The following is a 115,343-nucleotide window of genomic DNA, read 5'->3' on the forward strand; positions in this document are numbered from 1 at the left end:
CGGTGGACGAGCGCGCACAAGCCCCTGCGGATTTTCAGTCCGTCATGAAGAGTTTGCTTAAGCGTTCCGGGAGAACCTGATGCGCCGTTTGTTATCCCTGACGCTTGCGGGCGTTGGCCTGTTTGCTCCTGCAGTTTATGCGCAGCTGCCCGGTCTGGTTTCCACGCCGATTGCGGGTGGCGGCCAGAGCTGGTCGCTCCCGGTTCAGACGCTGGTCTTCATCACCTCGCTGACCTTTATTCCGGCCATTCTGCTGATGATGACCAGCTTTACCCGCATCATCATCGTTTTTGGTCTGCTGCGAAACGCGCTGGGCACCCCTTCGGCGCCGCCAAACCAGGTGCTTCTGGGGCTGGCGCTGTTTTTGACCTTTTTCATCATGTCGCCGGTGATCGATAAGATTTATACCGACGCCTACCAGCCGTTCAGCGAAGACAAAATTTCGATGCAGGAGGCGCTGGAAAAAGGCGCGCAGCCGCTGCGGGAATTTATGCTGCGCCAGACGCGCGAGGCGGACCTGGCCCTCTTCGCCCGTCTGTCCAACACCGGCGAGCTGCAGGGCCCGGAAGCGGTACCGATGCGCATTCTGCTGCCGGCCTATGTCACCAGCGAGCTGAAAACCGCGTTCCAGATTGGCTTTACCATCTTTATTCCGTTCCTGATTATCGACCTGGTGATCGCCAGCGTCCTGATGGCGCTCGGGATGATGATGGTGCCGCCCGCCACCATTGCCCTGCCCTTTAAGATCATGCTTTTTGTGCTGGTCGACGGCTGGCAGCTGCTGGTCAGCTCGCTGGCGCAAAGTTTTTACAGTTAAGGAACGGCAATGACACCCGAATCGGTCATGATGATGGGCACGGAAGCGATGAAAATCGCCATTGCCGTTGCCGCGCCGCTGCTGCTTGTCGCGCTGGTTACCGGTCTGATCATCAGTATTCTCCAGGCCGCCACGCAGATTAACGAAATGACGCTGTCGTTCATCCCGAAAATCATCGCCGTGTTCGTGGCGATTATCGTGGCCGGGCCGTGGATGCTGAACCTGCTGCTGGACTATATGCGCAACCTGTTTACCAATCTGCCGTACATCATCGGCTGACCTGACGATGCTGCACTTCACCAGCGACCAGTGGGTTCAGTGGCTCGGCGTCTATTTCTGGCCGATGCTGCGCATTCTGGCGCTGATCTCCACCGCCCCCATTCTCAGCGAGAAATCGATCCCCAAGCGCGTTAAGGTGGGGCTGGGCATTATCATCACCATTATCGTCGCCCCTTCCCTGCCACCCGTGGATATTCCCATCTTCTCGGCTAACGCGGTATGGGTCGCTTTACAGCAGGTGATGATTGGCGTCGCCGTGGGCTTTACCATGCAGCTCGCCTTCGCCGCCGTGCGCACGGCCGGCGAGTTGATTGGCCTGCAGATGGGGCTATCGTTCGCCACGTTTGTCGATCCCGGCAGCCATCTCAACATGCCGGTGCTGGCGCGCATCATCGATCTGCTCGCCATGCTGCTGTTTCTGTCGCTCAACGGTCATCTGTGGCTCATCTCCATGCTGGTGGATACTTTCCATACGCTGCCGATCGGTGATAACCCGGTCAACAGCAATGCCTTCCTCGCGCTGACCCGCGCGGCGGGGCTGATCTTCCTCAACGGTCTGATGCTGGCTCTGCCGATCATCACCCTGCTGCTCACCGTCAACCTGGCATTAGGCTTGCTGAACAGAATGGCACCGCAGCTCTCGGTGTTTGTGATTGGTTTTCCGCTAACGTTGACGGTCGGAATTTTATTAATGTCATTACTGATGCCCCTTATCGCCCCCTTCTGTGAACATTTATTCGGCGAGATATTCAATCTGTTAGCGGATATTGTCAGCGAATTGCCACGTAAATAATAGTCCTCACGGTTGCTATTGTCTTTCTGAGGATATTCCTAAAATAAAACGCGAAAAACATCTTCCAGGATATATCTGACGCGGTTTAAATGTTTCTAACCACCTCACAATACTTAATATTTACTTTACTTTAAGAAGATTCCTGGCAAATTATACGTAACTTTACGGGATAGTGAGTCCGCCTGAAAGTCTTTGTCATGCTCACAGGTTTATTATTTTTTTCCATCCCGTATGGCTGTTTTGAGCTCTCAGGCAGATGGTGAATTATCGTTACGCATTGAGTGAGGGTATGCCATGTCAACGATCATTATGGATTTATGCAGCTACACCCGGCTAGGGTTAACCGGGTACCTGGCAAGCAGAGGGGTAAGAAAGAGAGACATCAACGATGCACACACCGTTGAAGAACTCGCAGCCGCTTGTGACGAACTCAAACCAGGCGTGGTGTTTATTAATGAGGACTGTTTCATTCACGATCCAGCCAACAGTCAGCACATTAAGCAAATCATTAATCAGCATCCAAAAACCCTGTTTATTGTTTTTATGGCGATCGCGAATATCCATTTCGATGAGTATTTGTTGGTCCGTAAAAATTTATTGATCAGTTCTAAGTCGATTAAACCCGAGTCGCTGGATGACATTCTGGGTGATTATTTGAATAAAGAAGTTAAAAATGTAGGAGCGGTTAACTTACCCACCCTTTCATTAAGCAGGACTGAATCAAGTATGCTGCGAATGTGGATGGCTGGACAAGGGACTATTCAGATCTCTGACCAGATGAATATTAAAGCGAAAACCGTTTCGTCACACAAAGGAAATATTAAAAGGAAAATTAAAACGCATAATAAGCAAGTGATCTATCACGTGGTACGTCTGACCGATAATGTGACGAACGGGATTTTCGTCAACATGCGTTAGTGGCTTAAACCCCTTTGCACCCTACCTTTGATCTCTGGCCTGGCCAGAGATTTTTGCTTTTGCAGACGTGGTCGGGCACGCGCAATGCCACCCGACGCTGTACTACTCCGCTTTCTCAACAAAAATGCCGTCCGGATGCCCCAGTTCGTTAAAAAACCAGATGCCGAGCGGGTAGTCTTCCAGTGAGACCAGGTACATTGTGCCTTCACTAAACTCTTCAATTGCCAGCACCACCCCCGGGCGGCGCGGCCCACCGTCCGTTTTAACGGTTACCCGATCGTTGACCTTCATACATTCCTCCTCTGGTTTTGAGCCAGTGTAGAACAAAACGCAAAAACACACATCGCCGCACGGCGTGAATGGCGTTTTTATACACAGTCTATACTTACCGTGGACACGGTTTAATGAGGAGCCCCGTAATGAAGACCGATAAAGAGTACAGCGACACCATCAAACGCGAGGTCGAGGTGGATGTCGATGCCCTGCTGGCCGCCATCAATGAGATCAGTGAGTCAGAAGTCCGCCGCACGAACGATGGTTCGGACCACGTCATTGTTAACGGGAGGGATTATCACACCTACCGCGAGCTGGCGGAGGCCTTCGAGCTGGATATTCATGACTTTAGCGTGTCTGAAGCAAATCGTTAGCACGAAAAAAATCCCGGTCATGGGGATGGCCGGGATCAAAACTTGCTTATGCAAGAAGCACTTGAAAATTCGTTACACCAGGAAATCTGATGTACAAATAACACTATCCCCAACGATTTTGCATGACAAGCATATATTCTTACGATGAATATAATATTTTTAACATAATCGTTTTGGTTATGAGCAACAACATGCGCCGAATGCGGGTTTGGCTGGATCGGTTCTCCTCAATCCGGTTTAAGTCCAGATATTTTTTAGGAATATTCTTAGATTAAGGCTCATTCGTTTTCGGGAGTTACTATGCTTTCACTCCGGGGTCCCCTGCTGATTTTTTCCGATCTGAATGGGTCGCTGCTGGATATTCATACCTATGAGTGGCAGCCCGCAATGCCGTGGCTGGATAAACTGCAGGACAACCAGGTGCCGGTGATTCTTTGCAGCAGCAAGAGCGCAGCAGAAATGCTGGATATTCAGCAGGATCTGGGTCTGGAAGGGTTACCGTTTATCGCTGAGAACGGCGCGGTGATTCAGCCTGACGTGCGCTGGGAAATGGGTCAGCGCCACATCAACGGCATGACGCACCGGGAGATTCGTCCGCTTATTGAGCAAATCCGCCAGCAGGCGGGCTTCAAATTCACCACCTTTGACGACGTGGACGAACGCGTCATTAGCGAATGGACGGGGGTGACCCGCTACCGGGCGGCGCTTGCCCGCAAGCATGACGCCTCCGTCACGCTCATCTGGCGTGATTCCGACGAAGCCATGGCCCGGTTTGAAGCGGCGCTGACGCAACGCGGGCTGAAATGCCTGCAGGGTGCCCGTTTCTGGCATATTCTCGATGCCGGCTGCGGTAAGGACGTTGCGGCTAACTGGCTAATCGCGCAGTACCGTGAACGAGAAAATATTGAACCCACGACCCTGGGGCTCGGCGATGGGCCGAACGACGCGCCGCTGCTGGACAGCGTGGACTTCGCGGTGGTGATTAAAGGGATAAACCGGCAGGGTATTACGTTACGGGACGATAACCCCCGCCGGGTTTATCACACCCGGCAGGCGGGACCGCTCGGCTGGCAGGAGGGGCTGGATCACTTTTTGTCATGATCGTGCCAGACAACCCGGTTACGTCCGTCCTGTTTAGCTTTATATAACCGGGCATCCGCCACGGACTGCAGCTGTTCAAAATCGTAGTTACCCGTTTCATCCGCGCTGCTGACGCCCAGTGACGCGCTGATGCGCAGGGTGGTGCTTTTCTTCACCAGGATCTCCTTACTGTTGATCCGGCAGCGTATACGGTCGGCGACGCCTTTCGCCTCCTCCAGACCGATCCCCGGCAGGACGACACAGAACTCTTCTCCACCGACGCGCCCGGCCACATCATTCTTGCGTAACGCGCTGGCAATCACGCCTGCCGTATGGGAAAGCACCTTATCACCGGCCTGATGGCCGAAACGGTCGTTGATGTTTTTAAAATGGTCGAGATCGATCTGAATCACCGAGAACGGCAGCGACTGCTGACGACAGGTTTCCGCCAGCAGTTTTGCGCGGTCGAACAGCGCGCCGCGGTTATTGAGCCGGGTCAGCGGATCGTGCCAGGCCTGCCACTGGAGCGAGTGCTGAAGCGTATACATGTTACTCACCATCCGACGGATCACCAGCCACGAGATCAACAGCATGGCGGTAAAGAGCGCCCACAGCAGCGCCAGCACGATGCTGATACTGCCGAAATCGTCCTGTACCCCTTCATGCAGCGTGTGGATCCGCAAGACGACGCCATCGAAGTGATCGAGCCGCTCCCAGGTAATAAACCGGCTCCCGAGGCGGATACCGCCGCCGGTATCGTGCTCAATCGCGTGGGCAATCTGCGCCGTTTCGCGTTCGTCAAACTGGTTAACCGGGCTTCCCGCATGGGCTGAGGTGGCAATCATATTGAGCCGGGTATCGTACAGCTGATACTCCCCCTCCGTCCGCTCTTCCGTCGCGTCGGTCAGCAGACGCTGCATCGTGTCTAAGGTAAAATCCATCGCCACGACGCCATACCAGTAATGATCGAAGTAGATGGGGACGCTGGCGGTGATCGTTCGTTTATCCCCGGTCCAGAATGAGGCTGTGGAGATAAACCAGCGCACGGCGCGCGCGCGATTGTTACGCTCTGACTGCTGGGTAAACCAGGACTGCGTGACCAGATGATAATAGCGGGCGGTAATATCATCCTCCCGATCCGGCGTATCCGTGGAAAGGTAAAACCCGGCGCGAGAGACGTAGAGCACCCGCGTTTCCGTTTGCGCTCTCGATGACGCCAGCCTGAGCAGATACCCCACTTCAAGCGCGGCAGAAATTTCATGACTGATGCGATCGGCGTCCCGATTCAGAAGCGTGGTTTTATCCACGAACGCGTCCGAGACCCCGTTAATGGGAAGCGTGCGCTTTTTATCAACGGCAAGCTGCCAGGTGGGAAGCATGCGGACGGCATTAAAGCGTGACACCGCGTCCTGTAAGACATCAAAGGCCAGCGGCGTCTCGATCGCATCACGCATGCCCTGGCGAAATAACAGCATCCTGTCGACGCTGTTCTGTAACTGCCTGTCCAGCGAGCTGGCCACGGTTTCCAGGTGGTTGCGCTGGCTGGAGATATACGCCTCTTCGAGGACCACCACTTCACGCCAGGTCAGGAGGGTTGAAAACACCAGGACAGTGATAAAACAGAGGTTAACAATCAAACCCGGATTGCTACGCTTATGCAGCCATTGCAGAAAAGTTCGTCTTACAACAAAGGTATCGCGCTGCACACACACTCCCTGATTACTGCCTTACACCCGGTACTTCAGGTAAAAACGCCCGGCAAAGCCGGGCGTTATGTGATTAAGCCTGATCGTGCTTGCGCTGGCCGTCACCCGGCTGAAGCTCATCTTCACGAAAGGCTTCCTGTTTAATGCTGTAGCCATCATGCCACCGACATTCCACCATTCCGCTGGAATACCCGGTGACAATCATGCGCGGGCCGCCCTTCTTAGGCTTAACTTCATCACTGACCAAAAAGACCATACCTGCCTCCTGTATCAGGGTGAAACTGTTTCAATTTAGACGAGGAATGGTCTTTTTGCACCCTGCGACGGGTAACAATTAGTGCGCCGTACCGCGCATTTTTTCGATCAGTTTCACCGCCGCCACCACGATAGCGCCAACGATAAAGCCCAGCACCAGATTAAGCAGCGTGGGCAGAATCGCTGCCACCACGCTCCCCTGCGCCGAGGCGAAATGTTCGATGGCATGGTGCAGCGGCGCAATGCCGTGGACCACAATGCCGCCACCCACGAGGAACATCGCCAGGGTCCCCACCACGGACAAGCTCTTCATCAGCCACGGCGCCAGCGTCAGTAAGCCTTTGCCGATGCCTTTAGCCACCGCGCTGGATTTCTCCTCCAGCCAGTAGCCGATATCATCCAGCTTCACGATCAGCCCGACCAGGCCGTAAACGCCCACCGTGACCAGAATGGCGATCCCGGAGAGGATCAACACCTGATTCAGCAGCGGCGCATCGGAGACGATGCCCAGCGTAATGGCGACAATTTCAGCCGACAGAATGAAGTCGGTGCGAATGGCGCCTTTGATTTTATCGCGCTCGAAAACTTTCGGATCCTGCGCGGCAAGCGCTTCAAGGCGCTGCTGGCGCGCCTCCGGGGTATCCTTCTGCTTGCGAGAGCTCAAAGAGTGCAGGACCTTCTCCACGCCTTCGAAGCACAAGAATGCCCCGCCAATCATCAGCAGCGGCGTGATGGCCCAGGGGATGAATGCGCTGATCAGCAGCGCCAGCGGCACCAGGATCACTTTGTTCAGAAACGAGCCTTTTGCCACACCCCACACTACAGGCAGCTCACGGTTAGCCCGTACCCCGCTCACCTGTTGGGCGTTAAGCGAGAGATCGTCCCCCAGCACCCCTGCGGTTTTCTTCGCCGCCAGTTTCCCCATCACGGAAATATCATCCAGTAAGGTGGCAATATCATCCAGCAATGTTAATAAGCTACTTCCTGCCAAAATGGTGGTCCTTCTTTTTTTGGTAATTAAGTGAATAGTATGGAGCAAAAGCGCAATCGCGGAAACAGGCAGCTTTCGTCAACAAAAAATTCACATCAACTACACAATTAAAGGGCTCGCCAGCGCGATAGTTTTCGCGTTTACTATCAGCGACCTTTTTATTTCGTCGTGAGGGATTATGCGTTTCCGGCAACTGCTTCCGCTTATCGGAGCACTTTTTTCGCTGTATATCATCTGGGGTTCAACCTATTTTGTCATTCGCATCGGCGTGGAAAGCTGGCCGCCGCTGATGATGGCGGGCATTCGCTTCCTCTCGGCGGGTGTGCTGCTGCTGGCCTTCCTGCTGCTGCGCGGGCATAAGCTTCCACCGCTCCGCCCAATGCTGAACGCCGCCCTGATAGGCCTGCTGCTGCTGGCGGTCGGTAATGGCTTTGTGACCATTGCCGAGCACCAGAACGTACCGTCTGGGATCGCCGCCGTGGTCGTTGCCACCGTACCGCTGTTTACCCTCTGCTTCAGCCGCCTTTTCGGCATCCGCACCCGCAAGCTGGAGTGGCTGGGGATTGGCATCGGCCTTGCCGGCATCATTCTGCTTAACAGCGGCGGTAACCTGAGCGGGAATCCGTGGGGCGCCGTGATTATCCTTATCGGCTCGATGAGCTGGGCGTTTGGTTCCGTATACGGTTCGCGTATCGAACTGCCGACCGGCATGATGGCGGGGGCAATAGAGATGCTTGCGGCTGGGATTGTGCTGCTGCTGGCCTCAGCCCTGACAGGAGAGGAGCTGACGACCCTGCCGCCGTTGTCGGGCTTCCTGGCGGTAGGCTATCTGGCGCTGTTCGGCTCCATCATCGCCATCAACGCCTATATGTTCCTGATCCGTAACGTCTCACCGGCGGTTGCCACCAGCTATGCCTACGTCAACCCGGTCGTGGCCGTGCTGCTCGGCACCGGGCTTGGCGGTGAAACGCTCTCTCCGGTTGAGTGGTTAGCTTTAGGGGTGATTGTTTTTGCCGTCGTGCTGGTGACCTTAGGCAAATATTTGCTGCCGGCAAAGCCCGTGGTTACGCCTTGCGAGGTGGAGAAACCGTAAGCGCGTGGATCCCCTGGGTGTCGATCTGCGCGGCCTGGCCGCCGCCGCAGATCCACTCTTCCAGCCGTTCGCTCAGATCGGCATCGTTCAGCTTTAACCGTCCTCTCAGTGCACACTCCCAGACGATCAGCACTCTCCAGCCCTGCGCGACAAGCGTGGCGAGATCCCGCGCATCTCTCTCAACGTTCTTGCCAATCTTCTCCAGCCAGAAATCGGTGCGCGTCGCCGGGACTTTAAACAGGTAGCAGTCGTGATGATGCCAGAAACAGCCGTGGGTGAAGATAATGCACCGATACGCGTCAATGACGAAATCCGGGCGACCCGCAAGTGCGGGATCCTGCACGCGAAAGTCGAAGCCCGCCTGCGTCAGCAGCCCGGCCAGACGCTTTTCAATCGCGGTGTCACGCGTGCCGATGGCACGCATGTTTTTGCTACGCGTGGCCTTATCGTGAACGTCCGTCATTGACGGCCTCACCCTGGCGGAGCGCCACCGCCTGTCTGATGCGCGGGGCCAGCAGTTTTGCCACCGCCGCGAACGCGGGCACCACCACCGAGTTACCAAACTGACGGTAAGCCTGAGTGTCCGAAACCGGAATGCGGAAACGGTAGCCCTGTGGCGTTTCAAAGCCCATCAGCCGGGCGCACTCCCGCGGCGTGAGGCGCCGCGGACGGTGACGCTGGTTTTGCGGATCGTCGAAATCTTTCTCGCCCAGCGCTTTATCCCAGCCTCTGTCGATCAGGATTTCCGCGCCGTCTTTATAGTAGCGAGCGGACAGCGTGCGGGTCACGCTGTGCGGATCGTTTGGGTTCACCATGCCAAACCCAAATCCGTTGCCTTTGGCCTGATGCTTTTTGGCATAGCGGTAGAGGTATTTCCACAGGATCGGGGTAAGGATAAATTTCGCGTCGACCACCGGCTCCAGCAGGTCGGCAATCGTTGGACGACGCTCGGGGTATAAGGAGGGAATATCCCGCAGGGTGAAATCCCCCTTCAGATTGAGATCGCGGCGGAAACCGACGAGCACAATGCGTTCGCGATGCTGGGGCAGGAAATGTTTCCCGTCGATAATTTTCGGGTCATCCGCGCCCATGTCCCCGGAATCAGCCACGTCATAGCCCAGCTCGTCCAGCGTCTGCATGATAATGCGGAAGGTCTTTCCACCGTCATGGCTCTTTAAGTTCTTGACGTTTTCCAGCACGAATATGGCCGGGCGACGGGCGTCAATGATTCGGGCCACATCGAAAAACAGCGTTCCCTGCGTATCGCAGGCAAAACCGTGGGCACGCCCGAGGGCATTCTTTTTGGAGACGCCGGCCAGCGAGAAAGGCTGACACGGGAAGCCCGCCAGCAGCACGTCATGCGCCGGAATCGTCTGGCGAATGTGCTCGGCGGCTTGTTCATCCGTGACGCCGCTTTTATGGCTCAGGGTAACGTCGCGGATATCGGCGTTGAAATGATGTTCATGCGGATCGCAGTACCAGTTCGCTTTATAGGTGCGTACCGCATGTTTGTTCCACTCGCTGGTAAACACGCACTGACCGCCGATAGCTTCAAAGCCGTGCCGGATGCCACCGATGCCGGCAAACAGATCGATAAAGCGGAAGGCATAGTTCGGGTGCGCGGCAGACGGACGCGGAAGCAGGTCTTGCAGATAACGAAACTCGCTTTCGCTCAGGCGGCGCCCTGCCCGATCGCTGGTCAGCAGTCGCTTAAGGATGGCCGGGCTCCAGTGGCTTTCGCCGTGCGCCACCAGCTGGTTTGCCAGCGTTTTCGCGTCATAAATATCCAGCAGCTGGCGCAGTAATGCCTGCACCGTTGCCGTTGACTTCTCAGCCTGCTCTGGCGCGGGCTCTGTCACTGATCGATTTTCCTGCATTCTTTTAACCGGGCAATAAAGACTGGAAACAGATTACCACAGTTCACTTTCGCAAACTGCGACGGAAGCGGTGTTGAATCTGGCTATCCAGCCCGATGCAGTCGCCCTGTAATTCGGCACTGAGTTTCGCCATAAACTGAATCAGAAAATCGGCGTTGTGCTGCGCGAGCTCGCGCCCGACGTCGGTTTGCATTGTATCAGGCAAGCGCAGCAGCTTAGTCTGAAAATGATCGAGCGCAAACGCCCGGTCATCAAGCGGGCGCGCGTCGGCAAACGGATCGTCCGCGTCAAAAAGCGGTACGCCCAGCGCGCCTGACACGGCAAACACGCGCGCCAGGCCAATCGCCCCCAGCGCCTCCAGACGATCTGCATCCTGGACAATTTTGGCCTCAATCGTATACGGCGTCAGGCCGGCGCTGAAACTGTGCGCCTCGATGGCGTGCTCCACGGCGGCATAGCGATCGGACGGGAAGTCAGGGAAATCGCGGTGCAGAATGTCCCGCGTTCTGCGCGCAGCCAGACGCGACGACTGGCTGCGTTCAGGATGATTTTTCGGCAGGCTAACGATGTCGTGAAAATAGCAGGCGGTCAGGATCGTCAGCGGGTCGACGTGGTGATGAACCATGATTTTCTGCGCCGTCAGCCAGACGCGACGGAAGTGTGAAATATCGTGCGCGGTGTCGTCGGTCGCGTGATGTTCATCAAGCCAGGATTCAAAGCGCTGCTGCCACTGTATGAGTTCCATCATCCTTTCCTGTTACGAAAATGGGCACTGAATTATAACATAGCTAAATAAAATAAATTAAAAAATAGAACCCCGAAATACTTAATAATAATTACCCGCAATACTTTCAAGCGATTAATTCATTTGAAAAATAAAGAGATTTTTGGAAATATTTTGTAATATTTTCACTGGTTTAATTACATTTATTTTTGAACCAAATTCACGAGCCATAGAATAGTATCAAACACGTAATTACGGAGGGTGATTACATATATTCATATAAATTATCTTTAAAGGGAATATATAATGAAAAGAAAAGTTCTGGCAATTCTTGTACCCGCTTTATTAATGGCTGGCGCGGCAAACGCGGCTGAAATGTATAACAAAGACGGCAATAAAGTTGACCTGTACGGCAAGGTTGACGCGCGTCATACCTTCTCCGACAACGCGGGAGACGACGGCGACGAAACCTACGTGCAGATTGGTTTCAAAGGCGAAACACAGATTACCCGCGATCTGGTCGGTTACGGTCAGTGGGAATATAAAACCTACGCAAATGATACCGAAGACGCCGGGGATACCTCTTTCAACCGTCTGGCCTATGCGGGCCTGAAATATGGCGAATACGGTTCATTTGATTATGGCCGTAATTACGGCGTCGTGTATGACGTTGAAGCCTGGACCGATATGCTGCCGGTATTTGGTGGCGATTCCTACACCTGGACTGACAACTATATGGTTGGCCGTACCAACGGTGTTGCGACCTACCGTAATAATGATTTCTTCGGTCTGGTTGATGGCCTGAACTTCGCGCTGCAGTATCAGGGGGCTAACGAAGGCGCAAACGCTAACGAAGATCAGGAAGGCACCAAAAACGGTCACGACGACGTACGCTTCCAGAACGGCGACGGCTTCGGTATGTCTACCACCTATGACTTCGACTTCGGTCTGACGCTGGGTGCGGCGTATTCTTCCTCTGACCGTACCAACGATCAGGTTGCTTATGGTGCGGGCAACTATAACCGCTTCAGCAAATACGCAGGCGGTGACCGTGCAGACGCATGGACCGTTGGCGCAAAATATGATGCTCAAGGCGTCTACCTGGCGATGATGTACGCGGAAACCCGCAACATGACGCCGTACGGCAGCGACGGTATCGCCAACAAAACGCAGAACTTTGAAGCCGTAGCGCAATACCAGTTTGACTTCGGTCTGCGTCCATCCCTGGCGTGGGTCTATTCCAAAGGCATCGATCTGGGCGGTAACGATTATCATCCACGCAATGGCTATGACTATGTAGACCAGGATCTGGTTAACTACATCGACCTGGGCATGACCTACAACTTCAACAAGAACTTCTCCACCTACGTTGATTATAAAATCAACCTGCTGGACGAAGATGACGCCTTCTACAATGACAACGGTATTGCAACCGATGACATTGTTGGCATCGGCATGATCTACCAGTTCTGATCCCTGAAAATACTAAAGCCCGCATTTGCGGGCTTTTTTGTTTCAAGGGACACTATTTTACGGCGCTTCCTGCAGCGCCACGCGGATAAACCCGTTATTCTGCGCCAGCAGCTCATGGGCTTTCCACGCATCAAGGCCTGTCAGCACCATCAACACCGCCGTTTTACAGTGATGGTTACAGCTCTCCAGCGCGGCTTTTGCCTGCGCCCGGGTGCATCCCCCCGCTTCCATCACAATGGCGATTTGCCGTTCAGCCCATTTGGTATTGCTTGCCTCAAGATCCACGCGCAGGTTGCTGTAAACGCGCCCGGTGCGAACGGCCAGCGCGGTGGTAATCATTGAGAGGATCATTTTTTGCGCGATCCCCGCCCTGGTATTGCGATACCCGGCAACCACATCAGCCCCAAGCTCTGGGGCAATTACCATGCTTGCCAGCTGTGCTGCTTCGCTTTGTGCATCACCGGTGATGACCGCAACCGGCGCTCCCAACGACCACGCATGCCGCATTGCCCCCCAGACCCACGGCGTTTTTCCGCTGACGGTCACGGCAAGCATCATATCGTGCTCATCAAATTTAATGGCCTGCAGGTCAGCCACCCCGCGCTCGTAGCTCCCATCCCCCTCTTCTGCCGTCACGGCAAATACCGGCGTTTTACCCGGCGCATACTCATCTGCAGCCTGTTGTGCGGCGCAGCCCGACGGTCCTGCCCCGACAATGACCAGACGGCCGCCGTGGTTGAGCGCCGAGGCGGCGTTATCCACCGCGCGGGCGATTGTCGTTAAGCAGGGGGTTATAGCAGCAGAAATGCGTGCATCTTCCTCATGGATAACCTTCAGCATGTCCAGCGTGGACAATCTATCTATATTCATCGTGCTGGCGTGCCGTCTTTCCTTGACTGAACCGGTAAGCGTAATGCTCATAAACAGCCTCCTTATTATGAGTACCCACACACTATAAAGTGTTTTATATAGATGACCTGCGAGTGGGGTCACGAAAAGAAGAGTAAATCGACGCTTTTACATGGCTTTAAGAAAAGCCCATCATCAGCGATAATCACTCCCTTTCTTAATCATCGCGGAGTGTTGATGAGCGATCTGCAGCCTTTCCCTCTGACGCGCAAGCGCCCCATGAAACTGTACACGCTGGTCACGTTGATGGTGTCCGCGATTATCGCCTCGGTGTTGCTGGTAGTTTTTGCGCTCTATTCCGTGCAGATCACCCGGGCGACCCGCGATGATGTAAAAGATACCGCTCTGGGTATCGCCCGCACGCTGGCCGACAGTCCGGAGATCCAGCGCGGCCTGATGCAGTCGCCGCAGGCCGACATCATTCAGCCCATCGCCAAAGCCGTCACCCAACGCAACGATCTGCTACTTACCGTGGTGACCGACATGCGGGGGATTCGCTACTCGCACCCGAACGAGGCGCTCATCGGCCTGCATTTTATCGGCAACGATCTGGAACCCGCGCTGGAAGGCAAAGAGAATGTCTCGGTTAACCGCGGCGCCCTCGCCGAGGCGCTTCGCGTTTTCACGCCGGTCTATGACAGCCAGCACGATCAGATCGGGGTCGTCGTGGTCGGGATCTCCCTCAAAAAGGTGGAAGACCAGATAGCCCGCGGGCGGCTCAACGCGCTCTGGACAATTCTGTTCAGCATCTTTATGAGTTCGATGGCGATATGGGGTCTGGTACGGGTCCTGAAACGCATCCTGTTCGGGCTTGAACCTTACGAAATTTCCGCCCTGTTCGAACAGCGCCAGGCGATGCTGCAGTCGCTTCGCGAAGGGGTGCTGGCCGTCGACATTCACGGCCGCGTGACAATGATTAACCACGCTGCCAGAGAGATATTACTTCTTCCCTCCGGCAAGCAGACCGAAAACACCAGCGAGCCGCTGCTGGCAAGCCTGCGTGAGGTATCGAAAACCGGGATTGCGCGTCAGGATCAGGAGATCAGCTGCAACGGACGACTGCTGCTCTGCAACATGGTGCCGGTCAAAAGCCAGAATCGGGTGATCGGGGCTATCAGCACCTTCCGCGATAAAACGGAAATCAGCCAGCTGATGCAGCGTATTGATGGCATGGTCAACTACGTCGACGCCCTGCGCAGCCACACGCACGAGTTTATGAATAAACTGCATGTGATCCTCGGCCTGCTGCACATGAAGCGTTACGACAAGCTGGAGGAGTACATCATCCAGACGGCGCATAATTACCAGACGGACATTGGCACGATCCAGAGCAAGGTAAAGTCCCCGGTCGTTGCCGGGTTCCTGCTGGGTAAAATCAACCGAGCGAAAGAGGCCGGCGTCACCCTGACGCTGGCGGATGAAAGCCTGATACCGGATACCGCCAGTGAAGAGCAAGTTGCGGTGCTGATCACCGCGCTGGGTAACTTAATCGAAAACGCGCTCGACGCGATGGCAGGACAGCAGGAAGGCGAGATTGGCCTGCTGCTGCATTATCAGAATGGCTGGCTCAGCTGCGAAGTCAGCGACGACGGCCCCGGCATTGATCCCGCTCAGCTGGAGGCTATTTTTACTAAGGGGTTCTCAACAAAAGGTGAAAACCGCGGCGTTGGGCTGTTCCTTGCTCGCCAGCAGATCCAGAACCTGGGCGGCGATATTACCGTCGAGTCTGAGCCTGGCGTATTTACCCAATTTTTTGTTCACATCCCCTGGGATAGCGAGAGGAATATCGCGTGATAAATGTATTAATTGTCGATGATGACGCCATGGTAGCCGATCTCAACCGTCTGTACGTCAACCGTGTTGAAGGCTTCAGCTGCTGCGGCGTCGCCTCCACGCTCAATCAGGCCAGGGCCTTTATCAATAACCCCAGCCAGCCTGTCGATCTGGTGCTGCTGGACGTCTACATGCAGCAGGATAACGGGCTGGATCTGCTGCCCGATATTCGCGCGTCAGGCCGCCCGATTGATGTGATAATGATCTCCTCGGCCGCCGATGCCGCCACGATCCAGACCTCCATCCACTACGGCGTGGTGGATTATCTGATAAAGCCGTTCCAGTTCCCGCGCTTTGAAGAGGCGCTGAACGGCTGGAAGGCAAAGCACAGCCTGATGGGCTCGCACCAGTATTACGAGCAGGCGGACGTCGACAGGCTGATCCACGGCGGCGCGCCGGAGCTGGCGGACACTAAAAAATTGCCGAAGGGGTTAACGCCGCAAACGCTGCGCACGATTTGCCAGTGGATTGATGGCCACCCGGAGACGGAATTTTCCACCGACGATCTGGCTAACGCAGTCAATATCTCCCGCGTCTCCTGCCGTAAGTACCTGATTTGGCTTGCGCAGATCAACATTCTGTTCACCAGCATTCACTACGGCGCCACCGGGCGTCCGGTGTATCGCTACCGTTTACAGCCGGAACAGATCGGGCTGCTCAAACAGTACTGCCAATAACGCGGTAGCTCTCATCCAGAAGGGTAAAACGGAAGTGGTGCATCGAGGAGATCACCACTTCTTTTGTTTTGGTCACAAAGATAGCTTCAATATCGGGGCGCGCGCGCAGGGCGGCACAGCCCTTTTCTACCCCCATGCCGTACATCAGCGTGGTCCAGATGTCGCCGTCAATGGAGTCTTTTGAAATGATAGTGACGCTCTCCAGCTCGTTGTCGAGCGGATACCCGGTGCGCGGATCGAGAATATGGTGATAGCGCTTGCCGTTCTGCTCGAAGTAGCGCTCGTACGTTCCCGAGGTCACCACGGAGAGGTTCTCCACCGTCATCGCACCGATAAGCGCGTCACCGGCAAACGGTTTTTTTAGCCCCACGCTCCAGCCACCTTCCGGCGAGCCTAACGTCTGGATGTTTCCGCCGAGGTTGATCAGCCCCAGCTCAGCGCCCTCTTTGCGCAGGTAGTCCCGCACCCGGTCGGCGATATAGCCTTTGGCGATGGCCCCCAGATCAATCTCCATCCCCGATCTGGTCAGAAACACGCTGGTCTGCGCCTCATCAAGGATGACCTCCTCGGGCCGGGTTATCGCCAGCAGGGACGCAATGTCATCGGCAGGCGGAACGCTGTCTCCCTGAAAGCCAATCTTCCAGCGCTTCACCAGCGGGCCGATCGCCAGGTTAAACGCGCTGTCTTTTAGCATGCTTGCCGCTTTGGCACAGCGGATCAGTTCAAACACCGGACGACTGACGGCAACCGGATGCTGGCCCGCCGCATGGTTGATGTCCATCACCTGGGAATGCGCCCGGTTAACGGTGAGGAGATCTTCGTACTGTTTGATCAGGCGGAAAACGCGGGACGCGAGGGCTTCGTCATGGAAGAAGAGCTTCAGGAGAATGGGCGAGCCCATCAGAACGGCGGAGTAGCTGTAAACGCGATGGCTATCAGGCATTGTATGTGTCCTCAGATGTAGCCCCGGCAGGCACCGCGCCGCCGGGGAGACAGGAGCCTTACGTTCTTTTTGAGCGCATCGCCGCCTGATGTCCTGCAAGGGTACCAAAAATAATGATATCCGCCACCGCGTTACCGCCGATACGGTTGCCGCCGTGGATCCCCCCGACCACTTCACCCGCCGCAAACGCCCCCGGCAGTACGTTGTGGTTGCTGTCCAGCACGCAGGTTTCGGTGTTGATGGTCACGCCGCCCATGGTGTGGTGCACGCCTGGCGCAATCTGAATAGCGTAGAAAGGCCCTTCGTTGATAGGCGCACGCAGCGCGGTGGTACGACCAAAATCGTCATCGTGCTGTTTTTCAACGAAACCGTTATAACGTTCCAGGGTCGCGAGGAAAGCGTGGTGATCCATACCGAGCGCATCCGCCAGCGCTTTTGGCGAGCTGGCGCTGGTCACGAAGCCTTTCGCAATATACTCATCCGCGGCTTTGTTTTTGGCACGTACGTGCTCGTCAAAGACGATGTACGCGTATTTCTCCGGCAGCGCGATGATTGACGCCGAGACTTTATCGCGGGTCGACATTTCGTTGTAGAAGCGCTCCCCTTTCTGGTTGACCAGAATCGCCCCGCCCCCGCGGATGGATTCGGAAATCAGGTACGAGGTGTTCTGCTCAACGGTTGGGTGAATTTGGATTTCGCCCATATCCACGGTGCCCGCCCCGATGCGCTCCAGCAGCGCGATGCCGCCGCCGGTTGCCCCTTTGTGGTTGGTGGTGACGAACCCTTCCAGATCCGGACGGTATTTGACGACCATCTGGCTGTTGGCGCTGAAGCCGCCCGTCGCCACGATCACGCTTTTCGCTGCCACGGTGACGGTTTCGTTCTCTTCAGTGGTCAGGCGAACCCCGGTCACTTCACCGTTCTCGAAGATGATGTCGCTGACGGAGGTATCCAGCATCACCTCGATGTTGCGTTTGTTGACGTTACGCACCAGGCCGCTGATCAGGTAGCCCCCCACCGCAGAGCCGTCTTTTGGACGGTGAGTACGGTCGATGCTCATCCCACCGGTGGTGGTGATGTCGTTCAGCATGATGCCGCGCGTTGCCAGCCACTCAATCGCCTGCGGCGCGTTCTCGACAAAGCGGCGCAGCAGTTCAGGGTTGTTCTTGTTGCCGCCGCCTTTCAGGCTTTCCTGGTAGAACAGCTCTTTGCTGTCCTGAATGCCCTTCACGCGCTGGAAGCGGGTTTCGGCGGCATTCATACCGGCAGAGGCTTTAATGGTGTTCCCGCCGATGGTCGGCATCTTCTCAACAATCAGCACGCTCGCGCCTTCGTCGTGAGCCTGAATCGCCGCCGCCAGACCGGCGCCGCCGCTGCCGACCACCACCACGTCCACGCTGCGGGTTTCGTTCGGGTCCACGCCCTCTTCCGCTGCCAGCGCTTTGCTGGATTTCAGCATCGCTTTAGAGACTGCTTTCTTCACCGCTTCACTCTGGCTGGTTGCACCGGTGATGGCATCCACGTGCGGGGTATTGGCGTCAAGAATGCGGGTACGGATCTCTTCAAAGCTGGTGACGAACTCAACGTCATCGCTCGGGCCAGAGGCCAGCTCGATGTCCGCAATGCGGTCGGTTTCCAGACTGACGTTAATCACCAGCTCGTTCGCGTCATCCTGCACCTTCTCGGTGAACATGCCCGGTTTGAATTTCGATTCGCCCATGCTCATGTCGCGGATCATCGCTTCCACCAGCGAGAAGCGCCACAGGGGTTCAGGAATGCTCAGTTCCTCGCGTTTGGTGCTGTCCATAAACAGCTCCAGCGTTTCCCCGGCCGCGATGCGGTCGGTCCAGTCCGGGTAGGCAATGGTGGCGCGGCCAACGGCAATCAGGTCGTAACCGTGGTCCAGCGCTTCATTCACGTCTGACGCATTCACCACGCCGCCCACGCCCATCACCGGAACCTGCGCCAGCGTTTCAGAACGCATCGCGCAGTATTTTTCGATCAGCGGCGTCGGGTCCTGGGTGTCGACAATGGACGGACGCAGGGTCGCGCCGACGGAGAAGTGCAGGTAGTCCACGCCGCGCGCCGCCAGTTTTTCCAGCAGGTACATGGTGTCTTCAAAGCGGATGCCCGGCACTTCCAGCTCTTCAGGGGAGAAGCGGTAGCCAATAATAAACGCGTCGTCCGCGTACTGGCGTACCATTTTGTGGGTGATGTCCAGCACCGCCAGCGGGAACTTCGCGCGATTGTCGCGGCTGCCGCCCCACTCGTCATCGCGCTGGTTAGAGTTTGGAGAGTAGAACTGCTGAATCAGGTAGGTGTTCGCCCCGTGGATTTCCACGCCGTCAAAACCGGCCTGGATGGCGCGGCGCACGGCTTCACCAAATTTGCCGATCATGCCTTCCACTTCTTCGGCGGTCAGGGCAACCGGCGTTGCGGCACCGTCACGCGGCGCGGCCACGGCGCTTGGGCCAACCGGGGTACGGCCACCGATCAGTTTCGGATCAACCATGCGGCCACCGTGGTAGATCTGCAGCAGGGCCTTAGAGCCTTTGGATTTAATGGCCTCGGCGATTTTCGCCAGCCCGGCGATTTTCTCGTCGTTATCAATACCAATTGCGCCCGGGAAGGCGAGGCCGAGATCGTCGACGAAGCAGCACTCCACGATGATGGTGCCAATGCTGCCGGAACGGGCCCGATAGTACTCCACCAGTTCGCTGGTAACGGTGCCGTCATAATAGCCGGTACAGGTGGTCATAGGGGCCATTAACAAACGGTTTTTCAGTTCAGTGCCATTCGGTAATGTGAAGGGGCTAAGAATGCGTTCGTTAGTGCTCATAATAGAAACTCCAAACTTTTAAAAATTGAGAATTCGTTATCGGATTGATTTTTTTATTTCGTCGTTTTTTGCCGATGTTATGATATTAATATAATGATTTTTTTAGTTTCTAAAGTTATTACGTTAGTTAAAAAACTATTTAATCCCTGTGATAACACTAATAATACATTGGTGTTAGCGATTGTCATTCAGGCATTCACAATATTTTAAAATACGTTAAATAAAAAATGGTAAAGCCATTACACCAAAAACCAAAAACACCCTTTAAAATCAACCAAATAGTAATTATTAAAAATTCAAATTGTTACAGAAATGATAAAATAAACCCGCAAAAAAGATAATAACCACATACGCCAGAGTGGTTATTAATAAAAGCATAAAAATAACGCTGCAATTCTGTTTTTTTGATCTCGATCAATAGTCATGGCATTTAAAAGCGCAATATAAAAACATCATCATTTTTTAATTTAACGCACACAAAAAAGCGTTAAATCGCTATTACTGAAAATACAAAAACGCACCTTTAATAACTAAAAAAAGCAAAGAAACTTAAGAAAGCAATTTTGACTTTTCAGTGCGACCGAATTTTTGACAACTTAAGACGTGAAACTATGAATACAAAAACTGCTGTAACGCCCCCTGTGGCGAACCAGGCATCAAATGGAAACGCAAAACGTCTGCTGATGATGGCACTGCCCGTCATCGTCGCCGTACTGCTGCTGTTTGTTCCGGTACCGGAAGGACTGCCTCCTTACGCGTGGCACTACTTCGCCATCTTCGTCGGCGTGATCGTCGGTCTTATCTTCGAACCCCTGCCGGGCGCGGTGATCGGTCTGACCGGCGTGGTCGCCATTGCCCTGTGCAGCCAGTGGGTGCTGTTCAGCCCTGAACAGCTGGCTGACCCAAAATTTAAGCTGGCGGGCGCCTCCTTTAAGTGGGCAGTGAGCGGGTTTGGTAACTCCACCGTCTGGCTGATTTTCGGTGCCTTTATGTTTGCCGCGGGCTACGACAAAACCCGCTTCGGCCGCCGTCTGGCGCTGATTCTGGTGAAGTATCTTGGCCGTCGCAGCCTGACGCTCGGTTACGCGATTACGTTTGCGGACCTGCTGCTGGCACCGTTCACTCCGTCCAACACCGCGCGCAGCGGTGGGACCATCTACCCGATCATCGCTAACCTGCCGCCGCTGTACGGTTCAAAACCCAACGACCCAAGCGCGCGTAAGATTGGTTCTTACCTGATGTGGGTGGCGATCACCGCGGCCTGTATCACCAGCTCAATGTTCCTCTCCGCCCTTGCGCCGAACCTGCTGGCCCTGGCGCTGGTGAAAAGTACGGTTGGGATCGACATCTCCTGGGGGACCTGGTTCCTCGCCTTCCTGCCGCTGGGCATCCTGTTGATCCTGACCATGCCGCTGCTGGCCTACTGGTTCTACCCGCCAGAGGTGAAGGTGAACAACGAAGTGCCGCTGTGGGCGACCCGTGAACTGGAAAAACTGGGCAAACTGTCGCGCAATGAGATCCTTCTGCTGGTGTTCGTATGTTGCGCGCTGCTGATGTGGATCTTCGCCGCCGCGTGGATTGAACCCGCGATGGCGGCCCTGCTCATCGTCGGCCTGATGCTGTGGACCGGCGTGCTGGAGTGGAACGATATCACCGGCAACAAAGCGGCGTGGAACACCTTCGTCTGGTTCGCCACCCTGGTGGCGCTGGCGGATGGCCTCTCCTCTACCGGCTTTATCAGCTGGTTAGGTAAAGAAGGCGGTCTGCTGATGAGCGGTATCTCTCCGGGCGTAGCGACCATCGTGCTGCTGCTGGCGTTCTACCTGCTGCACTACCTGTTTGCCAGTACCACCGCGCACACCACGGCGCTGCTGCCAGCGATGCTGACCATCGCCTCCACTATCCCGGGCATGAATATGGAAGTGTTCGTTCTGCTGATGGTGACCTCGCTGGGCGTGATGGGGATCATCACCCCGTACGGCACTGGCCCAAGCCCGATTTACTACGGTAGCGGCTACCTGCCAACCAAAGACTACTGGCGCCTCGGCACCATCTTCGGTGCCATCTTCCTGGCGGCCCTGCTGCTGATTGGCTACCCGTGGATGTCCATGATGTTCTGATTCCTGACCGCCGGACTTCTCCTCCGGCGGTTTTATTTTTGTGGAGCAATACTATGTCGAATAAACCGTTTTTTTATCAGAACCCCTTCCCTCTTTCGCATGACGACACCGAATACTACCTGCTGACCAACGAGCATGTCTCCATTGCCGAATTCGACGGCCAGGAAGTGCTGAAGGTGGAGCCCGAAGCCCTGACCCTGCTGGCGCAGCAGGCCTTCCACGACGCCGCATTTATGCTGCGTCCTTCCCACCAGAAGCAGGTTGCCGCCATTCTTAACGACCCGGAAGCCAGCGAGAACGATAAGTACGTGGCCCTGCAGTTCCTGCGCAACTCGGAAATTGCCGCCAAGGGCGTGCTGCCAACCTGCCAGGATACCGGCACGGCAATCATTATGGGTAAGAAAGGCCAGCGCGTCTGGACCGGCGGCGGTGACGAAGCGGCCCTGAGCCAGGGCGTGTATAACACCTATATTGAAGACAACCTGCGCTACTCGCAAAATGCGGCGCTGGATATGTATAAAGAGGTGAATACCGGCACTAACCTGCCCGCACAGATTGACCTCTACAGCGTCGACGGTGACGAGTATAAATTCCTGTGCATGGCGAAAGGCGGCGGCTCAGCCAACAAAACCTATCTCTACCAGGAAACCAAAGCGCTGATTACCCCGGCGAAGCTGAAAAACTACCTGGTTGAGAAGATGCGTACCCTGGGGACCGCAGCCTGCCCGCCGTACCATATCGCGTTTGTTATCGGCGGTACCTCAGCGGAAGCCACGCTGAAAACCGTGAAGCTCGCCTCCACCCGCTACTACGACGCGCTGCCAACCGAAGGCAACGAGCACGGCCAGGCGTTCCGCGACGTTCAGCTCGAACAGGAACTGCTCCAGGAAGCACAGAACCTCGGCCTCGGCGCGCAGTTCGGCGGGAAATACTTCGCCCACGATATCCGCGTGATCCGCCTGCCACGCCACGGTGCCTCCTGCCCAATCGGCATGGGGGTCTCCTGCTCCGCCGACCGTAACATCAAGGCGAAAATCAACCGCGACGGGATCTGGATTGAGAAGCTTGAGCACAACCCGGGTCAGTATATTCCTGAATCCCTGCGCCAGCAGGGCGAAGGCAACGTGGTGAGCATCAACCTGAACAAGCCGATGAATGAGATCCTGGCGCAGCTGTCTCAGTATCCGGTCTCTACCCGCCTGTCGCTGAACGGGACGATTATCGTGGCGCGCGACATCGCCCACGCGAAGCTGAAAGAGCTGCTGGATAACGGCGAAGCGCTCCCGCAGTACGTTAAAGATCACCCGATTTACTACGCGGGCCCGGCCAAAACGCCGGAAGGCTACGCGTCTGGCTCCCTCGGCCCAACCACCGCAGGGCGCATGGACTCGTATGTCGACCTGCTGCAATCCCACGGCGCGAGCATGATCATGCTGGCGAAAGGCAACCGCAGCCAGCAGGTGACCGACGCCTGCCATAAGCACGGTGGCTTCTACCTGGGCAGCATTGGCGGCCCGGCGGCGGTGCTGGCGCAAAACAGCATCAAGAGCCTGGAGTGTGTGGCCTATCCTGAGCTGGGTATGGAAGCGATCTGGAAAATTGAGGTGGAGAACTTCCCGGCGTTTATTCTGGTGGATGACAAAGGCAACGACTTCTTCCAGCAGATCCAGAACAAGCAGTGCAAAGGCTGTTCACAGCGCTGAGATTTTCCATAACGCCAGCAGCAGCGACAGCAACTTGTTAATTAACTCCTGCTGTCGCTGCCCTGTATGGAGAATAGTTTTCTTATTCTCCATACACACCATACAAACGCTTTTTCTTCATTTTAGTTTTTCAATATATGCTAACGCCGCATGCTATTGTCGAACAACGGCCTGATAACTGAGATAATTACCGTCGTCGGTAATCACACGATAGGCTATTGTTTTTCCCGGCAAGAGTGGCTTATCAGGCAAAATCACCTTTTCCGCCCGTGGCGAAACCATAATATTGGTCAGCGGCCTTTGCCCGGGAATCTCCACGTTGAGGCTAATATTCCAGGGCGTCGGGTTAGTAATGATTAACCGCATATCATGAGCGCTGAACTGAAGCGTCTGATACTGAAGAGCATCAGGATCGCCGATGTCGGCAGGACGAATAAAGACCTTCATCCTTAAGCGTAACGGCAGAATTAACTTTTGCGCGTTCTGCCGGGTCCGCTCACTCTCAGGCTGGATCTGGAAAATATTCAGCCAAAAGACGCTTTCCCGATCGTTCGGCAGCCCCTGACGTGTCGTAAGCAGCAAACGCAACGAGCGAATCTCCTTCGGCAACATTTTGAAAACCGGAGGAGTAGACACAATCGGCGTGCTGACTTTGTCCGGCGGCACCAGCGGATCGCCCGTGTCCGTCCAGACCTGAATTATGGCTGGCGTTTCACCATCGTTAGAGAGATTCAGCGACTGAGCCATTTCGCCTGCGCTGAAAATCACACGAGTCCGATCGACGTTAACCACGGCATAGGCCTCAGCGATGAGGCATGTCATCAGCAAGCCTGCCAGAGCAAGCCTACTGGAAATTAACAACGACTTGTAATTGCGCATTAACCGTACCTGGCGTCACAGTTTGCCCACTGAGGGCCTCTAATGATGCGGTAAAATCACCGGTATAGGTGTTTACCGCCCCCGTCGACGTCAGGCTGGTAAGATCCTGATACGCATACCAGCCGCGCGAGTTTCCCGTGCCGGTTATGCTTCTGTCGGGTAACAAATTGATTGCCGTCCCACTCCGGTTAAGGATTTTTATACCCACGCCAGAAGCCACGCCGCTGTTACCGTAATGCGAATCCAGTAGCCAGGTTAGACCCCCACCGCTGGTCACCAGCCCCAGCCCTTGCGCAGCACTGACAGCAACGGCCTGGTTGACTAAAAAGCCCATGGCCACGTTTGCCTTGCTGGCCGTGGACGTGGCGGTACCGGAAACCGCACCTGACTCGCACTCGAGGCTGACCGAGAACGGAGCCTGACTGGTACCTCCGGCCTGCAACGCGGCGGATCTGACGGTGGGTAAAAGCACAACGGCGGGATAGTCTTTAACCTGACATAGTGCACCACGGACGTAGGTCACGGCATTGTAGGTACTCCATGCGCCGGGCCAGTTTGTATACCAGCCATAATAATAAATCGCGCTATCCTGGCCCACCACGATTGAATTTGATGCCAGCCCGGGGCCTTTAAAGGCTATATAGCCTCGCGGTTGGGTATAGGCATCTTTATAGTAATTGCTGGCGTTAAGATAATAGGTGGTGGATGAAATCTTATACATTTCATACAGCACATTGCTGAATGCGCTGGCTGGAATGTAAATATAGGTTCCATCCTGATACCAGTCTGCCGAGGTGATTTGTCTTTGCTTCCAGTAGCGGCTGTAATATTCCCCGGTGCTGAGATTGGTCATTCTTACGGCGACGTTTTTTGCGACATCATAATACGCACCCTCAATTTCAGCGGAGGCATACATGCCGGTATAGGCATTATCGCCGTTGGTGGCATACATTTCATATAAACTTCCGGCGTCAGACAGGGCGCAGCGGAACAGAATTTGATTACTGGCATAGGTTTTGTTAGTCGCTGCCGTTAAAAAATTGCCCACCGCGCTGGCAAGCAACGTTCCCGACGGCTGAAAGTTAGTGCCGCTGTTGATACTGATTACCGCCGGCAGCCCAATATTGCCATGGCAGGTATCACATGCACCCGACCAGTCGGCGGCAGTATACCCAGCCGCGATGGCCATGCTGGAGAGTGATGACGTGCTGGTCACCCTAATGCAGTTTGCCCACCCGGGCTGGCTTATCAGCAAAAACAGCCCCAGTACCAGAAAATGTTTTAACCTGTCCTGCATTTTAATTTTCCTTTTCACATATCTGGCTCAGGTAAACCAACGGCTCTGCGTTTCGCCCGGTAATTTGATACGGCACACGGCAGCGCTGGTCGCGCTCTTTGCCCCATTTCACGCGCAACACACCGGAGGCTTCCGGGACGCGGGCATAAATTTGGCCACCCTGCCCCACCATGCCAATCAATGTTCCCTCGGTATCCCGCACCTCCGCCCCCATTGGCGGTAGTTCTCCGTCACGGGTACTGAGAGTAATGAGAACGGCTTTGCCTTTCAGCGTGGCAAAGTCCACCCGGACCACTGCCCCCGCATAGGGCACGACGCGCTGACTTCCGCCTTTCAGTTCGGCATCCGCCATCATAGTGCGCGAGTCCAGGCTGACATTGTTGCTACGGTAAGGGGAAAGCGACGGCAGAATGGCGTAGCCAAACGCGTCAATCGTCGCCCCCTGTCCGTTCTGCACGCGCGCACCCTGGGCACCATCGGCGTGTACCAGTGCGAACGTGTCGCTGGTATACGGCCCGAGCGTTAATCCTCCCGGATGTAGCACCAGTGTTCCGGATGCACCAAGCCCTGCCTGCCGGTAGTTATCCCCCTGGTCATAGCTGGCCTGTACGGACCCCACGCGGGTATTTTCCTGAACGTTTCCACCAAACGTCGTGGCGTTACCGCTGCTCCCATCCCGATAACGTTCATATCCGCCGTACACGGAGTACGATCTGTCACGACCGTCCCCTGCCGTGCCGGTTAGCGATACTGTCGAGGAGCGGCTGGCGCGCGACTGGTTGTAGTTGTAAGCCACCGACGCCAGGTTGCTGCCCCAGTCCAGGGGGACCGACACGTTGAAAGAGACGGTATTTTCGGTGTATTTCTCTATTGAACTGTCATCAACCGGCTCGCGAGTACTGGTATAAAAGCGTCCGTAGTCCCAGCTCGTCCGTTGTCTGGCTACGTTCATCCCATAGCTAATCCGTCGCCACTGATTGCTGTAGCCCAGCTGCAGCTGGGTCATACGCGACTGATTGCTATAGTAATCCGCCGTGCTGGCACTCAAATTAAGTACCCCCCAGCTTCCCATCGGCTGGCTGACCGTCGCCGTCAGTCGATTGCGCTGATGCAGGGTGTCTGAATAGTACTCCGTACCGCTTTTCTGCTGGCGGCGAACGCCCAGCACATCCTCCAGATCGCGATAACCACTCGTCGAGTAGCGGTATGCGGCAAGCACGAGGTTAGTGCCTGCCGTAAACGTCTTGCTGTAGCTGATTTCTGCACGCCATCCCTGCTGCCGGTCATCATTTTCAACCAGGGCATCAGACCAGGTGGCATTCAGACCAATTGCACCGATTTCAGTCGCCAGCACGCCCCCTGCCAGAAAAGCCGTGTAGTCCTTTGCCACGCGCAGGCCGAGGTTGCTGGTGACTTCATTGCTCAGCCCTCGCTGTAACACGCCTTCCAGGAAGGTGTTTTCAATACTGTAGTACTGACGAACGCGTCCGAATGAGAGGCCGTATTGCCAGTTGCCCGGACGCACGGAATCAGGCACAGCGGAATAAGGCACGGTAAAACGGGATGTTTTTCCGCTGGCCTCAATGACCTCAACCTCAAGATCCCCCTGACTGCGGGTGTTGTATAAGTCATTGATAACGAATGGTCCAGGCGGAACGTTGGTTTCATAAATGACGTTATTTAGCTGCTTAATCACCACGTGTGCGCTGCTGGATGCAACGCCCCTGACTTCCGGAGCATAGCCCCTCTTCCCCTGCGGCCACATGCGTTCATCGGTTGCCAGTTTCACCCCATTGAACGAGAGGCTGCCAAAGAGGCTGCTGTCGGTATAGTTATCCCCCAGCGCCAGCACGCTATCGATCGGTTCGATGGGACGCTGTACCCAGGTTCGAACGGCGTTATAACTCGAATCGCTTCCACTTATGCTGCTGTCCGCATAGCGCAGGTTTCCCTGATGTCGAACCTGCCACAGCCCAAGGTTGGTTCCGGCATTGATGCCGCTCCATAAATAGTGATAGCGGTAGCGAGTGTCTGTATTTTCCGTGAACGTGTAGCGGGTGTTATGCCGCAAAAAGATCGCCGCCATACCCGCGTCCCATTCACTTACCGGAATATAGCCGCGAGGCGTACGCTGGAGTTCCGTCATCGGGATAGCCAGCTGAAGGCGCAGTGAGGCCTGGTCAAACAGCCAGGTTGCATGTTCAGCCCACTCACTCAAAAGGCGACACGCTGTCCCCTCATCGCGGTCTGCTGCTTTCAGTTTTGCGGCCTGCATGAGCGATTTGCCCAGACAGGGTTCAGGATCGCGACCATCTGCTTTAGCGCGGAAGACGATCTTTTCTTCGCTTTTCACCAGCGTATTGTTGACGTATACATCCACCAGATAACGTCCGGGTGCGACCTGATGCCGGTTAAACTGCTCCAGATCCATGCCCCAGGACGAGCCCTGCAGCAGTGAAGAGTCAAAAACATATTCTTTCGCCTCCACCAGCCCCGTGCAGCTCAACGAGATACACAGCGCCAGCAGATTGCGACGAAACTCAGGGGTACGAGACAGGGTAGTGCCCATTGATCCGTGCTCCCTGATCGTTAACAAGCCATACCCTGACCGTACCGTTTCCCACGGTTTTGGTTTTCCAGTTGTTAAACCAAAACGTTTGACGATCGAAAGGCGCTACCGTATCAGCTGTGAGGGTATGCTTTTTCCCCCCCGCCTCAGCCTCAATGAGGGTTAATGACGCATACCACGGCTGCGGGTTCTCTATCGAAATCCCATATCCCTTTTGCGCATCGAAAGTGGTGTTGACCCGCAGCCCGTTCAGCTGATTTTTTGGGGAGCCAATGCCGGCTGGCCGGTAAATCACTTTTACCCGGGTACGTAGCATGACCAGCATTCTGTTCTGCCCTTTTTCACTCTCGAGATTCGAGGGTGGGACCTGGAGTGCATTGAACCAGTACAGGGATTCCCGATCCTGCGGTAAATCGCGCGCGCCGGTATGGGTCACGCGGATAACTTGTCCCGCTTTCGCCTGGATTCGAAACACGGGAGGGGTCGTCAGAAAAGGGATTTTCGCGCCCTCAGCCGGAGTCGCGTTAACATTACCTTCGTCAAACCAGGTTTGAATCACGTAAGGAATGTCATCATTATTCTTGAGCTGCACGTCAACGGACGAGGCCCCGGCAGGATAAATAATCCGGCTGCCCAGTATCGTGACGCTTGCGGATGCGGTGTTTGCCAGCATCAGTACACATATCAAATAAGTCAGGTACTGAGCGATACGCTGAAGATGTGCGCTTATCATTATTAACAACTCCCGGGTCGAATGAACCTGGTGTGGCGAGACCCTGACTGCAATGCGCTGAGTGGAATGTGCACGTTTGCATCCTGCAAAACGTGCACACGTTAGTTCCAGTGCGGCCTGTTACTGGTAGGAAACGGCATATTGCAGCGTGGCCTCTACCGTACCCGCCGTCGCCGCTGCGTTGGCGTAATACTGCGCGGTATAGGTAGCGGAGGCGTCCGTCTGGTTCGCGGCCAGCTTGAGGTCGCCATTACCGGTAAAGCCATTGCTCAGGTTCACAACGGCATTGGCGGTATCCAGGATCTGGACTTCAACGTTCTTCGCGGTGCCGGTGTTGCCAAGGTTGCCGTTAGACGTCACCTGATTACCGACAAACACCGTCGAGATTTTCGTTTCCCCACTGGCGTTGCCCGTGCAGCCGCTTACCCCGATATCAAACGTGACCGATCCCACGGTATCACCGCTGGCGGCAAGATCGGAGGCGCTGACCGTTGGCAATAAAACCACCGGAGAGGCGCTGTTACCGTTTACGGCAACTGAACAGGTTTCATCCGTCACCTCCCCCTGGAAGGTGATGGTGTTGTCAGACGCAGCAAAAGCCCCACCAGAGACCAGTGACGCCCCCAGAACTAACGCAATAATATTTTTCTTGTTCATAACGCTTATTCCTGTTTTATCAATTGAACCGATAATGAAAACTTCCTTTTTTACAGACAAACCGGTCATATGAAATTGAACGCCAAATAAAATAAAGGCGAACGCGTAAACCCTGCCCGATGAGCTGCAGGAACAAATCTATACGAAAATCCCTATTACAAAAATAATTAACCATTAAATCGCAAAACTTAAGATTATAATGCTACCAACGAGGTAATTTAATGTGCGATGAAGCTTTTTATGCCAGTCGCGTCATAATTGCAGTGATTACTTATGCGCCAGCGAGGGAGAAAAAAAAGAAATTATGCTTTTCTCAAGATTTTGAATGAGAAAAGGATGTTGATTCTCTGGGAGAATTAAACCGGTAATCAGGAGGGAAGATTAAATTCCCGGCGAATACCGGGAAAATAAAGGATAATGCGCTCAGCGTGGTGGCAATAACCCCCAGCATATCTCTTCTTTGCCGTCACTCAACATGCCGCAACGCATAAAATAGAGACGCGAGAGATTGGAAGAATACGTTTTGAACGTACTGCTTTTGATGATCAGGACATACTCATTACTCTTACAGACGGGGTTAAGCTTTACTGCTAAATCCATCACGACCTTCTTTACGTCAGGATTGGTTATACTGTCCAGCGCCTGTTCAGACATCATGACCTTACAGGAGCCAGCATTTCCCATGTAAATCTCATTACGTTCAACGGGCTTACTGGCAACCCAGAATCCTGCAGCCCCGCCCAGCGCCACAACAGCGAAAAAAAGCACCAGCTGATTTACTATTCCTGTTTTCATCTTACGCCAGCGAGATACTTCGCCCGCGCTGCTTTCGGCAGTTTTGCCTTTTAGTAAACGTCCGTTGGCAATATAAGCGGTTTCGGTTTCTGAAGGGGCCCCCATGATGACGTCAACCGGCTCTGAGCATTTTTCGATGTCAACGTGCTGATGCAGCATAAAGCCTATTTTGGGTACGGTGACAATCACCTCCTCATCCATGCCAAGATTCTTCATAATCTTACGTAACTTACTTACGCACTGGTTAAGATTATTGTTGCTGGAAACCATGCCATAGTCGTCCCAGACTTTCTTAAATATTACTTCCCTTTTTATTGCCTCTCCCTTATGGGCAATAAGCAACAATAAAAGTCTCTTCGTAGGGTTCGAGATTTGAATCAACTCATCCTGAGAACCTTCGAGGCCCAGCGTACTCATATCTGAGTCAAATATTATCTGCTTATTCATTATAAATTTCATATGCATAAACTCTTATTAAGTAAGTTTTCCTCCGGGCATGCGCGAAATGGCTCCTGACGCGTTACCTCGCTTGGGCACGTGACGCAGATCATTTTTAATATTTTCATCTTGTTAAGTTTATTTTTTTTGCGAAGTCCAGGATACATTACACAGTGCAGGCCCCATAGTCAGAATTTTGTACTGTATCACAGACAAGTTATCGCATCATTTACTAAAAACAACAAAAATTTAATATTTTAATCTTGAAAAATATTAATAAATTTTAATCGCCTTACCCGACTCTATTTCAGCAATCAGGAATATTCAGGAATAATCAGAATTATTAAATTAAGAAAGGGGCATATCTGAACGCTTAATGTGTACTCAGCACTATAACCTTGAAAGTAAAATTCATTAATATTCAACAAGTTAAGTAAAGCAGTGGTTATTTTGATATATCGCATGATTCATCTTTAAGGTGAGAAAAAACTGAAAATACAGTTTAAAATTGATCCAAATCAATTTTAGGTGAGATTTATCCTTAAAAATCACATCATAAATACAGCTCAGACCTAACATCGCTCATTCGCCTCAATAAACCTGTCGAAAAATCAGTCGTATATAAGAAAAGATCGCCTGTATACCAACAATATCACCTTCCGTTCTGCCGTTTTGGCTCCTGTGATTAAGGCGATTAAAAATAGCGCAATTGTACTTTGATGGCCGGTTAAATATTTACAATTCTTTCTGACTTTTTTAATTACACTACTGAGCAGACTGACTAACTTAACTCAAAAACAACAAATGATGAACAAGGGATAAACAGACGCAGAAAAACATTAAACGGGCCGATAAAAGGCATCCAGACCAGTATAAAAAACTATTTTTACACTGTTCACAAAGATTAACCTCATTAAATAAAGGGAGAGATATAGAATTAATCACCTATAAAATCGCACACTCACGTCGTCATGAAACGTTTTACTATTCGGCTGCAGCCCATAATGTCACTCACTACGAGGCAACTCTGTGGATATGAAGTGCTGTCTGAGCCTCCCACTGAGGTCAATATTGCAGAGTGGTTTGAACAGTGCTCATCCGCCCAACTCCTGCAGTTGAGAACGTGGCAGCTCAAGACGCTTGAAAGTCAAAAAATCACCGTAAAGCTCTTTGTTAACCTCACCACAGCCATTCTCGCCAGCGAAGAGGGGACCGCGGCGCTTCTGCAAGGCCCTTTACCGGGGGTCGTTGAGCTTCAGGACCCAATGGCAATCGCCCGTCTTGACGCGACCAGGCTCGCATTACTGGATAAAAATCTCCGGCGTCTTCGGCATGCCGGTATGGAGGTCTGGCTCGATGATTATCTCAGCGACTATGGCAGTACGCTTGCCGATAGCGGGCTGGAATTCGATGGGGTGAAACTCGACTGCGCTGCGTTCCAGCAGTATCGCAACGATAGCGCGGGTTTAGCGCACCTGATCGCTGAAGCACGACGTTTCGGAACGTTCGTCCTTGCGGAAGGGGTTGAGAGTCAGCGAGACGTCAGAGCGGCATTGCTGGCGGGGGCCGATCTGGCGCAGGGATTTTACTGGCCGGAGAAAAAAATCCATGCGGTGCAGGCCCCGTCGGTTCAAACCGTCCAGAGACAAATGCGCAATGTCACATAACCGTAATAGCAAAATGCCGCCCTCCTATCGTAACCATATAATTAAATAGATGTTAACTTATTGTAAATTATAGTCATCCAGCTACACCATGAAGGATTGATGCATGTCACGCATCAGCTTATGTGTAATTTGCGCTTATTAATTTTCCCTCACTGATCCAGTTTTCAGAAACAGACGCGTAAAACGTCAACAATAAACTGGAGATAACCATGTTTTCCTCAACCTCACCTGCAACCGTACGCTCTAAGGCGGGCGCGATACTTCGCGTGACGTCCGGCAACTTTCTTGAACAATTCGATTTCTTTCTTTTCGGCTTCTACGCCACCTACATCGCCCACACGTTCTTCCCGGCGAGCAGTGAATTTGCGTCGCTGATGATGACCTTCGCGGTCTTCGGCGCGGGCTTCTTGATGCGTCCAGTCGGGGCCATTGTGCTGGGGGCTTATATTGACAAGGTCGGTCGCCGCAAAGGGCTGATCGTGACGCTTTCCATCATGGCGGCAGGCACCTTCCTGATCGTGCTGATCCCGTCCTATCAAAGCATCGGGCTTTGGGCACCGTTGCTGGTACTGACGGGCCGTCTGCTGCAGGGCTTTTCCGCCGGTGCGGAGCTTGGAGGCGTCTCGGTCTATCTCGCTGAAATCGCCACGCCGGGCCGCAAAGGGTTCTATACCAGCTGGCAGTCCGGCAGTCAGCAGGTTGCCATTATGGTCGCCGCGGCGATGGGCTTTGCCCTGAACGCGCTGATGGAAGAGAGCGCCATTCGTGAATGGGGCTGGCGTATCCCGTTCCTGTTCGGCTGTTTAATCGTGCCGTTTATCTTTTTCCTGCGCCGCAAGCTGGAGGAGACGGAAGAGTTCAGCGCGCGCCGCCATCATCTGGAGATGCGTCAGGTCTTTAAAACGCTGCTTGGCAACTGGCAGGTGGTGGTCGCGGGCATGCTGATGGTGGCGATGACCACCACCGCGTTCTACCTGATCACCGTCTACGCGCCAACCTTCGGCAAAAAAGTGCTGATGCTGAGCGCCTCGGACAGCCTGCTGGTCACGCTGCTGGTGGCGATCTCTAACTTCATCTGGCTGCCGGTGGGCGGCGCGCTGTCGGACCGCTTCGGGCGTAAACCGGTGCTGATTGCCATGACCCTGCTGGCGCTGGCCACCAGCTACCCGGCCCTGACGCTGCTGGCTGATGCGCCAAGCTTCTCCATGATGCTGAGCGTCCTGCTGTGGCTCTCCTTCCTGTATGGGCTGTATAACGGGGCGATGATCCCGGCGCTGACGGAAATTATGCCCGCTGAAGTCCGCGTGGCAGGGTTCTCTCTGGCTTACAGCCTCGCAACGGCGATCTTCGGCGGCTTTACCCCGGTGATGTCCACCGCGCTGATTGAATACACTGGTGACAAAGCCTCGCCGGGCTACTGGATGAGCTTCGCCGCGGTGTGTGCCCTGCTGGCAACCCTCTACCTCTACCGTCGTCGCGCGGTATCGGTGCAAAACACCGTTAAGTCGCAGGGGGCCGCATGACTCGCACTTCTCGTTATGCCGCCACCGCGCTGATGCTGACGTTCCTGAGCGCCAATGCCTGCGCTCAGGAGGTGAAAGTGATGATTTCAGGCGGTTTCAAAGCCGCCCTTGAAAAGCTGGCACCGGAATATGAACGCCAGACCGGCGATACCATCGTGATTATTCCCGGTCCGTCAATGGGCGCTACGCCGCAGGCGATCCCAAACCGGCTCGCGCGCGGCGAGAAAGCCGACGTGGTGATTATGGTGGGCGATGCGCTGGCGAAGCTCGAAAAAACCAGCCAGACCCAGCCGGGTTCGCGAACCGAACTTGCGGACTCCCCCGTCGGAATGGTGGTGAAAAAAGGGGCGGATGTCCCTGATATCAGCAGCGAGGCGACGCTACGTAACGCGCTGCTTCAGGCCAGCTCCATCGCCTATTCAGACAGCGCCAGCGGCAGGTATGTCAGCCAGACGTTGTTCAAGAAACTAGGGATTGAAAAGGAGGCGGCGGCTAAAGCAACGATGGTCGAACGCATTCCGGTTGCTTCGGAAGTGGCAAAAGGGAAATACGCCGTGGGCTTCCAGCAGGTGAGCGAGCTGCTGCCGGTTCAGGGCGTCACCTTTATCGGTAAAATCCCGGATAATCTGCAGTACATCACGCGCTTCGCGGGTGCGGTCACCCGTCACGCTGAACATCCTGACGAGGGGAAAGCGCTGCTGACCTATCTCGCCTCACCGCCCTCACGCGCCGTCATCGAGAAGACGGGGATGATCCCCGTTACGTCCGGCGATACCGCTCGGTGATCTCTTTTTCCAGTTCAGCCGCGATATAAGACTGGATGCGCCCCCGGCGCCGGATAAGCCCCACGGTACGTTTAACTTCCGGCGCCACCAGCGGCAGATGCGTCAGCGGCGTGTACTCTGACGTCGGCATCGACATGGCGGGAACGGCGGCAATGCCGATCCCCGCCTCTACCATACCGAGCATCGTGGTGACGTGGCGCGTTTCGCAGACGCTGGGGCGCTCGGGAATGATATCCCCCAGCATCCGATCCAGCAGGTTGCGGTTCCCCGACGTTTTATCAAGGGAGATATAGTCCTGCTGGTAAAACGCCTGCCAGGTCAGGTGGCTCTTCTGCGCCAGCGGGTGGTCCTTTCTGCACGCCACAACGTAGACATCCTCCACCAGCGGGAAAAATTCAATTTCAGACGGCAAGTTTCCAGCAAAGCAGATGCCAAAATCCGCCTGGCTTCGGGCCACGGCGTCAATCACATTCCCCGCGCTGCTGTCGATGAGCTTAATGCGAACGCGCGGAAAGCGGGACTGAAAGCGACGGATCACATCAGGCATAAAGTAACAGGCGGCGGAAGGTACAGCGGCGACCGTAATCAGCCCCGTCCGCTCTTCACTGGCCTTATCGACATCCGCCAGCATTGATTCCACGTTGTCGAGCAGCTGTGCTGAGCGTTCAGCAAAGTTTTGCCCGTATAACGTCAGGGCGACGCGGCGGGTGGTTCGGTCAAACAGCCTGGTTCCCAGCGCGGCTTCCAGCTTTTCGATCCTGCGGCTCAGCGCCGACTGGGATATGCAGATTGATTCAGCGGCGACACGGAAGTTACCGTATTCCACTAACGCCCTGAAGGCATAGAGATCGTTAAGGTCGAAATTCACGGGCATAGCGTCTGGATGTCCTGTCAGGGAAAGCAACAAAGTCAAAAATAATAGCGTCTTATTGACCTTCCGCAACCGGCGCGGTGTTGAAATAGGTCAGAGGTCGTTGAGATTGAGGCGAATGCGCCCGGCCTGGTCAGCAATCGCCTGCCGTTCCTCTTCCTTCATATCGGCAAGCTGTTTATAGACAATGCCCAGGCGGGGATTGTTACCGAGGCGCGCCCGGTTGCGCGCAAAGAAATCCCAGTAGAGGGCATTGAACGGGCACGCCAGTTCTCCGGTGCGCTGGTTGTGCTGGTACCGACATCCCTGACAGTAATTACTCATCTTATGAATGTAGGATGCGCTTGAGACATAGGGCTTACTGGCCAGTAACCCGCCATCGCCAAACTGGCTCATGCCGAGAGTATTGGGCAGCTCCACCCATTCAAACGCATCAATATAGACCCCCAGATACCACTCATGAACCGCCTGCGGCGACAGGCCGCTGAGCAGACTAAAGTTCCCGATCACCATCAGGCGCTGGATATGGTGGGCGTAAGCCTCGGTAAGCGATTGCCCAACGGCATGCGCCAGGCAGCGCATCTGCGTTTTGCCCGTCCAGAACCAGTCCGGCAGCGGGGCGTGCTGCTCCAGGGCATTCAACTCGCGATAGCCCGGCATTTGCGACCAGTAGATCCCGCGCACGTACTCCCGCCAGCCGAGAATTTGTCGGATAAACCCTTCAACGGCAGGCAGCGGCGCGTGGCCAGAACGCCAAGCCTGCTGGGCGGCGGCCACCACTTCCCGGGGATTAAGCATTTTGGTATTCAGCGCAAAAGAAATTAACGAATGAAAAAGAAAAGGTTCTTCCGCGTGCATCGCATCCTGCCAGTTTCCAAACTGCGGGAGCACGTGAGAAATAAACGCATCCAGACTGGCTTTGGCTTCCGAACGGTTGAGCGGCCAGCGAAAATTGTCGGCCTGCGGTTCGCCGAAGGACTTTACGCCGCAGCGTTGGATCTCTGCCCACAAGGCTGAACGATCCTGGCGGGGGCGCGAGTCACCCGGTGCGGGTGGCTCGCCGGACCAGCGCCTGCGGTTTTCAGCATCATAATTCCATTTCCCCCCTTCCGGCTCGCCTTCAGAGGTCAAGAGAATCCCGTGCCGACGGCGCATTTCCCGATAAAAGTATTCCATTCGCCAGCTTTTACGCGACGCAAAAAACGTGCTTACCGCGTCCCGGGGGGTGAAAAAATGCTCGCTGCTGACGCAGGCTGTTTCGACGGACGCTGTTTTCGCCCACGCCTGCAGCTGCGCATCAAGACGCCATTCGTCGGGCTCCTGCCACAACACCCTTCCGGCGCTGTAATGCGTAACAAGCGCGTTGAGATTCTCTTCCAGCGCGCCGCGGTTTGAACCGTCAGAGAGCCGGACATACCTTACCCGATGCCCCTTCTCTTTCAACGCTGAGGCAAACGCCCGCATGGCGGCGAAGATAGCGATAACTTTCTGGGCATGATGCAGCACGTATGCGGTTTCCGCCCGCAACTCCAGCATCACGTAAATGACGTTCGGACTGCGGGTATCAAACCAGCTGTGATGCGGATTAAGCTGATCGCCCAGGATCAGACGCAGCTCGGTCAACGGTGGCTCCTGCGGCAACGCTCGGAACAGTATTTGACCTCATCCCAGCATTTCGCCCATTTTTTGCGCCACGTCATGGGCCGCTGGCAGTGCACACACAGCCGCCTGGGCAGTTCCTGCTTGTTGCCTTTGAAATCGCTCATCTTTTCAATACCGTACTGATTTATTCACCCCACCTGCGGATAAAGGCTACGACAGACGTCACAAAATGAAGGTGATGCCTGCAAAGCGCTACCCACCGCTACGTACGAAATGATAGTTTATTCGGGCTGTAAGTGTTGCAATGATAACGTTCCCCTTTGTGTTCAAGTGACGAGTTTGCGAGCAAAGTGATGATTAAGTGGCCCTGGAAAACGAATGAGGCTGGCCGGGATATGGCGCTGCCGTGGGATGACGCGCTGGCGATCCCTGTTCTGGCGAATCTTAAGCCGGATGAACAATCGAAACTGGTTCAGATGGCGGATCGTTTTTTGCAGCAAAAACGTCTGGTGCCGCTGCAGGGGTTCGAGCTTGATCCGCTGAAAAACGCCCGCATCGCCCTGCTTTTCTGCCTGCCGGTGCTGGAGCTCGGCATTGAGTGGCTGGATGGTTTTCATGAAGTGCTGATTTATCCTGCACCGTTCGTCGTCGATGACGAGTGGGAGGATGATATCGGGCTGGTACACAACCAGCGGGTGGTGCAGTCCGGACAAAGCTGGCAGCAGGGGCCAATTATCCTCAACTGGCTCGACATTCAGGACTCGTTCGACGCCTCGGGCTTTAATCTGATTATTCACGAGGTGGCGCATAAGCTTGATACCCGCAACGGCGATCGCGCCAGCGGCGTGCCTTTTATTCCGCTACGTGAAGTCGCAGGATGGGAGCACGACCTGCATGCGGCAATGGATAACATCCAGGATGAGATCGATCTGGTGGGCGAAAGCGCGGCCAGCATTGATGCCTATGCGGCAACTGACCCCGCCGAGTGCTTTGCGGTGCTCTCGGAGTACTTCTTCAGCGCCCCCGAACTCTTCGCGCCCCGTTTCCCGGCGCTGTGGCAGCGTTTCAGCCAGTTTTATCAGCAGGATCCGCTCCAGCGCCTGCGGCAAAATGAGGCGTCCGGCGGGCATTCCTCCCGCCAGGTCCATTAAGCTTTTTCAGCAGGGGTACGCGCGGTTGACCATACCCCTATGCTCAGGACTAAAAACAGCAACGCCATTCCCCATGCGGCCACCGTTAAAGACTGCTCCCCGTAAAAGCGCGTCACGACCGGCACCAGCAGCGCGCTGACGCCATAGCCTAACGTATGGCTGGTGGCGATAACGCCAGCCCCTTTCCCCGTGGTCAGCCGATCGTTTAGCAGCAGCTGATAGCCCGGCGTAGCCATCGCCGCCCCGAGTGACGTGATAACAATCCCCACGTAGAACAGCGCTAAACCGGCGACAGCCATCAGCCCAAGCCCGGCCACCATCAACGTCGCCGCGATGCAGAGCAATGTTACCGGGCTGAAGTGCTGTGGGCGAACCACCAGAAACTGTGCCGCGAGCGTAGCCAACGCGGCCAGGCTCAGCAGGAGCGCAACATGATGGCTGATATCCCGGGCGTTGCCGTCCAGCAAGGGGCTGAGGTGCGGTGACAGGCCGAGCTGCATCAGGCTCACCAGCGCCGCCAGCAGCATCGCCAGCAGCAGGAACGGCAGCATGGACATCTGCAGACGGGTCGCCTGGTGTGCCACCGGCGGCAACGGCGGATCCGCCACCTCGCGCAGCACCAGCAGCAGAGCGATTAACGGCGCGATCGCCATCAGCCAGAGCGGCGCGACCGGGTTAACGCTGAGCATCAGCGCCGCCAGCGGAGGCCCCAGCAGGCGGCCGCAGCTTAGGCCGGAACTGATGGTTGCCAGCGCCGCCATGCGTTTATCCAGGCCCGCACGCTGAATGGCCCACGTCTGCGCGGCAGGCACCATGCCCGACACCGTCAGGCCATACAGCAGACGCGAGAGGATCAGCCCCGCCAGCCCCCAGGTGCTTTCCAGCCTCCCTGCCGCCATCGCCCAGACCACCAGCGCCATGACGCCAAAGCTGGCGAGATAGCCGCTGAGGGAGGCCACCATAACGACCTTACAGCCGCGGCGCTCGCTCTGGCGTCCCCACCAGGGGGACGCGGGTAAGAAAAGCATGGAGCCGAACATCAGCAGCCCGGCCCAGACCGAGAGTGAAAGTCCGGTCAGGGTCACCAGCTGCGGAAGCATGACCAGCAAACCGTTTTGCCCGATGCCCAGCAGGCCCGCGCAGAGCGCCAGGGGCCAGTTGGCTTTGGAGGTGATATTTTCGGTCAACGTTTCAGAATCAGCGCGCATGAAAATGTGAACATAGTGTCAATAAATGTGTGGAAATTATGAAGTTAATGAAAACAAATATTGCAAAAATAGTTGCCACTGTAAACAGAATGAATATCATAACGAGAATTATTATCAGTCATGGAATGAGGTACATCTATGCGTGCTCTGCCCCGCTCTGCCGGTACAGACGTTGCAGCCCAGTGTTTTTTAAACGCCCTGTTACGCGAAACGAAGGACTGGCGCTATCTCCCTGCAGCCGCAGCGGATGAGTTAGCGCACATTCATATTCCACTCTCTTCCTCCCAGGCCCTTCGGGTTCCGGTACGCTATTTCTCCCCAACCCAGCACCATCAGTACCGTTTCCCGGCAACGCTTATTCAGAGCGATAGCGACAGTGGTGACGCCGTCACTTTCACTCAACTGATTGATTTAATTCTTGAAAAACCCTCAGTAAAAGGCTCACTGGATGCCGATACGCTGACTCGTTTTAAACAGCGCGCGCTGGAAAGCCATGCCCATACCTGGCAGGCGATTGATTTGCGCCACGGCTGGGCAACGCTGCGAGACAAGCCGCTGACGTTTGCCGAAGCGGAACAGGCGCTGCTGGTGGGCCACGCGTTTCACCCTGCGCCAAAATCCCACGAGCCGTTCAACGAAACCGAGGCGCGCCGGTATCTGCCGGATTTCGGCTCCCGCTTCCCGCTGCGCTGGTTTGCCGTTGAGAGCACGCTCGTTGCCGGCGACAGCCTGAACGTCTCCCTGCGCGAGCGTCTGCTGCGCTTCGCCGCCCAGAGCGCGCCCGATCTGCTCGGCCACTTCACCGACACCCGCTGGCTGCTGCCGATGCATCCGTGGCAGGCCGACTATCTGCTGGAGCAGGACTGGTGTCAGCGTCTGGCGGCAAACGGTTCATTACAGGACCTGGGTGAAGCGGGCGCACAGTGGCTGCCCACCAGCTCCTCACGCTCGTTGTACAGCGAAACCAACAGCGACATGATTAAATTCTCCCTCAGCGTGCGCCTGACCAACTCCGTGCGCACGCTGTCGGTCAAAGAGGTTAAGCGCGGTATGCGCCTGGCGCGGCTGGCAAAAACAGAACGCTGGCAAGATTTACAGGCCCGCTACCCGACCATGCGCGTGATGCAGGAAGACGGCTGGGCGGGACTGCGTGATGAAAACGGCGTCATTCAGGAAGAGAGCCTGATGGCCCTGCGCGTTAACCTGCTGTTCGATACGCCAGACACCCAGACCAACGTGCTGGTCAGCCTGACGCAGGCCGCGCCTGACGGCGGCGACAGCCTGCTGGCCGCAGCGGTACGCCGTCTTAGCCAGCGTCTGGATTTACCGCTCGCTCAGGCCGCCCGCTGCTGGCTGGACGCCTACTGCGACCGCGTGTTGCTTCCGCTGTTCAGCGCCGAGGCGGACTACGGTCTGGTGCTGCTGGCGCACCAGCAAAATATCCTCGTTGAGATGCAGCAGGATTTCCCCGTCGGGCTGATCTACCGCGACTGCCAGGGCAGCGCCTGGACCGAAGGGGCCGACGCGTGGCTGAAAGAGGCGGGCGAAACCGACGTGGAAAACCGCTTCGGTGAAAGCCAGCTGCTGCGCTACTTCCCTTATTACCTGCTGCTGAACTCCACCCTTGCCGTCACCGCCGCTCTCGCCGCCGCCGGTTTCGACAGCGAAGAGCACCTGATGTCCCGCGTGCGTGACGCGCTGGCCGGGCTGCGCACGACGGCGAAGCAGACCCGCTGCCTCGACTACGTGCTCGACAGCCCGACCTGGAACTGCAAAGGCAACTTCTTCTGCTACCTGCACGATCGCAATGAGAACACCATCGTCGATCCGGCGGTGATCTATTTCGACTTTAGCAACCCGTTTTACAAGGAGAAGGCGTGATGGCCATCGCGAATATCGTCCATTCCGGCTACGGCTTTCGCTGCACCGCAACGGAACAAAATCTGCCGCTGACGCTGGGTCTTGACGGCAGCGCGGTGCTGGAGCGTCTGACCGGGATCCCGGCCGGCTGGCTGGTGGAAGCCCTCGATCAGCTGTTTGTTGCCGCGCCGGCCCTGACCGGCATTACCCTGCCGTGGGCGGACTGGCAGGATGAACCCCAGGCGCAGGCGCTGTTTAGCCAGGCCCACGGGGATTATCTGGCGCGTGCAACCTTCTGGCAGCTGCCGCTGTGGCTGCAAGGCGAACGTCCGCAGGCAAGCGGTGGGATGCAGTTTGATGAGAGCCGCCAGCTTTACTTCCCGCTGCGTCCTCGTCGCCCGCAGGGCGAGGTGTATCGCCGTTACGATCCGCAAATCAAGCGCACTTTAAGCTTCCGCGTGGCGGACGTGGCGCTGGACGGCGAGCGTTTCACTCAATGGATGAATAACCCGCGCGTGAACGCCTTCTGGGAGATGGCGGGCCCGCAGGCCGAGCAGGAAAACTACCTGCGCCGCCAGCTTGACTCGACCTACTGCTACCCGGTTATCGGCTGCTTCGACGACCAGCCGTTTGGCTATTTTGAACTCTACTGGGCGGCAGAAGACCGCATTGGCCGTCACTACCGCTGGCAGCCGTTTGACCGCGGGCTGCACATGCTGGTGGGCGAAGAAAAATGGCGCGGCGCGCAGTATATCCGCAGCTGGCTGCGCGGCCTGAGCCACTATCTGTATCTCGATGAACCGCGCACCGCGCGCATCGTGGCCGAGCCGCGCTTCGACAACCAGCGCCTGTTCCGCCATCTGGCCTCCGCCGGTTTCGACACGGTGAAAGAGTTCGACTTCCCGCACAAGCGCTCGCGCCTCATCATGAGCCAGCGTCACCGCTTCTTCAGCGAGGTGGGCCTGTGAACGCGCTCTGGCAGAAAGTGAACCGCGAGATGGTGGCGAAGATCCTCGCGGAGCTGGAATACGAACGCACCCTGCGCGCCGAGCCGGTTTCGTCGGACGGCTGGCGCATCGCCATGGGCACCGAGTCCTGGCAGTTTCGCGCCGCGCGCGGGATCTGGGGCTGGCTGCATATCGACCCGGACAGCCTGACCACCGCCAGCGGCGCCGCCGTGGAAGCGGAAAGCGCGCTGCTGCAGCTGACGACGGTGCTGGAGATGAGCGACGCACAAACGGCGGAGCACATGGAAGATCTCTACGCCACGCTGCGCGGCGACATGCTGCTGCTGCAGGCGCGTGAAGCGCTGGACGCGGACGCGCTGATCCACCTCGACCCGGACGAATTACAGTGTCTGATGAGCGGCCACCCGAAGTTTATTTTCAACAAAGGCCGCCGCGGCTGGGGTCTGGACGCGCTGCGCCAGTACGCGCCGGAATACCGCGGGCGCTTCCGCCTGCACTGGGTCGCCGTCCAGCGTGAACATCTGGTCTGGAGCAGCGACGCCGATTGCGACATTCACGCTCTGCTGGCCAGCACCATGGATGATGCCGAGCGCGCCCGGTTTGACGCTCGCTGGCAAGCGCTGGGTCTCGACGACGGCTGGCTGCCCGTGCCGCTGCACCCGTGGCAGTGGCAGCAAAAAATTGCCATTCATTTTCTTGCGCAACTGGCGCGCGGTGAAATGGTTGAGCTGGGCGAGTTTGGCGATGAGTACCTGGCCCAGCAGTCCCTGCGCACGCTCACCAACGCCAGCCGTCGCGCGCCGTATGACATCAAGCTGCCGCTGACCATCTACAACACCTCCTGCTATCGCGGCATTCCGGGCAAGTACATTGCCGCCGGTCCTCTGGCCTCGCGCTGGCTGCAGCAGCAGTTCGCCGCTGACGCCACGCTGATCCGCTCTGGCGCGCAGGTGCTGGGCGAACCCGCCGCCGGGTATCTGTCGCATCCGGGCTACGCGGCGCTGCCGAAAGCGCCCTACCGCTACCAGGAGATGCTGGGCGTGATCTGGCGCGAGAACCCATCCTGCTATCTGCAGGACGGCGAACAGGCGGTGCTGATGGCGGCGCTAATGGAAACCGACAACGCCGGGCGTCCGCTGATCGACGCGTGGATCACGCGCTCGGGGTTAACCGCCGAAGCGTGGCTGGAAAAGCTGTTTGAGGCAACGGTGATCCCGTTCTACCACCTGCTCTGCCGCTACGGCGTGGCGCTGATTGCCCACGGCCAGAACGTGACGCTGGTGATGAAGGACTACGTCCCGCAGCGGATCCTGCTTAAGGATTTCCAGGGCGATATGCGCCTGGTGGACGAGGATTTCCCGCAGGCTCAGAGCCTGCCGGAACAGGTAAAAGCGGTGACGGCGCGCCTGAGCGCGGATTACATCATCCACGACCTGCAAACCGGCAACTTTGTGACGGTGCTGCGCTTTATTTCACGCCTCACGCTGCAAAGCGGCGTCAGCGAAACGCGTTTCTATCAGATCCTCGCCGGGGTGCTGCACCGCTATATGGCCGCGCATCCGGAGCTTGCGGAGCGCTTTGCGAAATTCGATCTGTTTAAGCCGCAGATTATTCGCGTGATCCTCAACCCGGTCAAACTGACCTTCTCCGAACACGACGGCGGCAGCCGCATGCTGCCGAACTACGTTACCGATCTTGATAACCCTCTTTTTCTGGCCTCCCGGGAGTCCGCGCAATGAAAACCTATGATTTCATCGGCATTGGTATTGGCCCGTTTAACCTCAGCGTCGCCGCCCTCGCAGAAGGTCTGGACGGCTTTAGCTCGCTGTTCCTTGAGCGTAAACCGCACTTCTCGTGGCACCCGGGCATGATGGTGCCGGACTGCCACATGCAGACCAGCTTCCTGAAGGATCTGGTCAGCGCCGTGGAGCCGACCAACCGCCACAGCTTTCTGAACTACCTGGTGCAGCGCAAAAAGTTCTACCGCTTCCTGACCACCGAGCAGCGCACGGTTTCCCGCGAAGAGTTTGCCGACTACCTGTGCTGGGCGGCAGACAACCTCACCAACCTCGCCTTCAGCCAGCAGGTGCAGCAGGTGAGCTTTGATGAGCAACGCGGCCTGTTTGAGGTGGTGACCCAGCGCGACCGCTTCCTGGCGCGCCACGTCTGCGTGGGGATTGGCAAACAGATCAACCTGCCTGACTGCGTCACGGCGCAGGACGATACCTGCTTCCACGCCAGCGAGATGATGCTGCGCACGCCGGATCTCGCCGGCAAGCGCGTCACCGTTGTCGGCGGCGGCCAGAGCGGCGCCGACCTGTTCCTGAATATTTTCCGCGGCGAATGGGGCCAGCCGCTGAGCCTGAATTGGGTCTCGCGCCGCAATAACTACAACGCACTGGATGAAGCCGCCTTTGCTAACGAGTATTTCACGCCGGAGTACGTGGACAGCTTCTCCACGCTCGGTGAAGAGTCGCGTCGTCAGATGCTGCACGAGCAGAAGATGACCTCCGACGGCATCACCACCGAGTCCCTGCTGGCGATTTACCGCGCCATGTATCACCGCTTCGAAGTGCTACGTGAAAAACCCTGGGCACACCTGATGCCGTCCCGCTCGGTGACGGCCCTGACGCGTCAGGAAACCGGACATCGCCTGAGCATTCAGCATCACCTCGACGGCGGCCACGAGCAGCTGGAGAGCGACGTGGTGATTTTTGCCACCGGCTACCGCGCCGTGCAGCCCGCGTTCCTCGCGCCGCTGTCTCACCGCCTGCATCTGGATGCGGACGAAGCGTTCTGCATTAACAACGATTTCACCCTCGAATGGGACGGTCCGCAGAGCAACCGCCTGTTCGCCGTGAACGCCGGGATGCACCGTCTCGGCATTGCCGAACCCCAGCTCAGCCTGATGGCCTGGCGCGCGGCGCGAATTCTGAATCGCGCACATGCCGACGAGCCGTTTGAACTGGCCACCACCCCTGGCGTTATCCACTGGCGGAGCACCACCAGCCCGGAGAGCAGCCAGGTTTTTAAATCGTTAGCAAAAACCACTGAGTACTGACACACACAATCAGGATCAACATAACAATGAAACGTTCTCATCTTTGGGTTTTAAATCCTTGCTTGCTTGCAATGCTTTCTACCTCTGCGTGGGCGGAAGAACAAAAGGAAGAAAATATCGTGGTCTCTGCCAGCCGCGCGCACCGCAGCGTGGCCGAGATGGCGCAGACCACCTGGGTCATTGAACGCTCTGAGATCGAGCAGCAGGTTCAGGGCGGGAAAGAGATTAAAGAGGTGCTGGCGCAGCTGATCCCGGGCATGGACGTCAGCAGCCAGGGGCGTACCAACTACGGCATGAACCTGCGCGGCCGCTCCATGATGGTGATGGTGGACGGCGTACGCCTGAACTCGTCCCGCAGCGACAGCCGCCAGCTCGACTCCATCGACCCGTTCAACATTGACCGCATCGAAGTCATCTCCGGCGCCACGTCATTGTACGGCGGCGGCAGCACCGGCGGCCTGGTGAACATCGTCACCAAAAAGGGCCAGCCGGAGACCGAAGTTGAGTTCCAGACCGGAGCAAAAAGCGGGTTTAACAGCCACAATGACCACGATGAGAACGTGTCGGCTGCGGTCAGCGGCGGCAATGACAACGCCTCCGGTCGTCTGTCGGTGTCGTATCAGCGCTACGGCGGCTGGTATGACGGCAACGGCGACGAGGTGATCATCGACAACACCCAGACCGGCCTCCAGTATTCCGACCGTATTGATGTGATGGGAACAGGCACCCTCAACATCGACGATCACCAGCAGCTGCAGCTCACTACCCAGTACTACAAGAGCGAATCCGACGGCAAGCATGGGCTGTATCTCGGGAAGAACTTCTCGGCGGTAACGGGCGATGCCACCGCGTACAACAAGGATAATCTCGACTCTGACCGCGTGCCGGGCACCGAGCGCCATCTGATTAACCTGCAGTACTCCAATACTGATTTCTGGGGCCAGGATCTGGTCGCGCAGATTTACTACCGTGACGAGAGCCTGACCTACTACCCGTTCCCGACCCTGACCAAAGGCGTGGTGAGCAGCATCGGCGCGTCGCAGCAGAAAACCGATTTTTACGGCGGCAAGCTGACGCTGAACAGCAAGCCGGTGGACGATTTGACGCTGACCTGGGGTGTCGATGCCGACCACGAAACGTTCGATGCCAACCAGCAGTTCTTTGACCTGAGCAAAGCGGCGGCGAGCGGCGGCATGGAGCTGGACAACGCCTACAACGTGGGCCGTTATCCTGGCTACAGCATCACCAACCTCGCTCCGTTCCTGCAGGCGAGCTATGACATTGACGCCATCACTCTGAGCGGCGGCGTGCGCTACCAGTACACCGAAAACAAGGTGGATGATTTTGTTGGCTACGCCCAGCAGCAAGCCATCGCCACCGGGAAAGCCACCTCCGCCGACGCGGTGCCGGGCGGGAAAACCGATTACAACAACTTCCTGTTTAACGCCGGGATCCTCGGTCGTCTGACCGAACAGCAGCAGCTGTGGTTTAACTTCTCCCAGGGCTTTGAAATTCCTGACCTGGCGAAGTACTACGGCTCCGGCACCTACCAACTCAGCAACGGCCACTATCGCCTGCTGAACAGCGTAAACGTCAACGACTCAACGCTGGACGGCATCAAGGTCAACGCCTACGAGCTGGGCTGGCGCTTCACCGGTGACAACCTGCGCACGCAGGTCGCGGCGTATTACTCGCTCTCGGATAAAACCATCACCATCAACAAGACAGATATGACCATCAACCTGGAAGACGACAAGCGTCGTATCTACGGGATTGAAGGCCAGGTGGACTATTTCTTCACCGACAGCGACTGGAGCACCGGCGCGAACTTTAACGCCATCAAGTCTGAAACCCGCGAAAACGGGAAGTGGGAGAAGCTGACGGTCGACAGCGCCAGCCCGTCGAAAGCCAGCGCATGGGTCAACTGGGCGCCGGGCGACTGGACCCTGCGCGTGCAGAGCACGCAGACCTTTGACGTGTCTGACGCCGACGGCAAGAAGATCGATGGCTATAACACGGTCGATTTCCTGGGCAGCTACGCCCTGCCGGTGGGGAAAGTCAGCTTCAGCGTGGAAAACCTGCTGGACAAAGACTACACCACCGCCTGGGGCCAGCGCGCGCCGGGGCTGTATAGCCCAACCTACGGTGCACCGGGCCTGTACACCTATAAAGGCCGCGGACGTACGTTTGGTCTGAACTACTCCGTACTGTTCTGATCCTTCGCGCCGCCTGCGGGCGGCGCATTTCGTTGTGTAATTTCAACGCGAATTTGCTATAAAATCAGCGATTTGCTGAAATAGTCGGCAAACGAACAAAAAGCGCGTTTTCCCCTTTGACAAGGCGTACCGAGGTCGATAATATGCGCCTCGTTCACACGATTCCTCTGTAGTTCAGTCGGTAGAACGGCGGACTGTTAATCCGTATGTCACTGGTTCGAGTCCAGTCAGAGGAGCCAAATTTGAAAAGCCTGCTTTTAAAGCAGGCTTTTTGCTTTTCATTTTCCCCTCCGCATCGGGAGAATTTCGGAGCCAGGTTGAGGTCCCCCCATCATGGCTTCATAACAATACGGCCAAGCGGTTTCGCTGTCTCGGCGTATTCATGGGCCGCGGCGGCGTTAGCCAGGGGGAAGATGCGATCAATGACAACCCTGATGCGCCCTGCCGCTTCAGCCTGCAACATCTCGTCCACGCTTGCCCGAACCTCAGGCCTTTCAAAAAGGGGGCCCATGAATACCCCCATGAGCGTCTGGTTAGACTGCATTGCCGGCCATAAGTCGGCTGTCAGGCTGCCACCGCCCGCATTACCGACGAAAACGAGACGCCCTTCCGGCGCGAGTGCAGAAAGCGACGCAGGCAACGTCGTCCCTACCGGATCGATGACGAGGTTAACACCGGTGCCGCGGGTGACCTGTAGGACACTCTCCACGACGTTATTCTCTACACGATCCACAACATGATCGGCCCCCAGTTCCAGCAACCGGTTTTTTCGCTGCGTTCCGCTTGCCACGGCGATGACCGTCGCGCCAGCTTGTGAGGCAAGCTGAACGGCCGCGAGCCCCACGCCACCCGCTGCTGCCTGAATCAGAACGGTTTCTCCGTGCCGGAGCATGCCTCGTGTGAAGAGGCAGTGATATGCGGTTCCAAAGGAGATCGGTACCACCGCCGCTTCTGCTGCATCCACTCCGTCTGGTATAAGCCAGGTTCGTTCCTCAGGCACAGCCCAACGTTCCGCATGCGATCCCTGCATGCTAAAAGCAGTCACTCTGTCTCCAACCTTGCGGCTACGGACTTTCGACCCGACGGCAACCACCGTCCCCGCAGCCGCGTAGCCAACAATCCATGAAGGAAAAGGCGGCGGAGTTGAACGTCGGTTGATCAGATCTCCCCCTTCAATTGAGATAGCCTCGACAGAAATCAGGACATCGTCAGGCCCTGCGACCGGATCCGGAACATCGACATATTGCAGGACGCCGGGAGCGCCTTCCACGTCATAAACCGCTGCCTTCATAAATTTTCCTCTGACTTACCTTTTGACCGTCGGAAAGATCCGTAACGCTCAGGGTAGCCTGGCAATCACCTTTATCTCAAACTTGAATCCGTACAGCCACGTCACGCCGATCCCGGTCAGCGTCGGATAAGGTGCTTCCCCCCAATAGTCTGGCAGGACACTCCAGATAGCGTCGAGGTTTGACTCGGGATCGACAACAAAAAGGGTAACGTCAACCACGTCATCGAACGTGCAGCCCGCAGCCGTGAGAACAGCATTAAGGTTATCAAACGCCAGACGGATCTGCGCTTTTATATCCTCTTCAGGCGAACCATCTTCCCGGCTACCCACCTGCCCCGAAACAAACAAGAAGCCATCAGATTTGATGGCGGGTGAATAGCGATTGCGCTCATAGAGCGCCTGGCGTCCGAAGGGAAAAACGGCTTCGCGTGTTGTCATATGTGTACCTTTGTAATGGGGCGAACTCTGCCCGGTGAACGTAAAGAGACTTTACAGCTGCTGAAGCAGAGGGATAAACAGGCGACTTTGTCCATCATTGTTTGTAATATCCAAACAATCGGTGAAAAGAGAGGACATGGGATGGATCGTTTTGATGCGATGCGCGCCTTTGCTCGCGTGGTGGAGGCAGGCAGCTTCACAAAGGCTGCCCAAACGCTCCATATGAGCAAAACCACGGTGACGCAGCTTATTCAGCAGCTGGAAGCGCGCCTGCGCGTCAAGCTGCTCCATCGCACCACCCGCAGGCTCGGCGTCACTCCCGATGGCGCGGTCTACTACGAGCGCGTTATCCGCCTGCTGGCGGACATGGAAGATGCAGAAAACAGCCTGTCCAGTGCGGCGATGACGCCCAGGGGACGCCTAAGGGTGGATGTGCCCACTCCTCTCGCCCGCCTTGTGCTGGTGCCCGCGCTACCGGCTTTTCACGCGCGCTACCCTGATATCCAGTTTGACATGGGCGTAAGTGACCGGGTGGTGGATCTGATCGGCGACAACGTGGATTGCGTCCTGCGGGGTGGCGAAATCAATGACCAGTCACTGATCGCGCGCCATGTCGGCGATTTGCAAATCGGTGTTTACGTCGCACCGAGTTATGTGGAACGCCTCGGTGCCCCCGCGCATCCGCGAGAGCTGGAAAACACGGACCATCGCATCGTGGGATTCTTGTCCTCACGCACCGGTAAGATTGATCCTCTGGTACTGCGCTGTGAGAGTGAACGCATTGAAATTACGGGCAACTATGTGCTTGCTGTGGATGATGGCAATGCTTACCTCGAAGCTGGGCTAGCGGGATTGGGCGTGATTGCGCTGCCGGTCTATATGGCGGCAGCACATCAGGCTCGCGGTGCCTTGATTCCGCTATTTGAACGCTGGCGTATTGCTCCAATGCCCCTGTACCTGGCATTCCCGCCTAACCGCCATGTCAACGCTAAACTGCGCGTTTTTATTGACTGGATCGTTGAGTTGATGCAGCAGCATGTCCCTACTTCTACCATTAAGTGACTACATCTATTCGCTCATCACCGCCGATTGGTGGTCATTCAGGCGGTTTTGACAGAAAGGGAAATATTTATTTGTCTGTTACTGGCAAAGTCGAACCCATTCAGAGGAGCCATTTTTGAAAAGCCTGCTTTTGAAGCCGGCTTTTTGCATCTGTGACCCACTAATAGTTACCAAGCGGATTCTTTTCACAGGCAATACCGCAAATGCCCTCAAGTTCGGCTTCGAGTGTTTTAACCAACGATTGAAGATAGTCTGGCCCTTCCTGATACTGGCGACGTTGTAACTGGTATTCTTCGGTAGAGAGCAAAGTTAATCGTTCTTTGACTCGCTCACCGCATGACGCTATCTCTTCAATAAAATCAATATCATAAAATGGAAGAATTTCTTTAGTTTTGTTATTAAAAACGATGACTTTGACGCTATGAGCATCCAGAACTTCAATGAATTTTTTATCACAGGTTAAGATTGCGGGAAAAAAGAATGCCGCGTTTTTATCAATATTTAAGGTAATAACAAATTCGAGAAAGCGCTGATGGCGAAGATCCCAGGCCATACCTCTAACGTACTCCCAAAATCCCGCCGTATTACGGTTCACTTTGTGAAAAAAGGCTTCCTTAGAACCATTTTCAAAAAAACGCTTAGCGAGCAAAATCTCTCTAATGCCAAAGAAATGGGCTTCATTGTGAGTAAATTCTAGCAGTTCGAGTAATTTTTCCTGCACCTGCTTAGCACTTGTTTTTGGGTTCCGCAGGTGAATCGCGCACATTTTTAACACATATACATATAAGCGATTATAGTCACGAGCCAGCTCTTCCATTAGCGACTTATTTATAAACTCATAATTTTTACGTGCCATATATTGCTGCGTTTTAGCTATAATTTCCTGTTCAGACACATTAAATTTTAACTGCCTATGCTGCTGCCAAGCCGCAACATCCAGGTTGCGTAACATCTCATAAGCTCTAATGCGTTCGAAGATTTTTTCCTGTTTATTGAGATCGCTAAAATTACAAAGATTTTCGAGTTCATACAGCAAAGGATCAACATTGACTTCCTCTCTGGCGATGAAGTCAAAAATTTCTTCAAAATCATCGGGAAGTCGCGATCTTTGCCCTTCAAAGAAAGGCTTAAGATAACTTAATACCTGCGTATCGAGCGAGATAGAATAGTCGATGGGAAATGTAACGCGGTTACCAGAGATAAACATTTCTCTGAATATGTCTGGTGTAAGAATAAACACATGCGGCGTTTTGAATAAGCTACGCACGGCAGAACCACTGCTGAAGTTCCTGTTAACCGATAAGCCCGGAGTCGCACCTTTCTCCGCTGCAAAAATGAAGGTATAATCGTCAAGATAGTGGTAATAGAGTGCATATTGTTGAACAGCTGCCTCAAGATTTCCTGAGTGGCAGATATCATAAATAAAATCATGAATAACATTTGCCATTGTGCCCTCCCGGCATCGACCTAGCCTCCATTTTTAACACGCCTAAGCTTTTGCTATCAATATTCAGTATTTATTCCTGCATGCATACTTCATAAAATTTATGCCGCGATACTAACGCACCGGGCATAAACGATAACAGACTGCTTGTCTAAGTTGGATTATTAAATCTGATAATCAATCGCCACTTCTTCCGGCTCCATTACCTGGCGTTTGATCTCATCCACCGACAGCCCGGCATTGCACAGCTCGATAAAGCGCCACACATAGTTGCGCTGCAGCTGCCCGCGCTTCAGGCCCAGCCACACTGTATTGGCGTCAAACAGATGCCGCGTATCCAGGCGCACCAGGTTCCCGTCTTCGCGTTCTCCGCTGGACTGTTCCGCCACCAGGCCAATGCCCAGGCCCAGCTCGACGTAGGTTTTGATCACGTCAGAGTCCTGCGCGCTCAGCACGATGTCCGGCGTTAATCCTTTACGGTTGAAGGCCTCGTCTATGCGCGAGCGTCCGGTTATGCCCTGGCGATACGTAATCAGCGGCCATTTCGCGATCGCTTCCAGCGTCAGTGGTGAAACCTGATTCAACGGATGATCGAGCGGGAGCAACAGGCTGTGGTACCAGCGGAACCAGGGGAAGGCCACCAGCAGCGGGTCGTTGCTCAACCGCTCGCTGGCAATGCCGATGTCTGCCCCACCGTTTTGCAGCAGCACTTCAATTTCCTGCGGCGTGCCCTGGATAAGCTCCAGACGGACGTCAGGGAAAAGTTCGCGGAAGGCTTTAATCACCGGCGGCAGGCTGTAGCGCGCCTGGGTGTGGGTGGTGGCGATGGTGAGCACGCCCGAGGCATCGTTGGTGAAGAGATCCGCCAGACGCCGCACGTTGCTGGCTTCGTTGAGGATCCGCTCAGCGATGGTGAGCAATGCTTTACCCGGCTCCGTCATGCCGAGCAGCCGCTTGCCGCGGCGGATAAAGATCTCTATGCCCAGCTCCTCTTCCAGCTCGCGGATATGGCGGCTGACGCCGGACTGAGAGGTATAAAGCATATTGGCGACCTCGGTCAGGTTGTAGTCCCGCCTGGCCGCCTCACGGATAATTTTAAGTTGCTGGAAATTCACGATTCACTCCGGCGCATCTGACATAGCTCTATTGTTAGAGTCAGCCGAGCTGCAGAACAAATAATAAAAACCAGCATCTTATGCTTTTCTGGAATATCAGCTCACGAGCTGGAGCTCACGGTTCTCAAGCGACGGCTTGCTGACCAGCGACATTAAAATCTCTTTTACCGCCTGCGCCTGCGGCGACAGCGAACCGCGAGCGGACATGTTCAGCGACAGCGGCAGGCTCATCGAAGGCGTGGTGATCCGCGCCATCCAGCCGTTTGCCGCACCGCACAGCGAGCGCGCGGCGGATTCCGGCAGTACGGTGACACCCATTCCGCTGGCAATGGCCGCGGTCAGCGTGGAGATTGAGTCGATTTCGCCGATGATTTTGGCCGTCAGGCGGCGCAGGGAGAACGCTTCGTCCACGCGCACGCGCACGGCGCTGTAGTCGCGCGGCAGATAGAGGTTCATCTCTGCCACGGCGGTAAGATCGACGCTCTGGCCCGGACAGTCGCGGGTGCCCACGAGGTAGAGATCTTCCTTGAGCAGCGGCTGGCTGGTGATCCCGGCAACCGGGGAGCGATCGTAAAGGACCGCCATGTCCAGCTGGCCGTTGAGCAGCTTGTCATTCAGTACAGAACCACTGTTTTCATGAAGATAGACCAGCACTTCCGGCAGCTCGGCGCGCACGGCCTGCAGAAGCGGCATAGTGATAGAGGACGCCGCCGTTCCCGGTGCCAGCCCGATAGAAACGTGCCCGCTCAGGGTCTGGCCCACGTTGTTCACCGCAAGCTGCGCCTGTTCACATTGACGCAGGATAGTGCGGGCATGGGTATACAGGATCTTGCCTGCTTCCGTTGGCGTGACGCCGCGTTTGGTGCGGATCAGTAACTGCTGATCCATCTCGCCTTCCAGAGTAGCCACCTGCTGGCTCAGCGCAGGCTGCGCGATGTGCAGCACTTCTGCCGCTTGAGTCAGGCTGCCGATATCGACGATTTTTACGAAGTATTTCAGTCGTCTTAAGTTCATTTTGCCCCCTGTTCGAAATGCATTGCCGGAACCGGCTGTCGTTGTTGAACAGGTTTTGCAATATGAATGCCACTTTTACCGTGCGGTCTGAATTGTTCGCTAACCGCCTGAAAATAAGGAAACCTAATCATGGAGGGGTGATTTATTACTGAAACAGCAGTTTACGATCTGCCCCATTAGAGGTATATCCGCACCATTACGGTGCATTCCGCTGTCAAAAACATCATTTTGCCGATTTTGTCAGCAAACGATCAAAAGGCGTTGATCCACCCTTTGACAAGGCGAACGCAGGTCGATAATATGCGCCCCGTTCACACGATTCCTCTGTAGTTCAGTCGGTAGAACGGCGGACTGTTAATCCGTATGTCACTGGTTCGAGTCCAGTCAGAGGAGCCAAATTTGAAAAGCCTGCTTTTAAAGCAGGCTTTTTGCTTTTCTGCGCAAGGTAAATGCAAAACGGCAACTGGGTTGCCGTTTTTAGTGTGTCCCCCTCTCCCGTGGGGAGGGTTGGGGTGAGGGCACCAGCCCGCACTATGCCCTTACATGCCGATTTTAACCGGCATCCCCGACCGCCGTTCCAGTTCAGCGCCCGCCCCCTCGTTTATCAACTGTGTCTGCTGTGCGGCGGAGATGGGCAGAGGCACTTTCCGGCTCGATTCAAATTCCGCCCGGTTACGCGACAGCGGTTCGTGAACCTCCACCCAGCGGCTGCCGTCCGGCTCCGTGGTCACCTTAACGGGGCGATCGATAAGCTGCACGCGGGTGCCCACGGGGACATTATCAAAAAGATATTTAATGTCGTTGTTACGCAGACGAATACAGCCCTGGCTCACCCGCAGCCCAATGCCGAAATTGGAGTTTGTGCCGTGTATGGCATATAGCCTGCCGATATATATCGCATACAACCCCATCGGGTTATCCGGCCCGGCGGGCACGAAGGCGGGCAGCGTTTTCCCCTCTGCCGCATAGGCACGACGCGTGTTCGGCGTAGGTGACCAGGTGGGGCCCTCCTGCTTGCGCTCAACCGCCGTGACCCAGTTACGCGGGGTTTCGCGACCGGCCTGACCAATGCCGATGGGCAATACTTCGACGGTATTGCTGCCCGGCGGATAATAGTAGAGACGCATTTCCGCCACGTTAACGACAATCCCCTCGCGCACGGTGTCGGGCAAAATCAGCTGCTGAGGAATGACCAGCCGGGTGCCGGATTTAGGCAAAAAAGGATCCACGCCCGGGTTCGCTTCCAGCATATTGCTGAGCCCCAGCCCGTGCTGTGCAGCAAAGGCCTCAAGCGGTAACGTATTGCGCTCGGGAACGGTGATGGTAATCGGGGTTCCCACCAGCCGACTGCCTTCCGGCGGTAGGGTATAGGTTACGGCAAACGCACTGGGAACAGCGGCACACAGCGTAAGGACGAACCAGGTAAGTCGCATCATAATTTCCTGTGCTCACAAAAGAGAAAGCCTGGACTCAGGCAGGCTTTCTCAGTTTACGCTATTACGCTTCGATTTTACGCCATCTGCGCGTCAGCACTTTTTCCGCCTCGACGATAAGGAACATCACAAAACCAATCAGGAAGGTAATGACCCAGTAGCGGAACGGCAGCGCTTCGGTGCCAAACAGCATCTGCATGAACGGGGCGTAAATGATAAGAAGCTGTAGCGCCAGCAGTACGCCGCTCACGATCCAAATCCCTTTATTCGCCAGCAGACCTTTGCTCAGTGAGAAGCCGTCATTAACGCGACAGTTGAGCATGTAGAACCACTGCGCGGTCACCAGGGTTTGCAGCAGCACGGTGCGGATGAATTCCGCCGAGTAGCCGCGCGGCTGTAGCCAGGCTTCCAGCACGAAGGCGCTAATGGCAATCATCAGACCGACAAACACCACGCGCCAGATGGCGTAGCCGTCCATCACATGCAGATTCGCCTTGCGCGGTGGCCGGTTCATGATGTCCTTCTCACCCGCTTCAAACGCCAGGCCAAACGACAGGGTTGCTGAAGTGGCCATGTTCATCCACAGGATCAGGACCGGCGTCAGCGGAATCAGGTTCCCGGCCAGCAGCGCGATGATGATCAGCAAAGCCTGCGCGATGTTGCTCGGGATAACGAACAGAATCGTTTTTTTCAGGTTATCGTAAACCCGCCGTCCCTCGTGGACCGCACTGGCAATGGTGGCAAAATTGTCATCCGTTAACACCATGTCGGCGGCTTCCTTGGTGACCTCAGTCCCCTTAATCCCCATGGCGATACCCACATCCGCCCGCTTGAGCGCCGGGGCATCGTTTACGCCATCCCCGGTCATGCCCACCACTTCCTGTTTACTTTGCAGGGCCTGCACGAGGCGGAATTTATCCTCCGGGCTGGTTCGGGCGAAAATATCGTACTGCTGCGCGGCGTCGCTCAGCTGACGGTCATCCATCGCCTCCAGCTCACGTCCGGTGATTGCGCTTGCGGCGTTACCAATCCCCAGCATTTGCCCAATGCTCATGGCCGTTTGCGGGTGGTCGCCGGTGATCATTTTCACGCGAATCCCGGCCTGCAGACAGTCGGCAATCGCGGTAATGGCCTCCGGACGCGGCGGATCCATCATTCCTGCAATACCCAGCAGGATCACGCCATCATGGAGGTCCGGGTGATCCAGCTCGCGCTGTCCCTCGCGGGCAGGTTTCCAGGCCGCCGCCACCATGCGCAGCCCTTCCCGGGCATACTCTTCAATCTTCCCTTCCCAGTAAGGTTGATCGAACGGCTGCAGTCCGTCATTCGTCTGCTGGTACTGACAGAGGCGGAACAGGACGTCCGGCGCGCCGGTGATTAAAATCGCCTCTTCTTCACCCAGTCGGTAGAGCGTGGACATGTATTTATACTGCGAATCAAACGGGATTTTACTGCGCATTTCCGTATCAAGCGGTGGGAGCGGGATTTTCGCCGCCAGCACCTTCAGGGCGCCCTCGGTGGGTCCTCCGGTGATTTTCCACAGTCCCTGCTCGTCTTTGATCAGCTGGCTGTCATTGCAGAGGTCAATGGTGCGCAGGTAGCGTTCCAGCAGGGAACCCTGCGTCACGCTGACGGGCGTCGGGTCATCTACGTGGTGAATATTCCCCACCGGTTCGTAGCTGTCGCCCTCCACGCGATAGGTCGTGTCAGCGGTAATCACCGCTTTGACCGTCATTTCATTCATCGTCAGGGTGCCGGTTTTATCCGAGCAGATGACCGTCATTGCGCCCAGGGTTTCCACCGTGGGCAACTTGCGAATAATGGCCTTGCGACGCGCCATGGCCTGTACGCCAAGCGAAAGGATGATGGAAATGATGGCCGGCAGGCCTTCCGGCACGGCGGCAACGGCGAGGCTGATAAGCGACAGCACCAGTTCAGAAACCGGCATATCCCGGAACAGGAGGCTAAAGACGAACAGCGCTACCATCATCACCAGGATAGTGATGAAGATGGTCTTACCGAGCTTGTCCATCTGCACCATCAGCGGCGTGCGGTGCTTTTCAATGTCGGACATCATCTGATTGATGTGGCCAAGCTCGGTCTCGCCCCCGGTTGCCACCACCACGCCTTTACCGCCGCCGGAGCTGACGGTGGTGCCTGAGTAGAGCAGATTATAGCGATCGCCTAAGGGCAGTTCCCCGCTTAACGCATCGCTGTTTTTCTCAACAACAGTGGATTCGCCAGTCAGGATGGCCTCCTCCACGCGAAGGTTATGCGCCTCAATCACGCGCAGGTCCGCAGGGATACGATCCCCGGCGCGGATCACCACGATATCGCCCGGGACCAGCGCCGTAGTGGGGATCGTTTCATGATTCCCCTGTCGTACCACCACGGCTTCGCTGGAGAGCATATTGCGAATACTCTGCAACGATTTCTCAGCATTGCTCTCCTGGATATGGCCGATCAGCGCGTTAATGATGGCAACCCCGAGGATCACAAACATGTCTACCCAGTGGCCCATAAAGAGCTTAAGCAACGCGGCCACCAGCAGAACGTAAATCAGTACATCGTTAAAATGCGCCAGGAAGCGCAGCCAGGCGGGTTTGCCCTTTTTTTGCGGTAACGCATTCTCACCATGCTGCTGAAGTCGGGCTGATGCCTCAGTGCCGCTAAGTCCTTCCAGAGTGGAGTGGATATTCGACAGGGTTTCATCAACGGTTTGTTGATAATACGGACGTTCAGGTTTTCCTGTTTTCATTGTTACTTCCTCAGGTTCTATTCAGAAATCACCTTGCTTTCATGAAATTAACGAATAACGAAAACAGGAACATGGGCGTAACGAACAATACTTGCCGCCTCCGATCCTAACAAATGGGTTTGAATATTTGGATTGCGGGAGCCGACGATAATCGCGCCAGCAGCAAGTTCATCCGCCAGCTTAATAACCTCATCACGAACATTTCCGCTGCGAACATGGAGGTGAACGCGCTCTTCTGGCAAATTCAATTTTTTGACCAGGTCAGACAGTTTTTCTTTTGAATTATTAATCATATATTCATCCATCTTTCGCGCATCTGAAATAAAACCGCGCGTCAGCTCGGCTGAAAATTTTGGCATGACGTGCAGCAAATGAATGTCACCCAATGCGCTTTGCGCCAGAAACTGTGCATGCTGCAACGCTTTATCCGCCAGGCTTGTCTCGTAGACATCCACCGGAACGAGAATGTTTTTATACATATCGAGCATCCTTTTTATAACCAACACGAGAGTGAATGAAGCAAAAAAAACGCATTAAATGCAGGGGGTTGCCCTTAATGCCAGTTACGGTAAAAGAGATGAATAATATTAAACGTAGCACAGGAATTTCAGGTTTAGCGCGTCCCCACTGCTAATGGTTATTTAACATTTATCTTTTCGCCGACTATGCTCATAGTGAGTTACCGCTTCCGGCTCATGGAGGAATGTATGTATGGCATAAGCCTGATCCGACTGGGTATGTTTATTGCGCTTGCCATTATCGCCAGCACGGCGATTGGTTTATTTACCTATATGGTCGTCACTGTTCTGGCAGAATAGTGTCACCCCTGTCCAGGTTATGGAATAAATAAAACAGTTATTTATTAGGGGAATACAGTGAACCGCTACCTCTCTCTTTTACCGTTCGTTTTGTTAACGCTCACGGCGTGCGATCCTAAACCTGAACAAGCCTCCCCCCTGCCCAGAATGGTTAAAGTGGCGGAGGTGACGGTTCCCGGTTATGCCCAGCAGCGCGTTTTTCCCGCCCGCATTGAATCGGGCGATGCCACAGACCTTTCCTTCAAGCGCGCTGGTCAAATTGAAGCGCTCGATGTGCGTCAGGGCGCAGCCATCAAGCAGGGCCAACAGCTTGCAAGATTGAACGCCCGTGAAGCCCAGCAGCGGGTTAACGACAGGCAGACGGCGGCGACGCTGGCCCAGAGGCAGTTCGATCGCTTCCAGACGCTGGCGGGCCGCCAGGCGATTTCGAAAGCCGAAATGGACGTACAGCGTGCGAACCGCGATTCGGCGAATGCGGCGCTGCAGATTGCCCGAGAAGAGTTGAATCAGATGACGCTCGTCGCCCCCTTCAGCGGGACGGCGGCCAGCGTACATGTCAGAAACCATCAGGTGGTGTCTGCCGGTCAGCCCATCGCGACGTTAACCCGCACCGATCTGCTTGATGTGGTGTTCAGCATCCCTGAAAACCTGTTTAAGACCTTTGATATCCGCAACGCGCAGTATCGTCCGGTAGTGAGAATTAACGCCATTCCGGATCGGGAATTTACCGCCGTCTACAAAGAGCACTCGGGCAGCAGCGACAGTAATACCCTGACCTGGCAGGTGATACTGACCATGCCGCGACCAGATGATTTTCCCGCCGTCGGTGGCGTAAGCGGTACGGTGACCATCAATTTAACCAACCTCCCGGCTGGCGCGGACGCTCAGGCGCTGGTTGTACCGGTTGAGGCCGTCTTTAACCCGGACAACAGCCCACGCAATGAGCCGCACGTCTGGGTTGTGGCGGGAGAAGGCGACACGCTCCTTCTTGAAGACCGCAAGGTCAGCGTGGGGCAAGTGATAACCGAAGGCGTGACGATCACCAGCGGGCTTAAGGCGGGCGAGCGCGTGGTGGCCGCAGGCGTGGGAGAGCTCCATGCTAACCAGCCGGTGCGTATCTGGACGCGTGAGCGGGGACTGTAATGGATATCACTCGTCAATTTATTAATAACCCGGTTCGCGTCTGGCTAACGATTCTGCTGCTGGGCATTGGGGGGATTTTCGCCCTGTTGAATATCGGCAGGCTGGAAGATCCCGCCTTTACCATCAAAACCGCCGTGGTGGTCACCCACTACCCCGGCGCATCCGCTCAGCAGGTTGAAGAAGAGGTGACGCTGCCGCTGGAGAATGCCCTTCAGCAGCTGCCTTATCTGGACAACGTGAGCTCCATCTCTTCAAACGGTCTGTCGCAAATCACCGTTAACATCGCTTCACGCTATCACTCGAACGAACTGCCGCAGATTTGGGATGAGCTGCGCCGCCGCGTGGGCGATGCCTCGCGTCAGTTCCCGCCCGGCGTCGTCACGCCCTTTGTGAATGACGATTTCGGCGACGTGTTCGGCTTCTTCTTCGCCATTTCCGGGGATGAATTCAGTAATCCTGAACTGGTGAGATATGCAGAGCAGCTGCGCCGCGCGTTGATTCTAGTTCCCGGCGTCGCGAAGGTCGCCATCGGCGGGGCCATTAGCCAACAGGTCAACATCGATATTTCCCTGACCAAAATGGCCGCGCGCGGCATTACGCTGAACCAGCTTTCCGCCCTGCTCAGCAGGCTCAACGTCGTTTCCAGCGCCGGAGAAATCACCTCCGGCAGCGAATCCATTCGTCTGCACCCGACCGGTGAGTTCGAGAATCTTGATGAACTGGCGGATCTCATCATCACGCCTTCCGGCACCGGGGCGGCGACGCGCCTGCGGGATATCGCCACGCTGTCGCGCGGGCTGAACGAATCGCCCGCCAGTATCTACCATGCCAACGGCAAAAAAGCCGTCACCATGGGCGTCTCGTTTATTCCCGGCGTGAACGTGATCGACGTGGGCCACGCGCTGGAGGCGAAGCTAAACCAGATGTCGGCGGAAAAACCGGCTGGCATACAGATAGATCTGTTTTACGATCAGGCAGCCGAAGTGGGCCACTCTGTTAACGGTTTTATTATTAACTTCCTGATGGCGCTGGCGATTGTCATCGGCGTGCTGCTGATCTTTATGGGCGTACGCAGCGGGATCATCATCGCGGTTTCTCTCGCCCTTAACGTGCTGGGCACGCTGCTGATTATGTATCTGTGTGGCATTGAGCTACAGCGCATCTCGCTCGGGGCGCTGATTATCGCCCTCAGCATGCTGGTGGATAACGCCATCGTGATTGTCGAAGGGGTGTTGATTGCCCGGCAGCAGGGCTCTCCGCTGTTAACCGCCGTAAACAACATCATCCGCCGCTCCGCCCTGCCGCTGCTGGGGGCGACGGTGATCGCCATCCTTGCGTTTGCCCCTATCGGGCTATCGCAGGACTCCACCGGGGAATACTGTAAATCTCTGTTCCAGGTGCTGCTGATTTCCCTGATGCTGAGCTGGTTCTCGGCGCTCACCCTCACCCCGGTGCTGATTAAGTGGTGGTTGTTTAAAAACGACAGCGCGCCGGACGCCACTGACGAGTCAGATCCTTACGACAAACGTCTCTACCGCCTCTACCAGCACCTGCTGAACGCACTGCTGCACCATAAAGCGCCGACGCTGGTAGTGATGGCCGCCCTGCTGGCCGCGTCTGTCTGGGGGTTTGGCGCGGTGCGGCAAAACTTTTTCCCGTCGTCCAATACGCCGATTTTCTTTGTCGACCTCTGGTTACCCTACGGGACAGATATCAAATGGACCGAGAAAATGACCGGCGACATTGAGAAAACAATCAAGGGACGGCCCGGCGTGGAAACCACCGTCTCGACCATCGGTCAGGGGAGCATGCGCTTTATTCTGACCTACAGCGGACAGCGGCAGTACAGCAACTACGCGCAGATCATGGTGCGTATGGATGACCAGCGCAGCATCTCCGCGCTGACGCGCTACGTGGATGAGTACATCGCGCGTAACTACCCGCAGGTCAACGCCAGCACGAAACGGGTGATGTTTGGGCCCTCCGGCGACAGCGCCATTGAAGTGCGCATTAAAGGCCCGGATCCTGACAGGCTGCGTCTGATTGCCAGCCAGGTGGACGATATCCTGGCGCGCGACCCGGCCACGGGGAGCGTCCGAAACGACTGGCAAAACCGCAGCAAAGTGATCCGTCCGCAGTACGTCGCCGCGCTGGGACGCGAGCTTGGCGTGGATAAGCAGGACGTCGACAACGCGCTGGAGATGAATTTCTCCGGCAGCCGGGCGGGGTTATATCGGGAAGGCAGTGACCTGCTGCCCGTGGTGGTGAGGCCTCCGGAAAGCGAAAGGCTGGACGCCAGCCACCTGAACAACGTGCTGGTGTGGAGCCATGCGCGGCAGCAGTATATCCCGCTGAGTAACGTCGTTAGCAGCTTCACGCTGGAGTGGGAAGATCCGCTCATCCTTCGACGCGACCGCTCGCGGGTACTGACGGTTCAGACGGATCCGGACCCGCTGAGCCAGCAAACCTCCGGTGATATTCTCGCCCGCGTGAAGCCGCAGGTGGATGCCCTTCCCCTGCCACACGGCTACAGCATCGAGTGGGGGGGCGACGCGGAAAACTCCAGCGAAGCGCAGCAAGGGCTGTTCACTACGCTACCTCTCGGGTATCTGGTGATGTTTGTTATTACGGTGCTGATGTTCAGCTCGGTAAAAAATGCCGTCGCGATCTGGCTGACCGTACCGCTGGCGTTGATTGGCGTCACGCCAGGATTTTTAATTACCGGCATTCCCTTTGGCTTTATGGCGCTGATTGGTCTGCTGAGCCTGAGCGGAATGCTCATCCGCAACGGCATCGTGCTGGTGGAAGAGATCGAACAGCAGAAAACGCACAAGGATCAGCACAGCGCGATCGTTTATGCCGCCACCTCGCGCCTGCGCCCTATCCTGCTCACCGCGTTCACGACCGTACTTGGCCTGGCACCGCTGCTGCTGGATGTTTTCTTCCAGAGCATGGCCGTTGTGATTATGTTTGGACTGGGGTTTGCTACAATCCTGACGCTACTGGTACTCCCCGTGATCTATGCGTGTTTCCATCGTAAGGACGAAGCCAAACAACAATGAATGCGACAGGGCTGAACATTATCAAGACGCTGGGCTGTATGACGGCGGTCACCTTCTTCACCATCTACAATACCTGGGATCATTATGACTATGACTATCACTGGATCCTGGGCTTTTTAACCTTTATCTCGACCATCGCCACGCCGCTGTTTTTTGTGGTGTCGGGCTATCTCGACGGGCAATCACGGCACGGCACGCGCTGGCAGCTGGGGAAAATAAAAAGTCTGGTGATTGTTTTTCTGTTCTGGATAACGATCTACTACCTCTGGGAGCCTTATCAGCGCGGGTATTTAATTCAGCCCTGGTTCGTGTTCGCATTTGTGGTGATTTACACCTTCCACCCGGCGGTGGAGTGGCTTAGCCAGCGGAGATCGCTGTTCTGCGGCGCGATTGCTGCTCTGCTGTGCTTTTCCTACGGATACGATCTGCTATCGGCGCTTTATCCTGAAACGCACGTCCTTTCGCTTTCGCCGCAGTATCGGCTGTGGACATGGCTGCTGTTTTATCTGACCGGGCAGCTCTTCTGCGACCCAAAAGTCGCCGAGTGGATAAGCCGCAAAAACGTGGTTCGGGCGGCGGTTGTCGCCATCCCGTTTATCTATCTCTTCACCTGGTTTTACGAGCGCCACTTCTTTTTTGCCCTGTTTAAGGCAGACAGAAACGCCTTTATTCTCACCGGCTCGCAGATCTACATCCTGATTATTGCCCTGGTGATTGCGGCGAACGGCGTTCGCTTTCGCCGCAATGCTGAATTAAAGGAGTCCATTCTGGCCGCCATCAGCAAAACGATGACCGGCGTATATATTGTGCACTACTCGGTGTTTCATCTGCTGACGGCGCTGATACCGGTGACCTCTCTCGGCATGAAGCTGGCGCTGATTGTGCTTACGTTCGTCACCTCTGTTCTCTTCTCCATGCTGGTCTTGTCTAACGCCGTGGCAAAAAAGGTGATCACCCTTTAAAAGCCTAAGCGCAGCCAGGCAAAGAGCACGTTGCCGTTGTTATACGTTCCGGGAATATAGGTGAACTGGACGGTAACGCGCTTATAGCCGGCAGAAAACAGCGGGAAGATGAACGGCAGAGGCACATAGTTCGCAAAATCATCTCGCGCCGTGATGCCCGCGGCGGCACCGAGCCCAAGGCGGAAATCTTTGGCATTATCCAGATACCAGCCCTTCTCCCAGCCATAGCCCATCGCGGGCTGCCATTCGTTGTGCGAGTCCTTGAACATCATTGCGAAAAGCGCGCTCCAGTTGCCCTCTTCGTTATAGCGAGACACGCCCAGGCCGCCGCCCCACGGCATTTCGTTGTAATTGTCGGTTTTTTCTTTATCGTACATAAAGCGGGCGTGCCAGCTCAGAAACGGCAGGTACAAATCGTAACGTTGCGGCTCTTCCCAGGTCTGGGAGATATCATCCGTCAGCGCATTCCACCAGCCGCTAATACGCTGTTCGCCATAGACTTTCGGCTCGGCATGAAGCGGTGCGGCGAATAAAAACAGGACCATCCAGAATGCCGAAAAGTTACGTTGCATCGTTTTTCCCTCAGCTTTAGTCACGCAGCGGTATCTATTACTGTAATCCATTCAGCACGAACCGGAGCCAAACAGACTGATTTATCTCGAGGCAGGGGAAGATGAAATTTATTTATTCAGCGCCTTCCGGAAAGATAAAAACGTTTTCTCAGGCGTTTTGTCGCGGTAGTCTCATAGGTTCCGTTTATATGACGGCTGCTATGTGAGTGACCTTTTCTTATACCAATAATAAAAAACAGTACGGACAGGATAACTATGGACTCCACCCTCATCTCCGATCGTCCCAACGAGGAGACACCTTCGCTCAATCGCGCCCGCCGCGCTGCACTCGGCAGCTTCGCAGGTGCCGTCGTCGACTGGTATGATTTTCTGCTTTACGGCATTACCGCCGCGCTGGTGTTTAACCGCGAGTTTTTTCCCCAGGTCAGCCCTGCGATGGGCACGCTCGCCGCGTTTGCCACCTTCGGCGTCGGCTTTCTGTTTCGCCCGCTGGGCGGGGTGATTTTCGGCCACTTCGGCGACCGGCTTGGCCGCAAGCGCATGCTGATGCTTACCGTCTGGATGATGGGGATCGCCACCGCGCTGATTGGCATTCTCCCGTCGTTTTCCGCTATTGGCTGGTGGGCGCCTGTGCTGCTGGTGACGCTGCGCGCCATTCAGGGCTTCGCCGTGGGCGGCGAATGGGGCGGCGCGGCGCTGTTATCCGTTGAGAGCGCGCCAAAAAACAAGAAAGCGTTTTACAGCAGCGGCGTGCAGGTCGGGTACGGCGTCGGGCTGTTGCTTTCCACCGGGCTGGTATCGTTAATCAGCCAGCTCACCACCGACGCGCAGTTTCTGAGCTGGGGCTGGCGCATCCCTTTTATCTTCAGCATCGTGCTGGTGATTGCCGCGCTGTGGATCCGCAACGGGATGGATGAGTCGGCAGAGTTCGAACAGCAACAGCGTGAGGAGCCGTCCGTCAAAAAACGGCTGCCGGTGATGGAAGCCCTGATTCGGCACCCTGGCGCTTTTCTGAAAATCATCGCCCTGCGCCTGTGCGAACTGCTGACGATGTATATCGTTACCGCGTTTGCGCTGAACTACTCGACGCAGAATCTCGGCCTGCCGCGCGAACTGTTCCTGAATATCGGCCTGCTGGTCGGCGGGATCAGCTGTCTGACCATCCCCTGCTTCGCCTGGCTGGCGGACCGGTTTGGTCGCCGCCGCGTCTACATCACCGGCGCGCTGATTGGCACCCTCAGCGCCTGGCCGTTCTTTATGGCGCTGGAGGCTCAGTCTGTGTTCTGGATTGTCTTCTTCGCCATTATGCTCGCCAACATCGCTCACGATATGGTGGTCTGCGTGCAGCAGCCGATGTTTACCGAACTGTTCGGCGCCAGCTACCGCTACAGCGGCGCGGGCGTGGGCTACCAGGTGGCAAGCGTGGTCGGCGGCGGGTTTACGCCGTTTATCGCCGCCGCGCTGGTGACCTTCTCCGGCGGTAACTGGCACAGCGTGGCGATTTATCTGCTGGCCGGCTGCCTGCTGTCGGCGGCAACGGCGCTGTTAATGAAAGAGACGAGCCACCGCTGATCTCCCTTTTGTTTCACAGGCGTGTGACATACTATCGGATAGAGTCGCACACCTGTGGAACAAGGAGACAGAGATGAATAATAAGGGCTCCAGCCTGACCCCGGCTCAGGCGCTGGAAAAACTCGACGCGCTGTATGAACAGTCCGTCAACGCGCTGCGCAGCGCCATCAGCGAATATATCGAAACGGGGAAACTTCCCGATCAAAAGGCCAGAAACGAAGGCCTTTTTGTTTATCCATCGCTCTCTGTAACCTGGGACGGCAGCGCAAGCACGACGCCGAAAACCCGCGCCTACGCCCGTTTTACCCACTCCGGCTGCTACAGCACCACCGTCACCCGCCCTGCACTGTTCCGCCCCTATCTGGAAGAGCAGCTAACGCTGTTGTATCAGGATTACGGCGCGCATATTGCCGTGGAGCCTTCGCAGCACGAGATCCCGTATCCGTACGTTATTGACGGTTCGGCGCTAACTCTTGACCGCTCCATGAGCGCGGGACTGACCCGCCACTTCCCAACGACGGAACTGTCACAGATTGGCGATGAGACGGCTGACGGGATTTATCACCCGGCAGAGTTTTCCCCCCTGTCGCACTTTGACGCCCGTCGGGTGGATTTCTCCCTGGCGCGCCTGCGCCACTACACCGGCACGCCCGCCGAGCATTTCCAGCCGTTTGTGCTGTTTACCAACTACACCCGCTACGTGGATGAGTTCGTTCGCTGGGGCTGTAGCCAGATCCTTGATCCGGACAGTCCATATATCGCCCTCTCCTGCGCGGGCGGGATCTGGATCACCGCCGAGACCGAAGCGCCCGAGCAGGCCATTTCCGACCTGGCGTGGAAAAAACACCAGATGCCCGCCTGGCACCTGATCACCGCCGACGGTCAGGGGATCACCCTGATCAACATCGGCGTCGGCCCGTCGAACGCCAAAACCATCTGTGACCATCTGGCGGTGCTGCGCCCCGACGTGTGGCTGATGATTGGCCACTGCGGCGGCCTGCGCGAAAGCCAGCTGATTGGCGATTACGTGCTGGCCCACGCCTATCTGCGCGACGACCACGTGCTGGATGCGGTACTGCCGCCGGATATCCCAATCCCGAGCATCGCCGAAGTACAGCGCGCGCTGTATGACGCCACCAAAGAGGTCAGCGGCATGCCGGGTGAAGAGGTCAAACAGCGCCTGCGTACCGGTACGGTAGTGACGACGGATGACCGCAACTGGGAGCTGCGTTACTCCGCCTCCGCGCTGCGCTTCAACCTGAGCCGAGCGGTGGCGATTGATATGGAGAGCGCCACCATCGCCGCCCAGGGGTATCGCTTCCGCGTTCCTTACGGCACGCTGCTGTGCGTGTCCGATAAGCCGCTGCACGGCGAAATTAAGCTGCCGGGTCAGGCCAACCGTTTCTATGAAGGGGCGATTTCCGAACATTTGCAGATCGGCATTCGCGCCATCGACCTGCTGCGGGCGGAAGGCGACCGACTGCATTCGCGCAAGCTGCGCACCTTCAACGAGCCGCCGTTCCGCTAATAACAATAAGGAAAAACCATGCACACCCCTACTCCGCTCTCTGCCCTGCGTCAGTGGCTTCAGGAAAACAGCCTCGACGGGATGATCGTTCCGCGCACCGATGCCTGGCAAAGCGAGAATTGCGCGTCGAACGACGAAAAGCTGGCCTGGCTGACAGGCTTTAACGGCTCTGCTGGCGTCGCGCTGGTACTGAGGAATAAAGCGCTGCTGTTCGTCGACGGACGCTATCAGGTGCAGGCCCGCGTTCAGGTGAATATGGATGAGGTTGAGATCCACCATCTGCACAACGAGCCGCTGGCAGACTGGCTGACGGCCAACGTCGCGGCGGGCACGCGCATTGGTTTTGACCCAATGCTGATGACGAATACCGAGTTTACGCAGCTGTCTGCCACACCGTGTACGCTCGTGCCGCTGAACGCGTCACCGTTTGACGCCTTATGGACCGATCGCCCTGCCGCACCGGCGGGGCTTATCCGTGAGATGCCGGTTGCGATAAGCGGTGAAAGCAGCGAAGACAAACGTCAGCGCGTTGCCGCCGTGCTGGCCGCGAACAACGCTGACTACCTGGCCGTTACGCTGCCGGATAACATTGCGTGGATGCTCAACGTGCGCGGCTCAGATATCCCCACCAGTCCGGTACCGCTCTCATTTGCCCTGCTCGGTCGCGACGGCCGCGTTGAGTGGTTTGTTAACGACAATAAGCTCGCAGAACTCCCTGATGCAGTTCTGAACGCCTTCACGATTGCGCCACAGAACACTTTTATTGAGCGCTGTCAGCAACTTGCTGAAGGGAAGCGGGTGATGGTTGATGCCGACTCCGCGCCGGTGGCCCTGCGCTTTGCCATTGAACCGCGCGGTGAAATTGTCTGGCGAACCGATCCCATTACCCTCATTAAGGCTACCAAAAACCCGGTCGAGCTGGCAGGGTATCGCGAGTGCCATCTCCAGGACGGCGCCGCGTGGGTCAACTTCCTGGCCTGGCTGAGCCGCGAAGTGCCGCTGCGTGCGGCGGCGGGACAACCGCTAACGGAGCTGGAAGTGCAGGCGCAGCAGCTGGCATTTCGCAAACAGCAGCCCAGTTTTATTGAGCAGAGTTTCGCGACCATTTCCGCCTCTTCGAGCAATGCGGCGATGTGCCACTATCATTCAAGCGAGGCCAGCAACAAGCCCCTCGGCCATAACCATTTTTACCTGAACGATTCGGGCGGTCAGTACGCTAACGGCACCACCGATGCCACGCGCACGCTGGCGTGGGGTAATGTCCCCTCGCAGCAGCGTCTGCACTACACCGCCGTGCTGAGAGGCTTCCTGTCGCTGATTACCCTGCAGTTCCCTTCCGGTACGCAGGGGCACCAGTTGGATGCTTTCGCGCGTCGTCCGCTGTGGGAGATGGGGCTGGATTACGATCACGGTACCGGGCACGGCGTGGGCCACCAGCTTCTGATCCACGAAAACCCGCATCGCATCGCCAAAAAGGTCAACCCGTGGCCGCTGGTGGCAGGGAACATCATGACCATTGAGCCGGGATACTATCTGGGCGATAGCCACGGTATCCGTATTGAAAACCAGGTGGAGATAGTGGAGAGCCGTCCGGGGTTTTGCAAATTTGCTTCTCTGACGCTGATCCCGATTGATTTAAGCCAGGTCGAGCTGGATCTGTTGAGCGAGCAGGAAAAGCAGTGGCTGGATGAGTATCATCAGCAGGTACGTGAGGCACTGACGCCGCTGGTGAATAGCGAGGCGCGTTCGTGGCTGGAGGCGGCGACGGCGCCGGTTCGTGTGTAATTTCGTGCGGTCTGATGCCCTCACCCCATCCCTCTCCCACGGGAGAGGGTGAAAACACTAAAAACGGCAACAAGGTTGCCGTTTTGCATTTACTTGACGCAGAAAAGCAAAAAGCCTGCTTTAAAAGCAGGCTTTTCAAATTTGGCTCCTCTGACTGGACTCGAACCAGTGACATACGGATTAACAGTCCGCCGTTCTACCGACTGAACTACAGAGGAATCGTGTGAACGGGGCGCATATTATCGATGCTCCCCGATGATGTCAAAGGCAGAATGCATATTTCCGATCGTTTGCCGAATTATTCTCCATTTCGCGCAATTGTCAGGCATTTTGTCGCGGATATTTCCACAGCCAGCGCCCGCTGACCATGCGCCAGTAGAACAGCGCCCCGCGTACGGCCCAGTCAAGGAACATCCCCAGCCAGACGCCCACCACGCCCCAGCCCAGCACCACGCCCAGCGTATAGCCCGCCACAACGCGACACCCCCACATGCCAAGCATGGACACCCACATGGCAAAACGGGCATCGCGCGCCCCTTTCAGCCCGGCAGGTAACACCCAGGATGCCGCCCATATGGGCATAAAGGCGGCGTTGAGCCAGATAAGGATCTTCACCACCTCTTTCACGTCATCTTCATGGGTATAAAACGCGGCCATCAGCCCGGCAAACGGCGCGGTGCCCCAGGCGATCAGCGTCAGCCCAATCGTCGACAGCCAGAACACATGGCGCAGCTGCCGCTCCGCCTGGCCTATCTGCCCTTTCCCGAGACGTTTACCCGTGATGATGGTTGATGCCGACCCAAGGGCGTTACCCGGCAGGTTAATCAGCGAGGCGATGGAGAAGGCGATAAAGTTACCGGCGATAACGTCGGTGCCCATTCCGGCGACAAACATCTGCGTGAGCAGCTTCCCGCCGTTGAACAACACGGATTCAATGCTCGCGGGAATACCAATCCCCATCACTTCCCAGATAATGGCGAAATTAAAGGGCCGGAAGTAGCTCTTAAGCGTAAGACGCAGCGAGGGGGTAATCCCCGTCATCAGCACCCCGATGATGGCCGCCGCACCGATATAGCGTGATATGGTTAATCCCAGCCCGGCCCCGACGAACCCCAGCCCATCCCACGAGAACGCGCCGTAGATCAGCACGCTGCTGATGATGATATTCAGGATATTCATCCCACCGTTGATCAACAGCGGGATTTTGGTGTTACCTGCCCCGCGCAGCGCGCCGCTGCCAATCAACGCGATGGCCGCCGCAGGATAGCTTAAGACGGTCATTTCGAGATAGGTCAGCGCCAGGTCTTTGACCTCGTTCGTGGCTTCCCCGGCGACAAAATCGATAATCTCTTTACCGAAATAGTGGATCACCGCCGCCAGAACAATCGAAAAGAGGGTCATGATCATCAGCGACTGACGTGCAGCCTCGCGCGCGCGTTTGGGATCCAGCTTGCCGAGACTAAAGGCCACCACAACCGTCGTCCCGAGATCGATGGCGGCAAAGAATGACATCACCACCATGTTAAAGCTGTCTGCCAGCCCGACCCCCGCCATCGCCTCTTTCCCCAGCCAGCTCACCAGGAAGGTGCTCAGCACTCCCATCAGCAGAACGCAGGTATTTTCCAGGAAAATAGGCACGGCAAGAGGGGTGATTTCACGCCAGAACAGAACACGATAGCTTTTACGTTTTGCGTACCATGGCGTGCGCACGATCGCCTGGCGCAGAGGGGCAGTGACGTTCAAAATGGACCTTAGCGAGAATAGTTGAAACTCCATTTCAAATGATGGGGGAGAAATGCTAATCCTGCAAAGTATTTTCCTGAAAAAGATGTGTGTATTTACAACAAACTGACGACAGAATCGGCAATCAGTCGATTTTCCCTAAGATCAGGTTTGACAAAAGTTTTTTCGCCGCTAAGATAAGCCTCCACAACGATTCCTCTGTAGTTCAGTCGGTAGAACGGCGGACTGTTAATCCGTATGTCACTGGTTCGAGTCCAGTCAGAGGAGCCAAATTTAAAAAGCCTGCTTTGTAGCAGGCTTTTTGCTTTTCTACAGTAGATAAAATTGTCGGCTTGCGGCTGCGCCTGACCCGACCTACAAATCAGCGGACCGTTGATCGTCAAATAAAAAAGGCCCCCTGTCACCAGAGAGCCTTTTTCACAATTCGCTGCGATTATTCGCTTTTAGCTTCGGCGTTTTTGATTTCGCCCATCACTTTCAGCTTTTTGGAGATGTCGCGACGCTCTTTGGACAGCTCGGCATTTTTGATGATGTAATCATCAACGCGGTCTTCATAGTCGCTCTTCATGCTGGCGATGATGCCCTGAATAGCTTCAACGCTCATGCCCGGCTTGATGTAGTCGCTCAGGTTGTCGAGCAGCAGAACACGTTTCTGGTTGTCACGGATCTTCTTCTCAACGTCCTGGATTTCACGCTGCAGTTTGTTTTTGCGGCGGAACAGGCGGACGAATTCCAGAACATCCTGGAACGAAGGCTTGATAGTTTCCATTTTTACACCCCTGATAATGTGAGATTCGGATTCGTTAAAGCAACCGTTGTAACAATAACCTTACTGACAGCGGCTGCGAATGACAATGGCTATATCGTTTAAAGCTATCATAACCCCAATTGCTGCTGAATCGAAGCAGCAGGCGTCACATCCGCGTTTTATTTGCGCAGCGCCCGACAAATCAGGTGCGATAGCAGTTCAAGCTGTCGCGCCAGCTCCAGGCTCAGCCAGACATAGCCGTGAATGGGCGTTTCCGCCACGTTATCGCCCTGCCGCTCGTTGATTAACTGCTTTAGTTCCGCCACGATTTCATTGAGCCGCTCGCTGTTCGCCAGAACGGGCTGCGGGTTGCCTTCATAGAGCGCATGGGCGATGGTCAGCAGGGTCTGCTGCGTCATCATCTGCGTCTCTTTGAGGGTCTGGGCGTTAAGCATCAACAGATGGCTGGGACGCGTGGCCCAGTGCGCGTTGATTTGCAGTTCAAGCATGCACACCAGATTGCGGCTGACCGTCTGGATAGCTTCGAAAATCGCTTTCTGAATATGGGTCTCTTTACTGGCTGGTACTATCAGGCCGCGCATTTTGACCACGTCGTTGAGGATGGTTTGCAGATGCTTTTCCAGCCGGGGACGCTCAACCAGATTCGGTGAAAACCCCGCCTGGTAAACGCGGTTAAACGCCGTGACGTAGTTAGCCATCTGGATACGCCAGTGCAGAAAAGCCCGCTGCGGCCAGATGCCGGTAAACAGCATGGCGAGCAGCGAGCCCAGAATAACGTCCCCGCTTCGCCACATCGCCGTGGTCATATCCCCTGCTGGCGCGCCGACCACGACCGCGAGAGTGATACCAATCAGCAGCGCCTGATAAGGCCGTTTGCCCAGCGCCAGCCAGCCGCACAGGAACATGGCGGCACCGCACCATGCCAGCATCACTGGAAATGAGATGAGCTCAAGCTTCAGGGCAATCAGCCCCAGGGCAGAGCCAAGCACGGTACCACCTATTCGCTCGAAGGCGCGCGGGACAACGTTTCCCCAAAATGAGATTGGCCCCATCACCACCACCAGCGTGATCAGCGGCCACGTTCCTTCCGGTATATCCAGCAACCTGACCAGTACAAAGGTCAACACGAACGCCAGCGCGATGCGACACCCGTGCACCACGCGGTAATGTTTATATAAGCGAATTTCAAAAGGGGTTAATGATTTGTCGGGACGCACACCCGCTCTCCAGCAACACGGCAAATCACAATTGTACTGTGTTTTCAGCCGGGCGGATCGCTCCCGGCTGAAAAACCCTTCATTAAGCAGGCTTAAACCGTTTTGTGCTCTACCGCGATAAACATTTCAATATCCCAGTAGCCGTCCGCGTTGCCATCATTGAGATAGCGCTCAAAGCAGGGCTTAAGCGCCATCTGGTATTTATTATCCTGCAGCAGGGAATTAAAGAACTGATACCACGGGGTTGCAAAGTCGTAGTTTTCCACGCGCGCCGTCGCCACGGCATAATCACCGGCCGCGATTTCCGTCATCATCACCCCTTCGCTGTTTTCCGGGATGACGAAATCATCCGGTACGGTAACGGCCGTATCGCAGCGCAGTTTTTCTGCCGGAACCTCATCGGGGTTATCGTAATAGACCGCCACCCACTCCAGCGGCTCAATGTGACGCCCGTCTACCCACATGACCAGCTGTTCAAAGCCCTGCTTGACCGTTTTTTCCCACGGCCCAACAAGATGAAAACCCGCAATCTTACGTTTCTGTTGCTGCTTGATGCTGAAGTCCATGCTGCCTCCGATTAGCACTGTATATTTATACACTATAAAGCAGGATTTCTATTATCGGCAAACGAGGAGTGTTTATTATGTGAGCAGACTCGCAACCCTGCCAGTCTGCCCATCAGCGGTTAAAGCGTGTGGTGAAGATAATCGCTCAAGCGTGAGAATACGCCTCCCTTATCAACGGCTTCCAGAGTGACCAGAGGCCAGTGCGCCACGACCTTGTCGCGGTCATAGAGCTGGATCTCCCCGACCCGCTGATGCGCGGCAATCGGTGCTTCCAGCTCTTTTTTATCCAGCACGTATTTGGCTTTAATGTTCGGTACTTCCGCTTTCGGCAGGGCCAGCCAGAAGTCCTGGTCGGTGCCCAGTTTCACCTGTTCTTTATCGCCGTACCAGATACGCTCTGTTCCGACTTTTTTACCGTTATGCAGGATCTGCACCGTATCGAAGTTCTGTTGTCCCCAGTGCAGTAGCTTACGCGCCTGGTCCTCGCGCCCTTTCGGGCTGTCCGCGCCCATCACCACCGCAATCAAACGACGCTGACCGTCCACCGCGGAGGCAATAAGGTTAAAGCCTGCTCCTGAGGTATGCCCCGTTTTCAGGCCGTCCACGTTCATGGTTTTATCCCACAGCAGGCCGTTACGGTTTTGCTGGGTGATGCCGTTCCAGGTAAGACTCTTTTCGCTGTACATATGATAAAACTCTGGCTCACCGTGAATGATGGCCCGAGAGAGCACGGCCAGGTCATAGGCCGAGCTGTGCTGGCCCGGCGCGTCCAGACCGTGGACGGTTTCAAAGTGCGTATCACGCAGGTTCAGCTTCTGCACGTAGTCGTTCATCATCTTCACAAACTGCGGCTGCCCGCCCGCCACGTGATCGGCCAGCGCCACGCAGGCATCGTTGCCGGAATCGACAATCAGACCGCGGCTTAAGTCACGCACGGTGACGCGATCGCCCTCTTTCAGGAACATCAGCGACGAACCGTCAAACACCGGGTTCCCTTTTGCCCACGCGTCACGCCCTACGGTGACAATGTCATCCGGCGAAATGCGATGGCTGTCAATGGCCCGATCCACCACATAGCCCGTCATCAGCTTGGTGAGGCTCGCCGGGTTACGTTGCTGATGTTCGTTGCCCGCCGTTAAAATTTGACCAGTCGTGTAATCCATCAGCACCCAGGAGCCAGCCTGAATGGCCGGAGGCTGCGGCGAAAAATCCAGTGGTTCGGCCGCAAAAGCAGATGAGACACTCGAAGCGAGTAAAGAAACAGCAATAAACAGACGGCGTTTCAACGGTATATCCTCAGGTCATTAAAAATCGATGACCTTTTTACGGGACTTCTGATGTCGTTACCTGGCTTAATTGCAAAAAAATGTGACAGAACGCAGGTTTTACGCGGAAGCGGTCTCGCAAATTTGCGACGCGGCGGCGCTTTTTATTCGGTCTGACCCGCACGATCGTTTACCATAGTGACGTCATTTTTTAACAGGATGGTATTACTGGTGTCTGACTCTGCCGCACGCCCGACTTTTTTATTCCACGACTACGAAACCTTTGGCACGCATCCGGCGCTGGACCGACCGGCGCAGTTTGCCGCCATCCGCACCGATGACGAATTCAACATCATTGGCGAGCCTGAGGTCTTTTACTGTAAACCGGCTGATGACTACCTGCCGCAGCCCGGCGCGGTAATGGTCACCGGGATCACGCCGCAGGAAGCACGGGAAAAAGGCGTTAACGAAGCAGAGTTCGCCCGCCGTATCCACGATCTGTTTACCGTGCCTAATACCTGCGTGGTCGGTTACAACAACATCCGCTTCGATGATGAAGTGACGCGCAATATCTTCTATCGCAACTTCTACGATCCGTACGCCTGGAGCTGGCAGAACCGCAATTCACGCTGGGATCTGCTCGACATCATGCGCGCCTGTTATGCCCTGCGCCCTGAAGGCATTAACTGGCCGGAAAATGAGGAAGGGCTGACCAGCTTCCGGCTGGAACACCTGACGCGCGCCAACGGCATCGAGCACAGCAATGCCCACGATGCGATGGCAGACGTTTATGCCACCATTGCCATGGCGAAGCTGGTGAAAACCGCACAGCCCCGGCTGTTTGAATATCTGCTGAGCCACCGAAGCAAGCAGAAGCTCATGACCCTTATCGACGTACCGCAGATGAAGCCCCTGGTGCATATCTCCGGCATGTTTGGCGCCTGGCGCGGCAATACCAGCTGGGTTGCGCCGCTGGCGTGGCACCCGGATAACCGTAATGCGGTTATCATGGTGGACCTGGCGGGCGATATTTCGCCGCTGCTGGAGCTTGACAGCGATACCCTGCGCGAACGGCTTTACACCCCGAAAAATGAACTCGGGGATCTGCCTGCGGTGCCGGTTAAGCTGGTGCACATCAATAAATGTCCGGTGCTGGCGCAGGCGAACACGCTGCGTCCGGAAGATGCCGACAGGCTGGGCATTAACCGTCAGCACTGCCTGGATAACCTGAAAGTGCTTCGCGATAACCCGCAGGTGCGCGAGAAAGTGGTCGCCATCTTCGCCGAGGCGGAGCCGTTCGTGCCGTCCGAAAACGTGGATGCCCAGCTCTACAACGGCTTCTTCAGCGATGCCGACCGCGCAGCCATGAATATTGTTCTGCAAACCGAGCCGCGTAACTTACCTGCGCTCGACATCACCTTCGCCGATAAGCGCATCGAAAAGCTGATGTTTAACTACCGGGCGCGCAATTATCCCGGCACGCTGGATGAAGCAGAACAGGCGCGCTGGCTGCAGCACCGTCGAAACGTGTTTACGCCAGAGTATCTGCAGCATTACGCGCAGGAGCTTGAGTCGTTATACAACCAATATGAAGGCAACGCAGAAAAACAGATCCTGTTAAAAGCCCTGGTCCAGTACGCGCAAGAGATAGTCTGAAGTGAGATATAAAAAAACCGGAGACAAGGTCTCCGGTTTTTTTTTAAATGTTAAGACTTAAGCAACGTCTTCGTACTGCGGAACCGGGTTACGGAAGCTCTTCGTAACGCAGGCCAGGTACACCAGACCGATACCTGCCCAAATCAGGCCAAGCACCATCGAGCTCTCTTCCAGGTTAACCCACAGCGCGCCCACGGTCAGGGCACCGCACATCGGCAGGAACAGATACTGGAAGTGATCTTTCAGCGTCTTGTTACGCTTTTCACGGATCCAGAACTGAGAGATAACCGACAGGTTAACAAAGGTGAACGCCACCAGCGCACCGAAGTTAATCAGCGCCGTTGCCATCACCAGGTCAAAGTTAATCGCCAGAAGCGCGATCGCACCGACCAGGATAATGTTCATCGCCGGGGTACGCCAGGTTGGATGCACGTAGCCGAAGAAGCTTTTCGGGAATACGCCATCACGACCCATTACGTACATCAGACGCGCAACGCCTGCATGCGCGGCCATACCGGACGCCAGTACGGTGATGGTGGAGAAGATCAGCGCGCCGACCTGGAACGCTTTACCCGCCACATAGAGCATGATTTCCGGCTGAGACGCATCCGGATCCTTGAAGCGCGAGATATCCGGGAAGTACAGCTGCAGGAAATAGGTCGAGAAAATAAAGATCAGACCGCCAATCAGCGCCGTCAGGAAGATGGCACGCGGGATCACGCGCTCTGCATGCTTCGTTTCCTCAGACAGGTTGCTAATCCCGTCGAAACCGGTAAAGGAGAAGCACAGAATCGTCGCCCCGGTAATCATCGGGATCACATGCGCATCACCAGACCAGAACGGTTTGCTGCTCGCCAGGGTGCCCGCGCCTTCGCCGTGGAATACGCCATAGATCACCATGCCAAGAATCACGGCAATCAGGACAACCTGAAGCACAACGATAACGGAGTTAAAGTTGGCAACGGACTTGATGCTGCGCAGGTTAAAGGCCGTCATAAAGGCTACCAGCGCCACGACGAAGATCCACGAGGGAATCGATGGCACCAGCGCTTCAAAATAGATTTTTGCCAGCAGAATGTTGATCATCGGCGCGAACAGGTAGTCGAGCAGCGAAGACCAGCCCACCATAAAGCCAACCGTCGGGCTGATGGATTTCTGGGCATAGGTGTAGGCGGAACCTGCAGACGGATAGCGACGCACCAGTTTACCGTAGCTCAGCGCGGTAAAGAGGATCGCAATCAGCGCAAAGCCGTAAGCCGTCGGCACATGACCGTCAGTGAGGCCCGATACGATACCGAATGTATCGAACAGCGTCATCGGTTGCATATAGGCAAGGCCCATCATAACAACCGGAATCAACGTAAGCGTTTTACGTAATTCCACGCGAGAGGTGTTTGGAGTTGCGTTATGCGACATAGTTATTCTCCTTTACGGTGATAACCGCCACGTAAGCGAAAAATTGCCCCATTTCTTTCTTCCTCAGCGACAACAACTGTCGGATTTTAGTAAATATCTATCCGGTACGAAGCCCGGCCTCTTGGTTTTTAGTTTCGTTTCGTACATGCAAAAAAAAATAACCGACGCCTTTTATATCGTCGATTATTCATTTGGTTGCAGCGGCGGCATTTTGCCCCACATCGGATACAAAAGGCAATACTTTGCAACGCACCGGGTCATTTTCTTTTTTCTAACTGGCTGATTTCTCGGCGCTCCCCTGAGAGTAAACTGCAGCGATAGCACTATTTGCTAAAATTTCGTCCCGCCACCAGGCGCTGGCCAGCCCGGCGGTTTGTTCATTCCAGCCGACCCACACCGATTCGTTACTGCTTTGCGCAAGCACCTGTTTTTCAACAAGCGCACCGCTATCAATAAAGCGCTGCGCCAGATAGCGCGGCAAATAGCCGCAGCCCAGACCGCTAATTTGCAGCTCCAGCTTGGTTTTAAAGTCAAAAACGGTAATGGCCTCCTGCTCATCCAGCAGCTGCGAGGAAACCGCACATTCGGGGCGCGAGCTGTCCCCGACTACTATTGCGCGGTACCCCTTAATAACGCGGCGGTTAAGAGGCTCAGGCTCCTGAGCCAGCGGATGATGGGGCGCCACGGCAAATACCTGCTCCAGCACGCCCAGGCGGGCAAAACCAAAGTCACTCAACTGGGGAGGCTCGTGCAGGGCACCGACAAAGATGTCCGCCCTGCCCTGGGTTAAAGCCTCCCAGGAGCCGCCCAGCACGCCGTTGATGAAAATCAGCCGGGTGACGCTGTGATGCTGATAAAACGCTTCAATGAGCGGCGTCAGTAAAGAAAACGGAAAGGTATCATCCACGCCAATCACCAGCTCATTCTCCCATCCCTGATGGAGCTTGACGGCCTGCTTTTCCAGCTCGCGAACGGTATGAAGAACGTCACGACCTTTTTCCAGCAGCATCTGCCCGGTGCGGGTAAACCGCGCGCGGTGCCCGGTGCGATCGAGGATCTGAATATTGAGGTCGCTTTCCAGTTTTTGAACGGTATAGCTCAGGGCCGAAGGGGTTTTGTAGAGCTTTGCCGAGGCAGCCGCAAAGCTCCCCTCTTTTTCCAGTGCATCCAGAATAATAAGAACATCCAGCAGCGGTTTCATGCTCGCCCCCTTCTGGTGTGCGATTGTCTCCGCTGAGGGTCTTATTCCATGGGCATCACCAGCGGATCGGGATACTGATACTCAAACCCCAGCTCATGGCAAATGCGATTGCCATCAACAATTTTGCCTTTACTTTCGTTCTTTGCCTCACCAAAAACCGGCGGAGCCAACCCAAGCTGGCGTGCCATGAGCGGGTAAAACGTGCTGCGCGCCGGATGAGACGGTGCACATATATTATAGATGTGTCCGCCTTTTGGAGCCTGTAAGAGTAGCTCAATCGCGCCAATAACATCTTCAAGATGCACAAGATTCACGCCATGCTGACCGTCTGGTGCAGTCTTACCGGCAAAGAAGCGCCCCGGATGACGCCCCGGGCCAACCAGCCCCGCCAGACGAACGATATCGACCTGCGTGCCGGGAAGGTTATGCAGCCAGTCTTCCAGCTCTTTCAGGACCTGACCGCTCGCGGTTACGGGACGGCGCTCGGAACTCTCTTTCACCACGCCCTCAGCATCGCCATAAACCGACGTCGAGCTGGTAAAAATTATGCGCGGGACGTGATGCGCCAGCGCGCTGTCGACAATCTCCTGCATCGCCTGCAGGTAGAATGATTCGCCCGGGCCACTGCGCCGTGCGGGTAGCGTAATCACCAGCGCATCTACGTTCATCAGCGTGTCCAGATCGTCCGCATCACACACCAGCTCAGGCTCCAGACGCAGTTCAACGCCATCAATACCGCACATGCGCGCCGCTTCGACCCCATCCCGGGTGGTCTTGCTCCCGGTCACCTGCCAGCCTTTCGCGGCTAATGACATCGCCAGCGGCATTCCCAGCCATCCTAAACCGACAATCGCGACCTTTTTCATGCGAATTCTCCTGACTCTCACTCGTCTTTCATAAGGCTACGCCAGCCCGGCAGAACACACAATTCATAGCATCAATATGAAATGAATTAATGATCAAAAAAAGCCCTTGCAATATGTCGTACAACTGGTTTAGGTTAAAAGACATCAAATGAATAAGCATTCATCGAGAATTTATATGACACGCGTTCAATTTAAACACCACCATCATCACCATCATCCTGACTAGTCTTTCAGGCGATGTGTGCTGGAAGACGTTTGGATCTTCCAGTGGTGCATGAACGCATGAAAAAGCCCCCGGAAGATCTTCTTCCGGGGGCTTTTTTTTGGACCGAATTCAGACAGGTTAAAACAGGTTAACGAGGAATAAAGAATGTTAGATAACTCACGTTTACGCATAGCTATTCAAAAATCAGGCCGTTTGAGTGACGATTCACGCGAACTGCTGGCCCGCTGCGGGATCAAAATCAACCTGCACACCCAGCGCCTGATTGCTCTGGCTGAAAACATGCCGATCGACATTCTGCGCGTGCGTGATGACGATATTCCCGGCCTTGTGATGGACGGCGTCGTTGACCTCGGCATCATCGGTGAAAACGTGCTGGAAGAAGAGTTGCTGACCCGCCGCGCGCAGGGTGAAGACCCGCGTTACTTCACCCTGCGTCGTCTGGACTTCGGCGGCTGCCGCCTGTCGCTGGCAACGCCGGTTGATGAAGCGTGGGACGGCCCGGCCGCGCTGAACGGCAAACGTATCGCCACCTCTTACCCTCACCTGTTGAAGCGTTATCTCGACCAGAAAGGCGTGCAGTTTAAATCCTGCCTGCTGAACGGCTCCGTTGAAGTGGCACCGCGTGCGGGTCTGGCGGACGCCATCTGTGACCTCGTCTCGACCGGCGCGACGCTGGAAGCGAACGGTCTGCGCGAAGTGGAAGTGATTTACCGCTCTAAAGCGTGCCTGATTCAGCGCGACGGCGAGATGGCCGACGCCAAACAGCAGCTGATCGACAAGCTGCTGACCCGTATTCAGGGCGTGATTCAGGCGCGTGAGTCCAAATACATCATGATGCACGCCCCAACCGAGCGTCTGGATGAAGTGATTGCCCTGCTGCCGGGCGCTGAGCGCCCAACCATCCTGCCGCTGGCGGGCGATCAGCAGCGCGTGGCGATGCACATGGTGAGCAGCGAAACCCTGTTCTGGGAAACCATGGAAAAACTGAAGGCGCTGGGCGCAAGCTCCATCCTGGTGCTGCCAATTGAGAAGATGATGGAGTAATGGCCATGAGCTTTAACACAATCATCGACTGGAATACCTGTAGCGACGAGCAACAGCGCGAGCTGCTGATGCGCCCGGCAATTTCCGCCTCTGAGAGCATCTCACGCACCGTGGCGGAGATCCTGGATAACGTTAAAGCCCGCGGCGATGACGCCCTGCGTGAATACAGTGCAAAGTTTGATAAGACGGAAGTCGGCGCATTGCAGGTTACGGAGCAGGAAATCACTGATGCCAGTAATCGTCTGGGAGATGACATCAAGCAGGCGATGGCCGTTGCGGTGAAAAACATTGATACCTTCCACACCGCGCAGAAGCTGCAGACCGTGGATGTCGAAACCCTGCCCGGCGTGCGTTGCCAGCAGGTGACGCGCCCGGTTGCGTCAGTGGGGCTTTATATCCCTGGTGGTTCAGCGCCGCTGTTTTCGACCGTATTAATGCTCGCCACGCCGGCGCGTATCGCCGGATGCCAGAAAGTAGTGCTGTGCTCTCCGCCACCGATCGCCGATGAGATCCTCTACGCGGCAAAACTCTGCGGCGTACAGGCGGTCTATAAAGTGGGCGGCGCGCAGGCGATTTCCGCCCTGGCGTTCGGGACGGAGTCCATTCCTAAGGTCGACAAAATTTTTGGCCCGGGCAATGCGTATGTGACCGAAGCCAAGCGTCAGGTCAGCCAGCGTCTCGACGGCGCTGCCATCGATATGCCTGCCGGTCCGTCTGAAGTGCTGGTCATTGCCGACAGCGGCGCAACGCCGGACTTCGTGGCCTCCGACCTGCTTTCACAGGCGGAACACGGCCCGGACTCGCAGGTCATCCTGCTGACGCCGGATGCCGATATGGCGAAACGCGTGGGTGAAGCCGTTGAACGCCAGCTTGCCGACCTGCCCCGCGCCGACACGGCACGTCAGGCGTTAGCGGCCAGCCGCCTGATTGTGGCGCGCGATCTCGAGCAGTGCATCGCCATCTCCAACCAGTACGGCCCGGAACACCTGATTATTCAGACCCGCAACGCGCGCGATCTGGTCGACAGCATCACCAGCGCGGGCTCGGTGTTCCTCGGCGACTGGTCACCGGAGTCCGCGGGGGATTACGCCTCCGGCACCAACCACGTGCTGCCAACGTATGGCTACACCTCTACCTGTTCCAGCCTCGGCCTGGCGGATTTCCAGAAACGCATGACCGTGCAGGAACTCTCCCGTGACGGGTTTGCCTCACTGGCTTCTACTATTGAAACCCTGGCCGCCGCTGAGCGTCTGACTGCCCACAAAAACGCCGTGACGCTGCGCGTTGCCGCCCTGAAGGAGCAAGCATGAACATTGAAGAATTAGCCCGCGAAAATGTCCGCCGCCTGACGCCTTACCAGTCTGCGCGTCGTCTGGGCGGAAACGGGGACGTCTGGCTGAACGCCAACGAATTCCCGACTGCGGTGCAGTTTGAGCTGTCGCAGCAAACGCTGAACCGCTATCCGGAGTGTCAGCCAAAAGCGGTGATTGAAAACTACGCCCAGTACGCGGGTGTGAAGCCGGAGCAGGTACTGGTCAGCCGCGGCGCGGATGAGGGCATTGAACTGCTGATCCGCGCGTTCTGCGAGCCGGGCAAAGACGCGGTGATGTACTGCCAGCCCACGTACGGCATGTACAGCGTCAGCGCCGAAACCTTCGGCGTGGCGTGCCGCAACGTCCAGGCGCTGGAGAACTGGCAGCTCGATTTACAGGGCATTGCCGACAATCTCGACGGCGTGAAGGTCGTCTTCGTCTGCAGCCCAAATAACCCCACCGGGCAGATTATTAACCCGCAGGATATCCGCACCCTGCTGGAGATGACCCGTGGTAAAGCGCTGGTGGTGGCCGACGAAGCCTACATCGAGTTCTGCCCGCAGGCGACGCTGACGGGCTGGCTGGAAGAGTATCCGCATCTCGTTGTGCTGCGCACGTTGTCAAAAGCCTTCGCCCTCGCGGGCCTGCGCTGCGGGTTTACGCTGGCGAATAAAGAGGTCATCGACCTGCTGCTGAAAGTGATCGCCCCGTACCCGCTCTCAACGCCGGTTGCCGATATTGCGGCACAGGCGCTGACGCCTCAGGGTATCAACGCGATGCGCGAACGCGTGGCGCAGATCCTGGAGGAACGTCAGTACCTTGTCACCGCGCTGAAAGACATCCCTTGCGTCGAGCAGGTGTTCGACTCGGAAACCAACTACATCCTGGCGCGCTTCACCGCCTCCAGTGCCGTATTTAAATCTTTATGGGATCAGGGCATTATCTTACGAGACCAGAATAAACAACCTTCCCTGAGTGGCTGTTTACGTATCACCGTAGGCACCCGCGCAGAGAGCCAGCGCGTCATTGACGCCCTGAAAGCGGAGAAAGTATGACCCAGAAGATCCTTTTCATCGATCGTGATGGCACCCTTATTTCGGAGCCACCAGCCGATTTCCAGGTCGATCGTTTCGACAAGCTGGCTTTTGAACCGGACGTCATCCCGGTGCTGCTTAAGCTTCAGAAAGCGGGCTATAAGCTGGTAATGATCACTAACCAGGACGGTCTGGGTACGGACAGTTTCCCGCAGGCGGACTTTGACGGCCCGCATAACCTGATGATGCAGGTGCTGACCTCTCAGGGCGTGGTATTTGATGAAGTGCTGATTTGCCCGCACATGCCAGCCGACGAGTGCGACTGCCGTAAGCCAAAGGTGAAGCTGGTTGAGCGCTATCTGGCCGAAGATATGCTGGATAAAACCAACAGCTACGTCATCGGCGATCGCATCACCGATATTACGCTGGCGGAAAACATGGGCATCGCGGGGCTGCGCTACGATCGTAACGACCTTAACTGGGCAAAGATTGGCGAGCAACTGACAAAACGCGACCGCTATTCTCACGTTGAGCGTAACACCAAAGAGACGCAGATTGATGTAAAGGTATGGCTGGACCGTGAAGGCGGCAGCAAGATCCACACCGGCGTCGGTTTCTTTGACCACATGCTGGACCAGATTGCCACCCACGGCGGTTTCCGCATGGAGATCGCGGTAAAAGGCGACCTTTATATTGACGATCACCACACCGTGGAAGATACCGGCCTGGCGCTGGGTGAAGCCCTGAAGCTGGCGCTCGGCGACAAGCGCGGCATCAACCGTTTCGGCTTCGTCCTGCCGATGGACGAGTGCCTGGCGCGCTGCGCCATGGACATCTCGGGTCGTCCGCACCTGGAATACAAAGCTGATTTCACCTACCAGCGCGTCGGCGATCTCAGCACCGAAATGGTGGAGCACTTCTTCCGTTCCCTGTCCTACACCATGGGACTGACGCTGCACCTGAAAACCAAAGGCAAAAACGATCACCACCGCGTGGAGAGCCTGTTTAAAGCCTTTGGCCGTACGCTTCGCCAGGCGATCCGCGTGGAAGGCGATGCCCTGCCCTCGTCGAAAGGAGTGTTGTAATGAACGTGGTGATTCTGGATACCGGATGCGCCAACCTCAACTCCGTGAAATCGGCCATCGCGCGCCACGGCTATGAGCCGGTGGTGAGCCGCGATCCGGACATTGTATTGCGCGCTGACAAGCTTTTCCTGCCGGGCGTTGGCACCGCACAGGCGGCGATGGACCAGATTCGCGAACGCGATCTGGTCGATTTGATCAAAGCCTGTACCCAGCCGGTGCTGGGGATTTGCCTGGGCATGCAGCTTCTTGGCCGCCGCAGCGAAGAGAGCAACGGCGTTGACCTGCTGGGCATTATCGACGAAGACGTACCGAAAATGACCGACCACGGCCTGCCTCTGCCGCATATGGGCTGGAACCGCGTTTACGCCAAAGCGGGTGACCGGCTGTTTCGCGGCATCGAAGACGGCGCGTACTTTTACTTCGTGCACAGCTACGCCATGCCGGTGAACGTCAATACCATCGCCCAGTGCACTTACGGCGAGGCGTTTACCGCGGCGGTGCAGAAAGACAATTTCTTCGGCGTGCAGTTTCACCCGGAACGCTCTGGCGCCGCTGGCGCGCAGCTGCTGAAAAACTTCCTGGAGATGTGATGATTATTCCCGCTTTAGATTTAATCGACGGCACGGTTGTCCGTCTTCATCAGGGCGATTACGGTCAACAGCGCGACTACGGAAAGGACCCGCTGCCGCGCCTGCAGGATTATGCCGCCCAGGGTGCACAGGTGCTGCATCTGGTGGATTTAACGGGCGCGAAAGATCCGGCGAAGCGCCAGATCCCGCTGCTGAAAAAACTGGTTGCTGGTGTTGACGTGCCCGTGCAGGTCGGCGGCGGCGTACGCACCGAGGACGACGTGGCGGCTCTTCTGGATGCAGGTGTGGCGCGCGTGGTGGTCGGTTCAACCGCCGTGAAAGAGCCTGAGACGGTGAAGGGCTGGTTCCGCCGCTTTGGCGCCGACGCCCTGGTACTGGCGCTGGACGTGCGCATTGACGAGCAGGGTAATAAGCAGGTGGCGGTCAGCGGCTGGCAGGAAAATTCCGGCGTAACGCTGGAAGCGCTGGTCGAGACGTATCTCCCTGTGGGCCTGAAGCACGTGCTGTGCACGGACATCTCGCGCGACGGCACGCTGGAGGGTTCCAACGTCTCGCTGTATCAGGAGGTATGCGCGCGTTATCCGCAGGTTGCGTTTCAGTCTTCAGGCGGTATTGGTGACATAGACGACGTGGCCGCGCTGCGCGGTACCGGTGTGCAGGGCGTAATTGTGGGCCGGGCCCTGCTGGAAGGTAAATTTACGGTGACGGAGGCGATTCAATGCTGGCAAAACGGATAATTCCTTGTCTTGACGTGCGCGATGGTCAGGTTGTGAAAGGCGTGCAGTTCCGCAACCACGAGATCATTGGCGATATCGTCCCGCTGGCAAAACGCTATGCCGATGAAGGCGCTGACGAACTGGTCTTCTATGATATCACCGCCTCCAGCGATGGCCGCGTGGTCGATAAAAGCTGGGTCGCGCGCGTGGCGGAAGTGATTGATATTCCGTTCTGCGTGGCGGGCGGGATTAAGTCTGCTGATGACGCCGCCAAAATTCTCTCTTTTGGCGCCGACAAGATTTCCATCAACTCCCCTGCTCTGGCCGAGCCGGAACTGATTACCCGCCTGGCCGATCGCTTTGGCGTGCAGTGCATAGTGGTAGGGATTGATACCTGGTTCGACGCCGCGACCGGCAAATATCACGTTAACCAATATACCGGCGATGAAAGCCGGACGCGCGTGACGCAGTGGGAAACGCTCAACTGGGTGCAGGAAGTGCAGAAGCGCGGCGCAGGTGAGATTGTGCTGAACATGATGAACCAGGACGGCGTGCGTAACGGTTACGATCTCGAGCAGCTGAAGAAAGTTCGCGCGGTCTGCCACGTTCCGCTGATTGCCTCCGGCGGCGCGGGCACCATGGAACACTTCCTGGAAGCCTTCCGCGATGCGAACGTCGACGGCGCGCTGGCCGCGTCCGTGTTCCACAAACAGATTATCAATATTGGCGAGTTAAAAACGTACCTGGCCGACCAGGGCGTGGAGATCAGGGTATGTTAACAGAGCAACAACAGGCGCAGCTGGACTGGGAAAAAACTGACGGATTACTGCCGGTGGTTGTACAGCATGCCGTCTCAGGCGAAGTGCTGATGCTGGGATACATGAACCAGGACGCGCTGGCAAAAACGATCGACAGCGGCAAAGTGACGTTTTTCTCGCGCACGAAGCAGCGCCTGTGGACCAAGGGGGAAACTTCGGGTCACTTCCTGAACGTGGTCAGCATGACGCCAGACTGCGATAACGACACCCTGCTGGTGCTGGTGAACCCAATCGGTCCAACCTGCCATAAAGGCACCAGCAGTTGCTTCGGCGAGGCGAGTCACCAGTGGCTGTTCCTGTATCAGCTTGAGCAACTCCTGGCGGAGCGTAAAACGGCGGATCCTGAGAGCTCCTATACCGCGAAGCTGTATGCCAGCGGGACTAAGCGTATTGCGCAGAAGGTGGGTGAAGAAGGTGTTGAGACGGCGCTGGCCGCGACCGTACATGACCGGGAAGAGTTGACGAATGAAGCGTCGGATTTGATGTATCACCTGCTGGTGCTGCTGCAGGATCAGGAACTGGATTTGACGGCGGTGATTGAGAATCTACGAAAGCGTCATAAATAAAAAAACCGGGGATTTTCCCCGGTTTTTTTTAATCTGCAAATCAGACTTTTGGTTTGTAGTTGTGCAATGCGTTACGCGCCAGTACCACTACAGAACCCATCATCAAGCCCAGCAGCACGGCAAGAGTCAGAATGATTGGTTTTTTGGGGCTGTCACGATGTACAGGCAGATTTGGTTTCATAACGTAACGGTAGACGTGGATAGTATCCGGGTTTACGTTCAGATTTTGAATATCCAGCAAGTTTTGTCTGGTCTGATAGTAAGCAGCAGAAAAGACCAGCGGGCGTGACGCTTCATTGTCAATCATCGATTTCAGACCGTCGCTTCCCAGCAGAAACATCGTTTCCTGAGTCACATCCTGGGTTTGCTGAATGCGCGGCGAGGTAATTTTCGCCGCCTCAGCATTTTTCAGCGCCTCAGCAATCTGTTTGATTCGCAGCTCTTTCTGCTCTTGAGCGACCTTTTCCTGGCTTACCAGAGAATCGTTCAGGGATTTAATCTGTTCCTTGATATTGTCCTTGAGGTCAAGGGCAAGTTCTTTTGCCGTCTGTTCATCTACTTGCTGAATGTACTGCGCTAACTGCTTTTGAGCCGCTTCAGCAGAAGTGCTGATATAGGAGACGGTTAATGGCAACGTTTCCCCTTTAACAGCAGGCTCAATGGTCAGTTTTTCTGGCACGTCCTGATTGTCCAGCGCCTGCGATAACGCTGAGAAAGAAGAGTTAAAACGTCCAATAGCGCGCGTTTGAATGTCCAGCATCGAAGGAGCAGCGCTGCCGTAGAGGATGTTCAATGCATTTGAATAAGTCGCTATCTGGGCCGCATCTGGTTGTGCAATAATCGCCCGTGAGGTCCACTTTTCCTTTGCGACTGATAGATATCCTATCGCCATGGCAATAAAAAGAAAAACAAAAATTGCTATCGTCCACTTCCCACGCCACAGCTGTAGCATTAATGCAAGTAAATCAATGTGCTCAGGGTCATTGCTTCGGCTGACCGGACTATTGTTGTTTTGCGTCATACAATCCCTAACAGATAAAAAGGGGGAAAATTATTATGTTTGCATAGTGTATATATTGCTGAGGATTTTTCTATAAGAATCCGATGAGTTATATCGGAAAGATGCGTTATGTAACTCGCCCCCTTCGCGCTATCATAGTCACTATGTGATGCGTTATCGCATCTGTAAGCGTTAGGTATTTGAGGAAAGATATGAAATTTCTGGTAACGGGTGCAGCGGGTTTTATCGGTTCGAATGTCAGCAAACGCCTCATTGAGGGCGGTCATGAGGTTGTCGGTATTGATAACCTGAACGACTATTACGATGTTAATTTAAAGCTGGCACGTCTGGAACGGCTACAATCTGAGCGATTCACCTTCCACAAGATGGAATTAGCTGACCGGGAAGGTATGGCTGCGCTTTTCGCTGACGAGAAGTTCGATCGCGTTATTCACCTGGCCGCACAGGCAGGCGTACGCTACTCCCTGGAAAACCCGCATGCGTACGCCGATGCCAACCTTATTGGCCACCTCAACGTGCTGGAAGGCTGCCGCCATAACCACGTTCAGCATTTGCTGTATGCCTCATCCAGCTCCGTATATGGCCTCAACCGTAAGATGCCCTTCTCCACTGCCGATTCCGTAGATCACCCGGTTTCACTCTATGCCGCGACCAAAAAAGCCAATGAGCTGATGTCGCACACCTATTCGCATCTCTACAACCTGCCGACCACCGGATTGCGCTTCTTTACCGTATACGGTCCGTGGGGACGCCCGGACATGGCGCTGTTTAAGTTTACTAAGGCGATGATTGAAGGCAAAAGCATCGATGTCTATAACTACGGCAAGATGAAGCGCGATTTCACCTACATCGATGATATCGCTGAAGCAATTATCCGCCTGCAGGATGTTATTCCCCATCCTGACGCAAACTGGACCGTCGAGACTGGCTCACCGGCAACCAGTTCAGCACCTTACCGCGTTTACAACATCGGTAACAGTTCGCCGGTAGAACTGATGGACTACATCACCGCGCTGGAAGAGGCGCTGGGTAAGAAAGCCGAGAAAAATATGTTGCCACTCCAGCCGGGCGACGTCCTGGAAACCAGCGCCGACACGAAAGCGCTCTATGACGTGATCGGTTTCAAACCGCAAACCTCGGTTAAAGACGGCGTGAAGAACTTCGTTGACTGGTACCGCGAGTTTTACAAGGTCTGAAAATAAAAAACCCGGCAAATCAGCCGGGTTTTTTATTTTAACGTAAGAGAATTAGTCGCTACCGAACAGATCGCGGGTATAGACTTTGTCAGCGACGTCAGCCAGCTCTTCGGCCATACGGTTCGAGATGATGACATCCGCTTCCTTCTTAAAAGCATCCAGATCGCGGATCACGCGGGAATTGAAGAACTGATCTTCCTGCATGGCCGGTTCATAAATAATAACCTCAACGCCTTTCGCCTTGATGCGCTTCATGATCCCCTGAATGGAAGAGGCGCGGAAGTTATCGGAACCGCTCTTCATGATCAGACGATACACGCCGACCACTTTCGGCTGGCGCGCAAGAATAGAATCGGAGATGAAATCTTTACGCGTACGGTTAGCGTCAACAATCGCCGATATCAGGTTATTCGGCACAGCCTGGTAGTTTGCCAGCAGCTGCTTGGTATCTTTTGGCAGGCAATAACCGCCGTAGCCAAATGACGGGTTGTTGTAGTGGTTACCAATACGCGGGTCGAGGCAAACCCCTTCAATAATCTGGCGGGTGTTCAGCCCAAGACTTTCTGCATAGCTGTCGAGCTCATTGAAGTACGCGACTCGCATTGCCAGATAGGTGTTTGCGAAAAGCTTAATCGCCTCCGCTTCGGTGGAGTCCGTAAACAGCACCGGAATATCTTTCTTCACTGCGCCTTCCTGCAGCAGTGCGGCAAAGCGTTCAGCGCGCTCAGAACGTTCGCCAATAACGATACGGGAAGGATGCAGGTTATCGTAAAGCGCTCTCCCCTCACGCAGGAACTCTGGCGAGAAGAAGATATTATCAATACCAAACTTTTCTTTGATGGATTTGGTAAAGCCGACAGGAATGGTCGATTTAATAACCATCACCGCATCAGGATTAATCGCAATAACATCTTTGATAACCGCTTCTACGGTTGAGGTGTTGAAATAGTTGGTTTTTGGATCGTAGTCAGTAGGCGTCGCAATGATGACGTAATCCGCATCGCGGTATGCATCTTCTTTATCTGTCGTGGCGCGGAAATTCAGCGGTTTGTTGCTGAGATAGTCCTGGATTTCTTTGTCGACAATCGGCGATTTCTTCTGATTGAGCATATCCACTTTGGCCTGCACGATATCCAGCGCAACCACTTCATGGTTCTGAGCAATCAGAATGCCGTTAGAAAGACCGACATACCCTGTTCCGGAAATTGTTATTTTCATTCGCTAATGACTTCTTTTAGTTAACTGTATTGATGGCCAGCAGACCATCGCGATAAACATAACTGTTGGGCTTTGTACCTCCTGGCAAACAGCACTGTCAAGGCAAACCAGGAGTAATCACAACGAGGGGGATGAGATTCAGACTACTTCGAATAATGCGCGGCATTTTTTGCATAAAAAAACCCGGAGACAGGCTCCGGGTTTGATGATAGCGAGTAAGTTAACTTATTCCATCCATTCGGTGTGGAACACGCCTTCTTTATCCGTGCGCTTGTAAGTATGCGCGCCGAAATAGTCACGCTGTGCCTGAATCAGGTTGGCAGGCAGAACGGCAGCGCGGTAGCTATCGTAATACGCCACCGCAGCGGAGAAGGTTGGAACCGGGATACCGTTCTGTACAGCGTAGGCAACCACGTCACGCAGCGCCTGCTGGTACTCGTCTGCAATCTTCTTAAAGTACGGTGCCAGCAGAAGGTTAGCGATACCTGCGTTTTCAGCATAGGCATCGGTGATTTTCTGCAGGAACTGCGCACGAATGATGCAACCCGCGCGGAAGATCTTCGCGATCTCGCCGTAGTTCAGGTCCCAGTTATTCTCGTCAGACGCCGCACGCAGCTGTGAGAAGCCCTGCGCGTAGGAGACGATTTTACCCAGGTACAGGGCGCGACGAACTTTCTCGACGAACTCAGCTTTGTCACCGGCTGGTTTAGCCTGTGGGCCTGACAGCACTTTAGAAGCAGCAACGCGCTGCTCTTTCAGAGAAGAGATATAACGCGCAAAGACGGATTCGGTGATCAGAGACAGCGGCTCACCCAGATCCAGAGAGCTCTGGCTGGTCCATTTACCGGTACCTTTGTTCGCTGCTTCATCCAGGATCACATCAACCAGGTATTTACCCTCTTCATCTTTTTTCGTGAAGATATCTTTGGTGATGTCGATCAGGTAGCTGTTCAACTCGCCTTTGTTCCACTCGGTAAAGGTTTCAGCCAGCTCTTCATTAGAGAGATTCAGGCCGCCTTTCAGCAGGGAGTATGCTTCTGCAATCAGCTGCATATCGCCGTATTCGATGCCGTTGTGCACCATTTTTACATAGTGACCCGCACCGTCCGGACCGATATAAGTCACACACGGCTCGCCATCTTCCGCAACAGCAGCGATTTTAGTCAGAATAGGCGCAACCAGTTCGTACGCTTCTTTCTGGCCACCAGGCATGATAGATGGGCCTTTCAGCGCACCCTCTTCACCACCGGAAACACCGGTACCGATGAAGTTGAAGCCTTCAGCGGACAATTCACGGTTACGACGAATGGTGTCCTGGAAGAAGGTGTTACCGCCATCAATGATGATGTCGCCTTTTTCGAGGTAAGGCTTCAGGGAGTCGATAGCTGCATCGGTACCTGCGCCCGCTTTCACCATTAGCAGGATTCGACGAGGCGTTTCCAGAGACTCAACGAACTCTTTCACCGTATAGAAAGGAACCAGCTTCTTGCCTGGGTTCTCGGCAATCACTTCTTCAGTCTTATCACGGGAGCGGTTGAAAACGGAGACGGTATAACCACGGCTTTCGATGTTGAGCGCCAGGTTGCGCCCCATCACTGCCATACCGACAACGCCGATCTGTTGCTTGGACATTACATACTCCTGTCAGGTGTGGTCCCACCAGGTACTTCCCGGTGGATATATTATCGAATAATCTTAACTCAGAAATCGAGAGCAGAGGTAGGTAATTATGGTCATTAATACACTTTAGCCATAACAAAAGCATGGCTTTATCAAGTGGTCATTTTTGCGTCGTTGAAATACATTGCTTTTTATATTCTTTAATAGTTTTCTGGTAAATATAATAGCTTAACTTAGGTATACGTTTCAAATTCTTATCATCGAAATCGACACCAATTATTCCAAACCTATTTTTGTAACCCCATAACCATTCGAAATTATCGAGCAAGCTCCAAAATAGATAGCCCTGAATATCCAATCCTTCCTTTTTTGCATTCATAACGGCAGTAACATGTCTCTTGAGATAGTCTGCTCTCAACTTATCAGAAATGACCCCTTCCTTAAGTTTTTCATCAGCTAAACCAAAACCTGCACCATTCTCAGTAATAATGAAGGTAGGATGAGCATATTCGGCATCAATCTTTTTCATCATTGTAACCAACGCCTCAGGAGAAACAGGTCCGTTGACGGATGGTTTTTTATCTGGGTTAGGGACATTACCTATTTCAAACGGTTCAGATTTATCATGCCTAACCAATGTTGGACCATAATAATTTACGCCGATGAAATCAGGTTTTCCTTGGGTAATCAATTGCATATCTTGAGATGTGGGCTTAAATTTAGGATATGCTGATTGATACATTTTCAATACTGAATCTGGATATTTTCCCTTATATAGAGCATCGAGAATCCAGTTGTTGTGGAGATCGTTACATAACTGCTCAGTAGTACTATTTGGATGTCCATTATCGATGCAAGGAGATAAGTTTAACGCAATGCCAATACGTCCATCATATTTAGCCTTATGGTAATTACGTACCACCATCGCATTTGCAATCAAAAGGTTGTGTAATGCTACCGCTTGTTTTCCACGAGACGCTACGGACAAAACGTCACGGTATCCGTCTGGTTTTTTTTCAATGAGATTTGCTGCAAGGGGTTCAAGAGTAAAAACATAGCCTTCAGGCTCATTAAAGGTAATAAAATTATGACTTTTATTACCAAAATTCTCAAAAATAACTTGCGCAAATTTTTCGAACCACACTGGTGATTCAGGGTTAGACCAACTACCTTTTTTATAAAGCGCTAATGGCATGTCCCAGTGGTAAAGTGTAATCACCGGCTCAATATTAGCTTCTTTTAAGTCAGCAATAAGTTGGTTGTAATATTCTAATCCCTTTTTATTTACCGTTACACCGTCAGGCATGACCCTGGACCAGGATATGGAGAAGCGGTACGAATTGACACCTAATTCTTTCATGAGTTGTATATCTTTTAGATAGACATCCCGAGAAATTTGATTGGCTGCAACATCTCCATTTTCAACGGTACCAATAGTATATTTTGTTACTTCATTATGAGTAAAATAATCCCAGTTTGAAGGACCCTTTCCACTCTCATTCCAGCCACCTTCAACCTGGTAAGATGAGGATGCCGTGCCCCAGAGAAAATCACATTGCTGTTTTTCACCAGAGAATGCAGGAGGTAAAAGAAGCGCAGAGGTAAGGAAAAAATGTTTTGCTTTCATTTTATAATCAAAACCTGATAGCTATTAAGGGTATGATATTGTTAATTTTATGAATCGCTATTTGCTATTTTTTATTAAATTGAGCAAATACTGGCCGTAATTGGTCTTGCTCATTTCATTCCCGTAGGTCAGGACCTCACTCTCAGTGAGCCAACCGTTACGGTAAGCAATTTCCTCCAGGCAGGCGATTTTGAACCCTTGTCGCTTCTCAATAGTATGAATAAATTGTGATGCTTCGATTAAACTGTCATGGGTACCGGTATCGAGCCATGCAAAGCCTCGTCCCAGTAATTCTACCTGAAGATTTCCCTGTTCGAGATACATCTCATTCAGCGTAGTAATTTCAAGTTCACCGCGTGCTGATGGTTTAACGCGTTTTGCCATATCAACCACGTTTGCATCATAAAAATATAGGCCAGTAACAGCCCAGTTGGATTTAGGTGCAGCTGGTTTTTCTTCTATACTTAATGCCTTGAAGTTTTCATCAAACTCTACAACACCAAAACGCTCTGGATCCATTACCTGGTAGCCAAAAACAGTAGCCCCGGCATTACCTGAAACAACCGATTCAAGTTTCCTACCAAAACTCTGCCCGAAGAAAATATTATCACCTAATACTAAGGCACATTTATCACCAGAGATAAACTCTTCACCAATAATGAATGCTTGCGCAAGGCCATCAGGAGACGGCTGAATTTCATAGGACAAATTAATTCCGAAACGACTACCATCTCCTAACAAACGTTTAAAAGAAGGCAGATCTTCAGGTGTTGTGATTAAGAGAATATCACGGATACCCGCAAGCATAAGCACCGACATTGGATAATAAACCATAGGTTTATCATAAATGGGTAAAAGTTGTTTAGAGACTCCACGTGTAATTGGGTGTAAACGTGTTCCTGAACCGCCAGCAAGAATAATACCCTTCATTCTACTACCTCAATACTCTTAAGCTAAATTAGAATTAATATCTTTCAATTAAACAACATCTTTTCTGATATCAGTTGAGCACAATGTTTTTACCCATGAGTCTACGCTATAACGCGAAATTGCATCCGTATGCTTTTCATCATACGGGATATCAAAAAAAGCAGAGTCTATATAAATATTTTTGCGGTCTATAAAATAAAAATTTTCAGATGCATAAAAGTCGTAGTCCTTAACTCTGCTATTAGTAGTTATGAACTTCCTCTTTAGAGGTAAGCATTCTATTGTTCTCATCGTCAAACCTGTCTGCCGGGGATGCTGGATGTCAAGCACAGCATCAGCACCAGAGAAGAATGACGCAATCTGTTTTTTATTTCTAGAGCGAAGTGTAAAACTAAAGAGTCTGTATTTAATGACATCTTTTATATTGGTAAGAATAAAACCAGCCAATACAACAATAGAAGGAAAATAAAGCACAAACCTTAAATCATATTCATTTTTATATTTCTCATAAATTTCCCCTAATAGCTTGTATCTGTCACTATGTACGGTACCGAGGAATGCAATACTTGGCTTAACGTTCTTTGCTGTTTTTCTTGTCGCTGTGCTTACAAAATCAGGGGAATAAAACAATGGCAAATGATCCATAAAATCATATTCTCGAGCATCATTATCATCAAAGGTAAACACTCGGTCAAATAAGTTTAGATACTCCTGAATATGAGGATAATTTTTAATAGAATCCCACGCGTAGTAAATGAATTGAGCACTCTTATATTTATTTTTGAATTTAAGAAGATTTTTTCTATCGAGAGACTCACCTTTAAGCACTATAACATAGTCGTAATCATCTCTTGTTTGAAGCAATATCCTCTCAAAATACGCGTCTGAAATGCGTTTAAGGAAATTATTATCTTTCCAGAGCCTAAGTAAAATTTTAAAAAAGACGTTATTAAATGGCTTTTCATCGAAATAATCAACGGTGGCACCGGCTCGCCTTAATCCATCAGATATTTCGGTTTCATAATTAAAAAAGCGAGGACATAAAAACAGCACTTTCATTTTAAATACTCTTCTTCACAATGGCCGGAATGCCTACAAGTAGCACATTGTCATCACAGGAATGCATTACAACAGCGTTAGCCGCGACAATAACATTGTCACCAATTCGAATACCACCAAGAACCTTAGCCCCAGATGCAATTACTACATTATCACCTAAAACAGGGCGATTAGCGTGATTGAATGGAATATCGATATTTTTCGCACCCAGCGTAACTTGCTGGTATATTGTTGCGTTAACACCAATTTTAGATGCGCCAATAACAATACCCTGCGAGTGTGGTATAAAAAAACCACCACCTATTTCGCAGTTTGACGCAATTTCAACCCCAAAAACAATAAAATTTATTAGCGAAAAAATCTTTCCTAAAACAGGGATTCTTTTCTTATAGCAAAAATGACTCATGCGGTATAAAATAACTGGAGTCATTTTCATTCCGATAAAAGCTGAAATTATACCTAAAAGAGAAACTTTTGATTTATTACGCCCACTCAGTTTGTAATATCTCCGTACATCTTCCTTAACTAACTCAAACATTAGGATGACTCCCTGTAAATATTTTAATTCTCACAAGAACAAGAGTTACAATAAAAAGTAAGAAATATGTCTGAATAAAAAATAAATTATAAAAGCCACTAAATATTGCGCACTGCATTGCAATCGCATAAGGAAATAAACTAAAACGATATGACTTTAGCAAATTCTTGTAGGCAATACTGAAAAGCAGAAGTAAGCATGTAACCACAATTAGGGAGCCCGCGATGCCAAGATCGGGCATTAGCTTTTCAAACATTGTTGAAACGTTGGCATTATCATCTACTAATGCCATGGTATCGTGGAATCCTAAATCACTATAAATGAGATTTCGGATAACACTGGGGAAAAGATCCTGGAAGCTTGTAAAATCGTATACCGGCACTATATCCGCAAAGTTATAGGCAAGATTTGCAAGACCCGCAGTAACATAGACATAAAACCATGTAAATCCTGAAGGCAGACTCGACAAAAATTGGCCTTGTGGTGACAACAAATATTGATACGGATTTTCTGCGCCCCTGATATCTCCTACTGCTCCAAAAAGTAGAACTATTGTCACAACTGACAATACAGTATAAACAAACATCTTTTTCGTGAATTTTTTATAAATAAAGAATAAAAAGAATATTTCTACGAGACCAGACATCAGAATACCACGTCTGAAGACCAGCATTTCCCAGATGCTCATTAACAGAATTACCAGAAGTATACTTTTCCGTTTTGATAAAAGAAAATGATAATATAGTGACGGAAAAACAAAAAGGAATAGCATATTAACTATCCCATGATATGTTGGTATGCCGAACTCGGTATAGTTATAGCCGCCCCTAAATTGCATAATCATTGGGATCCCACCAGCAACAACCACATCAGGTATTATTGCAAAGCACCAAATGATGAGCCATATTTTAGTCGCTCGCCAGGATGGCATAATATCTTTAAGACGAACATGATTAATACTGCCAGGAGTGATAAATGGAAGTGAAAAAATCAACCCCAGAACAACATTGATTGACAAAAACACCATCATCTCACTTGAGAGAGGGCTAATATTAGTCGTCAATCCAAGCGAATATAAGAAAATTGTAAACAACCAAATTGAAGCATATACAAACCCTGGGGACAATAAAAAAATACTCATTCTACATCCTCAGCTGTCGAAGTCTTCCACCTTCAATATATGAAAGTGCCAATACGACTTTATATACAAAATCGGGTATTTTAATCGTTTTTGAATCTAATTTATCACACAAGCAGAGCAGAATTTTTCGTGTCGTTGTTATTGGAAGAATATGTATAGCCTTTATGAGTAGTTTACTAAGGAGTTTTGTATCTTCCAACATCACTTCGTAAGATGAAAAGAGACTGTCCTTCACGCATTCCGGATGTTTTTCTTTCAAAACAGGGAAAGATTTTGACGCATATACAACCATTCTTTCCGAAGCTCTGCGCAAAGTTGGGGTATCACTGTCTTCTGCTCTTGCATCGGGTAAAAAATAAAAGTCATACTTTGCTTTTGAAACTCGGATGCCAAGTTCCTCATCTTCACAGCCGTAATGATAGAAAGTTTCATCAAAACCGCCAATTGTGTCAATTATATCACGCGTCAGGATAATGCCGTCACTTGCGAAGAAACGAGTGCTTATAACTCCTTCAGGCATGTTACGCGCCCCCAAATAACGACTGTCAAAATAGCGGAGGTAATTGCTGGTGTTGAGTCTGGCGGGATCGATTCGTATGTTAATTCTGGCTGCTGTATAGCTCTTATCATGGAAAAACGAAACGATCTTTTTTAATGCGTTAGGTTCAAGCAGATTGTCGATATCAATAAACATTATCAACGAATTTGTCGCGAGAGAAATACCCACGTTACGGGAAATTGCCCTGCCAGAATTTATTTGGTTCCTGTGGAATAAAAAATTTATCTTATCTTTAAACGCTTCCGCATACGAGCCTGCGATTTCTGCAAGTGAAATTGGGCTACAATCGTCAATAAGGATTAATTCGACAAGGTTGTTTGGATAATCAATATTCAGTATAGCATCCATGAAGCGCTTAACTTTCGATGGTTCACAGTAAGCAGGGACCACTATTGAAATCTTATCATTGTACTGCACTAATGCACCTCGTAGAATAAATTATATTAAAGGCGTAGACTACTGCTAAACCGATGACGATGTTACTCACCCCCATATAATGGAAAATGGCAGGAACAATAGCCACTACCAGGCAGAAGGCTATTAACCACTTAATAGCTAATTTTTTTAACTGCTTCATTCTAATTAGAACCATACTGAGCAACTGATCTATAGCTAATATTGGTGTTAACCAGACAAATGTTTTTAAATAACTATATGCGTAAACGAGTTTTGCACCATAAAGGACGTGAATAATCATGTCGGCAAGAATTGTTGTAAACAGTGCGCCAGCACAGGTTACTGAAAGCGTAGCGAAAATACAGAACGGCAATTTTCTTTTTATTGTTGTAATATCAATAAATTTAAATATAAAAATTGGTGCGATTGCCTGAACAAACAGAATACATATTGCATACCAGTTATCGACTAACTGAAGTGCTGCTGCATAGTTCGAATACGTTTCTCCAGAAATTTTTCCTTCGAGATATACTCGATCAAATTTCATGGTGACCTGCTGCATAATCAAACAAAACCATACGGCGACACCAATCTTAAAATACGAAAAAATCTCAGAATCAACCTTCACGAATTTAAATCCTGTAGCTTTTCTGAAAGTATAAAAGATAAAGCCACAAGGTAAAAGTGATTCTATAACCCATGCCACCCAAAGATAATTTATTGGCAATTGATTCCTTACACCAATATAAATGACAATGAGTTTAATTATTGCAGCGAACATCAGCACGAGGCAAGGTAACTTGAGACGAGCCTGGCTTTGGTACCATGTTAAACCTACAATAAAAGTTTCTCGTAATGCAACAGATATGGCCAAACCAATAATGAACTGTCTGGACAGTCCACTGGCAGCAAAGATTCCCCATGCCACCATGCACAATGCAACGAAAACTCCTGCCGCTAGACGCAATAAAATCACGTTGCTCATAGTGGAGTTTATTTTTGATGGTGCATCCAGCAATTTAGGAATAACCACCTCAGCCCCACAGATCCATGTGCCTGTCATGAATATAGCCAGAATAACGAGAGAATATTGCCAGCTACTGAAATCACCAAAATTATAATGATTTATCAATAATCTGTTAATAATAATAATGATAACGAGTTGAGTGATTCTCTCGAGGCTAAGATAAAAAAAGTTCACAAAGACTTTTCTTTTATCTTCATCCGCCACATTTTTTTTAATGGCTGATAAGAAAAAATTAGACATCTGTCATATTCTTTTTAAAGTTATCGATCATAATTTCTATATCAGACAATACATTTTTATAGACATGGCCGAACTCATTTATAGTTCTGGTATTATCCGTAGGAGGGAAATACTCACCTTTGAAACCTTCATGCCATTTGATCGTACAGCCAGTTTTACTTGCAATTAAATCTGCAATATCAGATGCTTTGGTATTTACACCAGAAGCAATGTTATAGATCTGATGTTCATTCTTACGGCTGATGAGGTAAATCATTTCTGCAACATCCGTAACTGAAACATAATCTTTTGCATATGCAGGCGCAACATACATATCAATATGTTTATTCGAAATTGCATTTCTTATTATGCTTGGCAGGAATAACTTACTTTTTAACGCCAAACCGTAAACGTTACTAGGTCTGACAATAATCGTATCTCGGCTGCTTTTAAGGCATAACTCTTCACTTACCAGTTTAGTAAGGTTAAAAAGTCTTCGGTTATCGCTGCTGCATACCGTAAGATTATCATTTTCCGACGCGCTATCTTGTTCCATATATACGCGCGTTGATGAAATATAGATTAATTTCGAGAACTCAGCGCGTTCCAAAATTGATGCCAGCAACTCGGTGTTTGATTTATATACATCAAATGGTGTGTTTGCACAATCACCATTGCCAGCAGCATAGATGACAATGCCCAGATCTCTATCAAAAAGAGTCTCATCATCGCGTGGCGGGACTTCAACTTTTTCCCCCTTAGCCAGAAGGTTTTCCACGATTTCACTACCAATGAAACCACGTCCACCGATCACTGTATAATGTGCTTTCATAACGTTTTCTTATACTCAGCGAGTGTAATTAATTTGATGTCTTTTTCAGAGAGGAGTGGTGATGTTATCGGCCAGTCAATGGCAATATCCGGATCATTCCAGATAATCCCACCTTCATCCTTTGGATCGTAAAAATCAGTACACTTATAGTGGAAATCGGCATAATCGCTTAATACGCAGAATCCATGGGCAAACCCAGGAGGAACGTACAACTGGTTATTCTTCTCGCCTGAAAGAAGTACACCAACATATTGGCCAAACGTATCAGAATCTTGGCGAAGATCCACTGCAACATCATAAACTTCACCGCTGATTACGCTAACTAATTTACCCTGAGGCTTCGTTTTCTGGAAATGCAGTCCACGTAGAACATTTCGACTCGAACGTGAGCGATTATCCTGTACAAAAGTACCTTTAATTCCTGCATCTTCATATTTTTCTTTATGCCAGGCTTCAAGAAAAAAACCGCGAGAATCACCAAAAACCTTAGGCTCAATGATCACACAATCTTTTAAAGGTGTTTGAATTACGTTCATTATAAATCCTTCGGTGGGAAAGAATCTCTTTCCCATCTACTTTGTGAGTTAATTTCAGATTTTGGTACTGACTTAAAATACTTAACTGTTGTTTTCTTTCCAGAGTAAGTCACAGATGTCATCAGTAGGATTAAATGCAGTAGGTGCATTTAGCAATATTTTGCGCACCCGTTCATAATCAAAGTTGCGACATGAGATATCCAATTCTGCAAGAATATTTTTCATTTCACTCCACGGAAGCATGACTTCATTAGCCGTTTTAATTCGTGGATGTTGTGTTATAGAGACGTTATCGCCTATTAAAAGCTCTTCATAAAGCTTCTCACCAGGCCGCAGTCCCGTCGTTTTGATAGCAATATCACCATAAGGATTTTTATCATCACGGACGGAAAGTCCCTGCAAGGCAATCATGCGGTGGGCGAGATCAATAATTTTAACCGGGTCGCCCATATCCAGCACAAAAACATCTCCCCCACTACCCATTGCTCCAGCCTGGATCACAAGCTGCGCTGCTTCAGGAATGGTCATGAAATAACGGGTGATATCAGGGTGCGTTAATGTTACCGGACCACCAGCAGCGATTTGTTTTTCAAATAGGGGGACAACCGAACCGGACGAACCTAACACATTCCCGAACCGGACCATGCTGAAGCAGGTTTTACTCGATTCTGATGCCAGGGCCTGCAGAATCAGCTCCGCCATACGCTTTGTTGCACCCATTGTGTTTGTTGGCCGCACAGCTTTATCTGTAGAGATAAGAACAAAACTTTCGACGCCACAATTTTCGGCAGCTTGAGCGCAGCACAAAGTTCCAAAGATATTGTTACGGACACCGTCAATAACATTGAATTCAACTAGCGGAACATGCTTATAGGCTGCCGCATGGTATATAGTCTCAACGTTAAATGCCTTGATTAGCCTTTCAAGATGTTCCATATCCTGAACGTTACCTAAAATTGGGTAAATCTTAGTATTCAAGGATTGTGTCAGAATTAAATTTCTTAGCTCAGAATCGATAGAATAAAGTGAGTATTCTGATAACTCGAAAAGAATTAGTTGTGAAGGTTTATTTTTGATTATTTGTCGGCATAGTTCAGAACCAATAGACCCTCCTGCGCCAGTGACCATGACCGTTTTATCAAGAATATTCTTTGAGACTAATTCAGGGATCGGTGAAACAGGGTCGCGACCTAACAGATCGGTAATTACTACTTTACGTAAAGCATCGATTCTCGCTTTTCCTTCAACCAAGTCAACCATTCCCGGAATCGAAAGCACCTCACAAGGTAGTCCTTCGAGGGTAGAAATCACCTCATTTTTTCTCGCACGGCTGGCACTTGGCATCGCCAGCAGAATTTTCTTAGCCTCATACTTCTCGATTAGCCATGCCAATTTTTCTGGCGAAAACACACTTACACCATGGATAACCTGCCCCTGTAATGAGCGATTGTCGTCAACAAACGCAACGGGATAGTATTCATCCATCTGACTCAACGCGGGAAGTAACTGTCGTCCTGAAGCTCCGGCCCCATATATGATGACGCGGGTTCCCAATTTTAAGCCACGATTAACTAGCATTCTCATTCCAAGGCGCGAGCCCGCCACAAGCAATACCCCGAACGAGAAATAAATAAAGGGGATGGTTCTTGGAAGATAGAGGTTTGTGTAAAAAGCGGCAATAATCAGGAGTAACGACGAAATTAGCATTCCAAGAGAAACAACAAGCAGTATTTTCGCGGTTATGTAACGTATTACAGCTCTATAAAGTCCAAGTTTTACAAAGATGGCAAGAGTAATTACTATTATTGATGTGAGCAGTAACCAGTGGGATACGCTAGTTAACGGTGTCATAGAATCAATACGAACCCAAAATGCAAACCAAAATGCACACGTTAACAAAACAACATCAATGGAGAGTGTAATAATCCGTTTTATTGGTCTTGGCAAAGAAATTAAATAAGTTAGCATACTAAAAACTAGTCGCCTCGTTAAAGCTTGCTATTAATTTATAAAATAGTACCGGGAGGGCATATGGCATGCTCATCCACTGTTGCACTATATCCACCCACTGTTCCCGCTTGCAGAAAAGCCGATCTCCCAATATTCGCACCACCGGCAAGATGCACGCCAACCCCTAAGTGGGCAAAATCACCAAGAGTCGAATCATGATCCACCGTCGAATGACTATTAACTATCGTACCTGCCCCTAAGGTTGAGTTTGCGCCAATAACTGCACCGGCTAAAACTACGCTCCCGCTCCCCAAGGTAGCGGACGGACTCACAAATGCAAAGGGGTGTACCAGCGTTGTAGGAGTAATACTTAAACTTTGAAGCTGATGGTGGAATACTTCTCTTAGCTTATTATTGCCAATGCCTATAGCAATATGTTTGGCAGTGTCCGCATAGAGATTAAGATCTGATGTTTTCCCAATAACATGAATCTCTGAAGTATTTAAGCACGATTCATTATCATCGAGGAATACAATCTTTTCATATCCCAAAAGTCTAGCAGTTTCGTACAGCGTACGTCCATGCCCTCCAGCTCCTATAATGATCAGATCATTCATTTATGCATTCTCTTTGTCTTTGACTCCAGCCCCACATTTGAAAGCGATAAATATCAATGGTAGCCACGCGATGATGATGCCAACAATTCCATCAATTTTTGCAGAAACGATTAAGTATGCAATTGGGAACAACCACACAATATTTATTGCAATCGCCGCCAATGTTACCGGAACATGGCTCTTATATTTGCGGGCAAGAATTTGATAGCAATGGCTTGCATGTGCTTCATAAACTTTTTTACCAGCCAGTAATCTTCTAAGCAAGGTAGTAGTTGCATCCACAATAAAAATGCCAAGCAGACAAAGTTCAGCGAACAAGACATGTGAATCTAGCTTTGCAAAATAAAGAATCATCAGGCCAATAGTAATACCTAAAAAACCACTTCCAGCATCCCCCATGAAGATCCTTGCCACAGGGAAGTTCCACACAATGAATCCTGCGGCAGCCCCAGCGAGAGCCAGTGCAATCATCGTCATCGCATCAGGAGAACCAGCGTTTTGGCTAAGCGTTATTATAACGACACTGCACAGAGAAAAAGTAATGGCTTGAGAGCTTGCAAGACCATTAATGCCATCCATAAAGTTATATAGATTCAACATCCACACAAGATAGACGCTTCCTATGATTATTCCAAACCATGACAAAGATACGACATAGCCAAATATATCAATATCCGGAAACGTTCCTAAGAAATAGAGACCTATTGCTGCTGCTAAGAAATGCATCAGCAAACGCCAGCGCGCAGCAATGTGTCCATGATCATCGAGAAAACCGATAACCGCAATCAATAAGCCCGGCACGAAGAAGCCTAAAAATGTCTCATAAGAGATATGTTTTGTCAGTACCAACCATAGTAATGCAGCTAATAATGTTAATACTATAGCAACCCCTCCACCGCGCGGCGTCGGCACACTATGTGAGCTTCTTTGGTTTGGCTGATCAATCACATTATTCTTGATGGCGTACAACCTTAAACCCCAGGTCATCGCGCATGAGATAAAGAATGCAAAAACGACAATCCCCAGATACAACATTATTTTTTACCTTCAATAAAATTCTTCGCTGTTTTTACCATCGTTTCCTGCAACGTAACGGGTGGAGTCCATTGAAGCTGTTCCCTTGATTTCGTTGAGTCGACTTCCAGATCGCCATACAGTTGGTCATATATACTTTTTTTCCTCATTGCTGAAAGAAAAATTTTAAGTAATGCCCGAGGGAAATAAACAATCCGCGCTGTCATGCCCATCCCGGTAGAAAATGCCGTAATCATTTCTTCAGTTGAAGGATGCTCCTGGTCAGCCAAAAGATAAAGTTCATTTTTTGACTTTTCATTTGTTGTACATTCGCTTATAAAGCTCACAACATTGTCCAGTGAAACAAGGGCGCGCTTATTTTTTACTGACTTAAAAGGCAGAGGCAGGTTTTTAGACACTAACTTTAATAAGCGTTGAATATTACCCGGAGCATTTGGCCCACAGATTAAAGCCGGACGAACGATTGTTATTGCCATATTACTACCTGAAAATGCCTTGAGAAGGCTTTCCTCGGCTTCCAGCTTGGAAATAGCATAATCTGACGTTGGTCTGGCAGGTGTCGATTCACTGAAAGGGATTCCCGATGTGGAATTACCATTTACTCCAATTGAACTGACGAAGATGAAATGTTTTACGCCACAGTTTGCAGCGTCATTAGCTAATTTCATTGTCGCATCATGGTTGACACGACGAAATTCTGTCAGCGCATCTTCAGCATCATCTTTAAGGATATGAGCTCTTCCTGCGGTATGAATGACAGTATCACAACCTTGTAAAAGCGTAGTCCAATTCGTTTGAGCCGAAATATCGCCAAGATTATACATTCCCTGTTCAATATTTTCTTCTCGACGCGTAGTGAAAATTACCTGGTGACCTGCTGATCTTAACGTTTTGACTAAAGCAGTACCGAGAAATCCAGTTCCCCCAGTCACTAAAATTTTCATTGTCGTCCCCTATCAGCTAATTAACCATATAAATATCGAGGCGGACAGCCCTTAACGATTTTGATAATTTTGTACAATCCAGGTCTTATAATTCCCGCTTTTAACGTTTTCTACCCATGTCGTGTTTGCCAAATACCATTCAACTGTTTTACGAATCCCACTTTCAAATGTTTCCGCAGGCTTCCAGCCAAGCTCAAGTCCAATTTTCTCAGCATCAATCGCATAGCGGCGGTCATGGCCCGGACGGTCAGCAACATAGGTAATCTGATCGCGATACGACCCCTCTTTAGGCACAATCTCATCCAGCAGATCGCAAATCGTATGCACCACATCCAGGTTTTGCTTTTCGTTATGTCCACCAATGTTGTACGTCTCCCCCGGTTTCCCTTGGGTGACCACGGTATAGAGTGCACGCGCATGGTCTTCAACATAGAGCCAGTCGCGGATTTGATCGCCCTTGCCGTAAATAGGCAGCGCTTTGCCGTCCAATGCATTCAGGATAACCAGCGGAATCAGTTTTTCCGGGAAATGGTAAGGGCCATAGTTATTTGAACAGTTGGTGACGATGGTCGGGAAACCGTAGGTACGCATCCAGGCACGAACGAGATGATCGCTGGAGGCTTTTGACGCTGAATACGGACTGCTGGGCGCATACGCGGTAGTTTCAGTAAAGAGTGGCAGCTCAGTTGATGCAGGATGCTCATCAGGATGCGGCAAATCTCCATACACTTCGTCGGTAGAGATGTGATGGAAACGAAACGCTTTCTTCGCCTGCTCATCAAGCGTGGACCAGTACGCACGGGCGGCTTCCAGAAGCACATAAGTGCCGACGATATTGGTTTCGATAAACGCTGCCGGGCCCGTAATAGAACGGTCAACGTGGCTTTCAGCAGCCAGATGCATTACCGCATCAGGCTTATGTTTTGCAAAGATCCGATCCATGGCGTCTTTGTCGCAAATATCGGCATGCTCAAAGGCATATCGGTTGCTATCACTAACTTCTGTTAGCGACTCCAGATTTCCGGCATAGGTGAGCTTATCTACATTGACGACATCGTCCTGTGTATTTTTAATAATATGTCGCACAACCGCTGAGCCGATAAAACCAGCCCCGCCCGTCACAAGAATTTTCACGTTATCTGTTCCGTCTAGTGTATATGTCTGGATACTGGGGTTCTGAAACCTGAGTGTTTAATAACGGTTTCAGAAATTGAGCACGCTACCGCCCCTGGCTTAACAGCTACCAGTGCACTGAGCGATGTTTGATTAATGATTTTGCTTGTCTGGTTACAGACAAAAACTGGCGTTAATTGTCGTCCTAAACGACCAGAGAAACAAGCACAAATCGCTACAAAGCTGCTGAGATTTGAATCAGATAACCCTATGTAATCATTAAAATTAATAACAAAAAACGGCAGTTATCATTTTGGTTATGTCTCAACACCAAAAATGATAACTGCCGTTTGTTATGGACGCGGAATGAATATCAGTCGTTAGCCAACAGCTTCTCAATCCGGTTTCTGAACTTAGCCCCTTCCTTCAGGTTGCGCAGTCCATAGTTCACAAACGCCTGCATGTATCCCAGCTTCTTACCGCAGTCGTAGCTGTCACCTGTCATCAGCATCGCGTCAACGGACTGTTTTTTCGCCAGTGCTGCAATTGCATCGGTCAACTGGATACGATCCCAGGCGCCTGGCTCAGTTTTTTCCAGCTCCGCCCAGATATCGGCATTCAGGACATAACGGCCAACCGCCATCAGATCCGAATCCAGCGTCTGCGGCTGATCGGGTTTTTCGATGAACTCAACGATGCGGCTCACCTGCCCTTCCGTCTCCAGCGCTTCTTTTGTCTGGATAACGGAGTACTCGGAAAGATCGCCCTTCATGCGTTTCGCCAGCACCTGGCTACGGCCGGTTTCATTGAAACGCGCCACCATTGCCGCCAGGTTGTAACGCAGCGGATCGGCTGAAGCGGTATCGATGATGATGTCCGGAAGAACAACGATGAATGGGTTATCACCCACTACCGGACGGGCACACAAAATCGAGTGACCCAGACCCAGCGGCTGTGCCTGACGCACGTTCATAATGGTTACGCCTGGCGGACAGATAGACTGCACTTCTGCCAGCAGCTGGCGTTTGACGCGCTGCTCAAGCAGCGCTTCGAGTTCGTAAGAGGTGTCGAAGTGGTTCTCAACCGCATTCTTGGACGAATGGGTAACCAGGACGATTTCTTTGATCCCTGCAGCAACAATCTCGTCGACGATGTATTGAATCATCGGTTTGTCGACGATCGGCAGCATCTCTTTAGGAATGGCTTTAGTGGCGGGCAGCATATGCATGCCCAGGCCTGCTACCGGAATGACTGCTTTCAAATTAATCATTATTTCTTCCACCTTAAAATGGTTGACGAATTATAGCTCTTAAACCTGTTTTCGCCAGCATGATTTGCCGTAATCCTCTGACAATGTTACGCCTTAGCCCCACAAATTTCTGTAGTTGTAATCTGAATAGATCACACTTCTGTGCCAGGAATAGTCTCAAAAAAGAAAGTTGTCGATTATCTGTGCGGAAGCGCAAAATTCAGCCTTTCCACATTCACTACCTGCTGATCCACCCGGTCAATATCCACCGAACTCTGCCCCTTCTCATTCACCGCTTTAATGTTCGCCAGCGACAGCAAGGTTTCGTCTTTGGCCATAAATTTACCCCGCACATCTTTACGCAGGTCGAAGTTGATCTTCAGCGCGGGGCCAATAGCTGCCTCCTGCATCACGTTGATATTACGTAAGAAAAGATGCTGCGGCTTATTGTGCAGCTCAAGCGTCGCCCGCTTCATCTCCACGTTGGTGATCGCTACAAAGGAGGTCGCATTACCGGATGAAATTTGAATTCCGCGCAGCTTATACGCTAGCTGGCGATTATCGAGGTGAATATTGTTGAGCTTGAAGTTCTGGGGTATGGACAAATAATCACCTTTAATTACCCCATAGCCGATTAACATTCCGGCACTATTGACCATGTCGACATTATCAATAATGAAATTATCACAGCCATAAATGGCGACCGTCGCATTGTCTATACCCGCCTTTTTACTGAAATCGGGGGTAATATTTTTGGCCTTTATATTGCGGATAACAAAGTGTTTGCCGTTCTCAACGTGCACCAGCTGGCGACAGTTGCTGCCGGTGATATTTGCCACCACGAAGTTCTTCACGGTTTGCTTTTCCGGGTAGTCGTTATCGTAGGTGCTGCCGGCGAGGCCGATGCCGATGCCCCAGTTGATCTTGCCGTTGGTGCAGTTGATGTTATCGATCACATGATCGGAGATCAGAATATTGCGGTCATTGATGGCCACGTTCCACTCGATCGCATCGCCCTGCAGATGGCTGAATTTGCTGTTGGTGATCCGGGCGCCATCAACCTGATTGTGAAAGCCCTGGCGCAGGATGGCGTAGTTAGCCTGGCTCACGCTGATGTTATCAATCAGCAGATTGCGCATCACGCGCGGTTTCTTGCCGCCAATGTAAATCTGCGTCACCGGCCCAAATCCGCTCATTGCCAGCCCTTTGATCGCGCAGTCCGAGCCGCGAACATCGAGCGTGATGTTCTCCGTGCGCCCGCTGCCTTCACCGATTACTTTGCAGCCTTCCTGCAGCACAAAACGCCCACGTCCGTTGCCGGTCAACGCTCCGCGGATCAGCAGCGTTTTACCGTCGGGAATGAAAATGCCCGTATTTATGTTTTCGCAGGTAAGTCCGGCCGGGACAACGACGGTGTCACCGTCCTTAAACGCCTGCTTAAAAGCGGCGATCCAGTCGTTGTTATTGTACTGATTAATGGAGACCGTCTTTCCGCTTGCCGCCCGCGCCATGCGGGACGACAGCAGCGGCGAGGCCGCCAGAACAGACAGAGAAGAGACAAAGGTGCGTCGGGTAATCTTTTTCAGCATACAACCTCGGCGTTACAGCGTTTGCAGCAGGCTCGCTAACTGGCGATTGATTACCTGCTGGTTAAAATCGGTTTCAACTTTTTGTCGGGCATTCTGGAGCACAGGCTCCAGCGCCTGCTGGTCGATGTCGCTGAAGGCAGCCAATCGATCCGCAAGAGCCATCGCGTTATTCTCCGGCACCAGCCAGCCGGAATGATCAGATTTGATCAGCTCCGGGATCCCGCTGTGCAGCGTCGATACCACCGGGATCCCAACGGCCATCGCCTCCATCAGCGCCACCGGAATGCCTTCCATATCGCCATCGGCGCCCGTTACAGAAGGCAGCAGGAACACGTCCGCCTCATCGAGCATGGCTTTAACCTCATGGCTCGGCTTGAAGCCCGGCATCTCCACGACATCGTCCAGCTGATACTGTTCGATAAGCGTGCGCAGACGACGTTCCCACGGGCCAATGCCGAGAATGCGATAGTGGAACGCCACCCCGCGCGCCTTCAGCTGTCGGCAGGCTTCGATGGCCACGTGCAGACCTTTCTTCTCGGTCAGACGGGCTACGGAGATGATCTGCAGCGGTTTTCCCGGCACCTTAACCGGGCGGCGAGTGAAGCGCGTTAAATCCACGCCCATACGCGACACGGCAATTTTCTCCCCCGGACAGCCCATGCTTTTCAGTCGTCCGGCCCACAGGTCGCTGATGGGCAGCATCATGTCGCCGCGGCGGAAAAGCGCCTGATACTCCGGCGTGTAGTGGTTCAGCACCTCGCGGCTGGAAATGTCGATACCGTGGAAGATGGTCGCAATTTTGCCGTCAATTACGCCAAGCTCACGCAGTTTCGCGGCGATGACCCCCGCCGGGCCAAAGTGGGCGATAAACACGTCGGCACGATACGGCTGCGCCGTTTGCCCGCAGATGGCCGACAGAATTAAATTGCGAGATTCCGATCCATAGCGGGAAACGTTCAGCGCGCGCCACGTCGACGCGCGGTGGATCCCGCGTAACGTCTGGCTGGCCCGGTAGCGTAGCTTGCTCAGCTTCCCGGCCGGTTCGTCCTGCAGCCAGCGGGTCTTCGCCTCCAGCCCATACTGGGCATACGCCGCATGGGTATTTTTGGTGTCGCCCTTTTGCAGGGCAACGATCTCCACGTCATATCCCATATCGATAAACGCGGTGATTTGGTTCAGTACAAAGGTCTCAGAAGACAGCGGAAATTTCAGTAAGAAGAAACCAACCTTCATTTCCCCTCCCGCACGCGTTCAAGCACCGATTTCACCATTCCAATGCCCTTCTCGCGCTCGGCTTTCACCGCCACCGCCAGGCGTTCATTGATCGCGGGCAGTTGACCCAGGGTGTCCCCCACCATTGCACCGAGCGATCCGTCCAGCAGATGACGAATATCCACGGCCATTTCCGGCATGCCAAGCTGCTGCATAATCCCGGCGGACTTGTGCTCATAGTTAATGGCGATGGCCGGCGTGCCAAAGTTCATGGAGATAATCGCCGAGTGCAGACGGGTGCCCACGGTCAGGTCGCAGGCTGCGAGCAGTTTGCCCATCTCCAGGTCGTTCAGCTCGTCCATCACCACGTGGTAGCGGGACGGGTCGTTCACCAGGTTGCGCAGGTTCAGCGCCACCATGCGGTCATCTTTGTTGTAGCTGTCGATGCCGGTACAGGTTGAGAGCGCCAGCACCTGATAACCGCTGTCCAGCACGCGATTCACCACGTCGGCGAACGCTTTCTCATAGGCTGCCTGGGTGGTGCCAAGACGCTTATCGAACGGGGCGAGTTCACGCAGGGTAATCGCAACGGTTTTCTGTTTCGCCGTCACGTCGAGCCAGTGCTGCACCGCATAGCTCGGCTGGAAGTCATTGTCCTGGTGATCCACCAGCCAGGCGGTATCCACGCCGTGTTCTACTTTAGAGGTGTCAATTTCGCTACGCTTCATCATGTCGAGGCTGACCGATTCGCGCAGGATCAGCGCGTCGCAGTGGCCAAACACATAATTTGCGAGCTGGTTAAACTGCGGATCCTGGAACGGCCCGACGCTGTGGCCGATCATAAACAGCGGCTTTTTCGCCATGAACGTGCACAGCGCATGCTCAAACTGCGGCACGCCGTAGAGATCGACGAAGAACGAGCCGCCGACCTGAATAATGGCGTCATAGCCGGAAAGCAGGCGCACGAAATCGGTAAAGCCCTGCGCGATCGCGATGTTGCGCAGCCTGCCGGTGTCGGTGACGCGGGAAAGCAGCACCTGATGCTGGTAGCGACGGCGCAGCACTTTCTTCACGCGCCCCATCACGCCCGCGGCGTTGTTGTGCTGTTTCATCTGGCTGTAGAGCGGGTCGCCCATCACCGGGCGGTTCAGTAACCAGGATGAGCTGACCGGATAACGGCTCATCACATCCACTTCAGTCTCAGGCTTAAGGGTGTTAATTGCATCCAGTAAACCGCGCAGGATGGCGCTGTCGCCACGGTTGCCGCAGGTATGGTTGCCAAGAATTAATAATTTCATAATGGCCTCTTAAAGAACTAGCCTGCGCGAAGCAGCGTTTTCATTTTTTCGTTACGGCAAAACTGGCGCTTCAGCTCTACCACCAGCGCGTTGCGCGACAGCACAATCATCACGCCAAACGCCAGCGCGCCCGCGGCAACCTGCACCGCCAGCAGCGCGGCCAGCGGCAGATGCCCGCTGAGGATAATGCCCAGACCGTAGCTCACCGCCAGGGTCGGCAATGAGAGATAGAACGGCAGCCACAGGCTCAGGATGTACTGACGGTAGCTGGAGCCCAGCACCGGTTTGATCATGATGAAGTAGCTCAGAACGGTATTGACGATCTGCACCAGCAGGAAGCCCAGCGTGACGCCGATGGCGCCCGCCATATGCCCGCCGACGATAATCGCCGGAATAAACAGGAAAGTTTTGAACACGTTGAACTTAAAGCTGATATCCACGCGCGCCTTCGCCATCAGCAGAGAACCAATCGGATTGCCCACGGAGCGCAGCAGCCCCACCACGCACAGCAGCTGCAGGATCGGGATAATGCCGTTCCACTTCTCGCCAAACACCAGCGGCACGAAGTTGCTGGAAACCACCATCAGCCCCAGCAGCACCGGGAAGTTGATAATCCCCACCACGGAAAGCAGCTTGTAGAAGTTGACGCGCAGCTTCTCGGTGTCGTCCTGAATCTTGGCGAACGCCGGGAATAGCACGCGAGTGATAATGGGGTTCAGCTTCATAGGAGGAACAACCGCAACGTTATAGGCCAGGTTGTAGCCCCCCGCCACGCTCGCGCCCAGGATGCGCGCCAGCACCAGCGTCGAGAGGTTGGTGTTCACATAGTTAATAATGCTGTCCGCCGTCAGCCACGCACCAAAGCGCAGGTTGGACGAGACGGACGCAAGAGAGAAGTGCAGCCCCGGACGATAAATCTTGCGGCCAAAGTAGCCGAACAGCAGCGTACGCACGGCAGAGTTAACCAGGTAACCGAGGATGGCGGTCATCGCCAGCGGCCAGAAATGGGCGCTCACCACGGTAAAGGTAAAGCCCGCCAGCACCGCGCTGGTTTCAATCATGCCGATTTTGTTGAACTCCAGCTCTTTTTGCATCAGCGCGCGGAATTGCTGCCCGTGGGGGATCACCACGAATGCAAAGGACAACGTACGCATCAGCGGAGCGAGGTCCGGGTTGTGCAGCACGCTGGCGATGGTGTCGCTCAGCAGGAACACCAGCACAAAGACGAAAATCCCCAGCCCCACGTTCAGCCAGTAGAGCGTGGTCAGCTCGAGATGGCTGATCTCTTTGCGCTGGATAATGGAGTTGGCGATACCAAAGTCAGACAGCGTGTCGGCCAGCGCGATAATCACCAGCGAGACGGTCAGCAGGCCGAACTGGTGGTTATCGATAATGCGCGCCAGCACCGTCATCTGCACCAGGCCGAGACCAATGATGACGATGGTCGCCATCGCTGACCACTTGGCGCCGCTGATGGTTTTTTCACGTAAGCTCATCTTAGTACGCCGCTTTGTTCACGAAACCTTTGAAGATGGTCAGAAAAACAATCTTGATATCGAACCAGAGGCTCCACTCGCGGATGTACTCCAGATCGAACTCGATGCGTTTTTCCATTTTTTCCAGCGTGTCGGTCTCGCCGCGCCAGCCGTTGATCTGCGCCCAGCCGGTGATGCCCGGCTTCACCTTATGGCGCAGCATGTAGCCTTCAATCAGCGAACGGTACTGCTCGTTATGCGCCACCGCGTGCGGACGCGGACCAACAATCGACATGCCGCCGGTAAAGACGTTGATGAACTGCGGCAGCTCGTCAAGCGAAGTGCGGCGCAGGAAGTTCCCCACGCGGGTGACGCGCGGATCGTTCTGCGTCGCCTGGGTCACCACCTTGTCGTTCTCCATCACCTTCATGGAGCGGAATTTCCACACCATGATCGGCTTACCGTCCATGCCGTAGCGGGTCTGACGGAAGATAACCGGGCCGGGAGAGCTCAGCTTCACCGCCAGAGCGATGCAGCACAGCACCGGGGAAATGAGCAGTAAAATCAGGGAAGAGAGTACGATATCTTCCACGCGCTTGAGCACGCGGTTGATACCCGACAGCGGCGTGTCGTACAGCGGTACCACCGGTACGCCGTTCACCTCTTCAATGCGGGAGTGCAGAATGTTGAAGGTAAACACGTCCGGAATCAGGATCACCGAGCAGGTGGTGTCCGCCAGCTCGCGCATCAGCTGCTTGATGCGGGTTTCGTCTTTCATCTGCATGGCGATATAGACGTTATGAATTTTTCCGGCCTTCGCGTCTTCAATAAGCTGCGCGTAATTGCCCGCCCAGTCCGCAGGCACGCCGCCCGGCTTCGCGTCGTGGTAAATCCCCA

General features: G+C 53.6%; 100 protein-coding genes, 4 tRNA genes, 1 pseudogene and 1 other annotated feature (2 of these 106 cut by a window edge). Of the genes and pseudogenes, 43 read left to right on the top strand and 62 right to left on the bottom strand.

Translation table 11 applies throughout. From position 1 onward, the window contains the following. From fliO to rcsA, 5 genes and pseudogenes are all read left to right on the top strand, one after another. Window positions 1–80, top strand: the end of a protein-coding gene (gene fliO / locus DG357_RS14535) for a flagellar biosynthetic protein FliO (protein WP_045260352.1). 295 nt of this gene lie to the left of the window's left edge; 80 of the gene's 375 nt are visible here — the last part of the coding sequence; its start codon lies off the left edge, out of view; its stop codon occupies window positions 78–80. Further along, window positions 80–817, top strand: coding sequence for a flagellar type III secretion system pore protein FliP (gene fliP / locus DG357_RS14540; RefSeq protein WP_028013705.1), 738 nt, complete (start codon window positions 80–82; stop codon window positions 815–817). The genes fliO and fliP overlap by 1 nt, the downstream gene beginning before the upstream one ends. A gap of 9 nt (window positions 818–826) precedes the next feature. After that, complete coding sequence (fliQ, locus tag DG357_RS14545) at window positions 827–1,096, top strand: flagellar biosynthesis protein FliQ (RefSeq protein WP_008500315.1); 270 nt, start codon at window positions 827–829, stop codon at window positions 1,094–1,096. A 7-nt stretch (window positions 1,097–1,103) separates the two neighbouring features. Next, window positions 1,104–1,896: pseudogene (gene fliR / locus DG357_RS14550) on the top strand (flagellar biosynthetic protein FliR); the annotation flags it as partial. A gap of 287 nt (window positions 1,897–2,183) precedes the next feature. Then, window positions 2,184–2,807, top strand: coding sequence for a transcriptional regulator RcsA (gene rcsA / locus DG357_RS14555; protein ID WP_013097740.1), 624 nt, complete (start codon window positions 2,184–2,186; stop codon window positions 2,805–2,807). 102 nt (window positions 2,808–2,909) lie between these two features. Here rcsA and dsrB read toward each other — a convergent pair whose 3' ends face one another. Continuing rightward, on the bottom strand, window positions 2,910–3,098 hold the full coding sequence (gene dsrB, locus DG357_RS14560; protein ID WP_013097741.1) for a protein DsrB: 189 nt from the start codon (window positions 3,096–3,098) through the stop codon (window positions 2,910–2,912). Window positions 3,099–3,226: 128 nt separating this feature from the next. Here dsrB and yodD point away from each other — a divergent pair, with 128 nt between their 5' ends. Further along, window positions 3,227–3,454 carry a YodD family peroxide/acid resistance protein gene (gene yodD / locus DG357_RS14565; RefSeq protein WP_028013707.1) on the top strand — a complete coding sequence of 76 codons (228 nt, stop codon included), beginning with the start codon at window positions 3,227–3,229 and terminating at the stop codon, window positions 3,452–3,454. A gap of 300 nt (window positions 3,455–3,754) precedes the next feature. Beyond that, entirely contained in the window at window positions 3,755–4,555 is an 801-nt protein-coding gene (locus tag DG357_RS14570) for a mannosyl-3-phosphoglycerate phosphatase-related protein (protein ID WP_088205083.1), read from the top strand. Here DG357_RS14570 and dgcQ read toward each other — a convergent pair. From dgcQ to DG357_RS14585, 3 genes are all read right to left on the bottom strand, one after another. Next, a complete protein-coding gene (gene dgcQ / locus DG357_RS14575) occupies window positions 4,540–6,240 on the bottom strand; it encodes a cellulose biosynthesis regulator diguanylate cyclase DgcQ (protein WP_088205084.1) in 1,701 nt (566 codons plus the stop codon). The genes DG357_RS14570 and dgcQ overlap by 16 nt on opposite strands. A gap of 73 nt (window positions 6,241–6,313) precedes the next feature. Next, on the bottom strand, window positions 6,314–6,496 hold the full coding sequence (locus DG357_RS14580; protein WP_028013710.1) for a YodC family protein: 183 nt from the start codon (window positions 6,494–6,496) through the stop codon (window positions 6,314–6,316). A gap of 78 nt (window positions 6,497–6,574) precedes the next feature. Further along, a complete protein-coding gene (locus tag DG357_RS14585; protein ID WP_169804339.1) occupies window positions 6,575–7,489 on the bottom strand; it encodes a DUF808 domain-containing protein in 915 nt (304 codons plus the stop codon). Window positions 7,490–7,664: 175 nt separating this feature from the next. Between DG357_RS14585 and yedA the strand changes: the two genes are divergently transcribed. Then, window positions 7,665–8,579, top strand: coding sequence for a drug/metabolite exporter YedA (yedA, locus tag DG357_RS14590; protein WP_028013712.1), 915 nt, complete (start codon window positions 7,665–7,667; stop codon window positions 8,577–8,579). Here yedA and DG357_RS14595 read toward each other — a convergent pair. The 3 genes from DG357_RS14595 to DG357_RS14605 all read right to left on the bottom strand — a co-directional run bounded on the left by DG357_RS14595 (window position 8,551) and on the right by DG357_RS14605 (window position 11,201). Continuing rightward, entirely contained in the window at window positions 8,551–9,042 is a 492-nt protein-coding gene (locus DG357_RS14595) for a very short patch repair endonuclease (RefSeq protein ID WP_041909351.1), read from the bottom strand. The genes yedA and DG357_RS14595 overlap by 29 nt on opposite strands. After that, window positions 9,023–10,438, bottom strand: coding sequence for a DNA cytosine methyltransferase (locus DG357_RS14600; protein WP_045260358.1), 1,416 nt, complete (start codon window positions 10,436–10,438; stop codon window positions 9,023–9,025). The genes DG357_RS14595 and DG357_RS14600 overlap by 20 nt, the downstream gene beginning before the upstream one ends. A gap of 61 nt (window positions 10,439–10,499) precedes the next feature. Beyond that, window positions 10,500–11,201 (bottom strand): phosphohydrolase, encoded by a 702-nt coding sequence (locus DG357_RS14605; RefSeq protein ID WP_045260359.1) that lies wholly within the window; start codon window positions 11,199–11,201, stop codon window positions 10,500–10,502. A gap of 285 nt (window positions 11,202–11,486) precedes the next feature. Between DG357_RS14605 and ompC the strand changes: the two genes are divergently transcribed. Further along, complete coding sequence (ompC, locus tag DG357_RS14610; RefSeq protein WP_047367847.1) at window positions 11,487–12,653, top strand: porin OmpC; 1,167 nt, start codon at window positions 11,487–11,489, stop codon at window positions 12,651–12,653. Between the two features lie 57 nt (window positions 12,654–12,710). Here the strand turns inward: ompC and DG357_RS14615 are convergent, their stop codons facing one another. Then, entirely contained in the window at window positions 12,711–13,574 is an 864-nt protein-coding gene (locus tag DG357_RS14615; protein ID WP_088205085.1) for an N-acetylmuramic acid 6-phosphate etherase, read from the bottom strand. A 165-nt stretch (window positions 13,575–13,739) separates the two neighbouring features. Here DG357_RS14615 and DG357_RS14620 point away from each other — a divergent pair, with 165 nt between their 5' ends. Next, on the top strand, window positions 13,740–15,356 hold the full coding sequence (locus tag DG357_RS14620; protein WP_088205086.1) for a sensor histidine kinase: 1,617 nt from the start codon (window positions 13,740–13,742) through the stop codon (window positions 15,354–15,356). Then, a complete protein-coding gene (gene dcuR / locus DG357_RS14625) occupies window positions 15,353–16,072 on the top strand; it encodes a two-component system response regulator DcuR (protein ID WP_028013719.1) in 720 nt (239 codons plus the stop codon). The genes DG357_RS14620 and dcuR overlap by 4 nt, the downstream gene beginning before the upstream one ends. Here the strand turns inward: dcuR and DG357_RS14630 are convergent. Together DG357_RS14630 and DG357_RS14635 are read right to left on the bottom strand one after the other, a co-directional pair. Beyond that, on the bottom strand, window positions 16,053–17,015 hold the full coding sequence (locus tag DG357_RS14630; protein WP_047367849.1) for an FAD:protein FMN transferase: 963 nt from the start codon (window positions 17,013–17,015) through the stop codon (window positions 16,053–16,055). The genes dcuR and DG357_RS14630 overlap by 20 nt on opposite strands. A gap of 58 nt (window positions 17,016–17,073) precedes the next feature. Continuing rightward, on the bottom strand, window positions 17,074–19,854 hold the full coding sequence (locus DG357_RS14635) for a flavocytochrome c (protein ID WP_088205087.1): 2,781 nt from the start codon (window positions 19,852–19,854) through the stop codon (window positions 17,074–17,076). Window positions 19,855–20,465: 611 nt separating this feature from the next. Here DG357_RS14635 and DG357_RS14640 point away from each other — a divergent pair. Next, complete coding sequence (locus tag DG357_RS14640) at window positions 20,466–21,974, top strand: anion permease (protein WP_023325580.1); 1,509 nt, start codon at window positions 20,466–20,468, stop codon at window positions 21,972–21,974. Window positions 21,975–22,027: 53 nt separating this feature from the next. Further along, a complete protein-coding gene (gene fumA / locus DG357_RS14645) occupies window positions 22,028–23,677 on the top strand; it encodes a class I fumarate hydratase FumA (RefSeq protein WP_088205088.1) in 1,650 nt (549 codons plus the stop codon). Between the two features lie 153 nt (window positions 23,678–23,830). Here the strand turns inward: fumA and DG357_RS14650 are convergent, their stop codons facing one another. From DG357_RS14650 to DG357_RS14675, 6 genes are all read right to left on the bottom strand, one after another. Then, a complete protein-coding gene (locus DG357_RS14650; RefSeq protein WP_088205089.1) occupies window positions 23,831–24,556 on the bottom strand; it encodes a fimbrial assembly chaperone in 726 nt (241 codons plus the stop codon). After that, complete coding sequence (stbD, locus tag DG357_RS14655) at window positions 24,522–25,853, bottom strand: fimbrial usher protein StbD (protein ID WP_088205090.1); 1,332 nt, start codon at window positions 25,851–25,853, stop codon at window positions 24,522–24,524. Before stbD ends, DG357_RS14650 begins: the two co-directional genes overlap by 35 nt. A 1-nt stretch (window position 25,854) precedes the next feature. Further along, complete coding sequence (locus DG357_RS14660) at window positions 25,855–28,410, bottom strand: fimbrial outer membrane usher protein (protein ID WP_402740355.1); 2,556 nt, start codon at window positions 28,408–28,410, stop codon at window positions 25,855–25,857. Continuing rightward, entirely contained in the window at window positions 28,394–29,155 is a 762-nt protein-coding gene (locus DG357_RS14665; RefSeq protein ID WP_049136347.1) for a fimbria/pilus periplasmic chaperone, read from the bottom strand. Before DG357_RS14665 ends, DG357_RS14660 begins: the two co-directional genes overlap by 17 nt. Window positions 29,156–29,275: 120 nt before the next feature. After that, window positions 29,276–29,812 (bottom strand): fimbrial protein, encoded by a 537-nt coding sequence (locus tag DG357_RS14670; RefSeq protein WP_047367856.1) that lies wholly within the window; start codon window positions 29,810–29,812, stop codon window positions 29,276–29,278. Window positions 29,813–30,235: 423 nt separating this feature from the next. Next, the gene (locus tag DG357_RS14675) at window positions 30,236–31,054 is read right to left on the bottom strand and encodes a winged helix-turn-helix domain-containing protein (protein ID WP_159087783.1); all 819 of its coding nucleotides are present in this window, start codon (window positions 31,052–31,054) and stop codon (window positions 30,236–30,238) included. 962 nt (window positions 31,055–32,016) lie between these two features. On the opposite strand from DG357_RS14675, the gene DG357_RS14680 reads away from it, so the two are divergent. The 3 genes from DG357_RS14680 to DG357_RS14690 all read left to right on the top strand — a co-directional run bounded on the left by DG357_RS14680 (window position 32,017) and on the right by DG357_RS14690 (window position 35,020). Then, on the top strand, window positions 32,017–32,712 hold the full coding sequence (locus DG357_RS14680) for an EAL domain-containing protein (protein WP_080351161.1): 696 nt from the start codon (window positions 32,017–32,019) through the stop codon (window positions 32,710–32,712). Between the two features lie 209 nt (window positions 32,713–32,921). Next, the gene (gene tcuC, locus DG357_RS14685) at window positions 32,922–34,235 is read left to right on the top strand and encodes an MFS transporter (RefSeq protein ID WP_047367859.1); all 1,314 of its coding nucleotides are present in this window, start codon (window positions 32,922–32,924) and stop codon (window positions 34,233–34,235) included. Further along, window positions 34,232–35,020, top strand: a complete 789-nt coding sequence (locus DG357_RS14690; protein WP_028013726.1) for a substrate-binding domain-containing protein — start codon at window positions 34,232–34,234, stop codon at window positions 35,018–35,020. Before tcuC ends, DG357_RS14690 begins: the two co-directional genes overlap by 4 nt. Here DG357_RS14690 and DG357_RS14695 read toward each other — a convergent pair. From DG357_RS14695 to DG357_RS14705, 3 genes are all read right to left on the bottom strand, one after another. After that, complete coding sequence (locus DG357_RS14695) at window positions 34,995–35,894, bottom strand: LysR family transcriptional regulator (RefSeq protein WP_028013727.1); 900 nt, start codon at window positions 35,892–35,894, stop codon at window positions 34,995–34,997. The genes DG357_RS14690 and DG357_RS14695 overlap by 26 nt on opposite strands. A 90-nt stretch (window positions 35,895–35,984) precedes the next feature. Continuing rightward, complete coding sequence (locus DG357_RS14700) at window positions 35,985–37,514, bottom strand: cryptochrome/photolyase family protein (RefSeq protein WP_088204846.1); 1,530 nt, start codon at window positions 37,512–37,514, stop codon at window positions 35,985–35,987. Continuing rightward, on the bottom strand, window positions 37,511–37,657 hold the full coding sequence (locus DG357_RS14705; protein WP_088204845.1) for a DUF2256 domain-containing protein: 147 nt from the start codon (window positions 37,655–37,657) through the stop codon (window positions 37,511–37,513). Before DG357_RS14705 ends, DG357_RS14700 begins: the two co-directional genes overlap by 4 nt. Window positions 37,658–37,846: 189 nt before the next feature. Here DG357_RS14705 and mtfA point away from each other — a divergent pair, with 189 nt between their 5' ends. After that, window positions 37,847–38,644 (top strand): DgsA anti-repressor MtfA, encoded by a 798-nt coding sequence (gene mtfA, locus DG357_RS14710; RefSeq protein WP_088204844.1) that lies wholly within the window; start codon window positions 37,847–37,849, stop codon window positions 38,642–38,644. Here the strand turns inward: mtfA and DG357_RS14715 are convergent. Then, window positions 38,641–39,852: an MFS transporter gene (locus DG357_RS14715; protein ID WP_088204843.1), complete on the bottom strand. Its 1,212-nt coding sequence runs from the start codon at window positions 39,850–39,852 to the stop codon at window positions 38,641–38,643. The genes mtfA and DG357_RS14715 overlap by 4 nt on opposite strands. A gap of 138 nt (window positions 39,853–39,990) precedes the next feature. Between DG357_RS14715 and DG357_RS14720 the strand changes: the two genes are divergently transcribed. The 6 genes from DG357_RS14720 to DG357_RS14745 all read left to right on the top strand — a co-directional run bounded on the left by DG357_RS14720 (window position 39,991) and on the right by DG357_RS14745 (window position 48,196). Next, entirely contained in the window at window positions 39,991–41,733 is a 1,743-nt protein-coding gene (locus tag DG357_RS14720; RefSeq protein ID WP_088204842.1) for an IucA/IucC family protein, read from the top strand. Continuing rightward, window positions 41,733–42,680, top strand: a complete 948-nt coding sequence (locus tag DG357_RS14725; protein ID WP_088204841.1) for a GNAT family N-acetyltransferase — start codon at window positions 41,733–41,735, stop codon at window positions 42,678–42,680. Before DG357_RS14720 ends, DG357_RS14725 begins: the two co-directional genes overlap by 1 nt. Next, on the top strand, window positions 42,677–44,419 hold the full coding sequence (gene iucC, locus DG357_RS14730; protein WP_088204840.1) for an IucA/IucC family protein: 1,743 nt from the start codon (window positions 42,677–42,679) through the stop codon (window positions 44,417–44,419). Before DG357_RS14725 ends, iucC begins: the two co-directional genes overlap by 4 nt. Beyond that, window positions 44,416–45,741 carry a lysine N(6)-hydroxylase/L-ornithine N(5)-oxygenase family protein gene (locus tag DG357_RS14735; protein WP_088204839.1) on the top strand — a complete coding sequence of 442 codons (1,326 nt, stop codon included), beginning with the start codon at window positions 44,416–44,418 and terminating at the stop codon, window positions 45,739–45,741. The genes iucC and DG357_RS14735 overlap by 4 nt, the downstream gene beginning before the upstream one ends. Before the next feature lie 26 nt (window positions 45,742–45,767). Continuing rightward, a complete protein-coding gene (locus DG357_RS14740; RefSeq protein ID WP_028013734.1) occupies window positions 45,768–47,957 on the top strand; it encodes a TonB-dependent siderophore receptor in 2,190 nt (729 codons plus the stop codon). A gap of 163 nt (window positions 47,958–48,120) precedes the next feature. Continuing rightward, window positions 48,121–48,196: transfer RNA gene (locus DG357_RS14745), tRNA-Asn, on the top strand. Window positions 48,197–48,288: 92 nt separating this feature from the next. Here the strand turns inward: DG357_RS14745 and DG357_RS14750 are convergent. Both DG357_RS14750 and DG357_RS14755 read right to left on the bottom strand, forming a co-directional pair. After that, window positions 48,289–49,248, bottom strand: a complete 960-nt coding sequence (locus DG357_RS14750; RefSeq protein WP_088204838.1) for a quinone oxidoreductase family protein — start codon at window positions 49,246–49,248, stop codon at window positions 48,289–48,291. Between the two features lie 48 nt (window positions 49,249–49,296). After that, window positions 49,297–49,686 carry a RidA family protein gene (locus DG357_RS14755; protein WP_047367867.1) on the bottom strand — a complete coding sequence of 130 codons (390 nt, stop codon included), beginning with the start codon at window positions 49,684–49,686 and terminating at the stop codon, window positions 49,297–49,299. Between the two features lie 141 nt (window positions 49,687–49,827). On the opposite strand from DG357_RS14755, the gene DG357_RS14760 reads away from it, so the two are divergent. Continuing rightward, complete coding sequence (locus tag DG357_RS14760) at window positions 49,828–50,748, top strand: LysR family transcriptional regulator (protein ID WP_069733064.1); 921 nt, start codon at window positions 49,828–49,830, stop codon at window positions 50,746–50,748. Window positions 50,749–50,908: 160 nt separating this feature from the next. Here DG357_RS14760 and DG357_RS14765 read toward each other — a convergent pair whose 3' ends face one another. From DG357_RS14765 to nac, 3 genes are all read right to left on the bottom strand, one after another. Then, window positions 50,909–52,195, bottom strand: coding sequence for a hypothetical protein (locus tag DG357_RS14765; protein ID WP_047367869.1), 1,287 nt, complete (start codon window positions 52,193–52,195; stop codon window positions 50,909–50,911). 161 nt (window positions 52,196–52,356) lie between these two features. Continuing rightward, window positions 52,357–53,307, bottom strand: a complete 951-nt coding sequence (gene cbl / locus DG357_RS14770) for an HTH-type transcriptional regulator Cbl (protein ID WP_048998856.1) — start codon at window positions 53,305–53,307, stop codon at window positions 52,357–52,359. Between the two features lie 96 nt (window positions 53,308–53,403). After that, a complete protein-coding gene (gene nac / locus DG357_RS14775) occupies window positions 53,404–54,321 on the bottom strand; it encodes a nitrogen assimilation transcriptional regulator NAC (RefSeq protein WP_028013742.1) in 918 nt (305 codons plus the stop codon). A gap of 320 nt (window positions 54,322–54,641) precedes the next feature. Here nac and DG357_RS14780 point away from each other — a divergent pair. Further along, window positions 54,642–54,717, top strand: a tRNA-Asn gene (locus DG357_RS14780). A gap of 143 nt (window positions 54,718–54,860) precedes the next feature. On the opposite strand, the gene ldtA is transcribed toward DG357_RS14780, so the two are convergent. The 3 genes from ldtA to DG357_RS14795 form a co-directional block, all read right to left on the bottom strand. Next, window positions 54,861–55,757 carry a L,D-transpeptidase gene (gene ldtA, locus DG357_RS14785; RefSeq protein ID WP_045260382.1) on the bottom strand — a complete coding sequence of 299 codons (897 nt, stop codon included), beginning with the start codon at window positions 55,755–55,757 and terminating at the stop codon, window positions 54,861–54,863. A gap of 61 nt (window positions 55,758–55,818) precedes the next feature. Further along, window positions 55,819–58,512 carry a cation-transporting P-type ATPase gene (locus DG357_RS14790; RefSeq protein ID WP_088204837.1) on the bottom strand — a complete coding sequence of 898 codons (2,694 nt, stop codon included), beginning with the start codon at window positions 58,510–58,512 and terminating at the stop codon, window positions 55,819–55,821. A gap of 47 nt (window positions 58,513–58,559) precedes the next feature. Further along, complete coding sequence (locus DG357_RS14795; RefSeq protein ID WP_028013745.1) at window positions 58,560–58,991, bottom strand: universal stress protein; 432 nt, start codon at window positions 58,989–58,991, stop codon at window positions 58,560–58,562. Window positions 58,992–59,387: 396 nt separating this feature from the next. Here DG357_RS14795 and DG357_RS14800 point away from each other — a divergent pair, with 396 nt between their 5' ends. The 3 genes from DG357_RS14800 to DG357_RS14810 are packed head-to-tail and all read left to right on the top strand — an operon-like array spanning window position 59,388 to window position 64,497. Continuing rightward, complete coding sequence (locus tag DG357_RS14800; protein ID WP_167401635.1) at window positions 59,388–60,473, top strand: efflux RND transporter periplasmic adaptor subunit; 1,086 nt, start codon at window positions 59,388–59,390, stop codon at window positions 60,471–60,473. Further along, on the top strand, window positions 60,473–63,535 hold the full coding sequence (locus tag DG357_RS14805) for an efflux RND transporter permease subunit (RefSeq protein ID WP_088204835.1): 3,063 nt from the start codon (window positions 60,473–60,475) through the stop codon (window positions 63,533–63,535). The genes DG357_RS14800 and DG357_RS14805 overlap by 1 nt, the downstream gene beginning before the upstream one ends. Then, window positions 63,532–64,497 carry an acyltransferase gene (locus DG357_RS14810; protein WP_045629806.1) on the top strand — a complete coding sequence of 322 codons (966 nt, stop codon included), beginning with the start codon at window positions 63,532–63,534 and terminating at the stop codon, window positions 64,495–64,497. The genes DG357_RS14805 and DG357_RS14810 overlap by 4 nt, the downstream gene beginning before the upstream one ends. On the opposite strand, the gene pagP is transcribed toward DG357_RS14810, so the two are convergent. Further along, window positions 64,494–65,069, bottom strand: coding sequence for a lipid IV(A) palmitoyltransferase PagP (gene pagP, locus DG357_RS14815; protein WP_028013749.1), 576 nt, complete (start codon window positions 65,067–65,069; stop codon window positions 64,494–64,496). The two genes, DG357_RS14810 and pagP, sit on opposite strands and share 4 nt — an antisense overlap. A 255-nt stretch (window positions 65,070–65,324) precedes the next feature. Between pagP and shiA the strand changes: the two genes are divergently transcribed. From shiA to DG357_RS14830, 3 genes are all read left to right on the top strand, one after another. Further along, window positions 65,325–66,641, top strand: coding sequence for a shikimate transporter (gene shiA / locus DG357_RS14820; protein WP_045260388.1), 1,317 nt, complete (start codon window positions 65,325–65,327; stop codon window positions 66,639–66,641). Window positions 66,642–66,714: 73 nt separating this feature from the next. Beyond that, window positions 66,715–68,169: an AMP nucleosidase gene (locus DG357_RS14825; RefSeq protein WP_041909184.1), complete on the top strand. Its 1,455-nt coding sequence runs from the start codon at window positions 66,715–66,717 to the stop codon at window positions 68,167–68,169. An 18-nt stretch (window positions 68,170–68,187) separates the two neighbouring features. Continuing rightward, the gene (locus DG357_RS14830) at window positions 68,188–69,954 is read left to right on the top strand and encodes an aminopeptidase P family protein (protein WP_088204834.1); all 1,767 of its coding nucleotides are present in this window, start codon (window positions 68,188–68,190) and stop codon (window positions 69,952–69,954) included. A 142-nt stretch (window positions 69,955–70,096) separates the two neighbouring features. Here the strand turns inward: DG357_RS14830 and DG357_RS14835 are convergent. Both DG357_RS14835 and emmdR read right to left on the bottom strand, forming a co-directional pair. Continuing rightward, a tRNA-Asn gene (locus tag DG357_RS14835) sits at window positions 70,097–70,172 on the bottom strand. A 103-nt stretch (window positions 70,173–70,275) separates the two neighbouring features. Further along, complete coding sequence (gene emmdR / locus DG357_RS14840) at window positions 70,276–71,730, bottom strand: multidrug efflux MATE transporter EmmdR (protein WP_120787280.1); 1,455 nt, start codon at window positions 71,728–71,730, stop codon at window positions 70,276–70,278. Between the two features lie 161 nt (window positions 71,731–71,891). Between emmdR and DG357_RS14845 the strand changes: the two genes are divergently transcribed. Then, a tRNA-Asn gene (locus DG357_RS14845) sits at window positions 71,892–71,967 on the top strand. A gap of 163 nt (window positions 71,968–72,130) precedes the next feature. Here the strand turns inward: DG357_RS14845 and DG357_RS14850 are convergent. The 4 genes from DG357_RS14850 to dacD form a co-directional block, all read right to left on the bottom strand. Continuing rightward, window positions 72,131–72,466 carry a DUF496 family protein gene (locus DG357_RS14850; RefSeq protein ID WP_028013754.1) on the bottom strand — a complete coding sequence of 112 codons (336 nt, stop codon included), beginning with the start codon at window positions 72,464–72,466 and terminating at the stop codon, window positions 72,131–72,133. 158 nt (window positions 72,467–72,624) lie between these two features. After that, a complete protein-coding gene (locus DG357_RS14855; protein ID WP_028013755.1) occupies window positions 72,625–73,683 on the bottom strand; it encodes an FUSC family protein in 1,059 nt (352 codons plus the stop codon). 92 nt (window positions 73,684–73,775) lie between these two features. After that, window positions 73,776–74,249: a DNA gyrase inhibitor SbmC gene (gene sbmC / locus DG357_RS14860; protein ID WP_059358469.1), complete on the bottom strand. Its 474-nt coding sequence runs from the start codon at window positions 74,247–74,249 to the stop codon at window positions 73,776–73,778. Window positions 74,250–74,368: 119 nt separating this feature from the next. Next, complete coding sequence (gene dacD / locus DG357_RS14865) at window positions 74,369–75,535, bottom strand: serine-type D-Ala-D-Ala carboxypeptidase DacD (protein WP_028013757.1); 1,167 nt, start codon at window positions 75,533–75,535, stop codon at window positions 74,369–74,371. Window positions 75,536–75,733: 198 nt separating this feature from the next. Between dacD and sbcB the strand changes: the two genes are divergently transcribed. Then, a complete protein-coding gene (sbcB, locus tag DG357_RS14870; RefSeq protein ID WP_408608541.1) occupies window positions 75,734–77,170 on the top strand; it encodes an exodeoxyribonuclease I in 1,437 nt (478 codons plus the stop codon). A gap of 57 nt (window positions 77,171–77,227) precedes the next feature. On the opposite strand, the gene plaP is transcribed toward sbcB, so the two are convergent. From plaP to DG357_RS14890, 4 genes are all read right to left on the bottom strand, one after another. Beyond that, window positions 77,228–78,586 (bottom strand): putrescine/proton symporter PlaP, encoded by a 1,359-nt coding sequence (gene plaP / locus DG357_RS14875; protein WP_088204831.1) that lies wholly within the window; start codon window positions 78,584–78,586, stop codon window positions 77,228–77,230. Continuing rightward, the gene (gene yoeI, locus DG357_RS14880; protein WP_099458931.1) at window positions 78,576–78,638 is read right to left on the bottom strand and encodes a membrane protein YoeI; all 63 of its coding nucleotides are present in this window, start codon (window positions 78,636–78,638) and stop codon (window positions 78,576–78,578) included. The genes plaP and yoeI overlap by 11 nt, the downstream gene beginning before the upstream one ends. Window positions 78,639–78,857: 219 nt before the next feature. Further along, window positions 78,858–79,787, bottom strand: coding sequence for a LysR substrate-binding domain-containing protein (locus DG357_RS14885; protein WP_045260392.1), 930 nt, complete (start codon window positions 79,785–79,787; stop codon window positions 78,858–78,860). A gap of 41 nt (window positions 79,788–79,828) precedes the next feature. Then, on the bottom strand, window positions 79,829–80,653 hold the full coding sequence (locus tag DG357_RS14890; RefSeq protein WP_028013761.1) for an SDR family oxidoreductase: 825 nt from the start codon (window positions 80,651–80,653) through the stop codon (window positions 79,829–79,831). Between the two features lie 175 nt (window positions 80,654–80,828). On the opposite strand from DG357_RS14890, the gene hisL reads away from it, so the two are divergent. The 9 genes from hisL to hisIE all read left to right on the top strand — a co-directional run bounded on the left by hisL (window position 80,829) and on the right by hisIE (window position 88,045). Next, window positions 80,829–80,879, top strand: coding sequence for a his operon leader peptide (gene hisL, locus DG357_RS14895; RefSeq protein WP_001364200.1), 51 nt, complete (start codon window positions 80,829–80,831; stop codon window positions 80,877–80,879). Beyond that, window positions 80,855–80,978: a sequence feature (His leader region), on the top strand. Its footprint overlaps the gene before it by 25 nt. 45 nt (window positions 80,979–81,023) lie before the next feature. After that, the gene (gene hisG, locus DG357_RS14900) at window positions 81,024–81,923 is read left to right on the top strand and encodes an ATP phosphoribosyltransferase (RefSeq protein ID WP_000886595.1); all 900 of its coding nucleotides are present in this window, start codon (window positions 81,024–81,026) and stop codon (window positions 81,921–81,923) included. A gap of 5 nt (window positions 81,924–81,928) precedes the next feature. Beyond that, window positions 81,929–83,233: a histidinol dehydrogenase gene (gene hisD / locus DG357_RS14905; protein ID WP_088204851.1), complete on the top strand. Its 1,305-nt coding sequence runs from the start codon at window positions 81,929–81,931 to the stop codon at window positions 83,231–83,233. Next, a complete protein-coding gene (gene hisC, locus DG357_RS14910; RefSeq protein ID WP_028013763.1) occupies window positions 83,230–84,291 on the top strand; it encodes a histidinol-phosphate transaminase in 1,062 nt (353 codons plus the stop codon). The genes hisD and hisC overlap by 4 nt, the downstream gene beginning before the upstream one ends. After that, window positions 84,288–85,355, top strand: a complete 1,068-nt coding sequence (hisB, locus tag DG357_RS14915) for a bifunctional histidinol-phosphatase/imidazoleglycerol-phosphate dehydratase HisB (protein ID WP_028013764.1) — start codon at window positions 84,288–84,290, stop codon at window positions 85,353–85,355. Before hisC ends, hisB begins: the two co-directional genes overlap by 4 nt. Continuing rightward, window positions 85,355–85,945, top strand: coding sequence for an imidazole glycerol phosphate synthase subunit HisH (hisH, locus tag DG357_RS14920; RefSeq protein ID WP_028013765.1), 591 nt, complete (start codon window positions 85,355–85,357; stop codon window positions 85,943–85,945). The genes hisB and hisH overlap by 1 nt, the downstream gene beginning before the upstream one ends. After that, window positions 85,945–86,682, top strand: a complete 738-nt coding sequence (gene hisA / locus DG357_RS14925) for a 1-(5-phosphoribosyl)-5-[(5-phosphoribosylamino)methylideneamino]imidazole-4-carboxamide isomerase (protein ID WP_088204830.1) — start codon at window positions 85,945–85,947, stop codon at window positions 86,680–86,682. Before hisH ends, hisA begins: the two co-directional genes overlap by 1 nt. Further along, a complete protein-coding gene (hisF, locus tag DG357_RS14930) occupies window positions 86,664–87,440 on the top strand; it encodes an imidazole glycerol phosphate synthase subunit HisF (protein WP_088204829.1) in 777 nt (258 codons plus the stop codon). Before hisA ends, hisF begins: the two co-directional genes overlap by 19 nt. Further along, window positions 87,434–88,045, top strand: coding sequence for a bifunctional phosphoribosyl-AMP cyclohydrolase/phosphoribosyl-ATP diphosphatase HisIE (hisIE, locus tag DG357_RS14935; RefSeq protein WP_028013768.1), 612 nt, complete (start codon window positions 87,434–87,436; stop codon window positions 88,043–88,045). Before hisF ends, hisIE begins: the two co-directional genes overlap by 7 nt. 40 nt (window positions 88,046–88,085) lie before the next feature. On the opposite strand, the gene wzzB is transcribed toward hisIE, so the two are convergent. Continuing rightward, complete coding sequence (wzzB, locus tag DG357_RS14940) at window positions 88,086–89,066, bottom strand: LPS O-antigen chain length determinant protein WzzB (protein WP_088204828.1); 981 nt, start codon at window positions 89,064–89,066, stop codon at window positions 88,086–88,088. A gap of 191 nt (window positions 89,067–89,257) precedes the next feature. Between wzzB and DG357_RS14945 the strand changes: the two genes are divergently transcribed. Beyond that, window positions 89,258–90,262, top strand: coding sequence for an NAD-dependent epimerase (locus DG357_RS14945; RefSeq protein WP_047367916.1), 1,005 nt, complete (start codon window positions 89,258–89,260; stop codon window positions 90,260–90,262). Window positions 90,263–90,313: 51 nt separating this feature from the next. Here DG357_RS14945 and ugd read toward each other — a convergent pair whose 3' ends face one another. From ugd to wcaJ, 22 genes are all read right to left on the bottom strand, one after another. Further along, window positions 90,314–91,480, bottom strand: coding sequence for a UDP-glucose 6-dehydrogenase (gene ugd, locus DG357_RS14950; RefSeq protein ID WP_063409310.1), 1,167 nt, complete (start codon window positions 91,478–91,480; stop codon window positions 90,314–90,316). Between the two features lie 225 nt (window positions 91,481–91,705). After that, on the bottom strand, window positions 91,706–93,112 hold the full coding sequence (gene gndA, locus DG357_RS14955) for an NADP-dependent phosphogluconate dehydrogenase (RefSeq protein WP_028013772.1): 1,407 nt from the start codon (window positions 93,110–93,112) through the stop codon (window positions 91,706–91,708). 148 nt (window positions 93,113–93,260) lie between these two features. Further along, window positions 93,261–94,727, bottom strand: coding sequence for a glycoside hydrolase family 1 protein (locus DG357_RS14960; protein WP_088204827.1), 1,467 nt, complete (start codon window positions 94,725–94,727; stop codon window positions 93,261–93,263). Window positions 94,728–94,784: 57 nt separating this feature from the next. Further along, window positions 94,785–95,657, bottom strand: coding sequence for a glucose-1-phosphate thymidylyltransferase RfbA (gene rfbA, locus DG357_RS14965; RefSeq protein WP_028013773.1), 873 nt, complete (start codon window positions 95,655–95,657; stop codon window positions 94,785–94,787). Between the two features lie 48 nt (window positions 95,658–95,705). Then, window positions 95,706–96,716: a CgeB family protein gene (locus DG357_RS14970; RefSeq protein ID WP_049137382.1), complete on the bottom strand. Its 1,011-nt coding sequence runs from the start codon at window positions 96,714–96,716 to the stop codon at window positions 95,706–95,708. Between the two features lies 1 nt (window position 96,717). Next, window positions 96,718–97,254 (bottom strand): serine O-acetyltransferase, encoded by a 537-nt coding sequence (locus DG357_RS14975; protein ID WP_047363182.1) that lies wholly within the window; start codon window positions 97,252–97,254, stop codon window positions 96,718–96,720. Beyond that, window positions 97,247–98,395 (bottom strand): O-antigen polymerase, encoded by a 1,149-nt coding sequence (locus DG357_RS14980; RefSeq protein ID WP_047363181.1) that lies wholly within the window; start codon window positions 98,393–98,395, stop codon window positions 97,247–97,249. Before DG357_RS14980 ends, DG357_RS14975 begins: the two co-directional genes overlap by 8 nt. A 1-nt stretch (window position 98,396) precedes the next feature. Then, window positions 98,397–99,371, bottom strand: coding sequence for a glycosyltransferase (locus DG357_RS14985; RefSeq protein WP_159087784.1), 975 nt, complete (start codon window positions 99,369–99,371; stop codon window positions 98,397–98,399). Continuing rightward, the gene (wzx, locus tag DG357_RS14990; RefSeq protein ID WP_047367922.1) at window positions 99,358–100,617 is read right to left on the bottom strand and encodes an O45 family O-antigen flippase; all 1,260 of its coding nucleotides are present in this window, start codon (window positions 100,615–100,617) and stop codon (window positions 99,358–99,360) included. The genes DG357_RS14985 and wzx overlap by 14 nt, the downstream gene beginning before the upstream one ends. Further along, window positions 100,610–101,428, bottom strand: a complete 819-nt coding sequence (locus DG357_RS14995) for an NAD-dependent epimerase/dehydratase family protein (protein WP_047367923.1) — start codon at window positions 101,426–101,428, stop codon at window positions 100,610–100,612. The genes wzx and DG357_RS14995 overlap by 8 nt, the downstream gene beginning before the upstream one ends. Next, the gene (gene rfbC, locus DG357_RS15000) at window positions 101,425–101,964 is read right to left on the bottom strand and encodes a dTDP-4-dehydrorhamnose 3,5-epimerase (RefSeq protein WP_028013780.1); all 540 of its coding nucleotides are present in this window, start codon (window positions 101,962–101,964) and stop codon (window positions 101,425–101,427) included. Before rfbC ends, DG357_RS14995 begins: the two co-directional genes overlap by 4 nt. 81 nt (window positions 101,965–102,045) lie before the next feature. Beyond that, window positions 102,046–103,932 (bottom strand): nucleoside-diphosphate sugar epimerase/dehydratase, encoded by a 1,887-nt coding sequence (locus tag DG357_RS15005; RefSeq protein WP_047363176.1) that lies wholly within the window; start codon window positions 103,930–103,932, stop codon window positions 102,046–102,048. Between the two features lie 38 nt (window positions 103,933–103,970). After that, window positions 103,971–104,531 carry a PglD-related sugar-binding protein gene (locus tag DG357_RS15010; RefSeq protein ID WP_072058741.1) on the bottom strand — a complete coding sequence of 187 codons (561 nt, stop codon included), beginning with the start codon at window positions 104,529–104,531 and terminating at the stop codon, window positions 103,971–103,973. Continuing rightward, window positions 104,532–105,566, bottom strand: coding sequence for an MraY family glycosyltransferase (locus tag DG357_RS15015; protein WP_047367925.1), 1,035 nt, complete (start codon window positions 105,564–105,566; stop codon window positions 104,532–104,534). Continuing rightward, on the bottom strand, window positions 105,566–106,510 hold the full coding sequence (locus tag DG357_RS15020; RefSeq protein WP_047367926.1) for an NAD-dependent epimerase/dehydratase family protein: 945 nt from the start codon (window positions 106,508–106,510) through the stop codon (window positions 105,566–105,568). Before DG357_RS15020 ends, DG357_RS15015 begins: the two co-directional genes overlap by 1 nt. 51 nt (window positions 106,511–106,561) lie before the next feature. Further along, on the bottom strand, window positions 106,562–107,644 hold the full coding sequence (gene rfbB, locus DG357_RS15025; protein ID WP_047367927.1) for a dTDP-glucose 4,6-dehydratase: 1,083 nt from the start codon (window positions 107,642–107,644) through the stop codon (window positions 106,562–106,564). 352 nt (window positions 107,645–107,996) lie between these two features. Further along, window positions 107,997–108,893 carry a GalU regulator GalF gene (gene galF / locus DG357_RS15030; RefSeq protein ID WP_048957548.1) on the bottom strand — a complete coding sequence of 299 codons (897 nt, stop codon included), beginning with the start codon at window positions 108,891–108,893 and terminating at the stop codon, window positions 107,997–107,999. Between the two features lie 176 nt (window positions 108,894–109,069). Continuing rightward, window positions 109,070–110,461 carry a colanic acid biosynthesis protein WcaM gene (gene wcaM, locus DG357_RS15035; RefSeq protein ID WP_088204825.1) on the bottom strand — a complete coding sequence of 464 codons (1,392 nt, stop codon included), beginning with the start codon at window positions 110,459–110,461 and terminating at the stop codon, window positions 109,070–109,072. 12 nt (window positions 110,462–110,473) lie between these two features. After that, window positions 110,474–111,694: a colanic acid biosynthesis glycosyltransferase WcaL gene (wcaL, locus tag DG357_RS15040; protein WP_088204824.1), complete on the bottom strand. Its 1,221-nt coding sequence runs from the start codon at window positions 111,692–111,694 to the stop codon at window positions 110,474–110,476. After that, a complete protein-coding gene (wcaK, locus tag DG357_RS15045) occupies window positions 111,691–112,971 on the bottom strand; it encodes a colanic acid biosynthesis pyruvyl transferase WcaK (RefSeq protein ID WP_088204823.1) in 1,281 nt (426 codons plus the stop codon). Before wcaK ends, wcaL begins: the two co-directional genes overlap by 4 nt. A 17-nt stretch (window positions 112,972–112,988) precedes the next feature. After that, on the bottom strand, window positions 112,989–114,467 hold the full coding sequence (gene wzxC / locus DG357_RS15050) for a colanic acid undecaprenyl disphosphate flippase WzxC (RefSeq protein WP_088204822.1): 1,479 nt from the start codon (window positions 114,465–114,467) through the stop codon (window positions 112,989–112,991). 1 nt (window position 114,468) lies between these two features. Then, a protein-coding gene (gene wcaJ / locus DG357_RS15055) for an undecaprenyl-phosphate glucose phosphotransferase (RefSeq protein ID WP_041909129.1) crosses the window boundary here: on the bottom strand, window positions 114,469–115,343 show its 3' portion. The gene runs 520 nt beyond the window's last position; the window shows 875 of its 1,395 coding nt (coding positions 521–1,395); its start codon lies off the right edge, out of view; it ends in the stop codon at window positions 114,469–114,471.

It is taken from the genome of Enterobacter bugandensis (assembly GCF_900324475.1).
Lineage (GTDB): Bacteria > Pseudomonadota > Gammaproteobacteria > Enterobacterales > Enterobacteriaceae > Enterobacter > Enterobacter bugandensis.

Excerpts from the sequence above, each read along its gene's own strand:
- wcaK (WP_088204823.1), bottom strand. The coding sequence starts at position 112,971 with ATGAAATTATTAATTCTTGGCAACCATACCTGCGGCAACCGTGGCGAC.
- DG357_RS14635 (WP_088205087.1), bottom strand. The coding sequence starts at position 19,854 with ATGAGCACTAACGAACGCATTCTTAGCCCCTTCACATTACCGAATGGC.
- ompC (WP_047367847.1), top strand. The coding sequence starts at position 11,487 with ATGAAAAGAAAAGTTCTGGCAATTCTTGTACCCGCTTTATTAATGGCT.
- hisB (WP_028013764.1), top strand. The coding sequence starts at position 84,288 with ATGACCCAGAAGATCCTTTTCATCGATCGTGATGGCACCCTTATTTCG.
- hisG (WP_000886595.1), top strand. The coding sequence starts at position 81,024 with ATGTTAGATAACTCACGTTTACGCATAGCTATTCAAAAATCAGGCCGT.
- DG357_RS15020 (WP_047367926.1), bottom strand. The coding sequence starts at position 106,510 with ATGAAAATTTTAGTGACTGGGGGAACTGGATTTCTCGGTACTGCTTTA.
- DG357_RS14970 (WP_049137382.1), bottom strand. The coding sequence starts at position 96,716 with ATGAAAGTGCTGTTTTTATGTCCTCGCTTTTTTAATTATGAAACCGAA.
- DG357_RS14675 (WP_159087783.1), bottom strand. The coding sequence starts at position 31,054 with ATGAATAAGCAGATAATATTTGACTCAGATATGAGTACGCTGGGCCTC.
- DG357_RS14960 (WP_088204827.1), bottom strand. The coding sequence starts at position 94,727 with ATGAAAGCAAAACATTTTTTCCTTACCTCTGCGCTTCTTTTACCTCCT.
- DG357_RS15005 (WP_047363176.1), bottom strand. The coding sequence starts at position 103,932 with ATGCTAACTTATTTAATTTCTTTGCCAAGACCAATAAAACGGATTATT.
- DG357_RS14765 (WP_047367869.1), bottom strand. The coding sequence starts at position 52,195 with ATGGCAAATGTTATTCATGATTTTATTTATGATATCTGCCACTCAGGA.
- nac (WP_028013742.1), bottom strand. The coding sequence starts at position 54,321 with ATGAACTTAAGACGACTGAAATACTTCGTAAAAATCGTCGATATCGGC.
- DG357_RS14640 (WP_023325580.1), top strand. The coding sequence starts at position 20,466 with ATGAATACAAAAACTGCTGTAACGCCCCCTGTGGCGAACCAGGCATCA.
- DG357_RS14885 (WP_045260392.1), bottom strand. The coding sequence starts at position 79,787 with ATGAAACCGCTGCTGGATGTTCTTATTATTCTGGATGCACTGGAAAAA.
- dsrB (WP_013097741.1), bottom strand. The coding sequence starts at position 3,098 with ATGAAGGTCAACGATCGGGTAACCGTTAAAACGGACGGTGGGCCGCGC.
- DG357_RS14850 (WP_028013754.1), bottom strand. The coding sequence starts at position 72,466 with ATGGAAACTATCAAGCCTTCGTTCCAGGATGTTCTGGAATTCGTCCGC.
- DG357_RS14650 (WP_088205089.1), bottom strand. The coding sequence starts at position 24,556 with ATGCGCAATTACAAGTCGTTGTTAATTTCCAGTAGGCTTGCTCTGGCA.
- wzzB (WP_088204828.1), bottom strand. The coding sequence starts at position 89,066 with ATGACGCAAAACAACAATAGTCCGGTCAGCCGAAGCAATGACCCTGAG.
- DG357_RS14975 (WP_047363182.1), bottom strand. The coding sequence starts at position 97,254 with ATGTTTGAGTTAGTTAAGGAAGATGTACGGAGATATTACAAACTGAGT.
- DG357_RS14630 (WP_047367849.1), bottom strand. The coding sequence starts at position 17,015 with ATGCCTGATAGCCATCGCGTTTACAGCTACTCCGCCGTTCTGATGGGC.
- pagP (WP_028013749.1), bottom strand. The coding sequence starts at position 65,069 with ATGCAACGTAACTTTTCGGCATTCTGGATGGTCCTGTTTTTATTCGCC.
- DG357_RS14750 (WP_088204838.1), bottom strand. The coding sequence starts at position 49,248 with ATGAAGGCAGCGGTTTATGACGTGGAAGGCGCTCCCGGCGTCCTGCAA.
- fliP (WP_028013705.1), top strand. The coding sequence starts at position 80 with ATGCGCCGTTTGTTATCCCTGACGCTTGCGGGCGTTGGCCTGTTTGCT.
- DG357_RS14615 (WP_088205085.1), bottom strand. The coding sequence starts at position 13,574 with ATGAGCATTACGCTTACCGGTTCAGTCAAGGAAAGACGGCACGCCAGC.
- DG357_RS14570 (WP_088205083.1), top strand. The coding sequence starts at position 3,755 with ATGCTTTCACTCCGGGGTCCCCTGCTGATTTTTTCCGATCTGAATGGG.
- rcsA (WP_013097740.1), top strand. The coding sequence starts at position 2,184 with ATGTCAACGATCATTATGGATTTATGCAGCTACACCCGGCTAGGGTTA.
- wcaM (WP_088204825.1), bottom strand. The coding sequence starts at position 110,461 with ATGCTGAAAAAGATTACCCGACGCACCTTTGTCTCTTCTCTGTCTGTT.
- DG357_RS14580 (WP_028013710.1), bottom strand. The coding sequence starts at position 6,496 with ATGGTCTTTTTGGTCAGTGATGAAGTTAAGCCTAAGAAGGGCGGCCCG.
- plaP (WP_088204831.1), bottom strand. The coding sequence starts at position 78,586 with ATGTCGCATAACGCAACTCCAAACACCTCTCGCGTGGAATTACGTAAA.
- mtfA (WP_088204844.1), top strand. The coding sequence starts at position 37,847 with ATGATTAAGTGGCCCTGGAAAACGAATGAGGCTGGCCGGGATATGGCG.
- yodD (WP_028013707.1), top strand. The coding sequence starts at position 3,227 with ATGAAGACCGATAAAGAGTACAGCGACACCATCAAACGCGAGGTCGAG.
- DG357_RS14830 (WP_088204834.1), top strand. The coding sequence starts at position 68,188 with ATGCACACCCCTACTCCGCTCTCTGCCCTGCGTCAGTGGCTTCAGGAA.
- hisC (WP_028013763.1), top strand. The coding sequence starts at position 83,230 with ATGAACATTGAAGAATTAGCCCGCGAAAATGTCCGCCGCCTGACGCCT.
- DG357_RS14810 (WP_045629806.1), top strand. The coding sequence starts at position 63,532 with ATGAATGCGACAGGGCTGAACATTATCAAGACGCTGGGCTGTATGACG.
- DG357_RS14755 (WP_047367867.1), bottom strand. The coding sequence starts at position 49,686 with ATGACAACACGCGAAGCCGTTTTTCCCTTCGGACGCCAGGCGCTCTAT.
- DG357_RS14605 (WP_045260359.1), bottom strand. The coding sequence starts at position 11,201 with ATGGAACTCATACAGTGGCAGCAGCGCTTTGAATCCTGGCTTGATGAA.
- sbmC (WP_059358469.1), bottom strand. The coding sequence starts at position 74,249 with ATGGACTTCAGCATCAAGCAGCAACAGAAACGTAAGATTGCGGGTTTT.
- DG357_RS14720 (WP_088204842.1), top strand. The coding sequence starts at position 39,991 with ATGCGTGCTCTGCCCCGCTCTGCCGGTACAGACGTTGCAGCCCAGTGT.
- tcuC (WP_047367859.1), top strand. The coding sequence starts at position 32,922 with ATGTTTTCCTCAACCTCACCTGCAACCGTACGCTCTAAGGCGGGCGCG.
- DG357_RS15010 (WP_072058741.1), bottom strand. The coding sequence starts at position 104,531 with ATGAATGATCTGATCATTATAGGAGCTGGAGGGCATGGACGTACGCTG.
- hisF (WP_088204829.1), top strand. The coding sequence starts at position 86,664 with ATGCTGGCAAAACGGATAATTCCTTGTCTTGACGTGCGCGATGGTCAG.
- DG357_RS14705 (WP_088204845.1), bottom strand. The coding sequence starts at position 37,657 with ATGAGCGATTTCAAAGGCAACAAGCAGGAACTGCCCAGGCGGCTGTGT.
- DG357_RS14945 (WP_047367916.1), top strand. The coding sequence starts at position 89,258 with ATGAAATTTCTGGTAACGGGTGCAGCGGGTTTTATCGGTTCGAATGTC.
- rfbC (WP_028013780.1), bottom strand. The coding sequence starts at position 101,964 with ATGAACGTAATTCAAACACCTTTAAAAGATTGTGTGATCATTGAGCCT.
- yedA (WP_028013712.1), top strand. The coding sequence starts at position 7,665 with ATGCGTTTCCGGCAACTGCTTCCGCTTATCGGAGCACTTTTTTCGCTG.
- DG357_RS14735 (WP_088204839.1), top strand. The coding sequence starts at position 44,416 with ATGAAAACCTATGATTTCATCGGCATTGGTATTGGCCCGTTTAACCTC.
- gndA (WP_028013772.1), bottom strand. The coding sequence starts at position 93,112 with ATGTCCAAGCAACAGATCGGCGTTGTCGGTATGGCAGTGATGGGGCGC.
- DG357_RS14740 (WP_028013734.1), top strand. The coding sequence starts at position 45,768 with ATGAAACGTTCTCATCTTTGGGTTTTAAATCCTTGCTTGCTTGCAATG.
- DG357_RS14725 (WP_088204841.1), top strand. The coding sequence starts at position 41,733 with ATGGCCATCGCGAATATCGTCCATTCCGGCTACGGCTTTCGCTGCACC.
- wzxC (WP_088204822.1), bottom strand. The coding sequence starts at position 114,467 with ATGAGCTTACGTGAAAAAACCATCAGCGGCGCCAAGTGGTCAGCGATG.
- hisH (WP_028013765.1), top strand. The coding sequence starts at position 85,355 with ATGAACGTGGTGATTCTGGATACCGGATGCGCCAACCTCAACTCCGTG.
- DG357_RS14890 (WP_028013761.1), bottom strand. The coding sequence starts at position 80,653 with ATGAAAAAGGTCGCGATTGTCGGTTTAGGATGGCTGGGAATGCCGCTG.
- DG357_RS14620 (WP_088205086.1), top strand. The coding sequence starts at position 13,740 with ATGAGCGATCTGCAGCCTTTCCCTCTGACGCGCAAGCGCCCCATGAAA.
- hisIE (WP_028013768.1), top strand. The coding sequence starts at position 87,434 with ATGTTAACAGAGCAACAACAGGCGCAGCTGGACTGGGAAAAAACTGAC.
- DG357_RS14715 (WP_088204843.1), bottom strand. The coding sequence starts at position 39,852 with ATGCGCGCTGATTCTGAAACGTTGACCGAAAATATCACCTCCAAAGCC.
- DG357_RS14795 (WP_028013745.1), bottom strand. The coding sequence starts at position 58,991 with ATGTATAAAAACATTCTCGTTCCGGTGGATGTCTACGAGACAAGCCTG.
- rfbA (WP_028013773.1), bottom strand. The coding sequence starts at position 95,657 with ATGAAGGGTATTATTCTTGCTGGCGGTTCAGGAACACGTTTACACCCA.
- fliQ (WP_008500315.1), top strand. The coding sequence starts at position 827 with ATGACACCCGAATCGGTCATGATGATGGGCACGGAAGCGATGAAAATC.
- DG357_RS14790 (WP_088204837.1), bottom strand. The coding sequence starts at position 58,512 with ATGAAAACAGGAAAACCTGAACGTCCGTATTATCAACAAACCGTTGAT.
- shiA (WP_045260388.1), top strand. The coding sequence starts at position 65,325 with ATGGACTCCACCCTCATCTCCGATCGTCCCAACGAGGAGACACCTTCG.
- DG357_RS14760 (WP_069733064.1), top strand. The coding sequence starts at position 49,828 with ATGGATCGTTTTGATGCGATGCGCGCCTTTGCTCGCGTGGTGGAGGCA.
- stbD (WP_088205090.1), bottom strand. The coding sequence starts at position 25,853 with ATGCAGGACAGGTTAAAACATTTTCTGGTACTGGGGCTGTTTTTGCTG.
- DG357_RS14595 (WP_041909351.1), bottom strand. The coding sequence starts at position 9,042 with ATGACGGACGTTCACGATAAGGCCACGCGTAGCAAAAACATGCGTGCC.
- hisD (WP_088204851.1), top strand. The coding sequence starts at position 81,929 with ATGAGCTTTAACACAATCATCGACTGGAATACCTGTAGCGACGAGCAA.
- ugd (WP_063409310.1), bottom strand. The coding sequence starts at position 91,480 with ATGAAAATAACAATTTCCGGAACAGGGTATGTCGGTCTTTCTAACGGC.
- DG357_RS14980 (WP_047363181.1), bottom strand. The coding sequence starts at position 98,395 with ATGAGTATTTTTTTATTGTCCCCAGGGTTTGTATATGCTTCAATTTGG.
- DG357_RS14670 (WP_047367856.1), bottom strand. The coding sequence starts at position 29,812 with ATGAACAAGAAAAATATTATTGCGTTAGTTCTGGGGGCGTCACTGGTC.
- DG357_RS14690 (WP_028013726.1), top strand. The coding sequence starts at position 34,232 with ATGACTCGCACTTCTCGTTATGCCGCCACCGCGCTGATGCTGACGTTC.
- wcaL (WP_088204824.1), bottom strand. The coding sequence starts at position 111,694 with ATGAAGGTTGGTTTCTTCTTACTGAAATTTCCGCTGTCTTCTGAGACC.
- wzx (WP_047367922.1), bottom strand. The coding sequence starts at position 100,617 with ATGTCTAATTTTTTCTTATCAGCCATTAAAAAAAATGTGGCGGATGAA.
- DG357_RS14665 (WP_049136347.1), bottom strand. The coding sequence starts at position 29,155 with ATGATAAGCGCACATCTTCAGCGTATCGCTCAGTACCTGACTTATTTG.
- sbcB (WP_408608541.1), top strand. The coding sequence starts at position 75,734 with ATGGTATTACTGGTGTCTGACTCTGCCGCACGCCCGACTTTTTTATTC.
- fumA (WP_088205088.1), top strand. The coding sequence starts at position 22,028 with ATGTCGAATAAACCGTTTTTTTATCAGAACCCCTTCCCTCTTTCGCAT.
- DG357_RS14695 (WP_028013727.1), bottom strand. The coding sequence starts at position 35,894 with ATGCCCGTGAATTTCGACCTTAACGATCTCTATGCCTTCAGGGCGTTA.
- DG357_RS14825 (WP_041909184.1), top strand. The coding sequence starts at position 66,715 with ATGAATAATAAGGGCTCCAGCCTGACCCCGGCTCAGGCGCTGGAAAAA.
- DG357_RS14995 (WP_047367923.1), bottom strand. The coding sequence starts at position 101,428 with ATGAAAGCACATTATACAGTGATCGGTGGACGTGGTTTCATTGGTAGT.
- ldtA (WP_045260382.1), bottom strand. The coding sequence starts at position 55,757 with ATGATGCGACTTACCTGGTTCGTCCTTACGCTGTGTGCCGCTGTTCCC.
- DG357_RS14805 (WP_088204835.1), top strand. The coding sequence starts at position 60,473 with ATGGATATCACTCGTCAATTTATTAATAACCCGGTTCGCGTCTGGCTA.
- DG357_RS14680 (WP_080351161.1), top strand. The coding sequence starts at position 32,017 with ATGAAACGTTTTACTATTCGGCTGCAGCCCATAATGTCACTCACTACG.
- hisA (WP_088204830.1), top strand. The coding sequence starts at position 85,945 with ATGATTATTCCCGCTTTAGATTTAATCGACGGCACGGTTGTCCGTCTT.
- DG357_RS15015 (WP_047367925.1), bottom strand. The coding sequence starts at position 105,566 with ATGTTGTATCTGGGGATTGTCGTTTTTGCATTCTTTATCTCATGCGCG.
- emmdR (WP_120787280.1), bottom strand. The coding sequence starts at position 71,730 with ATGGAGTTTCAACTATTCTCGCTAAGGTCCATTTTGAACGTCACTGCC.
- galF (WP_048957548.1), bottom strand. The coding sequence starts at position 108,893 with ATGATTAATTTGAAAGCAGTCATTCCGGTAGCAGGCCTGGGCATGCAT.